Origin of the sequence: Flavobacterium sp. GCM10023249, assembly GCF_042653365.1 — a bacterium.
GTDB lineage: Bacteria > Bacteroidota > Bacteroidia > Flavobacteriales > Flavobacteriaceae > Flavobacterium.
Genome location: NZ_JBHSHZ010000002.1, coordinates 57,672 through 173,014 on the forward strand (window position 1 = coordinate 57,672; position 115,343 = coordinate 173,014).

General features: G+C 35.7%; 106 protein-coding genes (1 of these 106 only partly in view). 64 read left to right on the top strand and 42 right to left on the bottom strand.

What is annotated here, in order from left to right; all coding sequences use genetic code 11:
* Positions 1-870: 870 nt before the first annotated feature.
* Positions 871-1,602, bottom strand: coding sequence for a hypothetical protein (locus ACFO7M_RS00300; protein WP_379733334.1), 732 nt, complete (start codon positions 1,600-1,602; stop codon positions 871-873).
* Between the two features lie 720 nt (positions 1,603-2,322).
* Here ACFO7M_RS00300 and ACFO7M_RS00305 point away from each other — a divergent pair.
* From ACFO7M_RS00305 to ACFO7M_RS00350, 10 genes are all read left to right on the top strand, one after another.
* Positions 2,323-3,738 carry a hypothetical protein gene (locus ACFO7M_RS00305; RefSeq protein WP_379733337.1) on the top strand — a complete coding sequence of 472 codons (1,416 nt, stop codon included), beginning with the start codon at positions 2,323-2,325 and terminating at the stop codon, positions 3,736-3,738.
* Between the two features lie 354 nt (positions 3,739-4,092).
* Entirely contained in the window at positions 4,093-4,713 is a 621-nt protein-coding gene (locus ACFO7M_RS00310; RefSeq protein WP_379733340.1) for a hypothetical protein, read from the top strand.
* A 353-nt stretch (positions 4,714-5,066) separates the two neighbouring features.
* Complete coding sequence (locus ACFO7M_RS00315) at positions 5,067-5,597, top strand: hypothetical protein (RefSeq protein WP_379733343.1); 531 nt, start codon at positions 5,067-5,069, stop codon at positions 5,595-5,597.
* 259 nt (positions 5,598-5,856) lie between these two features.
* Positions 5,857-6,450 (top strand): hypothetical protein, encoded by a 594-nt coding sequence (locus ACFO7M_RS00320; protein WP_379733345.1) that lies wholly within the window; start codon positions 5,857-5,859, stop codon positions 6,448-6,450.
* A 188-nt stretch (positions 6,451-6,638) separates the two neighbouring features.
* A complete protein-coding gene (locus tag ACFO7M_RS00325; RefSeq protein WP_379733348.1) occupies positions 6,639-7,202 on the top strand; it encodes a Crp/Fnr family transcriptional regulator in 564 nt (187 codons plus the stop codon).
* A 110-nt stretch (positions 7,203-7,312) separates the two neighbouring features.
* Complete coding sequence (locus ACFO7M_RS00330; protein WP_379733351.1) at positions 7,313-8,098, top strand: type 1 glutamine amidotransferase domain-containing protein; 786 nt, start codon at positions 7,313-7,315, stop codon at positions 8,096-8,098.
* Between the two features lie 514 nt (positions 8,099-8,612).
* Complete coding sequence (locus ACFO7M_RS00335; protein WP_379733354.1) at positions 8,613-9,062, top strand: hypothetical protein; 450 nt, start codon at positions 8,613-8,615, stop codon at positions 9,060-9,062.
* A 10-nt stretch (positions 9,063-9,072) separates the two neighbouring features.
* A complete protein-coding gene (locus ACFO7M_RS00340) occupies positions 9,073-9,822 on the top strand; it encodes a hypothetical protein (protein WP_379733357.1) in 750 nt (249 codons plus the stop codon).
* A 128-nt stretch (positions 9,823-9,950) separates the two neighbouring features.
* Positions 9,951-10,133 (top strand): hypothetical protein, encoded by a 183-nt coding sequence (locus ACFO7M_RS00345; RefSeq protein WP_379733360.1) that lies wholly within the window; start codon positions 9,951-9,953, stop codon positions 10,131-10,133.
* 65 nt (positions 10,134-10,198) lie between these two features.
* Entirely contained in the window at positions 10,199-10,960 is a 762-nt protein-coding gene (locus tag ACFO7M_RS00350; RefSeq protein ID WP_379733363.1) for a hypothetical protein, read from the top strand.
* Between the two features lie 43 nt (positions 10,961-11,003).
* Here the strand turns inward: ACFO7M_RS00350 and ACFO7M_RS00355 are convergent, their stop codons facing one another.
* From ACFO7M_RS00355 to ACFO7M_RS00365, 3 genes are all read right to left on the bottom strand, one after another.
* Positions 11,004-11,468: a hypothetical protein gene (locus tag ACFO7M_RS00355; RefSeq protein ID WP_379733366.1), complete on the bottom strand. Its 465-nt coding sequence runs from the start codon at positions 11,466-11,468 to the stop codon at positions 11,004-11,006.
* A 37-nt stretch (positions 11,469-11,505) separates the two neighbouring features.
* Positions 11,506-11,958 (bottom strand): tRNA (cytidine(34)-2'-O)-methyltransferase, encoded by a 453-nt coding sequence (locus ACFO7M_RS00360; RefSeq protein ID WP_379733368.1) that lies wholly within the window; start codon positions 11,956-11,958, stop codon positions 11,506-11,508.
* Between the two features lie 94 nt (positions 11,959-12,052).
* Positions 12,053-12,622, bottom strand: a complete 570-nt coding sequence (locus ACFO7M_RS00365) for a pseudouridine synthase (protein ID WP_379733371.1) — start codon at positions 12,620-12,622, stop codon at positions 12,053-12,055.
* Between the two features lie 68 nt (positions 12,623-12,690).
* Here ACFO7M_RS00365 and ACFO7M_RS00370 point away from each other — a divergent pair, with 68 nt between their 5' ends.
* From ACFO7M_RS00370 to ACFO7M_RS00390, 5 genes are all read left to right on the top strand, one after another.
* On the top strand, positions 12,691-13,104 hold the full coding sequence (locus ACFO7M_RS00370) for a hypothetical protein (protein WP_379733373.1): 414 nt from the start codon (positions 12,691-12,693) through the stop codon (positions 13,102-13,104).
* Positions 13,105-13,175: 71 nt separating this feature from the next.
* Positions 13,176-14,546, top strand: a complete 1,371-nt coding sequence (rmuC, locus tag ACFO7M_RS00375) for a DNA recombination protein RmuC (protein ID WP_379733376.1) — start codon at positions 13,176-13,178, stop codon at positions 14,544-14,546.
* A 1-nt stretch (position 14,547) separates the two neighbouring features.
* Complete coding sequence (locus ACFO7M_RS00380; protein WP_379715164.1) at positions 14,548-14,919, top strand: 6-phosphogluconate dehydrogenase; 372 nt, start codon at positions 14,548-14,550, stop codon at positions 14,917-14,919.
* A 78-nt stretch (positions 14,920-14,997) separates the two neighbouring features.
* On the top strand, positions 14,998-15,546 hold the full coding sequence (locus ACFO7M_RS00385) for an acyl-CoA thioesterase (protein WP_379733378.1): 549 nt from the start codon (positions 14,998-15,000) through the stop codon (positions 15,544-15,546).
* A 34-nt stretch (positions 15,547-15,580) separates the two neighbouring features.
* The gene (locus ACFO7M_RS00390; protein WP_379715168.1) at positions 15,581-15,931 is read left to right on the top strand and encodes a cation transporter; all 351 of its coding nucleotides are present in this window, start codon (positions 15,581-15,583) and stop codon (positions 15,929-15,931) included.
* Here ACFO7M_RS00390 and ACFO7M_RS00395 read toward each other — a convergent pair.
* Genes ACFO7M_RS00395 through ACFO7M_RS00405 form a run of 3 tightly spaced genes read right to left on the bottom strand, consistent with a single transcriptional unit; the run spans position 15,928 to position 18,064 of the window.
* Positions 15,928-16,725, bottom strand: a complete 798-nt coding sequence (locus tag ACFO7M_RS00395; RefSeq protein WP_379733381.1) for a DUF5777 family beta-barrel protein — start codon at positions 16,723-16,725, stop codon at positions 15,928-15,930. The genes ACFO7M_RS00390 and ACFO7M_RS00395 overlap by 4 nt on opposite strands.
* 51 nt (positions 16,726-16,776) lie before the next feature.
* Positions 16,777-17,532 carry a T9SS type A sorting domain-containing protein gene (locus ACFO7M_RS00400; RefSeq protein WP_379733384.1) on the bottom strand — a complete coding sequence of 252 codons (756 nt, stop codon included), beginning with the start codon at positions 17,530-17,532 and terminating at the stop codon, positions 16,777-16,779.
* A 1-nt stretch (position 17,533) separates the two neighbouring features.
* On the bottom strand, positions 17,534-18,064 hold the full coding sequence (locus ACFO7M_RS00405; protein WP_379733387.1) for an ankyrin repeat domain-containing protein: 531 nt from the start codon (positions 18,062-18,064) through the stop codon (positions 17,534-17,536).
* 96 nt (positions 18,065-18,160) lie between these two features.
* Here ACFO7M_RS00405 and ACFO7M_RS00410 point away from each other — a divergent pair, with 96 nt between their 5' ends.
* Positions 18,161-18,511: a hypothetical protein gene (locus ACFO7M_RS00410; protein WP_379733390.1), complete on the top strand. Its 351-nt coding sequence runs from the start codon at positions 18,161-18,163 to the stop codon at positions 18,509-18,511.
* A 25-nt stretch (positions 18,512-18,536) separates the two neighbouring features.
* Positions 18,537-19,085 (top strand): YceI family protein, encoded by a 549-nt coding sequence (locus ACFO7M_RS00415; protein ID WP_379733393.1) that lies wholly within the window; start codon positions 18,537-18,539, stop codon positions 19,083-19,085.
* Between the two features lie 2 nt (positions 19,086-19,087).
* Here ACFO7M_RS00415 and ACFO7M_RS00420 read toward each other — a convergent pair whose 3' ends face one another.
* A complete protein-coding gene (locus tag ACFO7M_RS00420; RefSeq protein ID WP_379715180.1) occupies positions 19,088-20,038 on the bottom strand; it encodes an ion channel in 951 nt (316 codons plus the stop codon).
* A gap of 57 nt (positions 20,039-20,095) precedes the next feature.
* Between ACFO7M_RS00420 and nhaA the strand changes: the two genes are divergently transcribed.
* Complete coding sequence (nhaA, locus tag ACFO7M_RS00425; RefSeq protein ID WP_379733396.1) at positions 20,096-21,238, top strand: Na+/H+ antiporter NhaA; 1,143 nt, start codon at positions 20,096-20,098, stop codon at positions 21,236-21,238.
* 57 nt (positions 21,239-21,295) lie between these two features.
* Here nhaA and ACFO7M_RS00430 read toward each other — a convergent pair whose 3' ends face one another.
* Together ACFO7M_RS00430 and sucC are read right to left on the bottom strand one after the other, a co-directional pair.
* Positions 21,296-21,631, bottom strand: a complete 336-nt coding sequence (locus ACFO7M_RS00430; protein WP_379715184.1) for a hypothetical protein — start codon at positions 21,629-21,631, stop codon at positions 21,296-21,298.
* Positions 21,632-21,949: 318 nt separating this feature from the next.
* Positions 21,950-23,143: an ADP-forming succinate--CoA ligase subunit beta gene (sucC, locus tag ACFO7M_RS00435; protein ID WP_379715186.1), complete on the bottom strand. Its 1,194-nt coding sequence runs from the start codon at positions 23,141-23,143 to the stop codon at positions 21,950-21,952.
* Between the two features lie 169 nt (positions 23,144-23,312).
* Between sucC and ACFO7M_RS00440 the strand changes: the two genes are divergently transcribed.
* The 4 genes from ACFO7M_RS00440 (at position 23,313) to ACFO7M_RS00455 (ending at position 36,782) form a co-directional block, all read left to right on the top strand.
* On the top strand, positions 23,313-23,717 hold the full coding sequence (locus ACFO7M_RS00440) for a hypothetical protein (RefSeq protein WP_379733399.1): 405 nt from the start codon (positions 23,313-23,315) through the stop codon (positions 23,715-23,717).
* Between the two features lie 98 nt (positions 23,718-23,815).
* The gene (gene lysA, locus ACFO7M_RS00445) at positions 23,816-25,021 is read left to right on the top strand and encodes a diaminopimelate decarboxylase (RefSeq protein WP_379733402.1); all 1,206 of its coding nucleotides are present in this window, start codon (positions 23,816-23,818) and stop codon (positions 25,019-25,021) included.
* Between the two features lie 232 nt (positions 25,022-25,253).
* On the top strand, positions 25,254-32,606 hold the full coding sequence (locus tag ACFO7M_RS00450) for a T9SS type B sorting domain-containing protein (protein WP_379733405.1): 7,353 nt from the start codon (positions 25,254-25,256) through the stop codon (positions 32,604-32,606).
* 54 nt (positions 32,607-32,660) lie between these two features.
* On the top strand, positions 32,661-36,782 hold the full coding sequence (locus ACFO7M_RS00455) for a T9SS type A sorting domain-containing protein (RefSeq protein ID WP_379733408.1): 4,122 nt from the start codon (positions 32,661-32,663) through the stop codon (positions 36,780-36,782).
* A 44-nt stretch (positions 36,783-36,826) separates the two neighbouring features.
* Here ACFO7M_RS00455 and pafA read toward each other — a convergent pair whose 3' ends face one another.
* The 8 genes from pafA to ACFO7M_RS00495 all read right to left on the bottom strand — a co-directional run bounded on the left by pafA (position 36,827) and on the right by ACFO7M_RS00495 (position 45,546).
* Positions 36,827-38,467 carry an alkaline phosphatase PafA gene (gene pafA / locus ACFO7M_RS00460; RefSeq protein ID WP_379718966.1) on the bottom strand — a complete coding sequence of 547 codons (1,641 nt, stop codon included), beginning with the start codon at positions 38,465-38,467 and terminating at the stop codon, positions 36,827-36,829.
* Positions 38,467-38,871, bottom strand: coding sequence for a hypothetical protein (locus ACFO7M_RS00465; RefSeq protein WP_379733411.1), 405 nt, complete (start codon positions 38,869-38,871; stop codon positions 38,467-38,469). Before ACFO7M_RS00465 ends, pafA begins: the two co-directional genes overlap by 1 nt.
* A 7-nt stretch (positions 38,872-38,878) precedes the next feature.
* Entirely contained in the window at positions 38,879-39,817 is a 939-nt protein-coding gene (locus ACFO7M_RS00470; RefSeq protein WP_379733414.1) for an NAD(P)H-dependent flavin oxidoreductase, read from the bottom strand.
* A gap of 3 nt (positions 39,818-39,820) precedes the next feature.
* Positions 39,821-41,434 (bottom strand): S8 family serine peptidase, encoded by a 1,614-nt coding sequence (locus tag ACFO7M_RS00475; protein WP_379715200.1) that lies wholly within the window; start codon positions 41,432-41,434, stop codon positions 39,821-39,823.
* Positions 41,435-41,491: 57 nt separating this feature from the next.
* Positions 41,492-42,679, bottom strand: coding sequence for a tRNA 2-thiouridine(34) synthase MnmA (gene mnmA / locus ACFO7M_RS00480; RefSeq protein WP_379733417.1), 1,188 nt, complete (start codon positions 42,677-42,679; stop codon positions 41,492-41,494).
* 191 nt (positions 42,680-42,870) lie between these two features.
* The gene (locus tag ACFO7M_RS00485; protein WP_379733420.1) at positions 42,871-43,584 is read right to left on the bottom strand and encodes a toxin-antitoxin system YwqK family antitoxin; all 714 of its coding nucleotides are present in this window, start codon (positions 43,582-43,584) and stop codon (positions 42,871-42,873) included.
* 188 nt (positions 43,585-43,772) lie between these two features.
* The gene (locus tag ACFO7M_RS00490; RefSeq protein ID WP_379733423.1) at positions 43,773-44,486 is read right to left on the bottom strand and encodes a LytR/AlgR family response regulator transcription factor; all 714 of its coding nucleotides are present in this window, start codon (positions 44,484-44,486) and stop codon (positions 43,773-43,775) included.
* A complete protein-coding gene (locus ACFO7M_RS00495) occupies positions 44,476-45,546 on the bottom strand; it encodes a sensor histidine kinase (protein WP_379733426.1) in 1,071 nt (356 codons plus the stop codon). The genes ACFO7M_RS00490 and ACFO7M_RS00495 overlap by 11 nt, the downstream gene beginning before the upstream one ends.
* A 217-nt stretch (positions 45,547-45,763) precedes the next feature.
* Between ACFO7M_RS00495 and ACFO7M_RS00500 the strand changes: the two genes are divergently transcribed.
* Together ACFO7M_RS00500 and ACFO7M_RS00505 are read left to right on the top strand one after the other, a co-directional pair.
* Complete coding sequence (locus ACFO7M_RS00500; RefSeq protein WP_379733429.1) at positions 45,764-48,094, top strand: TonB-dependent receptor domain-containing protein; 2,331 nt, start codon at positions 45,764-45,766, stop codon at positions 48,092-48,094.
* Between the two features lie 136 nt (positions 48,095-48,230).
* Entirely contained in the window at positions 48,231-49,184 is a 954-nt protein-coding gene (locus ACFO7M_RS00505; RefSeq protein ID WP_379715212.1) for a fasciclin domain-containing protein, read from the top strand.
* A 77-nt stretch (positions 49,185-49,261) separates the two neighbouring features.
* Here ACFO7M_RS00505 and proC read toward each other — a convergent pair whose 3' ends face one another.
* The 8 genes from proC to guaA all read right to left on the bottom strand — a co-directional run bounded on the left by proC (position 49,262) and on the right by guaA (position 60,221).
* On the bottom strand, positions 49,262-50,065 hold the full coding sequence (proC, locus tag ACFO7M_RS00510; RefSeq protein ID WP_379715214.1) for a pyrroline-5-carboxylate reductase: 804 nt from the start codon (positions 50,063-50,065) through the stop codon (positions 49,262-49,264).
* Positions 50,066-50,165: 100 nt separating this feature from the next.
* Positions 50,166-52,046: a membrane protein insertase YidC gene (yidC, locus tag ACFO7M_RS00515; protein ID WP_379733432.1), complete on the bottom strand. Its 1,881-nt coding sequence runs from the start codon at positions 52,044-52,046 to the stop codon at positions 50,166-50,168.
* A gap of 135 nt (positions 52,047-52,181) precedes the next feature.
* Positions 52,182-53,798, bottom strand: coding sequence for a CTP synthase (locus tag ACFO7M_RS00520; RefSeq protein ID WP_379715218.1), 1,617 nt, complete (start codon positions 53,796-53,798; stop codon positions 52,182-52,184).
* Positions 53,799-53,969: 171 nt separating this feature from the next.
* A complete protein-coding gene (locus ACFO7M_RS00525; RefSeq protein WP_379715220.1) occupies positions 53,970-54,197 on the bottom strand; it encodes a DUF3820 family protein in 228 nt (75 codons plus the stop codon).
* A 53-nt stretch (positions 54,198-54,250) separates the two neighbouring features.
* The gene (locus ACFO7M_RS00530; protein ID WP_379715222.1) at positions 54,251-54,655 is read right to left on the bottom strand and encodes an OsmC family protein; all 405 of its coding nucleotides are present in this window, start codon (positions 54,653-54,655) and stop codon (positions 54,251-54,253) included.
* Positions 54,655-56,628, bottom strand: a complete 1,974-nt coding sequence (locus ACFO7M_RS00535) for a LysM peptidoglycan-binding domain-containing protein (RefSeq protein WP_379733435.1) — start codon at positions 56,626-56,628, stop codon at positions 54,655-54,657. The genes ACFO7M_RS00530 and ACFO7M_RS00535 overlap by 1 nt, the downstream gene beginning before the upstream one ends.
* A gap of 41 nt (positions 56,629-56,669) precedes the next feature.
* Entirely contained in the window at positions 56,670-58,580 is a 1,911-nt protein-coding gene (locus ACFO7M_RS00540) for a LysM peptidoglycan-binding domain-containing protein (RefSeq protein ID WP_379733438.1), read from the bottom strand.
* A gap of 111 nt (positions 58,581-58,691) precedes the next feature.
* On the bottom strand, positions 58,692-60,221 hold the full coding sequence (gene guaA, locus ACFO7M_RS00545) for a glutamine-hydrolyzing GMP synthase (protein ID WP_379733441.1): 1,530 nt from the start codon (positions 60,219-60,221) through the stop codon (positions 58,692-58,694).
* A gap of 1,412 nt (positions 60,222-61,633) precedes the next feature.
* Here guaA and ACFO7M_RS00550 point away from each other — a divergent pair.
* From ACFO7M_RS00550 to ACFO7M_RS00645, 20 genes are all read left to right on the top strand, one after another.
* Positions 61,634-62,035: a hypothetical protein gene (locus ACFO7M_RS00550; RefSeq protein WP_379733444.1), complete on the top strand. Its 402-nt coding sequence runs from the start codon at positions 61,634-61,636 to the stop codon at positions 62,033-62,035.
* Positions 62,036-62,536: 501 nt separating this feature from the next.
* Entirely contained in the window at positions 62,537-63,736 is a 1,200-nt protein-coding gene (locus ACFO7M_RS00555; protein ID WP_379733447.1) for a DUF262 domain-containing protein, read from the top strand.
* A gap of 4 nt (positions 63,737-63,740) precedes the next feature.
* Positions 63,741-64,790, top strand: a complete 1,050-nt coding sequence (locus tag ACFO7M_RS00560) for an MAE_28990/MAE_18760 family HEPN-like nuclease (protein WP_379733450.1) — start codon at positions 63,741-63,743, stop codon at positions 64,788-64,790.
* A gap of 246 nt (positions 64,791-65,036) precedes the next feature.
* Positions 65,037-65,459: a hypothetical protein gene (locus tag ACFO7M_RS00565; RefSeq protein WP_379733453.1), complete on the top strand. Its 423-nt coding sequence runs from the start codon at positions 65,037-65,039 to the stop codon at positions 65,457-65,459.
* A gap of 357 nt (positions 65,460-65,816) precedes the next feature.
* A complete protein-coding gene (locus ACFO7M_RS00570; protein ID WP_379733456.1) occupies positions 65,817-66,236 on the top strand; it encodes a hypothetical protein in 420 nt (139 codons plus the stop codon).
* A 434-nt stretch (positions 66,237-66,670) separates the two neighbouring features.
* Positions 66,671-67,207, top strand: a complete 537-nt coding sequence (locus tag ACFO7M_RS00575; RefSeq protein ID WP_379733459.1) for a DUF2199 domain-containing protein — start codon at positions 66,671-66,673, stop codon at positions 67,205-67,207.
* A 143-nt stretch (positions 67,208-67,350) separates the two neighbouring features.
* A complete protein-coding gene (locus tag ACFO7M_RS00580; RefSeq protein WP_379733462.1) occupies positions 67,351-67,911 on the top strand; it encodes a hypothetical protein in 561 nt (186 codons plus the stop codon).
* Between the two features lie 116 nt (positions 67,912-68,027).
* Entirely contained in the window at positions 68,028-68,420 is a 393-nt protein-coding gene (locus tag ACFO7M_RS00585; RefSeq protein WP_379733465.1) for an RDD family protein, read from the top strand.
* 172 nt (positions 68,421-68,592) lie between these two features.
* Positions 68,593-69,138: a hypothetical protein gene (locus ACFO7M_RS00590; protein ID WP_379733468.1), complete on the top strand. Its 546-nt coding sequence runs from the start codon at positions 68,593-68,595 to the stop codon at positions 69,136-69,138.
* 236 nt (positions 69,139-69,374) lie between these two features.
* Entirely contained in the window at positions 69,375-70,013 is a 639-nt protein-coding gene (locus ACFO7M_RS00595) for a hypothetical protein (RefSeq protein ID WP_379733471.1), read from the top strand.
* Between the two features lie 127 nt (positions 70,014-70,140).
* Positions 70,141-70,635, top strand: coding sequence for a hypothetical protein (locus ACFO7M_RS00600; protein WP_379733474.1), 495 nt, complete (start codon positions 70,141-70,143; stop codon positions 70,633-70,635).
* 72 nt (positions 70,636-70,707) lie between these two features.
* Positions 70,708-71,301, top strand: a complete 594-nt coding sequence (locus ACFO7M_RS00605) for a CHAP domain-containing protein (RefSeq protein ID WP_379733476.1) — start codon at positions 70,708-70,710, stop codon at positions 71,299-71,301.
* Positions 71,302-71,683: 382 nt separating this feature from the next.
* Complete coding sequence (locus ACFO7M_RS00610) at positions 71,684-72,427, top strand: hypothetical protein (RefSeq protein WP_379733478.1); 744 nt, start codon at positions 71,684-71,686, stop codon at positions 72,425-72,427.
* Positions 72,428-72,463: 36 nt separating this feature from the next.
* Complete coding sequence (locus tag ACFO7M_RS00615) at positions 72,464-73,225, top strand: hypothetical protein (protein ID WP_379733480.1); 762 nt, start codon at positions 72,464-72,466, stop codon at positions 73,223-73,225.
* Between the two features lie 27 nt (positions 73,226-73,252).
* Positions 73,253-73,729 carry a hypothetical protein gene (locus ACFO7M_RS00620; RefSeq protein ID WP_379733482.1) on the top strand — a complete coding sequence of 159 codons (477 nt, stop codon included), beginning with the start codon at positions 73,253-73,255 and terminating at the stop codon, positions 73,727-73,729.
* A gap of 32 nt (positions 73,730-73,761) precedes the next feature.
* Positions 73,762-74,241 (top strand): MlaD family protein, encoded by a 480-nt coding sequence (locus ACFO7M_RS00625; RefSeq protein ID WP_379733484.1) that lies wholly within the window; start codon positions 73,762-73,764, stop codon positions 74,239-74,241.
* 79 nt (positions 74,242-74,320) lie between these two features.
* Positions 74,321-74,848 (top strand): hypothetical protein, encoded by a 528-nt coding sequence (locus ACFO7M_RS00630; protein WP_379733486.1) that lies wholly within the window; start codon positions 74,321-74,323, stop codon positions 74,846-74,848.
* A 67-nt stretch (positions 74,849-74,915) separates the two neighbouring features.
* Positions 74,916-75,938 (top strand): DHH family phosphoesterase, encoded by a 1,023-nt coding sequence (locus ACFO7M_RS00635; RefSeq protein ID WP_379733488.1) that lies wholly within the window; start codon positions 74,916-74,918, stop codon positions 75,936-75,938.
* Complete coding sequence (gene gldI / locus ACFO7M_RS00640) at positions 75,935-76,513, top strand: gliding motility-associated peptidyl-prolyl isomerase GldI (RefSeq protein WP_379715287.1); 579 nt, start codon at positions 75,935-75,937, stop codon at positions 76,511-76,513. The genes ACFO7M_RS00635 and gldI overlap by 4 nt, the downstream gene beginning before the upstream one ends.
* A 21-nt stretch (positions 76,514-76,534) precedes the next feature.
* The gene (locus tag ACFO7M_RS00645; protein ID WP_379733490.1) at positions 76,535-77,632 is read left to right on the top strand and encodes a peptidylprolyl isomerase; all 1,098 of its coding nucleotides are present in this window, start codon (positions 76,535-76,537) and stop codon (positions 77,630-77,632) included.
* Between the two features lie 49 nt (positions 77,633-77,681).
* On the opposite strand, the gene ACFO7M_RS00650 is transcribed toward ACFO7M_RS00645, so the two are convergent.
* Together ACFO7M_RS00650 and ACFO7M_RS00655 are read right to left on the bottom strand one after the other, a co-directional pair.
* Complete coding sequence (locus ACFO7M_RS00650; protein WP_379715293.1) at positions 77,682-78,122, bottom strand: hypothetical protein; 441 nt, start codon at positions 78,120-78,122, stop codon at positions 77,682-77,684.
* A 6-nt stretch (positions 78,123-78,128) separates the two neighbouring features.
* Positions 78,129-78,485, bottom strand: a complete 357-nt coding sequence (locus tag ACFO7M_RS00655; RefSeq protein WP_379733492.1) for a hypothetical protein — start codon at positions 78,483-78,485, stop codon at positions 78,129-78,131.
* A 220-nt stretch (positions 78,486-78,705) separates the two neighbouring features.
* On the opposite strand from ACFO7M_RS00655, the gene ACFO7M_RS00660 reads away from it, so the two are divergent.
* Positions 78,706-79,107 (top strand): hypothetical protein, encoded by a 402-nt coding sequence (locus ACFO7M_RS00660; protein ID WP_379733493.1) that lies wholly within the window; start codon positions 78,706-78,708, stop codon positions 79,105-79,107.
* 19 nt (positions 79,108-79,126) lie between these two features.
* On the opposite strand, the gene ACFO7M_RS00665 is transcribed toward ACFO7M_RS00660, so the two are convergent.
* The 3 genes from ACFO7M_RS00665 to ACFO7M_RS00675 form a co-directional block, all read right to left on the bottom strand.
* Positions 79,127-80,164: an L-dopachrome tautomerase-related protein gene (locus ACFO7M_RS00665; protein WP_379733495.1), complete on the bottom strand. Its 1,038-nt coding sequence runs from the start codon at positions 80,162-80,164 to the stop codon at positions 79,127-79,129.
* A gap of 90 nt (positions 80,165-80,254) precedes the next feature.
* Complete coding sequence (locus tag ACFO7M_RS00670) at positions 80,255-80,836, bottom strand: Crp/Fnr family transcriptional regulator (RefSeq protein WP_379733496.1); 582 nt, start codon at positions 80,834-80,836, stop codon at positions 80,255-80,257.
* A gap of 12 nt (positions 80,837-80,848) precedes the next feature.
* The gene (locus ACFO7M_RS00675) at positions 80,849-82,027 is read right to left on the bottom strand and encodes an AIR synthase related protein (RefSeq protein ID WP_379733497.1); all 1,179 of its coding nucleotides are present in this window, start codon (positions 82,025-82,027) and stop codon (positions 80,849-80,851) included.
* Between the two features lie 236 nt (positions 82,028-82,263).
* Between ACFO7M_RS00675 and ACFO7M_RS00680 the strand changes: the two genes are divergently transcribed.
* A complete protein-coding gene (locus tag ACFO7M_RS00680) occupies positions 82,264-82,407 on the top strand; it encodes a hypothetical protein (RefSeq protein WP_379733498.1) in 144 nt (47 codons plus the stop codon).
* A 35-nt stretch (positions 82,408-82,442) separates the two neighbouring features.
* On the opposite strand, the gene ACFO7M_RS00685 is transcribed toward ACFO7M_RS00680, so the two are convergent.
* Positions 82,443-83,387: an OmpA family protein gene (locus ACFO7M_RS00685; protein ID WP_379733500.1), complete on the bottom strand. Its 945-nt coding sequence runs from the start codon at positions 83,385-83,387 to the stop codon at positions 82,443-82,445.
* A 5-nt stretch (positions 83,388-83,392) separates the two neighbouring features.
* On the bottom strand, positions 83,393-85,582 hold the full coding sequence (locus ACFO7M_RS00690) for a glutamine synthetase III (RefSeq protein ID WP_379715316.1): 2,190 nt from the start codon (positions 85,580-85,582) through the stop codon (positions 83,393-83,395).
* A gap of 190 nt (positions 85,583-85,772) precedes the next feature.
* On the opposite strand from ACFO7M_RS00690, the gene ACFO7M_RS00695 reads away from it, so the two are divergent.
* The gene (locus ACFO7M_RS00695; RefSeq protein ID WP_379715319.1) at positions 85,773-86,726 is read left to right on the top strand and encodes a TerC family protein; all 954 of its coding nucleotides are present in this window, start codon (positions 85,773-85,775) and stop codon (positions 86,724-86,726) included.
* A gap of 54 nt (positions 86,727-86,780) precedes the next feature.
* Here the strand turns inward: ACFO7M_RS00695 and ACFO7M_RS00700 are convergent, their stop codons facing one another.
* Complete coding sequence (locus ACFO7M_RS00700; RefSeq protein WP_379715322.1) at positions 86,781-87,614, bottom strand: hypothetical protein; 834 nt, start codon at positions 87,612-87,614, stop codon at positions 86,781-86,783.
* 165 nt (positions 87,615-87,779) lie between these two features.
* The gene (locus tag ACFO7M_RS00705) at positions 87,780-88,316 is read right to left on the bottom strand and encodes a hypothetical protein (RefSeq protein ID WP_379715325.1); all 537 of its coding nucleotides are present in this window, start codon (positions 88,314-88,316) and stop codon (positions 87,780-87,782) included.
* 122 nt (positions 88,317-88,438) lie between these two features.
* On the opposite strand from ACFO7M_RS00705, the gene ACFO7M_RS00710 reads away from it, so the two are divergent.
* Positions 88,439-90,307 (top strand): DUF4139 domain-containing protein, encoded by a 1,869-nt coding sequence (locus ACFO7M_RS00710; RefSeq protein ID WP_379715328.1) that lies wholly within the window; start codon positions 88,439-88,441, stop codon positions 90,305-90,307.
* Between the two features lie 58 nt (positions 90,308-90,365).
* On the opposite strand, the gene ACFO7M_RS00715 is transcribed toward ACFO7M_RS00710, so the two are convergent.
* Both ACFO7M_RS00715 and ACFO7M_RS00720 read right to left on the bottom strand, forming a co-directional pair.
* Positions 90,366-91,829, bottom strand: a complete 1,464-nt coding sequence (locus tag ACFO7M_RS00715; RefSeq protein ID WP_379733502.1) for a hypothetical protein — start codon at positions 91,827-91,829, stop codon at positions 90,366-90,368.
* 12 nt (positions 91,830-91,841) lie between these two features.
* A complete protein-coding gene (locus ACFO7M_RS00720) occupies positions 91,842-95,267 on the bottom strand; it encodes a methylmalonyl-CoA mutase family protein (protein ID WP_379715334.1) in 3,426 nt (1,141 codons plus the stop codon).
* A 183-nt stretch (positions 95,268-95,450) separates the two neighbouring features.
* Between ACFO7M_RS00720 and ACFO7M_RS00725 the strand changes: the two genes are divergently transcribed.
* The 3 genes from ACFO7M_RS00725 (at position 95,451) to ACFO7M_RS00735 (ending at position 98,443) form a co-directional block, all read left to right on the top strand.
* Positions 95,451-96,929 (top strand): hypothetical protein, encoded by a 1,479-nt coding sequence (locus ACFO7M_RS00725; RefSeq protein WP_379733504.1) that lies wholly within the window; start codon positions 95,451-95,453, stop codon positions 96,927-96,929.
* Positions 96,930-97,005: 76 nt separating this feature from the next.
* Positions 97,006-97,728: a DUF4197 domain-containing protein gene (locus ACFO7M_RS00730; RefSeq protein ID WP_379733505.1), complete on the top strand. Its 723-nt coding sequence runs from the start codon at positions 97,006-97,008 to the stop codon at positions 97,726-97,728.
* Positions 97,729-97,732: 4 nt separating this feature from the next.
* Positions 97,733-98,443 (top strand): DUF4197 domain-containing protein, encoded by a 711-nt coding sequence (locus ACFO7M_RS00735; protein ID WP_379715343.1) that lies wholly within the window; start codon positions 97,733-97,735, stop codon positions 98,441-98,443.
* Between the two features lie 147 nt (positions 98,444-98,590).
* Here the strand turns inward: ACFO7M_RS00735 and ACFO7M_RS00740 are convergent, their stop codons facing one another.
* From ACFO7M_RS00740 to pyrF, 3 genes are read right to left on the bottom strand one after another with little or no spacing between them, the layout of a single operon-like run.
* Complete coding sequence (locus tag ACFO7M_RS00740; protein WP_379718969.1) at positions 98,591-99,394, bottom strand: alpha/beta fold hydrolase; 804 nt, start codon at positions 99,392-99,394, stop codon at positions 98,591-98,593.
* 28 nt (positions 99,395-99,422) lie between these two features.
* Complete coding sequence (locus ACFO7M_RS00745; protein WP_379715346.1) at positions 99,423-100,259, bottom strand: ABC transporter substrate-binding protein; 837 nt, start codon at positions 100,257-100,259, stop codon at positions 99,423-99,425.
* Positions 100,259-101,080 carry an orotidine-5'-phosphate decarboxylase gene (gene pyrF, locus ACFO7M_RS00750; RefSeq protein ID WP_379733507.1) on the bottom strand — a complete coding sequence of 274 codons (822 nt, stop codon included), beginning with the start codon at positions 101,078-101,080 and terminating at the stop codon, positions 100,259-100,261. Before pyrF ends, ACFO7M_RS00745 begins: the two co-directional genes overlap by 1 nt.
* Before the next feature lie 151 nt (positions 101,081-101,231).
* Between pyrF and ACFO7M_RS00755 the strand changes: the two genes are divergently transcribed.
* From ACFO7M_RS00755 to ACFO7M_RS00805, 11 genes are all read left to right on the top strand, one after another.
* Entirely contained in the window at positions 101,232-101,798 is a 567-nt protein-coding gene (locus ACFO7M_RS00755) for a hypothetical protein (RefSeq protein WP_379733508.1), read from the top strand.
* Between the two features lie 102 nt (positions 101,799-101,900).
* On the top strand, positions 101,901-103,046 hold the full coding sequence (locus ACFO7M_RS00760) for an AI-2E family transporter (protein ID WP_379715355.1): 1,146 nt from the start codon (positions 101,901-101,903) through the stop codon (positions 103,044-103,046).
* Between the two features lie 10 nt (positions 103,047-103,056).
* Positions 103,057-103,905, top strand: a complete 849-nt coding sequence (locus tag ACFO7M_RS00765) for a mechanosensitive ion channel family protein (RefSeq protein ID WP_379715358.1) — start codon at positions 103,057-103,059, stop codon at positions 103,903-103,905.
* Between the two features lie 2 nt (positions 103,906-103,907).
* On the top strand, positions 103,908-104,465 hold the full coding sequence (locus tag ACFO7M_RS00770) for a helix-turn-helix domain-containing protein (protein ID WP_379715361.1): 558 nt from the start codon (positions 103,908-103,910) through the stop codon (positions 104,463-104,465).
* An 8-nt stretch (positions 104,466-104,473) separates the two neighbouring features.
* Positions 104,474-104,920, top strand: coding sequence for a response regulator (locus tag ACFO7M_RS00775; protein ID WP_379733510.1), 447 nt, complete (start codon positions 104,474-104,476; stop codon positions 104,918-104,920).
* 3 nt (positions 104,921-104,923) lie between these two features.
* Positions 104,924-106,708 (top strand): ATP-binding protein, encoded by a 1,785-nt coding sequence (locus ACFO7M_RS00780; protein WP_379733512.1) that lies wholly within the window; start codon positions 104,924-104,926, stop codon positions 106,706-106,708.
* A 385-nt stretch (positions 106,709-107,093) separates the two neighbouring features.
* Entirely contained in the window at positions 107,094-107,735 is a 642-nt protein-coding gene (locus ACFO7M_RS00785) for a porin family protein (protein ID WP_379715370.1), read from the top strand.
* A 32-nt stretch (positions 107,736-107,767) separates the two neighbouring features.
* A complete protein-coding gene (locus ACFO7M_RS00790; RefSeq protein WP_379715373.1) occupies positions 107,768-107,902 on the top strand; it encodes a lmo0937 family membrane protein in 135 nt (44 codons plus the stop codon).
* Between the two features lie 27 nt (positions 107,903-107,929).
* Positions 107,930-108,205, top strand: coding sequence for a YtxH domain-containing protein (locus ACFO7M_RS00795; protein WP_379715376.1), 276 nt, complete (start codon positions 107,930-107,932; stop codon positions 108,203-108,205).
* A gap of 12 nt (positions 108,206-108,217) precedes the next feature.
* Entirely contained in the window at positions 108,218-108,601 is a 384-nt protein-coding gene (locus ACFO7M_RS00800; RefSeq protein WP_379733514.1) for a phage holin family protein, read from the top strand.
* On the top strand, positions 108,594-108,914 hold the full coding sequence (locus ACFO7M_RS00805) for a hypothetical protein (protein ID WP_379715382.1): 321 nt from the start codon (positions 108,594-108,596) through the stop codon (positions 108,912-108,914). The genes ACFO7M_RS00800 and ACFO7M_RS00805 overlap by 8 nt, the downstream gene beginning before the upstream one ends.
* A gap of 42 nt (positions 108,915-108,956) precedes the next feature.
* Here ACFO7M_RS00805 and ACFO7M_RS00810 read toward each other — a convergent pair whose 3' ends face one another.
* Positions 108,957-110,963, bottom strand: a complete 2,007-nt coding sequence (locus ACFO7M_RS00810; protein WP_379715386.1) for a DUF5723 family protein — start codon at positions 110,961-110,963, stop codon at positions 108,957-108,959.
* A 124-nt stretch (positions 110,964-111,087) separates the two neighbouring features.
* Complete coding sequence (gene prfA / locus ACFO7M_RS00815) at positions 111,088-112,161, bottom strand: peptide chain release factor 1 (RefSeq protein WP_379715389.1); 1,074 nt, start codon at positions 112,159-112,161, stop codon at positions 111,088-111,090.
* Positions 112,162-112,352: 191 nt separating this feature from the next.
* Between prfA and ACFO7M_RS00820 the strand changes: the two genes are divergently transcribed.
* On the top strand, positions 112,353-114,500 hold the full coding sequence (locus ACFO7M_RS00820) for a TonB-dependent siderophore receptor (protein WP_379733516.1): 2,148 nt from the start codon (positions 112,353-112,355) through the stop codon (positions 114,498-114,500).
* Between the two features lie 69 nt (positions 114,501-114,569).
* Positions 114,570-115,343: the 5' portion of a PepSY-associated TM helix domain-containing protein gene (locus ACFO7M_RS00825; protein ID WP_379733518.1), read on the top strand. Its footprint extends 399 nt past the window's final position; the window shows 774 of its 1,173 coding nt (coding positions 1-774); the start codon lies at positions 114,570-114,572; its stop codon lies beyond the right edge, outside the window.

Sequence of the window (115,343 nt, forward strand, 5' to 3'; positions counted from 1 at the left end):
GACTGCATAGTCTACTCCTAAAAACTACCTCAGTACTGCGTTTCGTGACCCGAACCGCTCGTCGTGCCTCCTCGACTTGTCTTTTCTTTTTTGTCTTGACACAAAAAAGAAACAAAAAAGGTCAAGACTGCATAGTCTACTCCTAAAAACTAACTCAGTACTGCGCTTCGTGACCCGAACCGCTCGTCGTGCTTTCTTTTCTTTTTTGTCTTGACACAAAAAAGAAACAAAAAAGGTCAAGACTACATAGTCTACTCTTAAAAACTACCTCAGTACTGCGCTGCGTGACCCGAACCGCTCGTCGTGCCTCCTCGGCTACGCGGATCACTCTCTCTTCGTACTTTCGTTGTTTTTGACGGAGTATGCTATGAGGTCGATTGGGATTGCGGTCTGGGAGTTATGGTAGTTAAAAAGTAGTGTGCGGAAACCATAACTTAGCGTGCATTTGATACTATTGAGCGTGCGGATAAAATAATTTATCGTGCGGATGGTAATTGTAAGCGTGCGGAAGCCCTAATGTATCGTTCGTTTGGTAATGGTGAGCGTGCGGATGCCCTAATATATCGTGCGGATGGTAATGGTATGCGTGCGGATGCCATAATGTATCGTGCGTTTTGTAATTGTAAGCGTGCGGATGACATAATGTATCGTGCGTTTGGTAATGGTAAGCGTGCGGATGCCATAATGTATCGTGCGGATGGTAATTGTAAGCGTGCGGATGACATAATGTATCGTGCGTTTGATAACGGTAAGCGTGCGGAGGGAATAATTTACCGTGCAGTACTAACTACTCACAGAAGGGTATAAAAAAACCTTGCAACTGAGCGGAAAAAATGAAATGCTGCAAGGTATTAATTTAAATAGGTTACATTATTCTGCTACGTTCCTGAATTTTATGGCGTTTACCTGTTTGAATTCAGTGCTGTTTGCCCCGTAGGCTGATTTGACGTATTTTTTTATTTCCAGTGCGGTGTCGACCAATCCGTTGTTGTCGTCGTAAAGGGTTTTGTTTCTTGCATTTCTAGCATTACGGACTACTGCATGGGCAATGGAAACATCGTTATTTCTTTCGAGTAGTTCGCTTTGTTTGGCTGTGAGTGTCACGATTTTGAGTTCGGTTTCATTGGGATTGTAACTTTCTTCCGATTCCAAAACCGTGATTAAATTCCTGAAATGCTGGATTTGCAAGTCGTATGACTGTTGGCTCGCACTAATGGTTAGCGGAGCGGGTTCGTTTTCATTTACCTGCTTAACAATTGCGGACGCTCTTTGTCCCTGTAGCTTGCGATTAAATCCTTTGGCATCGTCGACCATTTGTTTTGGAGCATCGGATACTGCGAGTGCGTTAACCAGTCTTGTCGAGAGTTTTTTCAGGTCTTCAAAGGCAATGAACCGTTTGTTGACGGCATTGTTGTACTGGGTGTTTTTTACGGAAACATTTATTAGGCTTGTTTGTGCATTTGTGGCGATGGTGTTAAGATTGGGGATTTTGAGGCTGGCTCTTGCCGGATTGTACTCAGGCCCATAGGTGCTGATTACGTTTAGCAGTTGCTTGAAGTTGGCTACATTTTTTGTGTGACCGGTTTCTGAATTTGTTTTCATGATTTAAAAGTTTTGATTGTTGATTGCGCAATGTCTTTCATTGCGTCTTGCTATTTGACGGAAATACCTTACAAATGGTATGCCAAAATTTAGACTGCATAGACTGCTTAGATTTTTAGACTGCTTAGATTTATATCTTGAAATGAAGGTATTACGGACAACTGTGAGAGTTTGTGGCTTCGATACTTCGACAAGCTCAGTAACCTAGGCTCAGCCACCGATTGATGATTAAAAGATTTTTTGATTTTAGTGTGGCTTCGAGAACCTCAGCCACCACGCTACTTCGACAAGCTCAGTAACCGAGGCTCAGCGACCGATTGATGATTAAAAGATTTTTTGACTTTAGTGTGGCTTCGAGTGCCTCAGCCACCACGATACTTCAACAAGCTCAGTAACCGAGGCTCAGCCACTGGGATGAAAAACGAGTAGAACTACGTAGTGATTTGTAGGTGTAATTGTAGAAATTGCGACAAGAATACCATGAGGAATTATTTTGCTTCAGGAAGGTTTGTTTGTCTTTCTGATAAAGATGGTTCAAGAGGCATAGCCTTCTGTGGTGGAAAAACCATTAAGAGATAAAGGGTATTGGCCGATTTGTAAAAAATTTCCTCTATATTTGAAAAACGCTACTTTGTAGCGGGTATACACCCTAAATTAGATGTATAGCTATGAAATTGCGGGTATATACTAGTTACCTGTAATGCATTAACCCCAAGTAAAATGAACTTCCTCGAAAAATGTAGAGATACAGCTGAAAAAATTGACTTTACAGAAACAGAAAATTATTTTACCGAATTATGCGCCGTAAAAAAAGGAAAAATTAAATCTACAATTCCAACAATAAACGGTATTGAAATCGAATTTGGTAAAGATGCCGAGTGGTTTTCTTATAAAACTGAAAGAATTAATTTTTGCGAAAACCCATCACAATATCAACATACAAACTATGGTATTATTGATTCGTTTGACATACAAGTTGACGAAAGAGAATACAAGTTGCCGTATGGTGCAAAGACAAGCAGTTTCAGCCTTAAGTTGATGGAATTATCTGGGCAAATATCTAAAATTGAACATAATTTCTCCGATGAAAAAACTCATTACTTCCGAGCAATCTTACCTTTAGATAAATATGCAAAACCTCCTTTGAAATACTTTTTAGGAAGAGGAATAGTAAACGGAGAATCATTAAAAGTGGCAGGATATGTCGATTTAAAGATTAATGAAAATGTCATTGGATTTTATGATTATGAAATCAATAAAAAAGAATACATAATTATTGACTGTAAAACGAAAGTAAAATATGAATTGTTTGAAGATATTGTCGAATCCATTTTACATCCATTTGCATTGATTAGTGGAAATCTAATAAGAGAAAGCATCACAATTTTAAAATTTAAACAAGAAGATTTTTCAAATATTATTGGCTTTAAATTCAAAAAATTAGATGATAGTATAGTCAGTTTGCTAGAAATATATAACCCAGACTTACACAAAGATTATTTTGATTTAAAGGAAACATTTTTTTTCCCTACCGAGATATTTTCAAATCTCTGTCAACTATCATATAACTCAAAGCCTTTATTAAGAGCCATACGAACTTTAACGCAAGCAAGAAATCAGCCTGTGGAAATTGAAACAGCTGCTTACTTCATAACTTTGGAAACAGTAAAGCAAATCATAATAGAAGAAAATGAAGATAAAATTTCCCCTATCAAAGACAAAGCTTTTGCAAAGTACATTGTTAGACAACTCAGAGCAATTATAAAACCTCTAGCAGAAGAAAATTTTAACGACAAAAATGCCGTTATTAGAAAGATAGAAAACATCAACGGTATTGCAAATGCTGATGGTTTCAATCTGGCCTTTCAAATAATGGGAATTCAGCTTACAAAAGATGACCAAGAGTGTATAAACAATAGAAACAAATTTTTGCATGGTAGTATACCGTTTGACCATGATACAAAAGAAAACCGAAGAAAAGAATTGTCAAAAATAAACTTGAATGCTCACCTAATTACGTGTGCGTTAATTTTGAAATATGCCGGATATAGCGGACCAATCAAAAATTACCTGAAATACCTAGATTTGATAAATAATTTAAAATCCATAAATCAGCCGTTGTTCAGAACAATATAAATGCACTACAGGTAACAGCCGTAACTGTTGCACAACTACCATTTTTTCAAAATAACTCCAAAACATATAGTATAAAACCTCATTTAAAGTGATTTAGACGAGGTTTTATTTTTACCTCACTGCTACAACTTCAAAATTGGAATGGCTCACAATCAGGCTTTTCAAATCTAAAAAAGAGAGTTTTAAAAAGTACGCTGCTCACTTTCTTTACGATTGCGTTTTCTTTGTTGTATTATTAAACTACGAAAATTCGCCTTTTTAAACTAATTGTTTTGGTTATATTTGGGGAGGTTTGTGAGGTTTTTCATAGACTGATGTTATGTGCAAGGCTAAAAGAAGATACTAAGATAAATTATGATTGAAGAAAAATTTGAGAGATTACATGATTTACAAAATAAATGTTTAAATGAGGTTATACTTATTTACAATTATGAGCTTAAAAACAATAATGGTGTTTCTCACGTTGCTCATTATTCAGCTTCAATAATAACTAGAGCTAATTCATTAATAAAAAGTTTTGAATTGCTTTTTAATGATAAAATTTACTCTACTGCAATATCACTTATCAGGTTGCAAATCGATAATTGTTTGAGATTATATGCTATAAGTATTTGTAATCCTATTTTACTTTTAACAGAAGTAGAAAAAGGTATTTCAATCAGAGATATTAAAGACCGAGACGGAAAGAAAATGTATGATAGTTATTTAATATCCAAGCTAGATGATATTTTACCGAACTTTAAATCTTTATATGAAGAAACTTGTGGGTTTGTACATTTTTCATTTGAACACTTAAACTTGAATAATAAAAAGTATGAAGAAAACGGTAAAGTAAATGTAGAAACTTTAATAGGTAATGAATTTGAAATTTCCGATTCGGATAAAATAAAATATTTGGAATATATGATTACCGCAACATATAACTTATATCGATTAATTTATAGTTATAGATATGATTCTCAAAATATAAAATAATACAAGCCTAGCCCATAACCGCAGTAACTGTTGCACAACTACCATTTTTTCAATATAACTCCAAAACATATAGTATAAAACCTCATTTAAAGCAATTTAAAGGAGGTTTTATTTTTACCTCACTGCTACAAGTTCAAAATTGGAATGGCTCACCATCAGGCTTTTTATATCTAAAAAAAGAGTTTTAAAAAGTACGCTGCTCACTTTCTTTACGGTTGCGTTTTCTTCGTTGTATTATTAAAACTACGAAAATTCGCCTTTTTAAACTAACTATTTTTGTTATATTTGGGGAGGTTTGTGAAGTTTTTTCACAGACTGACGTTGTGTGCTATTTTAACAGAAAAACACTAAAAATGAGAACAATAATCATATATACTATTTTTTCTTTTCTATTTTTTTCTCAAAATGGATTTTCACAAGCATGCGGTGGCGGAAAATTATCTTTTAATATTTATACACTAAATGGTATTGAAATAGATAATTTTGATTATGAGATATTTCCTGTTTCAAAAGAACTTCTTCGGGAAAAATTCTATCAGAAAGTTGTAAATGAAGTAAATCTTGACAATCCAAATTATTATCTTTTTCAAAAAATCAATGCAAGTGGTGGAATTATTATGGAACAATATGCTAAAGAAATTATTGAAATTAATAATGAAAAACTAAATAGTGATTTGAAAAAAATGATAGATTTAAGTAATATAACTCAAACCGGAAAAATTAAATCTTCAATAACTTTTAACACATTTGAACTAACCAATTTTCCGATTATTTTGAAAATTAGTCATAAAAAGAAAACTATTTATATTTTGGGTAATTATTTCGGTGGCTGTGATAGAGAAGCATCATTGGTTTGGAATAATGGATACGGCAAATTGAATTAACTATTCATTAAAACTAAAAACAGCACACAACAGCGGTAACTGTTGCACAACTACCATTTTTTCAAAACAACTCCAGAAAAGCATCCTAACAAAACTCTTTTAAAGTGATTTAAAGGAGGTCCTATTTTCAAACCATTTCCTTATCATGGTGCTTTTCTTTTTAAAGGAAGTATTTTGGTTATATTTGGAAAGGGTTTGTGAAGTTTTTTAACAGACTGACCTTAGCAGCAATTTTTAAAACTCCAATAATCTATAAATTATGAAACCTAAAAAGCTATTTTACACCATATTCATTTTTATGATGAGCCTAACTATAACTGCTCAGGAATACAAAAAAGTAATAAAAAATGAATTTAATGAATATATGACATTTATTGAAGCCAAAAATTTCAAAAAGGCATTAGATTTTGTTCTCCCAGAATCTTTTCAAATTATTCCAAAAGCGCAATTATTGAAATTGTTGGAACAATCTTATAATGATCCATCCTATAAGATTGAATTTAAAAACTCTACAATATTTGACATTGGTGATGTCCAAAAATTCGGTAAAAAATATTATTCACTATTAAATTATTCCACTCAAATGGATATGAAAATTATGAATACAAATGATTTAACAGCTGAAGGAAAAAAAACACTAATTGATCATACCATCTCAGTTTATCAAAAAGTTTACGGTGCGGACAATGTTAGATATAATAGTGGAACCGATTTTTTTGAAATTATTATTCAACGCCCCGTTTATGCAATTTCTAATGATGGTAAAATAAATTGGAAGTTTCTCGTAGTAGAAAAACAACAAATGTCTATGCTTGAAAAATTGTTACCAAAGGAACTTATAGATAAAATATAAAACTTCTGCCAAGGCAGTAAGTAACTCTTACGCAACTCCTCTATTTTCAAAACAACTCCAGAAAAGCAACCTAGTAAAACTCTTTTTCAACTATGTAAAGGAAGTATTTTGGTTATATTTGAAGGGGTTTGTATATGCCTTCACAGACTGAGGTTGTATACTATTTTAAGATACAAACTACAATTAAGATGAGTGAATTACTGAGACAACAAATAGAAAAAATTACACCTCTTACAGACAAGGAATTTGAGTATATCCTTTCTCACTTTACCACCAAAAAATTAAAGAAACATCAATATTTGGTCCAGGAGGGTGATTTTGTTCAGAATGACCATTTTGTAATCAATGGTCTTTTGAAAGCATACTATGTCAATGAGGACGGCAAAGAACATATTATGCAGTTTGCTACGGAAGATTGGTGGGTTACCGATTATCAAGCGTATTTTAATGAAACCAATGCCACCTTAAACATTGATTGTCTTGAACCAACAGAAGTGCTATGTTTATCACTTCATAACCGGGAGAAACTTTGTGCAGATTTGCATAAAATAGAGCATTTCTTCAGAAAGAAATCCAATGCTGGTTATGTAGCGTTGCAACGTAGAATACTTTCTTTACTCAATAGTAATGCTAAAGAACGATATGAGCAGCTTCTACAACAATATCCAACCCTTTTTCAAAGAGTCCCAAAAACCCTAATCGCTTCTTATTTAGGTGTTTCAAGAGAAACCCTTAGTCGACTTACATCATAGTGTGATGTATGTCACATCAAACTTGTGATTTATCTCCTATGTCAAGATTGGCATTGTTCCGAATTTTGTATCATCACATTACATGAATGATTAACAATGAATGATTAACAATGAACAAAGTATTTAAAAACATCTTGGAAGGAATTATGGTAATTGCAGTTTGCACCATTTTTCTTGGATTAAATCAAGCAACTGCACAAACTTTAAATTCAAAAAAAATGAGTAAGAAAATTTTATTTGTGGTAACAAGCCACGACAAATTGGGAAAAACAGGAGAAGCAACAGGTTATTATTTGGGTGAAGTAACTCATCCTTGGGCTGTATTGGTTGATGCAGGTTACGAAATTGATTTTGTAAGCCCAAAAGGAGGTAATCCCCCTTATTACGGAGCCAACCAAGAAGACCCAATTAATCAAAGATTTTTAGCTGATACTAAATATCAAGCTAAAATTCAAAATACGATGAAACCATCGGAAGTCAATCCTTCTAACTACTCTGCTATTTTGTATGCCGGAGGACATGGCACGATGTGGGATTTTGCAGATAATGTAGAACTTGCTGCTATTGCACAGAAGATTTATGAGAACAATGGCATCGTAAGTGCTGTTTGTCACGGTCCAGCTGGCTTAGTAAACATCAAATTAAGTAATGGTAAATACTTAATTGACGGCAAAAAAATTAATGCATTTACAAATGAAGAAGAAATAGCTGTAAAACTAGAAAACGTAGTTCCATTTAGTTTAGAGACAAAACTAATTGAACGTGGAGCAAAATTCGAAAAATCTGGATTATGGCAACCTCATGTAACAGTTGACCAAAGGGTGGTTACGGGTCAAAATCCACAATCTGCTCATGGTGTTGGTGAAGCGGTACTTAAGGAACTTCAAAAACTATAAGTCATTTCAAAATCCTATGAGGCAACAAATAAAGTTGCCTCTTTTTTTCATCAATAACAGTCATCGTAAAAAGTATTTCTCACTTCGCCATTATTTACTCAGACAATCAAATCTCTGAACACTTTTAGACTCAAATTTTAGGATTGGAAATTATAAATGAAGTTTACAGCACTGAATGAAAATCCAATATAGTTGATTTAGCTTTGAATAATATATTATTGAATTCTATTCTTTTTCTGATCTCTCTTTACCCCAAACAAGAAAAAATTAGTTTCTATTTGAAAAGGTACTTTTTCATAAACTGATGTTAGCCGTTATACAGTGATTGAAAAGAAATTACAATGTTTCGATTCCAAGGTTTTGAATATACTTTTTTTAGTAGTAAGTAATTCCAGAAACTAGTAACGTTTTAGAATAGCGAAATCGATGCAATGGATTTGGAAATACTTCAGTTTATCGTACTTTTAGTCCTAAAAAACAAAACACAATAGCATCGTTGCAGGACCACTTCAAAATGAAAAAACACTTAGTACTCATTTATACCGTTCTCATTGGTTTTTTCGTATCCAGTTGTAGCGTTACAGAGTCTGATACTGAAAGTTATATAGCACGATTTTATGAAAATAAGATAGTTTTTGAACGGTTAGTACAAAAAGTCAATGAAGACCAATATGCACTTTCTACAATTGGCCATTCTATCAATAAATCCAAAGTACATCCTGGCATCCAAGAGGACATCGAAGATTTAGAAATTGCTACTCTTCAGCTTTCCACTACTGATTGTCATGGCATAACTCAAACTGAGTTGAGTGTTAATTGGACTACCCATGCTACGGTTACCTTTATTAAAAGCAAGTGTCCTTCCATCGAAACTAAAAAAGGGTACCATTCTAAAAACCAAATGATTGAAGTTTGGGGGCTTGGAGAAGGTTGGACCATGATGATTGATTATGATTTTATCTAAAAAAACGACTATGAAAGTCTATTTCACCCTTTTTATTCTTCTACTGTATTCGTGTACCACCAAGTCGACCGATAATTCATCCGAGGTCGTTTCTCCTACAGTAACCAAACCTACCGATACACTGCCTACAGATTCGGTTACTGCAATGGATACCCTCGATGCTAGTGCAGAAATTATTGAGCATTTTGTAGACAGTGTGCATATTGGCCGAAAAGGGCAATCGAAAATTGAATTGATCAAGCATCGGGTACTGGATGACTGTTATGTTATTGTCAAATTTTACACTAAGGGGCCGAAGTATTGGTTTATTCAAAACACCTATTTCTATGAATGCACAGCATTAAGTAGTTTGGAACCTAAATTTTCTGACTATACTAATGATGGATTGAACGACATTACTTTTATTTCGGCTACGGCAGCCCGCGGTGCGAATGAAGTGAGACGACTTTTTGTATATGACGATACCAAAAAGGAATTGGTATCCATTGTCAACTCCCAAGACTTCCCAAATATGAAATTCAACAAGCAACTTAACTGCATTGATGCCTTTTTGGTTCATGGTACATCCACTTGTGTTTTTGCTAAAATAAACAAAGACAGCTTGCAACCTTTTGCCTATGTCTACAATGATGAAAACTTTCACACTGTTTCCCTAGTGGACAAAAACAAGGAAATCAAAACCATAAAAAAAATCAAAAGTAAAGGTGCCTATGTTCGTTTTAAAAACTTTAACCCGTTGGAGGAATATCCTGAAGAATGAAATGACATTTTTGGTAAAGCAAACGGATAAGAAAACAAAGAAATTCATAACTTAGTTACTTTGGTTACTTCACTGGATTGAATCAAAAAAACATTAATTTACACTTTACATCAACAAATTCAAACACTATGCAACCTAAACATTCCATTCTTATACTTCTCGGGCTTTTCATGTTGAGTGTTGCACTATTCGTTTCACAGCACTATTCGATTTCAGATTCTACCAAAGGTTTCCTGCATGGTATAGCATTGGGTATGCTTTTATTGTCTTTTGGAATGAATCGGAAACAACACACTAACAAATCAAAGTAAATTCATCACACATTTTCTATTGCCGATAGCTCTATAGTTAATTATCGAAAGACATCCAAACCATCATGAGACTACTTTTTTCAATTTTCATTACCACACTCCTTTGTTCCTGCGGGCAAAAAAGCAATACTTCCAAGAGCAAAAACATAGAGAGTGATACTACAGCAACTGAACATGTTGTAACATCCACAGAGGCTAAGGTTTCCCCAGACGTTTCTACAACACAATGCGAATACAACAATCCTGTTTCCGATTTGGGCATTGGATTAGTCAAAGTTCCTTCAAAATTGGTCATTTATGATGATCCATTGTTAACGAAGCTTTATACTAAGCGAAATATGGAGGAAGACTATGATGCCATGGGATTCTGTACCAAATTTTTCAAGCCCGATTATGGCATCATGCACTTTGTATGTCTTGGGATGACCAACAAAGCCTATAAAATATTGATTAACTACTCCGATGTGAAATACCTACCTAAAACCAAAGAATTCGAGTTTACAACCTGGAATGACTACATCTCATCCTCTTTTGGAATAGGTCGAAGAAGCGTTGTTGAAGGAGTTGACTATCAGCCATTGCGAACGAATCCTGAAGTCACTTCTGATACCCTTTCCCTTCCAAAAGGAAACGAATTATTTTGTCCTATGGAAATCAAAGGCGATTGGATCAAAGTAAAATATGATTGTTTTTATAATAATAGTGACAATCCTTATGAAGGAGAACCCTGTTCACAGTACATTGACCAATGTAAAAATCCGTTAACAGGTTGGTTGCGTTGGCGACAAAAGAATGAATTATTGATTTCCATTTATTTGATGCCTTAAAATCGTTACTATTCTTGTAGAAAGTAAATTTCAACTACTTTGGTTACTTAGTAGACAGTCCTTTTTTATGGCTTTTTTGGAAGCGCTCCACGTAATTTTCCAAATCTTCAAACGACACGTCCAAATCATCGAGGAGGATTTCGTGAATAGAATTGGTCATTACTACAAGGTAATCACTAAAACTTCTCCATTCCCTTCTTCGAACGACATATATTCGACCTACGGCATTCCAGTCGAAATAACCGTATTCGCTGGCTATGATTCCTTTCTCGTTGAGTACAATAACGGGAAGCGTTAGCGGTAGTTTACTACAATACTGGTACAGCCTATAAATACCAGCTATAATGATGGCGTAACCAATATAGAAATGCAAGTCGGTATATACCGTTATAATTCCTGTAGCCGTTACAGCAGCACCTATCAAAATCTGCCCTACCAATTTCCACTTAGAGTAAAAAATTTTCACTTCGGAAGGCACAGCATCGGAATTGTTATCTTGACTAACCATTACAAATGTTGCTCTAGGTTATACTTTGGAAATCGTTCTATTTAAAAAGCAATTGTCTTCTTGCCTCTCCTACTACAAACGCAACAGAATTGGCAATATTGTAGCTTCTGATTTTATCGGTCATTGGAATTGTGAGATGATTCTCGAACCGTGCTAAAACTTCCGGGCTTAAGCCAACGCTTTCTTTTCCAAACACCAACCAATCCCCTTCTTGAAATGCTGCTTCATAGTAGGATTTATCCGCTTTCGAACTAAACAAAAACACTCTTGAAGTATCCGGAATCTGGCTTATCCATTCGGATACTGTATCGTATTCTTTCCAGTCTAAATGCACCCAATAATCCAATCCGGATCGTTTTAGGTTCTTGTCGGTAATTTCAAATCCGTACGGTTTGATTAGATGCAGGCGGTTTCCGGTACCTACGCAAAGACGGCCAATATTACCGGTATTATTTGGAATTTCAGGTTCTACTAAAACGATATTCAACATATTTGGACTTCTTAGATGGTTAGATTATTAGACTTCTTAGATTTCTTAGATTTCTTAGATTGTTAGACTATTAGATTGATAGACTATTGGATTGTTATATATTAAAATTTTCTACTTCCAGGACTTCGCCCGCTTTCAAATCATGTAAAGTAACAGTACCTACACGTACACGCACTAAGCGTAAGGTTGGAAAACCAACAGCTGCGGTCATTTTACGCACTTGGCGGAATTTCCCTTCGGTAAGCGTTATGGATACCCAGCTGGTAGGACCATGACGTTCATCGCGAATTCGTCTTCCTGCCCCAATGTATTCCGGCAAAACACTTATTGCATGGGATTCACACGGTTGGGTGGTATACCGAATCCCTTTGAAACCAATTTCTACCCCAGCTTTCAATTTTTCTATGGCTTCTTGTGTAATCACACCATCAACCTGAGCATAGTATTCTTTTTCGATTGTTTTACTGCGCACCATCTCACTCATCATTCCATCGGTGGTCAACAATAACAAACCCTCCGAATCTTCATCCAAACGACCAATAGCCATGGTCCCTTCGGGAAAATCGAACAATTCACCCAATTTCTTCTTTGGGCGTTTTTTTTCGTAAATAAACTGACTCAAATACCCGTGGGGTTTGTGCAAAATAAAGTGGCGGTGTTTCATAATCTTTTGCAAAAATAAGGCATTCTGTAGAAAACATCAGTACTTTTATTACTCCTAAATGAATGGCTATGGAAAAGCATTTTGAATTTACTGACGCTGAATTTATACAACAACTTTCGTATTGCACCTTACCTGCTGCACTATTCAGCCATGAAGCTCATTTGCGTTTGGCTTGGATTCAGCTCCAACACAATGACGTAGAACAAGCGATTGACATCATCAGAGCGCAGATTCAAAACTATGCAGCCTCACTCGGAGCCAAAGACAAATACCATGAAACCATTACTGTGGCTAGTGTAAAAGCGGTAGCCTTTTTTATCCAAAAAACGCAGAGTACTACATTTTTAGAATTTGTTACTCAAAACCAGTCGTTAAAAACCCATTTCAAATCCTTGTTGGCCACCCATTATTCGACAGATATCTTTCAATCGGAGGAAGCGAAAAAAACATTTCTGAAGCCGGATTTGGATCCGTTTGAATAAAGTTTCTTCCTCGATTTCCATTTTTTCCAATAACATTTATTGTTTACTTTTACAGTACAAAAATAAAATCCATGTCAGTAACCTTACTCCTATTAGCCTTTATCACTTTTGTTATTGCATTAACCATAGGAATTTTCATTGGGAAAGCGCTTTCTTCGGCCAATTCTAAGTCGGAAAAAGCCTCATTGGAAGAAAAAATCAATGGATTGTTGGGGCAAATCGAGCAATTGAAACAACAATTCCAAACCGAAAGAACCCAATGGGAAAATCAGTTCTATCAAAACACCACTGAAAAAGAGAGTATCCGAACCGAAAAGGACGCCATAGCGATTCAATTGGCAAAAAAAGAAATCGATTTTGACAATTTACTGGAACGCAATAGAGAGCAAAAACAAGAAGTAGAGCAGCTACAGGAGAAGTTCACCAAAGAGTTCGAAAACTTAGCGAATAAAATACTTGAAGAGAAGACTACCAAATTTACGGAACAGAACAAAGAAAACTTAAAAAACATACTTTCACCTTTACAAGACAAAATCCAATTGTTTGAGAAGAAAGTGGAAGACACACATAAGGAAAGTATTGATTATCATGCCGCTTTACGTCAGCAAATCTTAGGATTGAAAGAAATGAATGCACAGATGAGCAAGGAAACTTTAAACCTGACGAAAGCATTAAAAGGCGACAGCAAAATGCAAGGAAATTGGGGCGAATTGGTATTGGAACGCGTATTGGAAAAATCAGGATTAGAGAAAGGAAGAGAGTACGAAGTGCAGCAAAGTTTTGTTACCGAAGAAGGCAACCGCGTGCAACCCGATGTCGTTATTAACTTACCTGATGGCAAAAAAATGATTGTCGATTCTAAAGTTACTTTAACCGCTTATGAGCGTTATACCAATGAAGAAGACGAAGACAACAAAGCACAATATCTGAAAGAACATGTTACTGCATTGAAACGCCATGTAGAGCAATTGAGTGAAAAAAACTATCAGGATTTGTATAAAATTGAAAGTCCGGATTTCGTATTGTTATTCATTCCAATTGAGCCTGCGTTCGCATTGGCACTCAATGAAGATGCGACATTATACAACAGAGCTTTCGAGAAGAACATCGTTATTGTCACGCCTTCTACTTTATTGGCTACATTACGAACCATTGACAGTATGTGGACCAATCAGAAGCAACAAGAAAACGCTTATGAGATTGCACGACAAGCTGGTGCATTGTATGATAAATTTGAAGGTTTTGTTTCCGATTTGATTAAAATTGGCAAACGTATGGATGAAGCCAAAGCCGAATACGGCAATGCCATGAACAAACTAGTGGAAGGAAAAGGAAATCTAGTTACCAGTGTAGAAAAACTGAAGAAAATGGGTGCGAAAGCCAAAAAATCGCTTCCGGAAAGTATCATCAACCGTGCAGAAACTAACGAATTATCACAATAATATGCTACGTAAAATCATCATTATCGGGATTCTAACACTTATCCTAGGAGTAACAGGCTATTTTACTGTATTTTATTATGCGACCTATAGCGAAGGCGATCAAACAGGACAGTTGGTAAAATTCAGTCACAAAGGCTATATTTTCAAAACCTGGGAAGGAGAAATTTCGAAGGGAATTTACGGCACACAGGTATTCAAATTCTCGGTAATGGATAAAGATGCCGATGTAATCCGTCAATTGAGAGCGTTACAAGGGCATTATGTAAAAGCCACTTATATTGAGCGCTACAAGACATTTCCTTGGTGGGGTGACACGAAGCATTTCATCATCAAAGTCCAAGAGGAAAAACAGCCGCAACATTTCAACAATTAATTGGGCGTTACCACAAGAGTCGAGATTTCCGTTCTTTATGGCAACTCGGGTTAATTTCTAACGCAAAAACATCCTATTATGGCCTATCCATTCAAAACCGTAAAATCATCGAAAGTAGTTATCTCGGAACTGATGCTACCGTCGCATACCAACTTCAGTGGAAAAATTCATGGAGGGTATATTTTGTCATTGCTTGACCAGATAGCGTTTGCCTGTGCTTCTAAATTTTCGGGGCATTATTGCGTCACTGCCTCTGTTGATACTGTCGATTTTCTGAATCCTATTGAGGTAGGTGAATTGGTGACTATGCGTGCTTCTGTGAACTATGTTGGAAAAACATCGATGATAGTCGGCATTCGGGTTGAAGCAGAAAATATTCAAACCGGGACCATTAAGCACTGCAACTCCTCTTACTTTACAATGGTAGCCAAAGACAAAACCGGCAACAATGTTCCTGTACCCGGATTGATTTTATCAACAGATGATGATATTCGTCGTTTTTGGAATTGCATCAAAATGATTGCCAACAAAAAAGACAAAAAAAATCACGAAGAAACCTTTGATTATAAATCGGATGAAGCTTTATCCGAATTAAGCAAACACAACGTTCAGATGGACATTTTTTAAAAATCAAACTACAATAGATACAAAAACACATTACATGAAAAATTCTCTTTTACTTTTATTCGCCTTCTTCACATTTTCATTCACTTTTGGACAAGCGCCGAACAAAAACAAAAAAGCGGTCATTACTACTGCCATTTACTGTGATCATTGCAAAGAGTGCGAAACCTGTGGTAAAAACTTTCAGGCCAATATGCTTAAGATAAAGGGATTGAAAATGTACGAGCTGGACGCAACAAAAATGACGATTACCGTTTACTACAATGAGCAGAAAACAAATCTTCAAGCTATCAGAACCGCAATATCGAAGTTAGGTTATGATGCTGATGACGTGAAAGCAGATCAGGCAGCTTATGAAAGATTGGATGGTTGTTGTAAAAAATCCTAGAACACCCTTACTAGGTTAAATCCGAAAAAGATATCGCCTTTTCCCCAGTTTCCGGTGGTATTACCCAAAAATCCAGATTCATGAATGCCTTGCGAATTGGTAAAATGCATCTGAAAGACATGTCCGCCGGTTTCAACATCAACCCCAATAGATAAAGGATTTCGGAAAGGAGAAGAAGAAGAGCGGTTCAAATGAGGAACATAGTCTGCATTTATGGAAACCCTTTTCGAAATTTTATACCTTCCTCCCATTCCTAGTGCCAACTGGCTGTTGGATTGAGCATCATCTACCACAAAATTTTCGTGAAAATAAGTTGGTGCGATTTCTAGAGATAGATTTTCATTACATTTCCTTGAGATCAATAGTTGGTTGACAAAAATCAATCGATTATTGAAAGACATTTTAGGATAATTCGACTCTTTCAGTTGATTGTTGCAACCGATACTATGAAACCCTACAATGGTAAAGGGAAATCGATTTTCCTGTTGAGAGGCTATTCGATATTTGGCACTAAAATCATAGGCTTGTTCACTTCTTGCTGCGGCTACAGAAAAACCATCGGTCCATCCGTAAATAAATTTGATTTGAGTTACGGCATTATCCAAACCGAAGAAACCCTCCACTCCTTCTTTAACTGAGGCAAAACGATGAGCTATTACAAGATACAGTTCCTTTTTTCCTAACAGTTTCGTCGATTCGAGATTTACAATTTTCACCGCTTTAAAAGCAGCAGATGCTTTACCTCCTGTGTCTACAGAATCGATTTGGGAAAGCAAATCATCTTGTGAAAACACAGTTTGCGTAAAAAAGAAGATGTATAGTATCAACAAATACCTCATATACAATTAATCGATCACAATTGTTCTTGTGGCGTTACCATAGTCTGATCTAAGAATCATAAAATAAGATCCAGAGGTCAAATCCGCGGTATAGATTTTATTTTCTATGGTTGAAATTTGTTGTTGCTTAATCAATTTACCAACAGCATCATAGACTTTAACTTCCGCTTTACCTATGGTTTCAGGAAGTTCTATAGTAAAAAACTCTTTAGAAGGGTTTGGGTACACCTTTACTGATTCCAATGCGAAATCATTAGCTCCTAGTGTTAAATTGGCTGTAATTGTACCACAATTCCCTCCTCCATGATAGGTAATCACTGGTGAGTCTATGCTTCTGGCAAATATCACATTCAATGGTTGAGCTGCAGCCGGAAAAGTATAATCAGTTCCTTGAGTAGCCACTCTAGCCCTGGTCATCACTACAGTTCTTTCCCCTGCAACAACTGTATTCGAAGAAAGTGTCCAATTTTGAGTATCTGTTGGTGGTGTTACTCCAATCCCGTTAAAACTTCTATCGGTGATACTTGTTCCATCAAAAATAATCACATCTTTGCCGGTATTATTCATTGACGTCGCATCAAATCCTATACCTAGCCAACTTGTGTCAGGTCCAACTAATGTAACTGTAACCGTAGAAGAAGTCACATCTATTTTGCCGGAATAATCCCCAAAGAAAGTCATATTGCCTGTAGAATAGGTTTGCGCAAAAAGCCCACCTATCGAAAGCAATACCATTAACAACGTAAGTACTAGTTTTTTCATATTACTTGGATTTTAGTATTTGTATTAGTTTGTCATCATCTGCAATGACAGCATAATCAAAAGGTGTTTTCTTTCTACTATCTGTCAATTCGGTATTAGCGTGATACGCCATTAAAAGTGCAGCAATTTCATACAGCTTAAAATTAACCGCATAATGTAAGGCTGTCGTTCCGTTTTTATCGGTTAGATTAGGGTCAGCACGATTTTCAAGAAGCATTTTAACGATTGCCACATCATTTTTTACGGTTGCAGCCATAAGTGCTGTTCCCATAGCACTTGTATAATTAATGTTTTTCACTTTATTCATCAGAAAAACAGCAACATCATAATTTCCTTTATAGCATGCAATAATTAGTGGGGAATTTCCATCTTCATTTATCTGGTTGACTGCATCTGGGCTTTGGTTCAACAGAGCTTTCATTTTGTCAACAGTTCCGGTTCGGGCAAGGGCAAAAATATCCGATTGAGAAAACGTTTCGATTGAGCTCAATAACAAAATCAGTACTACTATACAAATATATTTGCTCTTCATTTTCATTAGAAATCTTACTCAAATTTAACACTAATTTTATTATTTTATCACTAATTTGAATTAATTTTAATGAAATTTTAATTCAATTAGAAGTTTATGAAGAAAACATTCAGTTTACTTCTTTTGACACATTTAGTAGCTTGTGTTAACGATAGCGAGTCTGATTTAACGAATCCAGTACCTGAGAAGATTTCTTACGTTCAAGACATTAAACCCATCATAGAAAACAACTGTTTATTTTGCCATACCAATCCACCCCAAAACGGCGCCCCTATGTCTTTAGTTACCTTACTAGACGTAAGAAATGCGATAGAAAACAGAGGATTATTAGATCGCATCTCAAGACCTCAAGGCTCAGATGGCATGATGCCTAACGGAGGCACTAGATTACCTCAAACTTCAATTGATATAATTATTAAATGGAGAGATGACGGTTTTTCCGATTAAGTACTACAACCTTAAACTAGTAATTATGAAATTGCAACACTTACTACTCTTTTTACTGATTACGTTTACCACACTCACCATAAGTGCCCAGGAAAAAGTGATTACCAAAACCGGCACAACCACCTTTGAAGCTTCTGTACCCTCTTTTGAAGAAGTTAAAGCTACCAATAAAAATTCGGGATGCGTTTTAAACACGAAAACCGGTGAAATCGTTGGGCTAGTTTTTATGAAAGGATTTCAATTTCGTTTGGCTTTGATGCAAGAGCATTTCAACGAAAATTACATGGAAAGCGACAAATACCCGAAAGGGGTTTTTAAGGGAAAAATTTCCAATTTCGATTTTAGTCAACTCACTTCTCAAAAGCAAGAATATACAATTACTGGAATCATGGAACTCCATGGCCAATCAAAGGAAATAAGTATCACTGCAAAAATTGCCAAGAACAACAACGTTGTCCTTTTAAGTTCCAACTTCAATTTGAGCACTGATGATTTTGGTATTGAACTCCCAGCATTAATCCGAAGCAAGGTTGCTAAAAAGGTTAATGTTACGCTAGATTATAAATTAGAATAATTTTAAAGCAACACTTTTTCGAACGAATTCAGCTTATCAACATTTAGTATGGTTTTGTTGTTGTGGCTATTTTCGAACATCTGAACAAATTTTGCCCCATAAATAATTTCATCGAAAACATAGGAAGTTCGTATTGCCACCGTATTGCTAAACATTTCATCAAAAGCTTTCACAAACAACAAAAGTTCCCCTTTGGTCTTTTTAAAATCTTCTTCTGTAAAACCGTACAATGGGCTTTCCTCGGTTATAGGATGCACTAAGGTCCAACTAAGTGTCAAGGCGTTAATTTTATCATATTCCAGATCCAAAGTAAAAAACCGATTGAACTCCTGACCATTTTCATTGACTCTCATTCCGAGTGTCACTTTGGCTTCTGCATCGGTCAGATTTGTATTTTTATAGGGTGTGATACGCATCATTAAAGCTTTTCCTTCCTGAAATGGTGCGATAATGGCATTATCTGAAAAAAGAATATGCGCTTGTGGCTTACTAAATCTTCCGTAAAACAAACCCGTTGCAATTGCAAAACTCAACAATCCAGACAGTGCTTCAACAGAAGCTACAAAACTCGCCCAAAAGCCACTTGGACTGATGTGACCATAACCTACGGTAGTAAAAGTTTGCACACTAAAGAAGTACGCTTGCCCAAACTTTTCCAATGCGGTGTCCGCTACAATTCCATTCAAGTGTTCTACCCCGATAAAATAATAAATACCAGCGAATAAAAAATTGACAATCAAATAAAAAATAAATATAGTAATCATAAATTTCCATCGTGGAATATTGAGCATAGTATGGTACCAACTGGTTCGTTCCATAAATCCAATTCCTACTTTTTGGATATTTGCACTTCCATCCTTATTGATGAAACGTCCACCGTAATTCGCTGCATTAGTACCGAAACCGGTATGCTTATTTGCCTTTTGTTTTTTCGTTTTTTTTAAAACCGCCATAACTGTTTGCCAATATTATTGTAAATTTAGGCAATATTTTCTCCTTAAAAAATTAAAATGAAAGCCACGAAATTATTTGCCTCTTTTTTTGAAAGCGAAAAAACCGGAGGAGTTATCCTCCTTATCTCTACTCTTATTTCTATAACTCTAGCCAATTCCTCAATTGGTGAAAATTACATTCATTTTTGGCATACCAAAATAGGCAGTATGTCGGTTGAACACATCATCAACGATGGTTTAATGACCATTTTCTTTTTATTGATCGGACTTGAACTTGAACGAGAAGTCTATATCGGAGAGTTATCCAATATACGCAATGCCATGTTACCCGTTATGGGCGCTTTGGGAGGAATGTTGGTACCTGCATTCATCTACTATCTATTCTGTCATGATACACCCTATCAAAATGGTATAGGAATACCCATGGCTACTGATATTGCTTTTGCCATAGGTATTTTGTCGCTTTTAGGAGACAAAGTCCCTATTGTTTTAAAAGTTTTCTTAACCGCATTAGCCGTTATTGATGATTTGGGAGCAATCATTGTTATTGCCTTATTTTATTCCAAAGACCTAAACGTCCTATCACTTTCGATTGCTTTAGGTATTTTTGGTATTTTACTAATTCTCAACAGACTAAAAGTATACCAATTATGGCTTTATCTTGTTTTAGGTGCCGCCATGTGGTATTTTATGTTGAATTCTGGTGTTCACGCTACAATTACAGGAGTATTATTAGCCTTTGCCATTCCGTTTCAGAATGGAGAAGAAAACTCCATTTCCTATCAATTGGAGCACAAACTAACCAAACCTGTAGCTTTTCTGATTCTTCCCATTTTTGCTTTAGCCAATACCGCTATAGCCATTAATTTGAACGACCAAGACACACTTCCCTTATATGCATACGGTATAATTGCTGGATTAGTCATTGGAAAACCGTTGGGCATCACTTTATTTTCTTTTACTGCAGTACAATTAAAATTAGCGCGATTGACCCAAGGACTTAGATGGCCTTCCATTTTTGGTGTAGGAATTTTGGGTGGTATTGGTTTTACCATGTCAATTTTTGTTACGCTTTTAGCTTTTACTGATACAGCAGTCATTAACAATGCAAAATTATATATCATTGTCGCGTCTCTAATAGCGGGTATTTTTGGATTACTCGCTTTAAAAGCAGTACTAAAGAAAAGTGAAAATACATAATTCCATAAAAAAACTCCCGGTTAATAACCGGGAGTTTTTTTATGGAATTGATTGCAATTATCTCACAACCACTTTGAACGTATATTGCTTACCCGGAATCAAATCTGCTGTACTCAATTCTTTATTGTTCAAGATAGCTTTTACATACCCTTTAAAATCTTTATCGGAGGTTCTCACATCCAATACAATTATTTCGTTATCTGAATTCACCGTAAAAATCACATTCACTGATTTTTGTCCTTCAATTCCATCTTCACCAATTGCTTCATATAAATAGGCTGTAATTTCCTTTATCGCTTTTGGAAAATCCTCTACAGGAGAAAATCCATTAGCAAATACCATACTTGTACTCATTAAGAATACTAAAATTGAAAATTTCACTGCTTTTTTCATTGTGTGTCTTTTTTTATTTGATTACGAGGCAAAATTACTTTGAAGAACTAAAAAAAACTACTGCTAATCAATTACTTAAAGTAAAGATAACCTTACAAAACACATCAAAAAAGACAGAACGTAAAACATTGACACTACTTCAAAACCAAAAAAGAAACAAGCCAATTATTCTTACTAATTTTGTTAAAACATAATAAAATATCAAAAATCACATCATAACATTAGCATAACATTGCGAATAATTCAAATCAGATGATTCAAACAAAACAAAAAAACCCAAGCTTACGCTTGGGTTTTGTTCAATAAATATTCTTTTATTTACGACAACGCTGCTTTAACTTGATCCGCTGCTTCTTGGAATTGAACAGCAGATAAAATTGGCATACCTGAATTATCGATTAATTCTTTTGCGATTTCAGCATTGGTTCCCTGTAAACGAACGATGATAGGCACTTTAATTGCATCACCCATGTTTTTGTAAGCATCAACAACACCTTGAGCAACACGGTCACAACGAACGATACCACCAAAAATGTTGATTAAGATTGCTTTCACGTTTGGATCTTTCAAGATAATACGGAAAGCTGTCTCAACACGTTTAGCATCAGCAGTTCCTCCAACGTCTAGGAAGTTAGCCGGCTCGTAACCCGCATATTTAATTAAGTCCATCGTAGCCATTGCTAAACCAGCACCATTAACCATACAACCTACAGTTCCGTCAAGATCAACATAGTTTAATCCTGCTTCTTTAGCTTCTACTTCAATTGGACGCTCTTCAGTGATATCACGCATTTCAGCCAAATCTGTATGACGGAATAAAGCGTTATCATCTAAAGAAACTTTAGCATCAACTGCCATGATTTTATTGTCTGAAGTTTTCAATACTGGATTGATTTCAAACATAGAAGAATCAGAACCGATGTAAGCATTGTATAAAGCAGCAACGAATTTCACCATTTCTTTGAAAGCTTCCCCAGATAAACCTAGGTTGAAAGCAATTCTTCTTGCCTGAAAACCTTGTAAACCTACCGCAGGATCAATTTCTTCAGTGAAGATTAAATGTGGTGTGTGTTCCGCTACTTCTTCGATATCCATTCCACCTTCAGTAGAATACATAATCATATTACGACCTTTACCACGGTTTAATAAAACCGACATGTAAAATTCTTTAGTTTCACTTTCTCCAGGATAGTATACATCTTCAGCAACCAAAACTTTGTGTACTCTTTTACCTGTTGGAGGTGTTTGAGGTGTAATCAAATCCATTCCGATGATTTGTTCAGCGATTTCCTTAACCTGGTCTAAATTTTTAGCCAATTTAACTCCTCCACCTTTCCCACGTCCACCAGCGTGAATCTGAGCTTTAATTACATGCCAACCTGTACCTGTTTCAGCTGTAAGTTGTTTCGCTTTTGCAACCGCTTCTTCAGCGTTATTTGCTACATAACCACGTTGCACGCGCACTCCGTAGCTAGCTAATATTTGTTTTCCTTGATACTCGTGTAAATTCATAATAAAGATTTTGACTTATTTAAAAGTGCCACAAAAATAATAAATTCCTTAACAATAAATGCAGTAGTCCACACATTTATTTCATCAATCTTCTATAATTCGATACAAAAAGCGCAACCAATACCAATTTATAACATCCATAGTTTAAAACAACTAAAAAACATTCCTTATGAAAACACTTCCGTTTTACCTATTACTATTTTCAGCATTGTTCTTTTACTCGTGTGATGACATCGATGATGAAAGCAATAACTCTTTAAAAGGAAGCTGGTCCTTAGTAAAAGTATCGGGAACAATTGCCGGCATAGAAAACAATTACCCTATAGGAAAAATCAAATGGACGTTTACTAATTCCAATGTAAAGGTGATCAATACAGACACCGAATATGACTATGACGTTTTGGAAAGTGGAGAGTACACCTATACATTACATCAGGCCGAGGTAGCCGCCGATTGCACCGAAACAGTAACTATTGATGCGATGGATTTGGGATGTTACTACACCTATAACAACAAGCTCTATATCAATCAACTCACTACCGATGGCGTAGTATTAGAACTAGCAAAACTATAAATTGTTATAAATATAACAAATTGTTGTATTTTTATACTTTTTGTGTATTTATTTGTGTTTCAGAATTTGTACCTTTAATTTTGCAAAAAAATTAAGAAATGGAATCAAATCAGTTATTACAAATCGCACAGGAATTCGGCTCACCAATTTACGTTTACGATGCCGAAAAAATTGCTTCACAGTATCACCGATTAACCAATGCATTTTCTAAGGTAGAAAAAGTACGCATTAACTATGCCGTAAAAGCCTTATCGAATGTATCCATTTTAAAACTTTTTAAACAATTAGGATCGGGATTAGACACCGTATCCATTCAAGAAGTACAACTAGGTATACACGCAGGTTTTGAACCTCACAATATCATTTACACTCCCAATGGCGTATCTATGGATGAAATCGAAGAAGTGGCCGCTTTAGGAGTTCAAATCAATATTGACAACTTATCCATATTGGAACAATTTGGCGCAAAACACCCAAAAACGCCTGTTTGTATTCGCATCAACCCGCATGTAATGGCTGGAGGAAATTCGAACATTTCGGTGGGTCACATTGATAGCAAATTTGGAATTTCTATACATCAATTGCCTCATATTTTGAGAATTGTAGACAACACAGGAATGCATATTAACGGAATCCACATGCATACCGGTTCTGACATTTTGGATATTGAAGTGTTTTTATATGCTGCCGAAATTTTATTTGATACAGCTAAACATTTCAAAGAACTGGATTTCATTGATTTCGGAAGCGGATTCAAAGTACCTTATAAAAAAGGAGACATTGAAACCAATGTGGAAGAATTAGGCAAAAAATTAACCCGTCGTTTTTTGGCTTTCGAAAAAGAATACGGTCGTGAATTGACATTGGCTTTTGAACCCGGTAAATTTTTGGTAAGCGAGGCTGGTTACTTTTTGGCAAAAGTTAATGTGGTAAAACAAACTACTTCAACTGTATTTGCTGGAATTGACACTGGATTCAACCACCTAATCCGTCCAATGTTTTATGGTTCGGAACACTTTATTGAAAACATTTCACATCCCAAAGGAAAAGAACGCTTCTATTCGGTTGTAGGTTATATTTGTGAAACAGACACCTTCGCAACCAACCGCAGAATTTCAGAAATCAAAGAAGGAGATATTTTAAGTTTCAGAAATGCTGGTGCCTACTGCTTCAGTATGTCATCCAATTATAATTCACGCTACAAACCTGCCGAAATTCTATGGAAAGATGGTAAAGCACAATTAATCCGTCAACGAGAAACTTTCGAAGATTTGCTAAAAAATCAAGTCGAGATTGAATTCTAAAACCACAATAATCATTAGATAAAGATATGGCTCTAACTTCAACTAAAAGTTCAGAGCCATTTCTTTTTCAAATCTCATTATAAATCAGACAATTAGTCTTACATTTTTACTTATCAACTGTAATACATCGGTAAAAATATACTTTTCATCGATTTTTATATAAACTTAATTCGTTAAGAAAAATCTTATGTTTAAAAATAGTTAATTTCGCGCTACTTGAATAAAGTAACAAATGAAAAAAACTAAAAAACTCTTCCATTTGGCAACATTTTTTTTGTTGCTAAGCACTACACTTATGGGGCAAAATGATCCCTCTGTTATCCTATCCGATCACAACGGTAACACTGGAACTATCACTATAGATTGTAACTATAATTTTATTCCACCCAAAAGAATTGAACTTACCGCAACGTATCCTGATTTAAAAACGACAACTGATTATACTGTTGAAACTATACCTTACAATCCTTACGGACTTTACACGGATGGAACAGCAATCCCTTTCAATAATGATGACGTTTGGAGCAACTCAATACAAATAGGCTTTCCATTCTGTTTTTATGGCAACACCTATACTAGTGTAAATGTAGGTGACAATGGAATTGTTCGATTCGGTTATAATAGTAGTATTCCTGAAGGTTCATTTTCATCTATCACCAATACGACACCCAATCCTTCATTGGTTCGAAATGCAATTTTTGGAGGTTTTCAGGATCACATTTTAGCACCAGTTGGTTTTGGATGTGCTACAGGAGAATTCTGTGGTTCAGTGAGTTACCTAACCACTGGAACAGCTCCATTTCGAAAATTCATCGTCAATTTCAATGAAGTTAATCACTTTAACTGTAGTGGTTTTAACGATCGTAATTCTACCTTTCAAATCATTTTATATGAAACGACTAATGTTGTAGAAATCAATGTAAAAGAAAAACCACTTACTTGTAATGGAAATATTAGTGCAAATGGAAACGGTAATTCACTAATCGGTCTTAATAACAGCAATGGTACAATGGGAATTGCTCCTCCGGGAAGAAACACCGGAGTATGGTCCGTTACAGATGAATCGTATCGATTTAATCCTTCTGGTGCCAGTGCCACACAGATAAGCTGGTATAATGCTGGAGGTACTTTTTTGGGTAATGCTAACCCAATACAAGTAGTACCACCTCAAAACAATACGTTTTATACCGCCATAGTCAATTATAACACTTGTACACCTAGACAAATTCAGAATTCCATTGCAATCAACTATGATTTGGATTATCCCGTTGCTCCAAATATTACGGCTTCCTTTTGCGATTCTGAAGCACCGTTTCCGAATGAAACAGTTGATATAGAAGGTTTATTGATCCCAGAGACGGGTATTGTAAAAACCATTCATGCCTCACAAGTGGAAGCGGATAATAATCTCAATCCGTTATCGGGGATGCAAGCCTATAACATGACAACTACTTCGCAAGTTTTTTATTATCGAGAAAGCAAAGGAAGTTGTTATGCAACTGGTACGATTACAGTACAACTTTATAATACTCCGCAAATTGGCGATCAAGAGCTATATGTGTGCGACACCAACAATGATGCCACAGAAAGTGTTTTACTTTCCAGTCTTACCACCCAAATTACAGGATATCAGTCATGGATGGGCTTTACCTATTTTCAAAATTTAGCCAATGCTGTAGCAAATGTAAACCCATTTACGACAGTCAATGTGACACAACCTCCCGGTTTTTACGATGTGTATGTCAGAGCTTTTAATCCAGCGAATCCTGCCTGTCACAGTATTTTCAGATTGACAATCCGAATTCGTCCAAGATTAGTACTAGCTCCTATTGCCGATTTCTGCATCAACGATCCTGATTTCAACTTACAAGAGTTTTTTGACTTAACAACATTAACTGTTACCTCAACCACAGGACCAACAAATCCATCAGATTTGACCGTTTTGTATTATACAACCTTAGCCAATGCACAAAGCGGATCTAATCCGATTTCCAATCCGGCGAATTACCTCATCAACATTCCAGCTCCTTTAACCAATATAACACTTTATGCGGGAGCAACCGCGCCTGGATTCTGTCCGAACTACACCCCCATCAATATCTCATTCTGTGAAGCAGACGGTAGTGACGGTGGTGGCGGTGGCGGTGGCGGCAACGGAGGTTTTGGAGGTTTTGGCGCCTGCTTGGAAAATGGAGATATTGTCCCATCATTTGACTTAACCCCAGTTTATAACAATGTGATGACCGCCAGCGGTGTGAGTCCAATACCCAACCCACAAGGCTACTACACTACACTTTTAGCAGCCCAAACCCAAGATCCGGGATTTGCACTAACACCTGCTCAAATTGCAGCGTATACACCAGTTGCGCCTTATTCTGAAGTATGGGTTCGTTATATTGACAACAATGGTATTCCGGGAATTAAACGAATTATCGTCCCTTTAAAATTCAAAACGCATGAAGTACGTGATTTTGAAATTTGCGATATATACAATGACGGCACAGAGAATGTAAATCTACTTCCTATTCCTTACTTGGCGCAAATTCAAGCCGAAAATGCAGGAGAGACGGTTACAGCTTATGCATCAATGGCCGATTATCTCACTAATAGTAATCCAATTACATCAATTAATGTAGTAGCACCTACTACTACAGTGTATGTAAAAGTAAGTTCATATGGCTGTGATAGTGATTATACTTTGAATTTTAATTTAACCCCTTTTACGGTAAGGACCCCAGCATTGGAACAAGTATGTGATGTTGGTGCCGATGGTACAGAAAATTTTGACATCAGTGCGATATTGGGTAACAATAGTGGTGGATTTATCAATCCTATCGTAACAGTTCATTCCACTTCGAATGGGGCCTTTGACGAAACCAATTTAATTCCAAATACTACTACGAACTATCCGATTACTGCAACTTCTTCCATTTGGATCCGAATCGAAGAAGATCCGACGCTATTACCTTTAACCTGTCCCACAATTCAACAAATTAACTTTGGTTTTTTCAATTCGGTTGACACGAATTCAATCGCAACTATTGAAGTATGTGATTTAGACAATAATGGCCAAGAAACCATTTCAAATCTGAATGCCATAGTCGCTTCAATTGTAAATGAAATCCCAACAGAGCCAATTATTAAAAGGTTGTACACCACATTAACGGCCGCTCAAACGAACGACCCTATTTATGAAATACTGCCTGATTGGGATACCTTTGTGTATGATATCAATATCTTAGGAGTCAATGGAACGATTTATTTGCATCTACAAAACAGCGTAACTGGTTGCGAACGAATTGTACCCATCAACTTTAACATTCGATCATTACCATTAACAACCAACAATGCACTTACTTTATGTGATTTTGAAAATGACAATCAGGAAATTATAAATTCGATGTCGATTTTCAATCCACAAATTACAAGTAACCATTTATTTTATAATTTCCAGTATTTTGCCAGTTTGGCTGATGCAACTGCTGGAACACCACAGATTCCGTCAAACTACACCATCACTAATGGAACAACTGTTTTCGTCAGAATACAAAGCGGTAGCAACACGGGCTGTTCTGCAATTCTTCCGGTACAAATCAATTTTATTTCCTCTCCAATAGTCAATGCAATTACACCGCTCATTTGTGACAATCTGGGAAACAATACTGAAGTCGTCAATTTGAATGCGTATCAGAATGCCATCACGGCTAGTCTTCCGGGAATAACATTTAACTATTATGCATCCCAATCCGATGCTTTACAGAATTTGAATGCTTTCTCGAATTTCACAACATTCAATTATACCGTTCCTTCTTTTAACGTAAGTAATCAGTCCCCACCGGTATATGTTAGAGTAACTAATACTTCAGGATGCTTTTCCATTACAACTATTACATTCGAGAGAAGACCGATTATAGAAGCATTTGATGCTATTCAGTTTAGTTGTGACATTTCGACTACCAATCAATTACAAGGAGAATTCAATTTAGAGAATTCGATTCCAAGAGTAAGTGGTCAAGGTATGATTGTTAATCCGGCCAATTACAACATCAGTTTCCACAGCACTTTTGCACAGGCAACAGCAGGTACAAATCCTATTACCAATACTACCAATTATGGTGTTACGGCGAGTCAAACATCGTATGTTTATGTTCGTTTCTTGGATCCGATTACACAATGTTTCACTGTTAAAACATTGGAACTTCAAATTTATAATTTACCAAAATTCGTAAATAGTGTTTACGATGTTTGTGATGATAATCTTGACGGAATCTACAGTATCAATCTTACCAACTTGAACGGAACTGTAGTAGAAGATCCATCCCCATTTGTGTTTGGTTATTATAATTCGGAAGCCGATGCCTTAGCTGGCATCAATCCAATAACTAACATTGCCAACTATACCCTTTTACTCAGTCAGTTCCCAAAAATCATTTATGTAAAAGGAACCAACATCAATAATTGTAGCAAAGTTAAAGGCGTAACATTAGAACACAAGCCTGAAGTAGTGACTCAAATTAATAATGTGGATATCATTCGTTGCGATTCAAATAATGATGGCGTAGAAATTTTCGATTTAACAGAAGCGAATTCACAGTTTACGACTCAGGTTGGAGTGACTTTTACCTATTATAGAAATAGTAGCGATTTACAATCGAACACGAATCCAATAACAAATCCGACAACCTATCAGAATCTATCACCGAATCCGAATCTGATTTATGTTCGTTTGTCTGCTCCAGCAACCAATTGTGATTCTTGGGGTACAATTACTTTAAAACCTTTCTATCAGGAATACATTTTTCCTCCTAGTATTACTATTTGCGACAATAATGCGAATGGAAATGAAACCGTAAATCTGGAAGCCACGGTGTATAGCATTTTATCGACGTATCCATCAAACACATTAGGCTTAGAATTTTACACTTCATTGGCAGATGCGAACTCTGGATCGAATGCCATTGTGAATCCGACTGCTTATATCTTCACCAATTTTAGTACACCTATTTTTGTCAAAATCATCAATTTGGCCACCGGTTGTCCCATCATCAAGCAGTTGAACTATATTGTTCCACCTCCGATTGTATTGACTCCCTATGTTGCTAACATTTGTGATTTTAACCGAAATAACAGTGAAATCATCAATTTAAACTCCTATTTCGGCCAACTCAATGCAAATGCGACGAATTTTACCATAAAAGCGTATTTAACACAACAAGAAGCTGAAACAGGAAGCACTATAGGAATAATTTCTTCCACAAATTATACCCAAACAGTAGCAACACAAACCTATTGGATTCGATTTGAGAATGCACAAGGCTGCTACTCGGTGACTTCGGTTACGATTACTATTGTGTCTTATCCCGATCCGAATACTAATCCTCCGGCTATTGAGCTTTGTGATACAACAAATACCGGCGATTTACAAGAATCTTTCAATATTACCTCCAACGAAAATTACATTCGAAATGGTAATACCTCATATGTAATTACGTATCACACTAGTTTAGCCGATGCGCAAAACGCTTTAAATCCGATTAGCAATACTACGGCATTTAATAGTGGTAATTCTAGTGTTTGGGTAAGAGTAGTTACGAGTCCGGTAAGTGCTTTAACATCATGTAGTGTAATTATCGAACAGCAACTGAAGGTGATTCCAATGCCTACACCGAATCTAACTCCACCATTGTTACAACTTTGTGATAGTAACAATGCTAGTAATATGACTGAAATTTTTGATCTGACTCAAAATGAAAATTATATCCGCAATGGAAATTCCAGCTATGTAATAACTTATCACCATACCAATAGTGAAGCACAAAATGGGACCAATCCAATCAATAATCCCAACAGTTTTTCAAGTACCACTACAAGTATTTGGATACGTGTAACTACCAATACACCGACCACTTTAACACAATGTGCTATCATCATTGAACAAGCATTAGAAGTTGTTCCTTATCCCGTAGTAAATTATAATCCTCCGGTACTGTTTCAGTGTGATGACACCAATCCGGGAGATGGAAAAGAGTTTTTTAATTTGGAACGTTATAAAAACTACATCACCAATGGTAATTTACAATATGTTTTGAGTTATCATACTTCAGCTACTGATGCACAAAATAATTTGAATCCGATTCTCAATTTTACCGCTTTTGAAAGTAGTGACAACAGTATTTGGATACGTATAACTGCAGGTCCAACTTCTCCATTAACAAACTGTGCGGCTGTTGTGGAACAAAAGCTACGCATCAATCCATTACCATTAATTGGAACTCTAAGTAATTATTACAGTTGTATAAATTCGAATTCGACTGTAGCAACGTTTGATTTAAGCACCAAAGACAATGAAGCTTTAGCTGGTCAGAGTCCAAACTCATTTACCGTGAGTTATCACCTGACAGAACAGGAAGCAAAAGCAGGCACCAATGCGCTGTATTTCATTTATCACACTACCACCAGAACCATTTGGGCTAGTGTCAAAAATTTAACTACCGGCTGTACCATTACAGCTCCGTTGAATTTAATTGCAGAACCTTTGACAATGGCATACCAACCTTCAGCTGTCGAAACAGTATCTTGCGATATCGATGAAAATAATGATGGCTTTACAACATTTGATTTAACACGCTATACTAATGCCATTTTAGGCTCTAATCAAGCTGTTCCTAATTATTCAGTGACCTACTATGCATCTCAAAGTGATTTCAATAATAACACACCAATCACTACTAATACTCAATTTGTCAATACCAGCAACCCACAGACCATTTATGTTCGAGTGGTTAATGAAGCAAGTGTGAATAAATGTTGGACATCTATGAATTTCGATCTTAGAGTCAATAGGCTTCCAGAACCAACTCCGGATGATGGCACTATTTGTTTCGATCAGATTACAGGAACCCTACTTCAATCGTATACCCTTGATGCTCATTTGAGCAATGCGAATCATACCTTTGAATGGTTTTATGAAACGAATCCGAATCCAATTGCAAACCAGACTAGCGCAACATTAGAAGTAACACAGCCTGGGAATTATTTTGTTATAGCAACAAACACACTTACAGGATGCATCTCTAAACCGGCAATGGCTACGGTTATTCGATCTGAACCAGCTATAGCGAAAGCCAGAACCGAATATTCTTTCAATGACATCGTAAATATCGTAGTGAGTACATCAGGAATAGGTAATTACCAATACCAATTGGATAATTTCGCTCCACAAGAAAATCCGTTTTTTGAAAATGTAAGTGCCGGTACACATACTGTTACTGTGTTGGATATGAATGGTTGTGATTCCACTACCGTTGAAGTTATCGTATTGAAATATGCTAAATTTTTCACTCCTAACGGTGACAGTCATAATGATCAGTGGCATATTAAAGGAGTGTTTGCACAACCTGATGCCAAGATTTACATTTTTGACCGATACGGGAAACTGTTAAAAGAATTGTATCCGGAAGGAGAAGGCTGGAATGGAACCTATAATGGAAAACCAATGCCTTCCGACGATTATTGGTTTACAGTTGAATATACTGAAAACGGCCAGAAAAAGGAATTCAAAGCCCATTTTGCTATGAAACGTTAAAAGAAAATACCACAAATCAATTATATAAACAATTACTAATTTAACTCAAAACAAATGAAAACTATTCAAATCAAAATGAAGCAGTATCTGTTGTTTCTGATCACTTTGCTGGGATATGGGGTTTCTCTGGCACAGGCTACTGAGCCTCCTAGGTTCAAAACGTATCAGTCAGGAACTAATTTTACTTCAATTGCAGTAGATCAGAACAAAGCTGTTTGGGCAGGGACTGACAGAGCGGGATTATTCAAATTGGATCAAAGTGACACCATTGTCAATACATTCCAATTAACCTCTTTAGGTACTGCACCAGTTGTTAATTCTTTACGTATTCAAACTTTGGCAGCCGATAAATCCGGAAATATCTGGGTTGGTCATGGAGGCACCAATACTTCCAACACATCGGGAGGAGTTGAAAGAATCAATGCTACAACAAACGAAGTACAACATTTATCACCAGATAGAGATGCCAGAGGTTTTACCTTTATGGAACGAGATGGTATCGGTACTTTGAATGCACAGCAAATTGCAGTTGACCCAAACAACAAAGTTTGGATTGCGCATCGTTACCATGATCTTACAGTTACTGGACCACCAAGTTCATCGTATATTTTGACTCCAGGTACTTTTTCTTATAGAGTTGCTGATGACTATGCCGGAAAATTCAATTCGGTAGGTACTTGGCAAGACGTTATTTCATCCAATCCGGATATGGGTTTACCTTATCCTGATTATACTTACAATCCTACTCCATCACAAACTGCACAATCCAGAACCTGTAATGCTATTTCCGCAGATAGAGGTTATGTTTGGGTGAGTGTTTTTCCATACAAAGAATACAATGTAGAAAATTACCTTCCTTCCCGCCTATTGCAATATACAACTGGAGGACAATATGTTGGATTTCATACTGTTCAAAGTGCCCGATTCAGTTTGGGTGGCAATTTTCATGGTGTGTATGCTAACAACAACAAAGGGGTTTGGGCTACCACAACGATAGCTGGAAATGGCTTCTCTGTATTAAAAAATGGCATTTGGTACAACATTACCAATCCATCAATTATTCCTCCCGGGACACGTTTCAACAGAGCGGCCATTTGGGGTGATTCGTTCGGAAGAGTGTATATGGGAACCAACAAAGGATTAATTGTATATGATGGCTCAGGATACGTTGACAGTCCGTACTCGTATACTTTATACACCAAAGACCCTTACACTTCGCCACTAGGAAGAAGTGTACATGATCCTGATATGGTATCCAATGATATTATAGCCGGTTCGATTGAAAGTCCACAAAAACAATATTTTTCTTGGATTGCCACTACATCCGGAATCATGCGTGCCTATTTACCTTATGGAGATATCATGGCATATCATGTTGTCGATAAGGATTTCCCAAACAAAGAAACTCATGAAGGGAAAGAAAACTATGAGGTTTTTGCCAATTTGAAGAAAACCAGTTTGTCTTATGTACCGCTAAGTGAAGACATTCCTTCCTTCGCTGTTGATGGCACTACTTCTACAGTATTACGATTAAAAACCAATGACCCAGGTGGTTTCTACGCACCTAACAGTGCATACCGCATTGAATTCAGAAAAAACACTTCCGATCCTCTACCTGGAGATAGAAATAGCCCTGAATATATTGCTCGTTATGGTCAATTTACATTGAAACCATTGAGCGATTACGGAAACAATGTACAATTACAAGATTTGAAATATGTTGATTTCATTTACAAACATCCAACTTACATTGACTTTCAAGATTTTGTGAGTGGAAAACATTATACTGAATATGACATTTTCGTTTTTAAAAGAACACCACAGGAAACAGACGACTTGATTTTCAGACATCCAGCTAAATTCTGTTTACCTCCGGTATTATTTGGGCATGGAGTTTGGTCAAACATAGCATCAATGCAAGGGTTTGAAGATCATTTCAAATCTAAAGGCTATACGGATTATGAAACATTAAAAGCTTGGCGTTTGAATGGAGCTGATGCTGAAAATCCATTTGAGCGTGATGCCAATATTATTCCGACTTACATCGACAATTTGATTAGAAAAGCTTTAGGTGCAAAAGTATCGGCTGGTAAAGTGAATGTTATTGTTCATAGCCGAGGCGGTCTTTATACAAGAGCTTATATTGAGGAAATTTCACCGCGTTTCAAGTTTAAAAAGAACATCAACGCATTTGTAACGCTGAATACACCACATGCAGGATCACAAGCTGCCAATGCTGTTATGGATAAGCGTGTTGTAATTCCTGGTATACTTTACCCTACTTTCAACTCGAATTTCGATTTCACCAATATCGACAATTTGAATCCTATCGAGTTTCAATCAACAACACCAAAAACAATTGGTAATCTAATGAGTTTAGCTGCAGTTCCTCAACTGGATCGAGTAAACAATTGGGGCGCTAAAAATTTAATGGTTGTAAACGATGTACTATCTGGATCTTACAATAGCGAAACTCGATTCATTGAAACGCTTAATCAGCCTCAAAATGTTCAAAAATTAGTTGGAATTCCAATTCATGCCGTAGCAACCAATTTCGACCCTTGTCAGTTGGATGATATTTTACTATGTAGAAATGAGGACAATAGTGTTCCGAAAATTTTACCGAAACGTTTGTTCTGGCCATTATACGTGTATGAAGCCGTTAAATTCCTGATGGATGATGGAGTTCAAGGAGCGAGCGACTTTGTAAGATACTTATACAATGGAGAAACCAATGATGCCATTGTTCCCAACTCAAGTATGAGAACCGGATTGAATGAGCCTTATGTAAGTCCTTTTACAGGTGAAAACATTGCTCATATCGATACCGGAGGCATTGCCAATTCTTCTGGAGTTACGGTTAACCTTGCCGTAAAAGAATCCGTATATAGTTATTTAAAACTGAAACACAACAACAACCGATTTACAACCGGAGGAATTGCTCCTCCAGCTTTGACATACAATCTTTTCCCTGGTTTTGCTGGACTTCCAAACAGACCTTCGCAAAGAACTGTGACACCTGGTAAAATTGTTATTGATCCAAATTCTTTTTCCGCGCCGCTAACATCAGGAAGTACAGTAACTTTTAAAGTCTATCAAGAAGATTTGGATAAAATGATCATTACATTAGAATATCCAAACGATAGTGAAAATGTAGCTGTACTAACCAAATCTACAGGATTGGCGCTACGTAATGAATTTACTTTTACAATTCCATCTGAGTCGTTGGGTCAATTAAAAATCAACGCTTACGGTTTCAATGAAGGTAAGTTAGTAACAGAACACAATGTTTTACCGACTATAAGCTTACCGGGTGGTGTAACACCACAAAGCATACGATTTGCCGACACAAAAGTAACCGTTTTAGAGAAAGGTAGTCATGAATATCGCCTTTTAGCTACATATAGCGATGGTGTGGAAAGAAAAATCAACGATCTTTCAGGTGTGGTTTACACCCTTGAAAACAACCGTATTTCCAGACCCGATTTCACCAGTGTAAAAGGAGAACTTCCAGGTCAAAGTTTTATTACCGCAACTTTGGGTGCACTTACAGCTAAAGCCGAATATACCGTAGAAGAAGATCTGACTTTGAAGGAAACTTTAGTAACTGATTTTTATGCAACCTATGAGCAGACTGGTCCAATAACTTTACATTGGAATACTTACCAAGAATACCGTTCAAAAAAATTCATATTGGAGAAAAGTACAGACAATATAAACTTCCTTCCTATTAATGAACAACTGGGACAAGGCACAAGTTTCAATCCTATCACTTATAACTATTTGGACGATACTAACGAAACAGTAGTGTATTATAGATTGCGTTTAATCAACTTGGATGACAATGAGCAATACAGTAAAGTCATCGAAGTCAACAGAGCAGCACTTTCCAATGATAATCCTGATGCCTTTTTGAATGGATTACGTTTAGTTCCAAATCCATTGCACACGACTACAGGAAGCATCAACACTCCTGCAAATTGGGATGGTCGTGCAATAGAAGTGAATATCTTTGACACCAATGGAAAACACGTTGGAGGTCAAAACATAAATCGTATTCCTGGACAAGCCAATATCATGTTTGAAATGCCGCAAGGAACAAGCAATGGTTTGTACTTAATACAATTGAAAACTGCCACTTTTATAAAAACGTTGAAACTCATTTATCAACGTTAATCAATGTATTAAAAGAAAAAAGGTCTCAAATTGAGACCTTTTTTTTATTTCACTAATACTTCTGTCATTACCTTGGCTTCAGTACCGTTAGGAAATGTAATTTTTAGCTTTTGCGCTAACGTTGGAGCAATTTGTGTAATTTCTTTTTTATCGTGACTTTCACCTTTTTTGATATTCCATCCATAGAATAAACAAGGAACATGTGTATCATACGAATATGGAGTTCCGTGTGAAGTTCCAGTTCCGTAATATTCAATATATCCAGGCTTGTCCAAAACAATCAAATCTCCGTTTTGAGTAGCATCAAAACCTTTCGCCATAAATTCCAAATAATAATCGGCACCTGAAGACGCTAAAATTTCTTCTTCAGTATACACACGTTTTATGTGCTTTTGTGACATCAAAAACTCTTTGAACGCTTGCTTAACACGAATCAATTCCAAGCCTTTTTCTTTAACTTTTGTTTTATTGATGAACACATTATAATTGGAATAATTCAATAGCAAATCATCACCAAAATAGGTTTTCGAAAATTCAGCAATCGATTGTTCCACATTCTTTTCACTGATACTTTCCACTTGATATTTATTGTCTTTCAAATGTGTAACATTTTCAGCACCAGCATGATCAGCGGTTAAGAAAATCAAATAATTTCCTTTACCAACTGTAGTATCCAAATACTGTAGAAATTCGGCAATGGTTTGATCCAAACGCAAATACGTATCTTGTAATTCGATAGAACGAGGTCCGAAGTTATGACCAATATAATCTGTAGAAGAAAAACTAACTGTAAGGAAATCAGTTATATCATCCTTTCCTAAGTCTTCTTTAACGATGGCTCTTTTCGCAAAATCTGCCAATAAATTATTCCCATATGGGCTCGCTCTTAGAACTCCAGGATCATTAGCATCCATCATTTCCTTCATGTTATACGGAAAAAAAGGTGCTTTTTTATACAATTTCCCTTCGTATGGGTTATCGTCAGGCAAACTTTCATTATACACTTCTTTAGGTTTGAATAAATTCCAACCTTCTGCAGCGTATTTTTCATAATTTTTCTCGTTGTTGAACTCGTTTACCCAACTTGGAAGATTTTCGCCGTAAAATGTACTAGAAATAAAAGAACCTGTTTTACTGTACCAAAATGCCCAATTTGCAAAATGGCCCGCAGGTAAAATTGCTCCACGGTCTTTAAGGCTCATACCAATAACTTTTCCTTTAAAATTTGTAGCTAAACGCAATTCATCGGTAATAGTGCTAGCTTGAAGATTTTTAGGAGACATTTTCCCTTCAGATTCCACACCGTTTCCAATTGTTTTTACAGCATCATCATCTGTACAATACACATCTTTCCCTAAAGTACGATGGTACCATTCGTTACCAACAATTCCGTGAATCGCAGGAGTTGTTCCTGTATATACCGATGCGTGACCAGGGGCTGTGTAAGTAGGCATATAGTTATAATGCATATTATGGAAGGTATACCCATCCTTCATTAACAGCTTGAATCCATTTTCAGAAAAATCGTCTGCAAAACGATATAGATATTCCATTTTCATTTGATCGACTACAATACCAATAACCAATTTCGGTTTTTGCGGTTCGGCAGTTTCTTTCTTAGTCGATTTTTGTGCTGAAGCATAACCTACGGCTAACAGCGACATTACTAACGTTAACTTTCTCATCATTTTTTCACATATTTCATGTTATACACCATTATTCTATCGCTATAGTTGATATACAACTGACTCATATTCTCTTTTTTTCGGGTTTGGATTTCCACATAACAGGGCTCACCATATTGATCTACGCAATCAAACCCTACAATTTCTTTACCGTTTTCGACTTTTTTGTCGTAGTATTTTTGAATTTTTAAATATTGTTCAATATCCGAATATACCGCAATATAATTCTTTTTGGTATTCAGATTGGCTATTATTTTGGCTTCTTTAAAAGGAGTAAATGCACTCCATTTCCCTTTTTCTTTCACTGACAAACTCACTGCAGAAACTTCAAATCGGTAAACTTGCGCTTGTGCTACGGTTCCTAAAAACAGGAAAACTATAATTATTTTAAGATAGGATTTCATATATAATTTAAAACGTTGACACTTCTTTTTTAGCCAGTTCAAATTCGGCTATTACTTCCTCTACTACTTGAGCGACAGGCTTTATATCGTGAATTAAACCTGCGATTTGACCAATTTCCAATTCACCTTCAACCAAATCACCTTCAAACATCCCTCGTTTTGCACGTGCTCTTCCTAAAAGTGTTTTCAATTCATCGGTAGTTGGACATTTAGCATACAATTCCTGAACGTCGTTATAGAATTTATTTTTAATTAATCGAACAGGAGCTAGTTCTTTCAAAGTCAACTGTGTACCGCCTTCTTCCAAGTCTATAATCGTTTTCTTAAAATCGTCATGTGCAGAACTTTCGGTTGTTGCAGCAAAACGACTTCCCATTTGCACACCATCAGCACCTAAAACCATAGCCGCTAACATTCCTCTACCTGTGGCAATTCCTCCTGCAGCAATTAATGGGATTGTAATTTTTTCTTTTACCATAGGTATCAAAGTAAGTGTCGTTGTTTCCTCCCTACCGTTATGTCCGCCGGCTTCAAATCCTTCAGCAACAACAGCATCAACACCGGCTTCTTGCGCTTTTAAAGCAAACTTTGAGCTACTTACCACGTGAACAACGGTAATGCCATGTTCTTTCAAAAAAGCGGTCCAAGTCTTTGGATTTCCCGCTGATGTGAATACAATTTTAACTTCTTCCTCAACCAAAATCTGCATGATTTCCTCAATATTTGGGTACAGCATTGGAACATTAACACCAAACGGTTTATCGGTTGCTTTTTTGCATTTCTGAATGTGTTCACGGAGTACTTCAGGATACATAGAACCAGCTCCGATAAGACCTAATCCACCTGCGTTACTTACTGCACTGGCCAATTTATAACCACTATTCCAGATCATTCCACCTTGAACAATTGGATATTTAATATTAAAAAGTCGAGTGATTTTATTCATTAATTATTGTTTGATTAATTTTCCGGAAATACTTGATCCGTTTTTCAAAATTGTGTAAAAATAAATTCCGGGTTGAAAAGTATTCATCGCAATCTTTTGCTCTTTAGTAACAATCTCTTGTTCTTTAACTTTTTGTCCGAACGCATTATAGATTACAATTTGCGTGCCTAAAAATTCCTCATTAAGTTCAATTGTTACCAGATCTTTTATTGGATTTGGATATATTTTAATTTTTCTTGATTCAAATTCATCCGAAGACAATGCAGTATTCAATGCTGCTTGAAAATCAGGAATTCCATAACCGAAATTATTATTAGGAGCGGCATATCGATCGGCAGAGCTTCGAACCAACTGAACAATTTCAGTATTCTTTTTGGTAGGGAATGCAGACCAGAATGAAGTAATAGCTCCTGCCAAAATAGGCGATGAAAACGAAGTACCATTACTAGTTGTGATAGTTCCTGCAGTATTGGATACCACTGCAGCCGTACCCATAGCCATCAAGTCAGGTTTAAATCGGCCATCAGCAGAAGGCCCGATAGAACTAAACCCTGATTTCAATTCACCTGATGTTACCGAACCTACGGTTACATTTAATGCCGCGTCTGCTGGAGTCGCGATATGTGGTTCAGCACTTCCTCCTGAGTTCCCTGCAGAAGTTACACAAATCATACCTCTACTGAAAGCTACATCAACAGCACGAGCCATCACTGATACGGTTCCGTTCATGTGCGAATAACTATAACTATAATTAGAGTTATCATAATCAAAATACCCCAAAGAAGTATTGATTACATCAACTCCTAATCGGTCTGCTTCTTCAGCTGCTTCAATCCAATTGGTTTCTTCCAATGGCGTTTCAGTAGCCGCATTTTCGGTAATGAATAGATAATATTGTGCATCTGGCGCTGTACCTACTAGATTAGTAGCAAAACCACCCATAGTCGACAAAACATTGGTTCCGTGTGAATTACCCGTATAAAAGTTAGTCGAATTATTTACAAAATCATATCCACCCAAAATTAATCCGTTGTCACGAAGTCGTTTAAAAGGTAAAGCTGTATTCACTGCAGGAAAACCGGCATCCATAATGGCCACAATTTTACCTTCACCCGTATGACTTTGTTGATGTAAAATATGACAATTTAGCATTTGCACTTGTGTTGCTGAATTTCCGTATGTAAAATTCTCTTGGGTATCCATCCATTTGTTTGTTCTTGCCGACCTAACCTCTTTTTTAGCCATACGACCTCCAGGATTTAATGAATGATTGGCATATTGAATTCGAGTCACAAAACTAAGGTTACCCAATGAAGCAATTGTTGCTTGTGTCCCTTGAACATGCAACATATTCAGCCATTTTGATTTAGCTAAAACCGTTATTCCGGCTGTATTGGTGATTTGATCAACATAGGGTTGATGCAAAGGTGCGTCTTTTACATCTAAGGCTATACCTTGTGTAGTTCTTCTGTCGAGAGATCTTTGTGTTAATGCCGATAAAGGGTTACTAAAAAAAGTGGACGCATTCGGTTTATCAGCAAAATAAATCCATGCATCTTCTGTTTGTCCGAAAACCGAACCACAGGCTAACAGTAAAAATAGTATTGTTTGTTTCATAATTGAATTCTTTGGTAAACCAAAGATAAACAATGCGATTTTATAAATATAATGTTTTTAAGAAATTACGCCAGACCCAATAAGTTCTTCTCCCAAATGCCAAGACACAAATTGTCCTTCAGTAATTGCCGATTGAGGCTGTTCAAATTCTACATACATTCCATAATCGAACTGATATAGTGTTGCAGCCTGTAATTCCTGGCGGTAACGGATTCGAGCTTTTACCTGCAAAGTTTCTCCTGATTTCAAAGCTAAGTCAGGACGAATCCAATGCACTTCGTCTTTGGCTACAAACAATGCTTTTTTGAACAATCCGGGATGATGATGGCCTTGCCCTGTATAGATTGCATTGGTTTCAATATCTGTTGCTATAATAAATAAAGGTTCTTTTGTACCTCCAACATTCAATCCTTTTCGTTGTCCAATAGTATAATAATGAGCTCCTTGATGTTTTCCTACTTGTTTAGCAGATTCCGGTGTATATTGAATATTGGAAGCCTCATATTTCAATTTTTCTTCAATTGAATCAAAATTAACGGGTTGTTGATGGTACAATTGATTATCGGCTGCTACTTCATAAATTAAACCATCTTTAGGTTGCAATTGTTGTTGCAAAAATTCAGGTAAACGCACTTTACCGATAAAACAAAGTCCTTGAGAATCTTTCTTTTCGGCAGTAATCAATTCCATTTTTGCTGCAATTTCACGAACTTGTGGCTTGGTCAATTCCCCTATTGGGAAAAGAGCTTTACTTAACTGTTCTTGCGATAATTGACACAAGAAATACGATTGATCTTTATTACCATCAACCCCAGCAAGTAACTGATACATTGGTTTTCCATCCACTTCAATTTCTCCTTTACGGCAGTAATGCCCTGTAGCAACATAATCGGCTCCAAGAGAAAGTGCTATCTTCATGAATACATCAAACTTAATCTCGCGATTACACAGTACATCTGGATTAGGTGTACGTCCTTTTTCGTATTCACTAAACATGTAGTCTACGATTTTTTCTTTGTATTGTTCACTCAAATCTATCGTTTGAAAAGGAATTCCTAATTTTTGAGCGACTAACAAAGCGTCGTTACTATCCTCTAACCACGGACATTCATTCGAAATTGTAACAGAATCATCGTGCCAGTTTTTCATAAAAAGGCCTATAACTTCATAGCCCTGCTCCTTCAACAAATAAGCAGCAACACTTGAATCAACCCCTCCCGATAAACCTACAACAACTCGTTTCATGAAAATTATTTTTTAATGACTGCAAAGTTAAAAATATTTATTGTTACAATTTAACTACAATTATAAAAGCCACCTCGTTTGGGTGGCTTTTAACAAAAGTTTAAAAGAATTATACTTTCATTAACTCCTTTTTAGGTTTCATGATAAAGTACTAATGAAAAGTTTCAAAAAGAAACATCCATATATTCTAACTATTTTTTCATCAAACTGGGTTTTTTATAACCATTAATCGTATCCGCATTCATTTGACGGACTAATTTACCGCCTTGATAATACTTCCATATTCCTTTTTTCTTATCGTCTTTAAAGTTACCGGAAATTACCATATTACCGAATTCATCATATACTTTATAACTTCCTTGCATTTGTCCGGCAATAAAGTGGGTTTCTTCGATAAGCTTACCTTCTTTATTGTATTTTTTTCCAACACCTTCTTTCAAATTATTCTTATACGGTATCTCTTCACCTAAAACTCCATTAGTATAATAGACTTTACGAATTCCTTCTAATTTATCATTTAGATAATTTTCGGTGGTCATCACCGTTGTTAGTCCTTTATGATAGTACTTCCAAAGTCCGTGACGTAATTTATTCATCACATTTCCTTCAGAAACTTTCAGATTTTTTTCATCAAAAAAGATGGTATACGCATTTCCTTTCCCATCAAAATTTCGGGTTGCCATTACAATTTTTTTATCGCTGTTAGCATAATAGGTAAAAAGTCCGCTTTCTTTTCCATGAATAAAATTCCCTTCGTAACGTGGTAATTTGGAATCCTCATAATAGCCTTTCCAAGCACCGTGTCTTTCCCCTTTGGCATCCAATTGATTCAATTTATCCTGCGCATTTCCGAATAATGGCAATACTAAAATAGATAATACTATTATCGCTTTTCTTACTTTCATTTTATATCTCTACTTATTTATCTAAATTCCACTCAATTTTTTTGCCAAAGTTACCATTTAAAACAACAAATAACAGTTCATTAACAAACTATTGACGTAACCTTTCTACTTCTTTAAAAATCAAAAGTGTAAATTTCGACCGTTTCATTCGCATTCAATTACACTAAAAAAACGTCCAATTGAACGTTTTATTTTTTCAATCTTTCGAAAAATGAATCAACTTGTTCTTTATGACTCACACCAATTGGAATTTCAATACCAGAAACCTCAATATCTGTATTTGAAAAGGCGGTCACTTTGTTAGCATTGATGATAAACGAACGATGGATACGAATAAATTGTTCCAGAGGAAGTTCAGCTTCAAGTGTACTAATTTTATATTTTGAAGTCACCGAATTCCCATCGGTTTTATGCACTTTGATATAATCTTTGATGCTTTCCACATACAGGATATCATCTAATGGAATTTTAAAATTTTTACCTGCCGATTTCAATAAAATATACTGTTCCTTCTTACTATCATTTTGAACGGGATTTGTAACCGGATTGGATTCTCTCAAATACCGATCTACCGATTTAAAAAAACGCTCAAAAGTGACCGGTTTCAACAAATAATCGACTGCTTCCAATTCATAGCTCTCGATAGCAAAATCTCTATACGCTGTAGTAAAAATGGTTTTAGGTGGATGCTTCAAACTTTTCAAAAAATCAATTCCTGTAATTGTCGGCATTTTTATATCCAGAAAGAGTAAATCTATTTTATGGGTATTCAATAGTTCAAATGCTTTTAAGGCGCTATTTGCGGTAGCCACAACTTCTAGTGCATCTATTTTGGCAATATGATTTTCAATTAGCCTTACAGCCAAAGGTTCATCATCAACAATAAGGCATCTAATTTTCATTTGAAATCGTATTTTCCAGAACCAAAGTTACGTGAAATAAATTATTGTCTTGACTCGTTTTTAGATTGTAATTCTTCCCGTATAATAAATTCAATTGTTTATTAATATTAGTCAATCCAATTGATTCTTTATCGCTATTACCCAATACATTCACAAAGGTATTCGTTACTTTAAAGACGGTACGATTCGTATCAGACAGGAGTGAAATCTCTATTTTAGGCGAACCACTATCCTCTCCTGCTCCGTGTTTGAAAGCATTTTCAACCAATGACAAAAAAACGAGCGGTGGTACTTGATTTTCAGATAAAATATCCGAGTGAATCTCCACGACCAAACGATCATCGTAACGTAGTTTTTCCAGTTCAATATAATCGTTAATCAGTTGCATTTCAGCTGAAACTCCAACAAAATCAGTGTTGCATTTGTACAGTACATAGTCAAGAATTTCCGCTAACTTTCCGATGGCCGAAGATGTTTTCGGAGAATTATCAATAGACAACGAATAAATATTATTGAGCGTGTTGAAAAGGAAATGAGGGTTAAGTTGAGCGCGAAGCATTTTCAATTCGACTTCGGTTTTTTCTTTACTTAAAAGTAATCGTTTCTCTCTTTCTTTCGAATGATCAGAGAAAAACTTAGCGATAAAAAAGATAAAAGCAGCCGTTAAAATTGACGGACCGTATTTGAACGCGATGTAACGTAAATCTGTAAAAATCTCCCACAGAGTTTCCTGCTCAAATGGCGGTTTCCTAACCAATGGCTCAATAAAATGCACCATTGAAAGTCTACACAAAGCTGCAAGCAAATAGGTAGAAAGCAAAAAACTAATTCCTGTTATAATATATCCTTTGGAAAGAAAACGCTCTTTTAAGAAGCAATATGCAACTAAATAAGCCATGATGGCGCCAAAAAAAGCGTCATTCAAATGATACACCGCAATTTCAAGAAAACAGTCTTCATCCAAATTAGAATAGTCATTGAAAACTCCAACGGTTATATAAGCCAACCAAAATAAAAGATGTTTTGCGAATCGGTATCGATTGAAAATCTGTAAGTCCATAAGTTATAAATCTACATCAAATGTAACCAACCTACCGCTTTATTCGTCCAAACATCGACCAATTGGTTTAAAAACAATGCGAATATACTATTACAGGCGTCGAATTCAAAAAAAAGCGGATTTTCTATCATATGACTTCATTTTTAGTGTATTGGTCTACTGGAAAAAAATTGCCAACCAAAACTTCTCAATTTTGTCGGGATTAAAAAACGAAACAATGAAACAATTACTTTATGCCATTACAATGCTACTACCTACATTACTGTTTGGACAGGATGTGACTGTAAAAGGAACGGTAGTAGAAAAAACCAATCAAAATCCTATTGAACTTGCCAGTATTGCTTTTTTGGATACCGAAACCAATGCCATTATTCACGAAACAACTTCGGACAGCAAAGGTAATTTCGAAACTAAAATCAAATCAGGAAAATACAATTTACAATTTAGCTTTTTGGACTTCCAATCGGTTACTTTGAATCAAGTTCAATTCTCCGAAGACAAACATATCGGCAAAATAGCCTTAGTGGCTAAGCCAACCAAAGTTTTGGATGAAGTGGTGATTCAATCTGAAAAATCATCGATTGAAACCAGACTCGACAAGAAAATATTCAATGTTGGAAAAGATTTAGTTTCCAAAGGCGGTTCGGCAAATGACATCTTAAACAACGTACCTTCGGTAAGTGTGAATGCGCTTGGAGCGGTGAGTTTAAGAGGCAATTCGAGTGTTAGAATCCTCATTAACGGAAAACCTTCGGTAATGACTCAAAACAACGGTTTAGAGCAAATTCCCGCAGAAAGTATCGAACGCGTGGAAGTAATTACCAACCCTTCAGCTCAGTACGATGCACAAGGAGCTTCGGGTATTATCAACATTATTCTCAAAAAGAACAAAGTCAACGGTTTTGGAAGTTCTATTACATCAACAGTTGGAATTCCAAATAACAATTCGCTAGGTGTGAACATGAATTACAAAAAAGAAAAATTCAATCTATTTACCGATATCCGTTATGGCAGAGTTTCTATTGAAGGAGATGATAAATTATTCCGAACTTCTTATGAAAATGATGCCGTAACCGGATTTATTGATCAAAACACAGATCGCAACCGCAACTTCAATCGTTTCAACTTGTACTTGGGAAGCGATTACTACATCAATCAATACAACACACTAACTTTAAGTTATTATTATCGCAATAGCACCACTAAAAATGATGTGAATTATCAATTTGATTATTTGGATGCCGATAAAAATCTGACGCAATCCATCCAAGCCCGTGAAAAATACAAAGAACCGCAAAAATCGAATCAGATTGAGTTGAATTATGTAAAAACATTTGATAAAAAAGGGAAGAAGTTAACGGCAAACATTCAATATGATTTTTGGAACGATGATGAAAACGAATTCATCACCGAAACGACAGAAATTCCCAGTCCAACACTAAAAACATTAAAAAGCCGCGATATAGAGAGCAGTAAAGACGTCGTATTCCAGTCGGATATCTCCTTCCCGCTATCTGAAAAATCAAAATTTGATGTGGGTATCAAAGGAGAAATCAGAAGAATCAACAGTGATTATGAGGTTTGGGACGATGCCGTACAAGTGGATACGCTGACCAATTTATTACACTATGACGAGCGTATATTTGGATTGTATTCGCAATATTCCAACGGATACAAAAAGTTTCAGTACCAAATAGGATTGCGTGCCGAACATTTCAATACAGGAAGCAGTGATTTGAAGGATGAATTCAAAACCGAAAAAAATTACACCCGATTGTTTCCAACGTTGCATTTGACGTATGAATTTAAAAACAACTTCAACGTACAGCTAAGTTACAGCCGAAGAATTGATCGTCCGACCTTCTATCAATTGAATCCGTTTGGCGGGATTGCCGACAGAAGAAATATCCGAATTGGTAATCCTGATTTGAATCCGATGTACATCGATTCGTATGAACTGGGAACTTTATACAAGTGGGAAAAATTCACGATAAACCCGTCGGTATATCATCAGCATACCATCAACCTGTTTGACATTACCGTGACTAGAAATGCTGACGATTACTTAATTGAAAAACCAGTGAATCTGGGTACGGAAAACCGTTATGGTTTTGAAGTAAACGCAACGTATACGCCTTACAAATGGTGGTTTTTATCAAGTGATTTCAATTTTTACCGATTCGACCAAAAAGGATTATTTACGGTATCAGATCAAACATGGACTTCCAAATTAAATTCCCGTATTAAACTTAAAACATGGACGATACAGAATAATTTCAACATCATTGGTGCAAGAAAAAGTGGTCAAATCGAATCCCAGAAACAACTTTGGGCCGATATGGCAGTTGCTAAAGAATTTTGGAAAGAAAAAGCAACGGTGACATTTAAAGTCGACAACATTTTTGATAGTCGCATTAGCAAAGATGATATAAAAGGTAACAATTACACCATTGCTACCGAAAGACGTTTTACGGGCACGAGAGCATCAATAACGTTCACTTATAAATTCAATCGCAAAAAAAGCGACAGAGACAGACTGCCTGATTAACAAATATTTAAGAATAAAAAAGAGCAAATGTTATCGAAAAGTTAAACTTATTATTTTGTTTAACTTTTTTTTATTTTTCTAAAACAATTTAAATTTTTGTTTAATAAATTTACATAATCTTTAAACAAAAAAAACTATGGACAATTTAATTAAAATTAAACGATTGGTATTATTATTTGTCACAGCAATTTCATTGTTTTCTTGTGACAATAACGACAACTCCGCTTCAGACAATTCAATTGCGGGAATAGCAAGTAATAACAGTGAACTAAGTTCACTAGTTACAGCTTTAAACAAAACTGGATTAACAACTACTCTAAGTGAATCAGGAAGCTTTACCGTTTTTGCACCTACTAACGCTGCATTTGCAACTTTCTTATCTGAAAATGGCTATGCTAATTTAGATGCTGTACCTGTTAATGCTCTTAAAGAAATTCTTTTAAATCATGTAATCTCTGGAAGTTTCCAATCTTCGTCTTTAACAACAGGTTATGTAAAAACTTTAGCCAAAGGAAGCGCTTCAACCACTAACACTTTAAGTATGTTTATTAATACAAGTTCTGGTGTAAAAATTAATGGTATTGCTACTGTAACTACTGCCAATATCATAGCCAACAACGGCATAATACATATAGTTGACAAAGTGATAGGATTACCAACTATAGTGACGCATGCTACAGCCAATCCAAATTTCAGTTCACTTGTAAATGCATTAACCGCTGAAGGGCAGCCTGATTTTGTCAACATACTTTCTAGTAATGAAACTTTTACTGTTTTTGCTCCAACGAATGACGCATTCACTAGTTTAGACAGTGAATTAGCACCAAGTGGGATAGCGGGAGTATCAAGTGGAAATTTAACAAAAGTATTAAAGTATCATGTTGTGAATGGAGCAAATGTTATTTCAAGTTCCTTAACAAACGGACAAGTCGTTAACACATATGTAAATCAAACATTCACGGTTAATTTAACGCCAGCAAGAATTACCGATGCAAACGCAAGAGTTAGTAACATAACTGCAGTGGATGTTCAGTGTAGTAACGGTATAATTCATGTATTAGATAAAGTTTTACTACCAAGTTTTGAATAGATTCCATAATAAATTTATTTACATGTTTACTCCATTTAATCCAAAGACTAAAACCTCCCAAAAGGAGGTTTTTTTTATTAAGTATCGCCTAATTCTTTAGCTCTATTATTTGCTTTTTGAATTGCTTCATACAAAATAATATCAAGTTTATATGTCTCAAAAACATGCAATGCTTGCTCCGTGGTTCCACCTTTGGATGCCACTTTGACAATTAATTCTTCATTAGACAAATTACTCATACTTTGCAGATTGACCGCGCCTAAAAAGGTTTGATGTACTAAAACTTCTGCTTCTGAAGAGGAAAAACCTAATTCTTTGGCAGCTTTTACCATCGCATTCATAAAATAAAACACATAAGCCGGTCCGCTACCCGAAACCGCTGTTGCCGGATTGATTAGCGATTCGTCTTCCACATAAATGGATTTCCCTGTGGTATTGATAAGATTCTGAATGATGAATAAATCTTTGCGGTCTGTTTCTGCTGAAGCTGAAAAAACCGTCATACCTAATCCAATTTGCGTCCCTAAATTCGGCATTGAGCGAACCACTTTCTTCACTTTCAATTGCTCTCTGATCTTTTCAATCGAAACACCGGCCATTACCGATAAAATCATTTGGTCTTCAGAAAGTAATCCGTTCAATGAAAACACCACCTGATTAAAGTCCTGAGGTTTGGTAGCCAATATTACAATATCAACTTCTTTAATTTTCGTCGTTGGAGTTTCCTGGAAATTTTCCATTGGAATACCAAAGGTCATTTCCTGTTTAGGCAACGTTCTAGTGATAACATGAATGTCGTCATTTTTAATAAAACGAGATTTGATGAAGCTGCTGGCAAATGTTTTACCAAGATTTCCGAAACCGATGATTGCAATTTTCATAATAAGAAAGAGTTGTTTAGAGTTGTATCAAAGAAAAATCCCTGTTCAATTCTTTTACAAGAATCAAAACAGGGATTGTATTTTTAGGAATTGTATTTACTTATTTTTTTCCTTTGGCGTTTTTCTGCGCCTCAGCCTGTTCCATAGCTTCTTGTAATTTTTGCTGGAACTTGCTGGGTTTCTTAGGCTCTTTTAATTTATTCTCTTGAATTTGCGCATGAATTTTCTTCTCATCCACTACATAATTTTTAATGTAGAACATGATACCTAATGTCATGATATTAGAGAACAAGTTGTATAAACTCAAACCTGATCCGTAGTTGTTGAAGAAAATCAACATCATTACCGGTGAAATGTAAATCATCATTTTCATGATTTTGCTCATGTCTGGCATTCCTTCTTGTTGTGGAGCCGACATTTGTTGATCGCCAGTTGTATACTTCATGTAAAAGAAGATCGCAATAGCAGCTAAAATTGGAAATAAACTGATGTGATCTCCATACAAAGGAATATTGAATGGTAATTTCACAATAGCGTCGTACGACGATAAATCTTTTGCCCATAAGAAACCTTGTTGTCTTAATTCGAATGCCGATGGGAAATATTTGAATGATGCAAACATAAATGGCATTTGAATCAAAGCTGGAATACAACCTGCCATCGGATTTACTCCTGCTTTGTTGTATAGTTTCATTGTTTCCTGCTGACGTTTTACTGGATCTTTGAATTTGTCATTGATTTCATTCAATTCAGGACGTAATACTTTCATTTTTGCCTGAGACAAGAACGATTTGTAAGTAATAGGCGCCATAGCCAATTTAATAAGTACTGTAAACAAAATAATTGCAATTCCATAGGCCAAGAAATTACTCAAGAATCCGAATAGAGGTACGAAGATGAATTTGTTAATCCATCCGAAAATTCCCCAACCGAAAGGAATAATCTCATCTAGGTTTTTTTCGTAAGCATTTAATGTTTTATAATCAGCTGGACCATAATACCAGTTCATTTTATAATCCAATTCACCATTTTTGAATGCCAATGGTAATTCAGCCTTGAACGATTTTGTGAAGATGGTATCTTTTGCAGCATCAGCAATTAAATTATCCGAACTAAGTTTTGCCTCATTAATTGGTGCTCCAGTTAATAGGATTGACGTAAAGAAATGTTGCTTGTATGCAATATAGGTAAGTCCTTCAACCGATACCTCTTCTTTTGACTGTCCAAGGTAATCGTCTTTCCCTTCTTCATATTCGTAAACCGCTTCTGTTAGCGTATTTTCATAAGCCACACTTTTTTCATTGCGGTACGTTTTAAGATTCCAGTCTAAACTTGCCGGTTTCGTAGTATTTAAAACACCAGCCAATCCTTGAGAACGTACATCAAAATCCAACATATAGTCGTTAGCTTTCAATACATATTTGTACTCAAGGAACTGATTTTCTCCCGATTTCAATTTCATTGAAAGCACTTGATTACCATCAACTTTAGTCAAGGTAGGTTCAAAGAAAACGTCTTTTGTATTGATCGTTTTACCGTCTTTAGTTTGCAAAGCAATATTTAAACCGGCGTTATTGTCTTTGATTAACTGAACCAGTTTACCATTTTTATCAATTGATTTGTATTTTTTTAAAGTCGCTTCTGTGATATAACCACCTTTGTTTGCGATTTTCAATACCACCAAATCATTTTCTAATGTAGTCACATCGTTTTTAGCCGATGGCAAAGCGGCAGAATAGGCAAAATTACCTAAAGAGGCTTGTAAAGCTGCGGAAACTTTAGTAGAATCCGTGGAAACAGCAGTTGCTGCCACAGCGTTTTTTTGAGTCGGTTCATTTGCTTTTGCAGCTTGTTCTTTTTTGGCTTTTTCGGCTTTAATTTCAGCTTCTGTAGGCTGATTTGTGTACATCATGTACATCATAATACCGAAAATTAACGTAAATCCAATAATTGAATTAAGATCAAATTTTTTCTGTTCCATTTTTCAAATTTTGCTCTAAGCATTAGGCTTCAAGCGATAAGCTTATATTAGTCTTTTATTTTAGTTTTTGTTACTAATCAGTAAAAAACAATAACGACTACAGGAATCATATCTACTGAAAGCCTGAGCTCTTCGCTATTGATTAATTTTGTGCTTCACAGCAGCTTCCACAAATTTTACAAAAATCGGATGTGGATTCGCTACGGTACTTTTGTATTCAGGATGGTATTGTACACCGATAAAAAACGGATGATTTTCCAATTCAACCACTTCTACCAATCCTGTATCAGGATTTACACCTGACGCTTTCAAACCTGCATTTTGCAGCGCTTGTAAATAGTCACCGTTGAATTCGTAACGGTGGCGATGGCGTTCCAAAATATCAGATTTCCCATAAATTTTGTGCGCCAATGTATTTTCCTCCAAGTGGCATTTCCAAGCACCTAAACGCATGGTTCCTCCTTTGTCGGTAATATTTTTTTGTTCCTCCATCAGGTTAATCACCGGATGTGGAGTATTTTGATTCATTTCGGTTGAATTCGCATCTGAATGACCTAAAACATTACGAGAATATTCAATAACTGCCATCTGCATACCTAAACAGATCCCGAAGAAAGGGATTTTGCTTTCTCGAGCATAACGCACAGTTTCAATTTTCCCTTCGATTCCTCTTTCGCCGAATCCCGGTGCAACAAGTATACCATCCAAACCTTTCAATTGGTTTTCTGCCGTTTTGGCATCCAAGTGTTCCGAATGAATTGAGATCACATTCACTTTTGTCTCATTGGCAGCGCCTGCATGAATAAATGCTTCCAAAATAGACTTGTACGAATCCTGCAATTCTACATACTTCCCTATCAAACCGATGTTAACTTCGTGTTTCGGGTTTTTCAATCTGTGCAAGAACTCGTTCCATTGCTTTAAATCGGGAGACGCCTTTTCCGGTAAATCCAACTTCTTCAAAGCTACTTTATCCAAGCCTTCTTCCAACATTAAATTAGGAACATCATATATTGTTGACGCATCTATCGATTGGATTACTGCTTCTTTTTTCACATTACAAAACAACGCTAATTTCTGACGTAAGTCTTGTGACAATTCATGTTCGGTACGACAAACCAAAATATCGGCTTTAATACCGCTTTCCATCAAGGTTTTTACCGAGTGTTGTGTTGGTTTTGTTTTCAATTCTCCAGCTGCAGCCAAGAAAGGAACTAATGTTAAATGAATTACAATACTGTTATTTTCACCCAATTCCCAAACCAATTGACGTACAGACTCGATATACGGAAGTGATTCGATATCACCAACAGTTCCACCAATTTCGGTAATGACAATATCATAATCACCACTTTGTCCAAGTAACTGCATGCGTTCCTTGATTTCGTTAGTGATGTGCGGTACGACCTGAACCGTTTTCCCAAGAAACTCACCTCTTCTCTCCTTCTCTATTACTGACAGATAGACTCTACCTGTAGTTACGTTATTCGCTTGAGAAGTAGGCACATTCAAAAAGCGCTCATAGTGACCTAAATCCAAATCAGTTTCTGCTCCATCATCTGTTACATAACATTCCCCATGTTCATAGGGGTTTAATGTACCCGGATCCACATTGATGTACGGGTCAAATTTTTGAATAGTCGTTCGGTAACCTCTTGCTTGCAATAATTTTGCTAACGAAGCTGCGATAATTCCTTTCCCTAAAGAAGAAGTTACACCTCCGGTAACAAAAATATACTTTGTTTGATTCATTGTGTTGTGTTGTTGTATTGTGTTGTTGTGTTATTTGTTTGTATTACCCCTTTTACAATGCTCAGGGAGAATATATTTTAGTCTTGATTATAATATCAATTAAAAACGCGCAAAAATACAATTATTAATTGATAATAAACAATGCCTGATTGACAATTATTCGTTAAGAAATTATGGTTTAGGAAAGTTCCTGCGAATGTTGCGCACGAGCTCTTCCAATCCGTTAAGTTGTAGTTCATAAACCAGTTTAAGCTGTTCGCCCAACTGCCCTTTAGGAAAGCCTTTCCCTTGGTACCAAACCAAGTAATGTTCGGGTAGATCAATAAGGTAACGACCTTCGTATTTTCCGAAAGGCATTTTGGTATGAGCGAGTTTGACTAACTGTTCCTGATTTGTCATGATAAAAGAAAGAGAATAGAATTCTTTTCTATTCTCTGTTTCTTGCAGTGTTTTTATTTCCAGTAAAAAACGATTTCCTTTTTAATATCCGGATGCAAGCTGTAATGCACCGGACAAGTCATCGCTGTACGTTCTAAAATCGTTTTGGTTTTCTCATCGGTTTCCAAATTCATATGAAACACAATGTGGATTTCTGAAATTCTTCTAGGTTCTGCCGCCATAACTTTAGTTACCTCAGCCGTAGAGCCAGAAAAATCTAGGTTCATTTCATTGGCTTTGATTCCCATAACAGTGAACATACAAGAAGCCAAAGCGTTAGCAACAGTATCTGTTGGTGAAAAAGCTTCTCCTTTTCCGTTATTATCTAGTGGAGCATCTGAAATAATTTCCGATCCAGAATTGATATGGATGGAAGACGTACGTAAGTCGCCCACATAAGTTACTTTTGAAGTAGCCATTATTTTGCTTCTTTTATTGTTAAATCAGTATCGTAATACAAAATATGAACTCCCTTATTCATATAACCACCGTCAGGATTTTGCACATAGTTGAATTCGCTTTCTACTTGTTCGGAAGCTATTTCATCAAATGTTTCCATGAACGATTTCTCTTGATTCAAGCGTAGTAGAACATCCAATGTCACATCAAATCCACGAGTAGCGAATTGGTTAGGGAACACTTTATTTTTCTTTTTGAAGTTGTTTTCAAAAATTTCAGCTTCTTCTGATTTATTCGGTCTAGAAACTGAAGGATAGTGCATTTTTAATTTTGTAAGACGACTCATTGGAATCTCTTCAAAATCCAACGCCTCATTTTCACCAAGAATAACTAGATTGATTTGATATTCTTTCAACCAAGTGGTAAGAGCACTTGTAGTACTCAATATCAAGTTCGTTTTTTCGGTTTCCATGATTACATAATTCATTTTATCCTTTACCAAAAGCGTTTTCAACTGAGCCACATCCAATCCACCTTTTGCATTGAAAGCAGCAAATTGGACATCTTTATGATTGGACTCAATATATTGTTTCACCGAACCTTTTTTAGGATCGACAACTGCAACTATATTTCCTCCTTTGTTACGCATGAAGTCAAACATGGCTTGTTTGATATCATCCGGCATTGTAGTCGCTTGAATCAAATTAGGGAATTTCTTATCATAATCTTTAGAAAGTGGTGAAATCACCGGTACATTTCCTAAAAGAGAAGCTGCTTTTTCTGCATTATTTTGATAAAACGGACCAATAATGGCATTCATATTTTTCAAGTTATTATCCTGAATTAAATTCACCACATTCGACGTTGATTTCGTTTCATCCGAATCTAAAATCAGTACATCTACATTCAATCCCATAGCTTTTGCAGAATCAACCGCAATCAAAGCACCCGCGTAGAAATCAAGTGTCATATTCAGGAATTTATCTTTTTTCAATCTAGACTTCGTAGAATTGATGGTATCCTGATCTAATTTCGCAATATTGAATGGTAAAAGTAGTGCCAGTTTCTTTTTGCCGTTCACCTGAATACTTTCGGTTAAATTCGTTAGTTCCTTTTTCACCACTGTTTTCAACTCTGGTTTCACAGGCACATCAATCAGCATCCCTTCCTTCACACCGTCTTTCAGTTCTGGATTCATTTTAATCAATTCCTCCTGCGTAATATTAAATTGTCTGGATAAACTGTATAAAGTTTCTTTCGGTTGAATTGTATAACCTATCGTTGATAATGTTTTTTCGACAACTGCAATTCCTTGATTTGGAGCTTTGGGAGCAACTGGAGGTTCTTCTTTAGGGGTTTCAGTTTTAACGATTTCTACTGGTTTAGGTCTTTCTCCTTTAATCAATAACACTTGACCCACTTGCAATCCGTTTACGATTTCAGGGTTTTTCTTCTCCAATTCTTCAACCGTTAGACCGTACTTTTTGGCAATACCGTATTTGGTCTCTTTCGTTTCCACTGTGTGGTATACAGGTTCTTGTTTTTTAGGCTCCTGTTTTTTTGCTACGCCTTTTTTAGCGGTAATAGTAAGCACCTGACCAATACCCAATCCGTTTTTTACTTCCGGATTGCTCTTTTCGATTTCTTCTACAGTAGTTCCGTATTGTTTTGACAGCGTATATAAAGTTTCTTTCGGTTGCACTTCGTGTTTTACAACTACAGTTGCTTCCTTATCTGTCTTTTTCTCCGATTTTTTCTCTTCTTTCTTCTTTGATTCCGCAACAGATTTACCCGGTAATGCAATTACCAGCATGGTATTTTCATCTACACCTTTTTGTGCATCTGGATTAAGTTTATAGATTTCACTTGGAGTTATCTTGTATTTTTTGGCAATCTGTGTGATAGTTTCTCCTTTGGTCACTCTATGTTTTACTACATTTTGTGCAAAGGAAAATTGCATACCCAACACTACTAACCAAACTAATTTCTTCATTGCTCTTCTTTTTTTAAATCTGCTTTTTCGCGGAAACAAATTTATTGTTCCTTGGCGATTTGTACAATAAATAATCCACTAAATAACGGATCATTTATTTTTGTTTTGTATTCGTAGATCGCTTCATCGGCAGTTTTGAAGATTTTAGTATACACATAATAAGATAACGTGTTCACATTGTAGAAGAAACTCGATTTTGTTTCTCCTGCATCGGTAAGCTGAATTGCATAAGCATCACGCTTTGCTGTATCATCTGTTACCTGTGCCACCATGTAAAATCCATCTTCTAAATCTTTCAAATTGCGGATGATTTCCATCTTGGTTGGATGTTTCTCATCTACGATATTCTCATTCAACTGTTTTCTAATCTCAGCAGCTTCAGGAAGTGTTGTGGTTGTCGCTACATCTTTCTGATTTTCTTCTGCAGTTTTCTGATAACGCTGTAATTTTACTTGTGCCAGTTTATCATCATACTCTCTTGCCTCTGAACTATAAAACGTTGCTTTTGATATTTTGCGTTTTAATTCGTCTTTTTTCTCTGCATCGATAGAGGCAACTTTTGCCAATAATGCATCGTTCTTTTTCTCATTCGCCAATTGATCTTCGCTTAGCTTATTAATTTCATCGATAGAAGCCAAATCCTTATCCGACAAATTCGCTTTCACTTTCTTTTTATACTCTTGATTTTCCTGAACAGTGATGCGGTGAACCTTCTGCATGATACCTGTGTAAATTTTACGGTTTTCTGCTAAATCTCTTTTCAGTCCTAGTATTAAATTATCTGTTTCGATGATATTTTGATACGATTCCTTTTCTAGTTTCTTAGACTCCTCTAACGTCTCCACATCCCTGTTTTTCAAATCGGCCAAATCACGTTCCATAGTCGATGCTAAGGAATCCAACTTTCCGATTAACACATCCTGAATTTTCTTGTTGGCATCCAAAACCAGTCGTAACTTTTCAACCGAACCTGTTTTGGTTTCATCTATGGCATTCAAATTAATGTTCAGCTTATTCAGCGTTATCATTTTTTTATTCAGCTCCTTTTGAACCGTCAAGCGGTCTTCCAGATCTTCAATCTTAGCATTTTGTGCTTTTGACTTTTCAACCACCGCCTGTTTTTCTGCCAAGGCAATCATTAACTCTTCGTTTTCATTTTTGGCTTTCAACATCGACTTGTTAATTGCCAATTTATTTCCTTCGGTCAATCCATTAATGATTTCAGGATTTTGTAATTCCAACTGTTCAATAGTTATGCCATACTTTTTGGAAATCGAATATTTTGTTTCTTTAGGCTGTACGACATGGAAAACCGTTTCATTATTGATAATACGAGCCTGTCCGCTTATTGTTTTCTTTTTATTCGGTATTGTAATTTTCATTCCAATCTTTAAACCTTCTTTCAAGACTTCGGTATTGAGTGCATCCAAGTCCTTCACAGACACATTGTATAAACGAGCGATACTAAAAAGCGTTTCTTTAGGTTGTACTTCGTGCACGTTACCTGTAACCATGGGAACTGCTTTTGGAGTTGGAGTTGTGGCTACTTTTACACTAGGAATATTTAAAGTTTGCCCCACTTTCAATCCTTCTTTTAGAATTTCCGGGTTGGCCAATTGAATGGCTTCAATAGTAGTATTGTGTTGACGTGAAATACCATAAAGCGTTTCTTTAGGCTGCACTTGATGCGCAACATAAGCTTCAGCTTTAACATCATTTTTCTTTAGCAAATACGAGATTGAATTGTTGTTAGGAATTAACAACTGCGTGTTCTCTTTTAGTCCGTTTTCGGCACCAGGATTAAGTCTTAAGATTTCTTTTTCGGATACATTGTATTTTTTAGCGATCTCTTTGATTGTTTCGTTAGAAGACACATTATGCTTGAATGCTTTTTCCTGCTGGGCAAGCACAAGCTGAGACATCCCTAAAAAGAAGAGTAAAAAGTGTTTCATGTTTTAGTTTGTTTTTGGTTTTTTTAATTTGGCCCGAACTCATTATCAACAAAAAAGCCGTTACAAATATATCTACTGTAACGACTTTTTTAACATTTTATTATGTTTTATTTATTCCCACTCAATAGTTGCAGGTGGTTTCGAACTGATGTCATACACCACACGGTTTACCCCTTTGACTTTATTGATGATTTCATTCGATATTTTCATAAGGAAATCGTACGGAAGATGTACCCAATCCGCTGTCATACCATCGGTAGATTCTACGGCACGAAGCGCTACTACCTTTTCGTAAGTACGTTCATCCCCCATTACACCCACACTGTTCACCGGTAATAAGATGGCACCAGCCTGCCATACTTTATCGTATAAACCATGCTCCTTCAATCCGTTGATGAAGATTGCATCGACATCTTGAAGGATTTGCACTTTCTCCGGAGTGATATCACCTAAGATACGGATCGACAATCCAGGTCCAGGGAACGGGTGACGTCCAAGTAATTCGTCATCGATACCTAATGTTTTTCCTACTCGGCGTACTTCATCTTTGAAAAGCATGCGAAGTGGTTCTACAATTTTAAGTTTCATGAAATCTGGCAATCCACCCACGTTATGGTGTGATTTGATGGTAGCAGAAGGTCCTTTAACTGAAACCGACTCGATCACATCCGGATAAATAGTTCCTTGTGCTAAGAACTTTACCTCTTCTATTTTGTGTGCTTCATCATCGAATACCTCGATAAAGACACGACCGATAATTTTACGTTTGGTTTCGGGATCGTCTACCCCAGCCAATTCAGAAAGGAAACGCTCGGAAGCATCTACTCCTTTTACGTTCAATCCCATTCCTTCGTACTGTTTCAATACGCTTTGGAATTCGTTTTTACGCAATAATCCGTTATTTACGAAAATACAGTATAAGTTTTTACCGATAGCTTTGTTCAATAATACGGCTGCAACGGTAGAATCAACCCCACCGGAAAGACCTAATACTACTTTATCGTCTTTGATTTTGTCTTTCATTTCGGCAACGATATCGTCTACGAAAGCACCTGGTGTAAAGTTTTGCGGTACTTCAGCAATTTTCACCAAGAAGTTCTCCAGCATTTGTTTTCCGTCTTCCGAATGGTATACTTCGGGGTGGAATTGAATAGCATAGGTAGTTTCTCCTTCGATACGATATGCGGCATTTTCTACATCTTTGGTAGAAGCCATACGTACACCACCTGTTGGTAAGGTTTTGATGGTATCACTGTGACTCATCCATACCTGACTGTTCATATTGACTTCATCGAAGAACAATTCGTCTTCTTTGATAAAAGAAAGATTGGCTCTTCCGTATTCACGAATATTGGATGGTGCCACTTCTCCACCGCTAAAATGAGCTAAATACTGTGCTCCGTAACATACAGCCAACAATGGCATTTTTCCTCTAATTTGAGACAAATCAGGATGTGGAGCATCTTCTGCACGAACAGAAAAAGGACTTCCAGAAAGGATTACGGCTTTGTAACTTGATAAATCATCCGGGATATGATTGTAAGGAAATATTTCGCAGAAGATATTTAATTCGCGAACCCGGCGGGCAATCAGCTGTGTATACTGAGACCCGAAATCTAAAATAAGGACGTTGTGTTGCATGTGCAAAAATAGAAATTTCCCGTAGACTGGAAAAAGTTTTCTTTTTAATTATAAATTATGGATTATGAGTTATGAGTTTTTGTTTACCTACCTCCTGTTTGCTAATGGGATACGATTATTTTCTTTTCTTTTGTCTTGACACAAAAGAAACAAAAGGTCAAGGCTTCGATTCTCGGCGTTCCAATTCCATTTCGAATCCTAAAAGAAAAGAACTCATCTCGTCATGACTGACGAGACTCAAACAGCTTTTCTTTTTACGGATTCTTCAATGATTGGAACCTCGCCTGCGAATCTGAGGCCGAAGGGGGTGACGTAATAAAATCTAAAAACAAACTATTTTTCTTGTTCTTTTCTTTTGCCTTGACATCTCGTCGTTCCTCCTCGACTTGTCTTTTCTTTTTTGTCTTGACATCTCGTCTGATGACGAGACAGGCAGAAATCTCTTCTAAGGCCGAGACACAGCAAAAAGTCAAGACTGCATAGTCTACTCCTAAAAACTATCTCAGTACTGCGCTGCGTGACCCGAACCGCTCGTCGTGTGTTCTTTTCTTTTGTCTTGACACAAAAGAAACAAAAAGTCAAGGCTTCGATTCTCGGCGGTCCAATTCCATTTCGAATCCTAAAAGAAAAGAACTCGCCATCTAGGCTCAAACAGCTTTTCTTTTTACGGATTCTTCAATGATTGGAACCTCGCCTGCGAATCTGAGGCCGAAGGGGGTGACGTAATAAAATCTAAAAACAAATTATTTTTCATGTTCTTTTCTTTGGCCTTGACATCTCGTCTGATGACGAGACAGGCAGAAATCTCGTCTAAGGCCGAGACACAGCAAAAAGTCAAGACTGCATAGTCTACTCCTAAAAACTACCTCAGTACTGCGCTGCGTGACCCGAACCGCTCGTCGTGTGTTCTTTTCTTTTGTCTTGACACAAAAGAAACAAAAAGTCAAGGCTTCGATTCTCGGCGGTCCAATTCCATTTCGAATCCTAAAAGAAAAGAACTCGCCATCTAGGCTCAAACAGCTTTTCTTTTTACGGATTCTTCAATGATTGGAACCTCGCCTGCGAATCTGAGGCCGAAGGGGATGACGTTATAGGAATCTAAAAACAAACTATTTTTCTTGTTCTTTTCTTTTGCCTTGACATCTCGTCTGATGACGAGACAGGCAGAAATCTCGTCTAAGGCCGAGACACAGCAAAAAGTCAAGACTGCATAGTCTACTCCTAAAAACTACCTCAGTACTGCGCTGCGTGACCCGAACCGCTCGTCGTGCCTCCTCGGCTACGCGGATCACTCCCACTTCGTACTTTCGTTGTTTTTGACGGAGTATGCTATGAGGTCGGGTTGGGATTTCGGTACGGGAGTGATGGGAGTTAAAAAGTAGAGTGCGGAAGCGAGAAAGCAAAATGCGGAAGTGAAAAAGCAAAATGCGGAAGCAAGAAAGCAAAGTGCGGAAGCAAGAAAGCAAAATGCGGAAGCGAAAAAGCAAAGTGCAGGAGCAAGAAAGCAAAGTGCAGGAGCGAAAAAGCAAAGTGCAGGAGCGAGAAAACAAAATGCAGGAGCGAGAAAGCAAAATGCAGGAGCAAGAAAACAAAATGCAGGAGCAAGAAAGCAAAGTGCAGGAGCTAAAAAGCAAAGTGCAGGAGCAAGAAAGCAAAATGCAGGAGCAAAAAAGCAAAGTGCAGGAGCGAGAAAGCAAAATGCAGGAGCAAGAAAGCAAAGTGCAGGAGCTAAAAAGCAAAGTGCAGGAGCAAGAAAGCAAAATGCAGGAGCCATAATGTACCGTACAGTAACAACTATTCTAAGAAAGGCATAAAAAAACCTTGCAACAGAGCGGAAAATTGAAATTTGGATTGTTGGATTGTTCGATTATTGGATTATTGGATTGTTCGATTATTGGATTGTTGGATTGTTGGATTGAAAGATTTTTGACTATAGTATGGCTTTGATACTTCGACAGGCTCAGTAACCAAGCCTCAGCCACCGGGGTAAAAAACGAGTAGAACTACGTAGTGGTTTGTGGGCGTAATTGTAGAAATTGCGACAAGAATAACGGGAGGGATTATTTTGCTTCAGGAAGGTTTGTTTGTCTTTCTAGTTTAAAGATGGGACGAGAGGAAATAACCTTCTGTGAGGAAAACCATTAAGAGACCAAGGGTATTGGCCGATTTGTAAAAAATTTCCTCTATATTTGAAAAGCGCTACTTTGTAGCGGGTATATACCCAAAATTAGACGTATAGGCGCTATAAAGTAGCGGGTATATAAGAGTTATATGCCATCTTAAAAAACATTGTCTAAAAAGTAACACGTTAAAACATGAATTTAATAGAAAATGAAAAAATAGTTTTTGAACATTTAACGGTTATTAATAATGACCAAATGAATGATGATGAAATTAATGAAAAATATGTAAAAGGCGAGATTAGAATAGTAACAGAACAAGCTCGATATCCATTACCATCAATAATAATAATGTTATCCAGCGGAGACTACAAACTCAACCCTGAGTTTCAAAGAAGGCATAGATGGAATAAAACTCAAAAATCAAAACTTATTGAGTCATTTATCATGAATGTTCCAATACCTCCAATTTTTTTATATGAGGATACATATTCACATTATGAAGTTATGGATGGTTTACAAAGACTAACCGCTATCAAAGATTTTTATTCAGACAGCTTTGAATTAGAAGGTTTGGAAGAATGGACAGAGTTGAACGGGAAAAAGTATTCACAATTGCCAACGCAAATAAAAAGAGGAATTGACAGGAGATATTTATCCTCAATTATATTGCTTCAAGAGACTGCAAAAAATGAAATTGACGCCTTAAAATTAAAACAATTAGTTTTTGAAAGAATTAATAGCGGAGGAGTACAACTTGAAGCCCAAGAATCACGAAATGCAGTCTATAACGGACCTTTTAACGAACTATGTATTAAACTTGCTCGTTATGAATTCCTATGTAAAACTTGGAACATTCCTATTCAAACTGAAGAAGAATTAAATAATGATGAATTATCAGAGGAGCTTATCAAAAATGAGCTTTTTAGCAACATGGGAGATGTAGAATTAGTATTACGTTTTTTTGCTAATCGTCAAAGAGCGGCTTTAATAAAACACACCAAAAGTTTAAAAGAGTATTTAAATTATTATCTTAAATATTCCAATTTATTGCCAGTTACAACAATGAATGAAATGGAGTCTTTATTCAAAGAGACATTGCAATTTTTACATGAATTATTGGGAGAAAAAGCATTTCATTTATATAGAGAAAGAAATGGGAATTGGAATTGGTATAATAGACCAACAACGGCAATATATGACCCTATGACTCTAATTGCTTCGGAATTTATTGAACATAAAGCATCAATTTTGGCTAAAAAGCAAGATATTAATGATTTATTAGAAAAATTCTACAGAAATAATTACGAAAAATTTGGAGGAAGAAACACTAATCCAGGAATTGTAGCAGAAAGAGAATCACTTTTTAGAGATTTTTTTTTAAGTTTAATCTGACAATATGGAAGCTATATTAAGGGACTTTCATCTTCAATTAGATGACTTAAAAAAATTGATTGAATTCTATGAATTAGAAAAAAAATTATTACAAGATTTTGAGAATTCAAATTCTGTAAATGATCTAATTCTAAATGAAATCTCACAGAAATTAAAAGATTTTAGAATATCGAAACTAACTTATAACTATAATAGCATAATTATATCGCTTTATGGTTCTTTTGAAAGATTTATTGAAAATTGTATTATAAGTTATATTGAGGAGGTAAATGGTATTATTGAAGAATATAAAAAATTACCAGAAGTAATAACAAAAAACCATTTACTACTTTCGCTTTCTTTAATCAATAAAATTGAACAAACGAAATATAATGGCCCACTTCGAAAAGAAATTATCATTAAAAATTTACATACTTGTATAAATACCATTGATAACTATCAACTAAATAAAGAAGCATTTGCACAACACACTGCTAATTTCAGAATTCAAGTTATTGACGATAATTTTAAGCAAACTGGGGTGTATGAATTAAGTAAAAATATTTTAAAAAATGAAGATTTTAAAAGTTATTTAGTTAATTCAAAAGGAGTTGCAGTCGAAAGTACTGATTTATCAATCAACGAAAACCTTCAACCTATCAATGAATTAGCAGAATTAAGGAATTTTGTAGCCCATGGTATAGAAAATGACATAATGGATAATCAAATATTATTAGATTATGTTGAGTTCTTCAAATATTATTCAAAATCCCTTATAGATGTATTAAATGAAGATTTGTTATATAAAAAAGTTCAAAATCAAGGATTAAAGCTTGGTAACATAACTGATGTTTTCAAAGATGGCAACATTGTATGTTTTCACACTAATGGATATAAAATTTCTAAAGGGCAAAGAATCATTGGCGTAAACTCCAAAAACATTAAATCCTCATACATAAAAAGTATTAGAGTTAATGATGAGGATAAAGAATTTGTCGATGGAGAAAATATCGAAATTGGAATTGAAATTGGAGATAATTTTAAGAAAAATTTTGACCTTTACGTCTTAAAATAAAGACGGCATATAACATCGTTAACTGTTGCGCAACTCCTCTATTTTCAGAATAACTTCAAAAAAGCATCCTAGTAAAACTCTTTTACAACTATGTAAAGGAGATTGTATTTTACAAACTATTTCCCTAAACAAGATGCTTTTCTTTATAAAGGAAGTATTTTGGTTATATTTGACAGGGTTTGTGAGGTAGTTTCGCAGGCTGATGTTATAAGTAAGTGCTAAACTAACTGCTTAAAAGAATCCAAAATGTCAAAATACCCAGAAGTTATTCAGAAAGAAAAAATTGGAGATTATCCTGCATTGGTAAAATCTGGTGGCGGTTACGTTTGGGATGAAGTTTTGGAATATCGAGTTTGGTGTCATCCAGAAAACGGTGCGCCTGACATTGAAGACGGAAATGATTATTACTATGTTTTTGATAATTATGAAGATGCACTTGAATATAGTAATGAAAATGTTGGCGCTGAACAACCGTTGGCGTTAATATTGCAAAGAGAATATATTGATGAACCTGAAACTGAATATTACGTTCATATAAAAGAAGAAAGATTAACAGAATGGCCTGTTGAGTTTTTAAGTCGCCCGAGGAGAACGGAAAATACAATTCCAGATTTTATTTCTCCTAACGCTCCTAAAAATAGATTGGAAATATTAAGAGGTTTAGAATAAAAGCACCTACTTATAACAGCCGTAACTGTTGCGCAACTCCTCTATTTTCAAAATAACTCCAAAAAACCATCCTAGTAAAACTCTTTTACAACTATGTAAAGGAGGTTTTATTTTACAAATTATTCCATTAACAAGATGCTTTTCTTTATAAAGGAGGTATTTTGGTTATATTTGGAAAGGTTTGTGAGGTAGTTTCGCAGGCTGATGTTAGCGGTAATTAAAACAGAAGACATGAGAAATGAACGAAATATATTGATTCCATTTTTTTTACTATTTTTTTTTATTCATAAGACAATTGCACAAGATTCCTATAAGCCGAAATACAATTTTCGACTCTATAACCAAAAAGGAATCGTAATGACATGCGACAGTCTAACCAACGACAAAATCGAAATCTTTGTTAAGGACGGTAGAGGATTAGAAGCTTCATATTCTGAATCCTCTTACTATTTTACGGCTACACTTTCAAGAGTATTTCCTGTTTCAAATTTTCATCTAATTTGGACTCATCTCGGTAAAAAAATGGATATTGATATAACTTTGGATGCATTTTGTGGTCAAGGTGGTCATTCTCCAAATTCTTTTTGGATAGACAAAATCGAATTTAAGCAAGGAAAATACACTGCGGACAAAAACAACGGACTTGAAATTTGTTGTATTGGTTATGAAGTACATGCCAATTTTACAGATGTAAATAAACTTAAAAAAAGTGATGATATTACAGACAGTTATTACAATAATTATTCCGACCGAATATTAAAAATAAACTGCCATTAACAGTGTTAACTGTTGCGCAACTCCTCTATTTTCAAAATAACTTCAAAAAAGCATCCTAGTAACACTCTTTTACAACTATGAAAAGGAGGTATTTTGGTTATATCTGACAGGGTTTGTGAGGTAGTTTCGCAGGCTGATTTTATATGCAAGCTTTCCTCACAACAACGTAAGCATGAAAGAGTACATAATTTTTGGCGCAGTATTAATACCCGATAGCTCGGATTTGCAATCCGTGTCCGCTATCTTTAGTCACAGAAGCAACTTCAAAACAGTAACTGTGCAATTGCGGGGTTTTACTACTGAACTTTTTATATCTTTATAATTTACATTCTTTGCCGGAACTGGCACGGATTACAAATCCGCGCTATCTTGAACAAGTGGAATATTATTTTTGTCAATAATTTTGTGTCTAATTTTTAAAAAAGAAGAAATTAATGTTCTGGAAAAGAAAGAAAAATAAAAAAACAGAATTTAAATGCACAGAATGTGGTCAAATTCATATTGAATGGCCAGCATTGACTTTTAAAACACCTGACAATTACTATCATCTTTCTGATGATGAAAAAGCAGAAATTGGAAAACTGGACTCTGACTTTTGCGAGATACATTATCAAGACCAAACCGATCGATTTATAAGAGTAATTCTTAATCAAAAAGTAAATCATACTTGTGAAACTTTGCAATATGGACTTTGGGTATCACTAAGTGAAAAAAGTTATTTGGATTATAAAGATAATTTCAACAATCCGAATCACGAAACTGGTTATTTTGGTTGGCTATGTAATAATATTGCTGAATATGGAAATACCTCAGTAATTCCATGTGATGTAATTACAAAAAGCGGAAATGAAAGACCTGAAATTTTCCCTCACAAAGATTATGAACATCCATTTGTTAGAGACTTCTACAACGGAATTTCAAAAACAGAAGCTGAAAATCGAGTTGATAAAATGATAAAAAACGTCGAGTAAACTGCTTTCAGCAAGATGGTAAATTTTGTAGTAAATTCAAGTTTATTTTTCGCAAGAAATTTTATCTTTAGCACACCCCATTTGTTCCATAGAATGCAACTGGTATATTTAAATCCTTTAAAAATGGACAAGATTATTAAGCAATGACCTATCAAGACTTTGAGTTAACTGTAAGCTACAACAGTTGGAATGTGGAGTTAAACGATCGTTTTTCTAATTTAGTCAACAGGTTGACTTGTCAATCAAATTCATTTTTTTCAAACTACATTTCGGGGAAGGCGATACTAAATGACAACGAATTTTCTATTCACAACAGCAACAGTGGAATTTTGTTAGCCTCGCGCAATTCTCCTGTGGGTCGTGTAACGATCGTGACACAAAATCCTTTTCATCGCTGTGCAACAATTGAAATGGACAATGAGACTTTTTTCTTTACAAGAGCTACCTTACAACAACGATTTGAGGTAACTGACAAGGACAACAAGGTATTGCTAACCATTGACGGTCAATTAGTGAAAGAGAAACAAAAAAACCTATTTGGCTTAGTTTATTTTGCTGATGCATTGTACCATTCCGTTTCTGTTTTACACTCTGTGACAGAAGAGGAAAAGATTGCTTATTTACTTCTAGTATGTGGTTATTGCATTCGAGTCTTCTTAGCAATAGACTCAGGAGATTATTCTGGTACAACCCAACAAGTTTAAACGATTTGATAAAATTTTTATCTTACAGGAAATTTTATCCCATTAGCAAATCAATTCTATTGTAAATTTGCGACATATTGCACCAAAACTTATACCCAAACTTTACCAACTCTATTATGGAAAAAGAATACCCAAGTATCCTCGACAGAATAAAATCGACAACCATTGACACCTTACTGGTCATTGCGTTCATGTATTTTTGTTCTGAAATTTTGGATTCATTTGAAAACGTTGACAATTACATACGAGTACTATTATTTTCAGCTATACTACTCTACGAACCCATAGCTACTACATTGGGCGCCACTTTTGGCAATGACAAAATGGAAATTCGAGTAAGAAGGAACTCCGATCATTCCAAAAGGATTCATTTCTTTCAGGCAGTTGTTCGGTTTGTATTGAAATTTTCACTGGGTTGGTTGTCTTTTATCACCGTTTTCGGAAATACAAAAAGGAGAACCATTCATGATTATCTGAGTGGAAGTGTAATGGTTAAACTAAAGCCGTAACTCCTTTACTTTGTTTCAAAGCAGCTCATTTATGCAAAAAAGTCGGTTTTCTTTAGTCTATGTGTATTGCAGGTGTGGGATTGCAAAATAATCTTACCGCAGTATTCACTATTTTCCTCAGCTACAATAATTACTTGCCGGCTGTACATAACTATCAATTTAGAAAAACAATATGAGAGCATCGTTTCCCTTTTTTGTGCTACTGGTTTGCTTCACAAGTTGCCACCAAAATAGCAAAGAACAAAAGGATGTACTGCGTACTTCGAGTGCACTACCTACTGATACATTGCAAAAAAGAATGACATTCAACCGTATTTCTGAAGTAGTTCAAGACAGCACCTACTCTATTTGGGTTGATAAACAAAAGGAGAATTTTTCCCTTGCACTTCACTTTCAAAGTAAAGACACTTTAAGCATTTCGTATTCACCAGAATGTTGGCTTATGTACCCTTATCAGCTTCAAAATGAGAAGCTCATCGTGTATTGGGACAACAATATAGACTCTAAATACAACTTTGATATTGTACAAGCAATTGACGATACAGACGAAAAACTCATTGGAAAACCATTTATGACTTTGGAACTGGAGAATGACACGACATTCAAAGCCCACTACTTGATTGAAGGCTTAATAGAGAAAATCAACCGTTCCAATAAAGATCGTATTTTGTTCCCAGAGCAATTCAATCTTGTTCAGGACGGGGAAATGTATGACTAAAATAAAAAACAAGACCAATTCTATGCAAATTACAGAGCAACACCATAATGCAGCGAATGATATCATCGAATTAATCGCGGCTAAGCTTGGAAATAACACAACCGTTAAAAATAACTGTTAGCCTTTTATTTCATTCGTTGAAAGATTGGAAGATGAACAGTAATAATCGATTTGTGCGCGCACCTCAACAATTAAAGATATTAGCTATTAAATTACCTCAAAATGCATTCGTAAAAATGAAAAGAATTTACTTTACCGTCGGTTTATTGCTATTATTGCTTTCCTTTCTTGCGACGTCTTGTAACAACAAGCCATCGAACACGATTGATGAGCAAAACCCGGTACCGAAATCGGCTACAAAAAAAACGACAGTAATTGTTCCTGAAGACACACTCTACAAAGACAATAACTTATTGATTCTTCAATCGGAGCAATCGACAGATACCCTATATCGATTTCATTCACAATTGGATGCAACACCATTTGAAGTAGAACTACAAGCTGTTAAACCGCCAAGAAAATTGAATTTCGATTCTTCTGAATTCAAAAAAAGATACATTACTGCAATAACGCATGGTGTAAATGAACTGGGGGTTAATTTCGCAGGGAAGTATTGTTTGGTTTCTTGGGGTTGTGGTTCTCCTTGTCAAAGTAGTGCTATTGTGGATATGAAAACCGGAATGGTTTATAACGGATTGCCATCGGCTGTGGGTTACCGATTTAAAAAGAACAGTCGAGTGCTCATTACGAATCCGCCGGATTCCTCCGATTATTTTCCTAAAGCAAGAATTGTTCCTTATCCTGAACAGTATGCCTGGACGGACAAAAAATGGGTCAAAATCGATCCTACAAACGATTCTAAGAATTTGGAATAGTTTACAAATAACTATTATTCGTTGGCACTTTCAGTTAATTCTTATATTTGCTCTGTTCAGATGGTTTCAAATTCTAAGCAAGAAGAAGCCTAAAGACACTCACTTTCAACTAAAAAAAAACAAATCTATGTCTATTCGAAACTTAATACTTGCAGTATTTTTTGTTCTTCCCAACCTTATTTTCAGCCAGGAAAGTACTTTTTCCAGTTTAAAAACCAATACAGGAGAGGTTAAAATTCCGGGTAAATGGCAACAATTGAATACGATGAACGACTCGGGTCAGACCTATTTAAAAAATGACAGTGGTGTTATTATAGCCATCGCTCAAAACCCTAAAAAAGCCTATCCGTTTTATCAAAAAAACGATTCTGATTTTAAAAGTGTGACCGCGTTTTATAAATGGGATACGGATTACATTGGTAAAAGTCATCCAGTCACTCAACTAAAAGAGAATGCCAAATCGGAATATATTATATGGAAGTATAATGATGGAAAGGCCGACAATGTATTTTTATTTGGTTCGGTTAAGGCTAATTTCCTAAACCTATTAGTATATACCAACAGTTGGGAAGAAGCTCAAAAGATTCAATTTTTAGAAGAATTGTATTTACTAAACAAATAAAATAATGGCACTGGAAGCCAATTTAACACTTCCTTATTTCACTATTGAGTTAGAACCTAAAACAACAACAAATTGAACATCAAGCGTTGGAAATACCCAATTATAGTCTTTTTTCCGTTACTCTTTTTGGGAATTAGTGCCGTTAAAAAATACAATTGCAATCCCGAATTTTACATTGGACAACAACTAGACAGTTTGAACGGTATTGTGGTCTATTATAATGGTGGCGTTGACCATGTATCCGAGCGGAATCTTGCCAAAGATGGTTATAACCTAGGTTTGAAATACCAATGTGTTGAATTTGTAAAGCGATACTATTACGAACATTACAACCATAAAATGCCGGACAGTTATGGCCATGCGAAAGATTTTTTTGATGAGACACTACTGGATGGACAACACAATAAGCCACGCAATTTAACACAGTATACCAATTCGAGCCAAAGTCAGCCCAAAGTGGGTGATCTACTTATTTTCGAAGGGACACTACTTAATCGCTACGGACATGTAGCAATTGTTTCCGATGTGAACGAAAATACAATCGAAATCATACAGCAAAACCCGGGGCCATTCAGTAAATCCAGAGAACATTTTCAACTTGGACAGACCAATGGCAAATGGAAGATCGAAAACGCTCGAATTTTAGGCTGGCTTCGAAAAAATTGAATAACAACACTTCCAACGAACAAGTAGCAATTGATTTCATTTTCATTATATGACCAATCCAGAAACCAAAAACAGTTATAAGACCCTTCTTTTTTACGTACTATCCGCAGTGTTAATTGCGCTTATTCATGGTTCAGGAAAATTCAAATCGGGTCCATGCACCCCTAATCTTGACGTTTTTTCCTTGTTCCTTTTAGTAATCATGAATGTACTTCTTTTGATTGTAAACGGCGTCCTGTATTTTGTTTTTAAAAAGCCTGTCAAAACCTCCTTCTTGATTCATTTGTTTGTATTGATATTTTGGGCATTATGTTTGCTGCTTTCTTAAACAATCAATAGTATAAAAAAGATGCATTGCCTACAACGAAAAACGGAATTCTCTATGCGTTTCATCATAATTACGATAGTACTCAGTATAGCTTCTGCATGCCAACCTTCAGTTAATACCAAAAAAGAAGCCCATAGCTCAGGCAAAAAACCAATCGACAGTAGAAGAACCGTTCAAAAGGAGCCACTTGAACTACATCAAGATACCGTTTCATTCAATGGACAAAAGTATTTACGCGTTCTAAATGACAACAATCATTTTCATTGTTTACTTTCTCAAAAAGGCGATACCCTAATTGAACCCCAAGACTATTATTTCGATGCTGAATTTCTTGACATCAATGAAGATGGGTACAAAGACATCCGAGTGTCTTTTTTCAGTAATAACCCCAATCAGTGTGATAATTTCCTTTTTCATCCAAAAGACAAAAGCTATCAATTGCTACAAAATTGCGATCTTGCTATTCAGAAGATACAAGGAACTGATTTTTATTATTCCTATAGCCCAGTAGGCTGCAGTGATATGGATTGGGAAAGTTATCTCTGTAAAATTGAAGGCAACGAACAAATCAATTATGGTTATATCAATGGAAAAGGATGTGATTTCGACACCAAAACCGAACCACAGGTTATCGAAGTCTACAAGATAACCAACACGAAAGACAGTGAACCCAAATTAGTACAGACACTTCCCTATACCAAGTATATCCCAGAATTTGAAAAAAAATGGGATTTTATTGAGTACTATTGGAAGAAGAATTATCTGAATTTTTACTATGGAAAAACTACAGCTTCTTAATTTCGTTACCTTTACCTTTTAACACCAATGCAAACTATGAAATTCAGATTATTGGTATTGCTGCTACTAATTTTTCAGTGGAGCCATGCACAAGATGAACAATTGGACCAATACCAGAAGGCCAACATTCTTACTATAAAAAAGCTATTTCAACAACAGAACATTGATAAAATTGCGGGAATGGTCAATTATCCGTTGCGAAGAGAATATCCGATTCCAAGCATTAAAAACAAGCAAGAATTCAAAAAACGATTTCATGAGGTTTTTGATGCTGCTTTGATCCAAACGATTGCTCAATCCAAAATGGACCAATGGTCGGAAGTAGGCTGGCGAGGCATTATGTTGGATAACGGTTCCGTTTGGTTTGAAAGTGATGGAAGTAGGATAACAACTGTGAATTATCAAAGCGACTTTGAAAAAAAGTGGCGGACAAAATTGATTGCGGCGGACAAAAACAAGTTGTATCCTTCCTTACGAAAATTCGAAACACCGGTATACAAAATAACCACCAAAAATTATCTGATTCGGATAGATCAATTGTCCTATGACACCTACCGTTATGCTTCTTGGAAAAAAGGCAATGCAGAATCCTCAAAACCCGATCTTATTTTAACCAATGGTGTAATGGACATACAAGGAAGCGGTGGAAATCATGTTATTATCTTCACAAGTGGCGACTACAAGTACAATGTATACCGAAATATAATTGGCACCGAAGATAGTCCGGATATCACCTTGGAAGTAGAAAAAAAAGGACAAATTATTTTAACCCAAGACGGAACACTCTTGCGAAATTAGCAAAAGTGACTCAATCTATATTTCATCATGAAGAGAACAATCTACCCAAGCCTTCTATTGAAACCTTTAGCAGTACTACAATTGTGCATTCTTATATCGTGTCGTCCATCCACAAACGAGCGAGAAGCAACCGAAAATTCAAACATTCCTTTAGCGGATTCTTTAGTAACAGACTTGGAAAAACAGCCTACTACTACTGCACCAACAATGCATTGGTATGACACTTTAATTGCCGATTACATTAAGCATTCTGAGAAGAAATTAATTCGAATGGCACTAAAAAACAACGACTCTATAGAATGGCTGTATGATCAAACCATAGACAAAGATGGTACTCGATATATGCTATTCAATATTGGACAGGATGTGTATGATGAAGGCTATACCAACAAGCGTTTTGTTTCTGACGGTTGGGTTTATATTGACAGTATACAACGAAAACTATACGAGTACGATTTACCCAATGATACAATCATCGAATGGAAAAAAAAGAACACAAATTAAATGGGTTACTGTAGCTATTTAACTAAAAAACAATGAGGAAAAATCTATTTTTTATGATCTTGGGATTCACCCTTTTTTCGTGTACCCAATCCAAAACCTTAATTTTGACGACCCACAATGCGGAAGGCATTACAAATGAAACTAAATTGAAAGTCAGTGGTATTGAAATTGGAGAAGTTGAAACCCTCCAATTGGACTCCCATGGTCATGTTCTTATTCATGCCACTTTAAACCCTGAAATACAACTCCCTATAGACTCCAAGTTTACCGCTGAAAATCAAGGATTATTGTCCGACAAAGTCATTACGGTAACCTTGGGAACCAAAAGCGATATGCTCGATGGAAAAAGCACAGTAATTTTGGAACCCGAAAAAGAAACTTTTTTTAGTGATTCTTTGTCGGTTCATCTCAAAAACGCATTACAACAAATAAGCGGAAAAGAAAAAAACGACTCCATTTTAAAAGAGTTACGTCGTTTGAATGACAATCTGGAGAAAAGAAAACAGAATTAAAGAATTATCAAACACCATAAAATTATTATTCCAACTTTCGCAAAATTTTATATTTTTGAGGCACCCAATTTATCTCAACATGAAAACTAAATTTCTGTACCTAAGCGTATTGCTTTCTTTTCTTATTGTATCGTGTGATGTTCTTGATCGCTTACTCACTTTTGAAGTACACGACCAAACAACATTTTCAATCAATACTGGTTTGCCGTTCAATTCCCCTTTTGACGTTCCCACACCAGATGTTACCACCAATTCGTCGGCTGAATTTAACAACAACAATACCAACGCCAATCTGGTAAAAGATGTCAAACTGAAGCAATTAAAATTGACGATTACGAATCCGTCCGATAAAACATTTAGCTTTTTAAAAGCCATCCATATTTACATTTCCACTGACGGAAGCGATGAAATTGAACTGGCCTATCTAGACAATATTAATGTGGTTACCAATACCATTAACTTGACATGTACTTCGGCAAAATTGGACAAATACATCAAAGCGGATAGTTATAAACTAAGGGTTCAAGTTACCACCAAGGAAACTTTAATGCAAAAAGTTGATGTGCAAAGCGATATGACTTTCAAGGTTACTGCCGATCCGTTGTAATCAGCAATTCATTTGGAATCCGCTTTTCAATTTTGAAACTTAGCAACTAAAATTGTATTTTCGCAAGATGATGAACGCACATGAGATTGAAGCGATTAAACAGTTATTGTCTTCGCCCAAAAAAATAGCAATTATACCCCACCGAAATCAAGATGGAGACTCAATGGGCTCTACGTTGGGATTGTACAATTTCTTACAACAGTTACAACATGACGTAACTGTAATTTCACCGAATGTATTCCCTGATTATCTGGCTTGGTTACCGGGCTCTGAAAACATATTATGTTTCGAAGAAAATCACGAAGCCTGCGAACCCAAGTTGGAGGAAGCTGAATTAATCTTTACGTTGGATTTCAATGCTTTTCACCGTACCGGCGAATTTATGGCCGCTTTCCTGGAACAATTAGAGAACAAAACGTTCGTTATGATTGACCATCATCAATTACCGGACAGTTATGCTCAATATATGTATTCGGATACTAAAATGAGCTCTACCTGTGAGATGGTGTATCATTTCATCCATCAACTGGGTTTACAAAACCTAATCAATGAAACTGTAGGCACTTGTTTGTATACCGGACTAGTTACTGACACCGGTTCTTTCCGTTTTTCCTGTACTTCAAGTACGACGCACCAAGTAGCTGCAGATTTGATTGATCGTGGCATCCGAAATGCAGAAATTCACAACAATTTATTTGACACCAGTACTTACGACCGTATGCAACTCTTGGGTAAAGCGTTACAAAACATGCAGTTACTTCCAGAGTTTCAAACTTCCTACATTACACTGACACAAGCAGAACTCGATGCACATCATTATCAAAAAGGTGATACCGAAGGTTTTGTTAATTATGGTTTAAGCATTGCTGGAATCAATTTTACAGCTATCTTTATCGAAAATAAATCGGAAGGCATTATCAAGATATCCTTCCGTTCGCAAGGGAATTTTGATGTCAATCAATTTGCTCGAAACTATTTTAACGGAGGCGGACATATCAATGCAGCAGGAGGAAAATCAACAGTGAGCATGGAAGAAACCGTTGCACGTTTTATAACAATTGTAAAAGAAATTAAAAAAGTAACAGTATGAAGTTGGTAAAAATCGTAGGCTCTTTATTGCTTGGCATGAATTTGGTTACTTGCTGTAGTCAGAAACAAGAAGCCAGAAGACCTATTTCGCACACTGGCGGAGAATTTATGAAACAGTCTATAGAACGCAATAAGAAATTAAACCAAGGCGAAGAGAGCATCATTGCGGCCATCATCAAAAAAGATACGGCAGTTGATTATATTGCTTCAACTAAAGGTTATTGGTATACCTATTTGACTAAAAACGAAGTATCCACAGATATGCCGGAAAAAGGTGAAATTGCTTATTTTGATTATGAAATCAAAGATTTAAAAGGCAATATCATTTATACACAAGAAGAATTGAAACCGCAAAAGTATGTGGTAGATAAGCAAAATATCATTATGGGATTGCGTCATGGTATCAAATTGATGAAAAAAGGAGAAACTGTACGTTTCTTATTTCCTTCCCATATGGCTTTTGGTTATCATGGCGATGAAAAGAAAGTGGGTACCAACCAACCTTTGATTTATACCGTTACTTTGAATGATATTAAAATGGATTCGGTAGCCAAACCTAAAACAACAATTGAATAACTATTATAATTATTAACTAAAATGAATCGAATGACTAGTCTATTTTTAAGTTTAATTGCCTTATTATTCTCATGTAATTCTGGAGGAGACCAATTACCTGAAGGGTTGTATGCAGAAATTGAAACCAACAAAGGAAAAATCATGGTACAATTGGAGTTTGAGAAAACGCCTATCACTGTAGCCAACTTTGTTTCTTTGGCTGAAGGGAAAAATCCAATGGTAAACGAAAAATTCAGTGGTAAACCATTTTACGACGGATTAAAGTTTCACCGTGTGATTCCTAATTTCATGATTCAAGGTGGAGATCCTGACGGAAATGGAAGCGGCGGTCCCGGATATAAATTCAAAGATGAAATTGTTGCCGATTTAAAACATACCGGTCCTGGTATTTTATCTATGGCCAATGCTGGACCTGGTACCAATGGTTCACAATTTTTCATTACACACAAAGAAACACCTTGGTTGGATGGTAAGCATACTGTTTTCGGACATGTTATCAAAGGTCAGGATATCGTAAATCTTATCGCTCAAGAAGATGTTATTAAAAAAATCACGATCATCCGTAAAGGATCTAAAGCGAAAAAATTTGATGCTGGTAAAATCTTTAAGGAAAGTGTAGCAAAACAAGCTGCTGAACAGAAAGAAATCGAAGCAAAACTAGCGAAAGCAAAAGCAGACAAACTAGCTTATTTTGCACAAGCTAAAGCATCGGGTACAAAATCGGAATCAGGATTAGTATACAGTATAGTAACTAAAGGTTCAGGTAAAAAACCAGCTGATGGTTCTACAGTATACGTTCATTATGCGGGTTATTTTGAAGATGGAACTTTATTTGATACCAGTTATGAAAACGTAGCTGCAGAAAATGGCAAACTAGATCTAAACCGACAAGCTGCTAAAGCGTATCAACCATTCCCTTTCCAAGCGGGAAGAAAAGATGGTTTGATTCCAGGTTTCTTGGAAGGTTTAGAGAAAATGAACTTAGGCGACAAAGCTTTATTGTTCATTCCTTCTAATTTAGGATACGGTGCACAAGGAGCTGGCGGAGTAATTCCTCCAAATGCTAACTTAATTTTCGAATTGGAACTATTAGAAAGTGCTCCTGCAGCAACTAAGTAATAAAAATAAAACCCCGGAATATACGGGGTTTTTTATTGTAGTTTATTTCTTAACCTTTGAATTTCCAATCGAACTCATCGGCTTTTTCATTAAAAACGGCACCTAATTCAAAACGGATTACTTCATTGTATTCTACTTGAAAGATCATCCAGTTGCTTTCGTTGAAATAATTATCCACAGAATCGAAGTTTTCCTTCTCCAATGATTTGATGTTCTTATCGTTCAATAGCTTTTCAATTTCCTGCCAAGGCTTTCCTATGATTTTTTCAGAAAACAATTCGGCATCCGGATGTGATGTAATTACATAACCGAAGCGAAAATCTTCGTCTTCATAAAAGGTTAAGCGCATTTTTTTATCATTATAGAGGTAAATGATGTTGCTGTCTTCGTCTTCGTATTGTTGATCAGGATTGCCATACAAGGCTTTTACGTCTTTTTGTTTCATCCCGAAAATTAACTGATCTATTCCGGTTTTAGGATTTATCTTCATATGCTATTATTCTTCAAATTCATCATAACGAGCGGGTACTTGTGGGTCATACAGCGGGCATTTGAATTCGGTCATGATATCACATAACTTATTCATGGTTTTGCCTTCTGTACCATAACAATTGATCTGAATACTTTGTGGAGTAGTGATAATGTGGAACGCTCCTACTCCTTTGGTATTTTTAAAACTGAATTCGTCTACTTTTTCCCATTGAGCAAAAGCATTGGTTATTCGATTCAAAATTACCTGAACAGGCAATTCTTCCAATCCTTCCACCGATTCCTTTTCTATCAAGGCCTCATACACTTCCTGATGGTTCAGGTAAACCTCATCAATATATTTCCAAAAAAGCAGTTCGTACATAATTAATCCTTACTTCGTTATTGTTATTCCGTTGCGTTTTCACCCTTTACTTCTGAATTCAAATGTAGCAAATTCCTATTGAATTAGAGCTCTTTTACATTTCTTCTGATTATTTCCATTACTAATTCAAATGAGAACTACTTACAAGAATAATTCGTAACTTTAATATCCCATTGAATGTTAGTTTTTTAAAGTCAATTTTTAACCTAATATTCCAGTTATGAAAAACACAATCCTTTTCCTGATCGCATTTTTGATGCTCTCAGTTTCGTACAGTCAAACTCAAAATGGTCACTCAAGTGAATACTATTTTCAGAAAAAAAGAACCAATGCGACTGCAGCTTGGGTTTTACTAGGTTTGGGTGTTGGAGGTATTGCGGGAGGCATTGCTTTAGATTTCAGCGACAACTTTATGAATTCCGGTTCATACAACAATACAGGCTTAACACTCTCGTATATTGGAGGCGTTATGGTATTTAGCACTATTCCACTCTTTGTAGCTGCTCATAAAAACAAAAAAAAGGCTGCCGAAGCAACCTTTGCTGTCCGAAACCAGCACTATCTTACTCCCGATTTAGCATCAGGTAATCAGCCGGCAGTAACATTGACCATAAGCTTTTAAATTACTACTCAAAAACGCTTTATTTTAGAGTGGAGGCCAGCTTCATTATTTTGTACGTTCCTCTTTTATCTTTAGGCAGATGAATTTGAGAGGTTGTAAAGAACACATTCCCTTCTTTATTCAAAGCAAACGAATCCGGCCATTGAATCAACGCATCAGCAATTAGCATCTTACATTTTCCTTTCTTGTCGGCAATCGAAATAGCGTTCTTTTCCAGACTGCTCAAGTACAATGTTCCTTTTTTATCGAAAAGTATGCCGTCGTTTGGACCTGTTTTGGCAAACTTCTCCACTTTTAAACCTAAAGCAGTATCATCATTGTTTTCATCCAGAATGGCCTTCACAGGAATTCGATACACATTTTCACCTGTCAATGCGCAATAGTAGAGATACTTCTGATTTTTATCCAATTCGATTCCGTCAGAGTGTACGGCCCTTTTTCTTTCATAGCCTTCCACTACAATTTGAGGTAATTCGGCTAATGTTGAAAAATGATTGGACAAAATCCTTTTGGTAGTCTGCGTCATCAGATCAAAAATCACCAATCCGCCCAATCTGGAATCCGTGAAATATACCTTATGATGTTTTTCATCCACCCGAAAATCATTCAGGTAGCTTCTGGCAGTTATACTTTCGGCAGGAATGGTATAGCTTGTTTTTAATTTATTCTGTAAAAGATCAAAAACATACAGCGTGGCCGCATTCGTTTTATCTTCTTCCAAGACATAACCGGTATCCAATACCCAAAGCTGATTTTGTTTGTCGATCCACATACTTTGCACACAAATGAATTGGTTGCTACCCTTCTTATCGTATGTATTCCATTTCACATTCGGATAAGGAATGGATTTACCATCGATTATTTCGGCAACAGCCATTGGATTTTCTTTAGACCATCGAGGGAAATTGACAAATACCCTATTCGTTTTCGAGATGGCAATTCCAGTCCATTGGAACTGACTTTCGGCAACTATCTTTAATTTGGATTTAGGAATTTCCTGCGCGAAGGCAGCCAGAGAAATTAAGCAAAGGAAGAAGTTTGTTTTTACTGTATTCATTGTTTTATTTTTTTAGATCAGACAAAATTCCGAACTAAAAAAACAGTACAAGCTGCGTTAGATCACTTCTTCATTGTGAGGTATGTCACATTAGGAATTCTGCAATCTACTTAAAGTCTCTCGGGTAACCCCAAGATAAGAAGCGATAAAAGACTTTGGTACCCTTTGAAAGAGCGTTGGATATTGCTTCAATAACAATTCGTAGCGTTCCTTAGTATTATTGGTATAGCTGTTGAGCAATCTTTTTTGGAGAGCGATGTAACCACTATTGGCTTTCTTGCGGAAAAAGTGTTCCATTTTATGCATTTCGGAGCATAACTTTTCCCGGTTTTTGTAGGACAGGCAAAGCATCTTTGTGTTTTCCATACAATCGATATCGAGAGCCGCATTTTGTTGATTGAAATACGCTTCATAATCACTTATCCACCAATCTTCCAAGGCAAACTGAACGATATGTTCTTTTCCCGAAGCATCGGTGAAGAACGATTTCGTCAATCCTTCATAAATCCAGAACGAGAAATCAGACTTCCCTCCTTTTTGAACCAGGAACTGGTATTTTTTCAGTTCCTTGTATTCAAAAAAAGACAGTATATATTCCAACTCCTCATCGGTTAGTGAGATGAGTACTTCCAAATGCTTTCTAAAGGAAAGAGCAACTTGATCAGGTATCAAAACTATGGAGTATTAATATTCGAAAACACCGTATTCTGAAGCAATGGTCAGTTTTTTAGATGTTGATGCCTCTACTCTACCGACTATTTGCGCATCCACGCCGAAAGATTCGGAAATGGCGATAATAGCATTGGCAATTTCGGCAGGAACATACACTTCCATGCGGTGACCACAGTTGAACACCTGGTACATTTCCTTCCAATCGGTTTTGGATTGTTCCTGGATCAGTTTAAACAAAGGAGGCACAGGGAATAAATTATCTTTAATAACATGTACGTTGTCTACGAAATGCAATACTTTAGTTTGCGCACCACCGCTACAGTGTACCATTCCGTGAATATCTTGAGGAGTATATTGTTCTAAAATCTTTTTGATAATAGGCGCATACGTTCTTGTTGGCGACAACACCAATTGACCGGCATCGATAGGAGATCCCTCCACAGCATCGGTTAGCTTCACGTTTCCGGAATACACCAACTCATTAGGTACTGAAGCATCGTAACTTTCAGGGTACTTTTCAGCCAGGTATTTTGCAAAAACATCATGACGGGCAGAAGTCAATCCGTTGCTACCCATACCACCATTGTATGATTTCTCATATTTCGCTTGACCGAAAGAAGCCAATCCCACAATTACATCACCGGCTTGGATGTTGGCATTATCCACTACATCTTTACGTTTCATTCTTGCTGTAACAGTAGAATCGACGATGATGGTACGAACCAAGTCACCGACATCGGCCGTTTCGCCACCTGTAGAATTGATAGTAACACCGAAAGACTTTAATTCGTCGATTAATTCTTCCGTTCCATTGATGATGGCAGAAAGCACTTCACCCGGAATTAAGTTTTTATTCCTTCCGATAGTAGACGATAACATAATATTATCAACAGCTCCTACACATAATAAGTCGTCAATATTCATGATCAAGGCATCCTGTGCGATTCCTTTCCAAACGGATATATCACCCGTTTCTTTCCAGTACATATACGCCAAAGACGATTTTGTTCCTGCACCGTCAGCATGCATGATTAAACAATACTCTGCGTCATTGGTTAAATAATCAGGGACAATTTTGCAGAAAGCTTTTGGGAATAACCCTTTATCGATGTTTTTGATTGCATTGTGCACATCTTCCTTAGCAGCAGAAACGCCGCGAAGTGCATACCTTTTAGAAGTATCTGAACTCATTATTGTTGTTGTAGTTGTTGTGGGGCAAAGATAGTGATGAGATATGAATTATGAGTTAAGAGTTGGAAGTTTTTTAGTACTTAGTACTTAGTCCATAGCACTTAGCAAAAAGTAATTAATAATTAGAGGTTTCGCAACAGACAACAGAGGCTATACAAGCAGTACTATTCACTCCACAAGCAGCAACAGAGGCTGTACAAGCAGTACTATTGGCTCCACAAGCAGCAACAGAGGCTATGCAAGCAGTACTATTCACTCCACAAGCAGCAACAGAGACTATACAAGCGGTACTATTGGCTCCACAAGCACCAACAGAGGCTATGCAAGCAGCATTATTGACTTTTGTTAAAAAAAACGATGTACTAAGGTCTCTTCACTAATTACTCTTCACTAATTACTAAGTACAAAGAGCGAATCAATTCTCAATGATTTCGATTTCGACGCGGCGGTTGGCGGCACGTTCTTCTTCCGATTTTTCGGGTAGAGCATGCAGAGGTTGCGTACTACCGAAGCCACGGTAGCTCATGCGTGCTTTGTTGATTTCATTCATTTCCAGAAACTTATAGACCGCTTTGGCCCTTTGCGTTGATAAGTCCTGTTTGTCTGATTTCACACAACACACGTGGCCTTGAATATCAATTTTCATGTTGGGGTTTTGTTGCATAACCAGAAGTATTTCGTAAAGTTTTCCTCTTGAGTCGTTGGTCACTGCGAAAGTATTCAGCACAAAATTCAGATTATTCAGTTTCAGTTTTTGTCCTTTGGGTGCCTGGTAGAGCGTTTTCATGAAATCGATATCCAGTTTGAATTCCGATTGGCTGCCGTTCGGGTTGGTAATGATGACTTTTTCGGGAAAAGAAACTGTTTTAGTGGTATATCCTTTTGCTTTTTGACCGAGAATTTCCTCTTCTTTATGCAAGTCTTTGGCTTGAAGAAAATAGATAATAACCTTTCGATTTTCCTCTTTTTTAGTGGATTGGGCAAAGTTTTCGCCGTAACTTATTTTTTGAAAATCCTCTCTAATTTTGATTTTACCGTTGATCACTTTCAAAACCGCATTCACTCTTTTTGAAGCTAGCGTATCGTTATATTGCGTTGAGCCATCTTCATCGGTAAAGCCATACATGGAAAGAATTTTACTTTCCTTATTCTGATTCATCCAATTGAGCAACGCTTCGGTTTGCGTTACATTTAATGTATGTTTATTACTATCGAAATACACTGAAAAGCGATCTTGAGCGTTTGAGCCAAGCGTCGTCAGATGTAACACCATTAGAATTAACCACTTCTTCATGAAACGAATATAAACAAAAACCGTCAGAATGCGATTCTGACGGCTTTGAAATATAACTGAATTCAAAAAAATTATTTTGTAAACAATAATTCTCTGTATTTTGTTAATGTCCAGATTTCATCATCCACTAGCAATTCTAGTTTATCACAGTGCTCACGGATGATATCGAAATACGGTTTTACTTTATCGCAGTATGCTTCTGCCATTTTCTCAGAAGAAGAAAGGTTGTTTGCCTTTTTGCGTTCTTCGATCATATCGTCCACATTTTTATTGATACCTTCGATATGTTCTGAAATTTCTTTGATCAAACCGATTTGTTCTTTTGCGATTTTCTCAAAATCCTTACCGAAGATTTCTTTTAAACCTTTTACGTTTTCGATCAATACATTTTGGTAACGGATTGCAGTTGGAATAACGTGGTTACGAGCGATATCACCAAGAACACGACCTTCGATTTGAATTTTCTTCGTGTATTCTTCCAATTCGATTTCGTAACGCGCTTCTACTTCAACATGGTTCATTACACCCAATTCGTGGAATAACTCCATTGCTTTTTTAGAAACTTTAGCTTTTAATGCTTTTGGTGTTGTTTTATGGTTACTTAAACCACGTTTTTTTGCTTCTTTTTCCCAAGCATCGCTATAACCATCACCTTCGAAAAGGATATTTTTTGTTTGTTTGATGTACTCTCTCAACACATTGAAGATCGCTTCATCTTTCTTTAAATCTTTTTTCTCGATTAACGCATCCACTTCTTTTTTGAAATCCATCAACTGTTTTGCCACGATAGAGTTCAAGGTAGTCATAGACACAGCACAGTTTGCCGAAGAACCCACAGCACGGAATTCGAATTTGTTTCCTGTGAAGGCAAATGGAGACGTTCTGTTTCTGTCGGTATTATCCAATAATACATCTGGAATTTTACCTACTACGTTTAATTTAAGATCTGTTTTTTCTTCCGGAGACAATTTACCGTTGGTTACTCCTTCTAATTCCTCCAATACTTTAGTCAATTGTTGACCGATGAATACCGAGATAATTGCCGGAGGCGCTTCGTTAGCCCCCAAACGGTGGTCATTACTTGCAGAAGCAATTGAAGCTCTTAGTAACTCTTCATAATCATGAACCGCTTTAATCGTATTGATAAAGAAAGTCAAGAACTGTAAATTACTCATTGGCGTTTTACTTGGAGACAATAAGTTCACTCCAGTATCTGTAGCCAATGACCAGTTGTTGTGTTTACCCGAACCGTTTACACCTTTGAACGGTTTTTCGTGGAATAACACTTTGAAATCATGACGTTCCGCTACTTTTTGCATTACATCCATCAACAAAGAGTTGTGGTCAACCGCCAAGTTTGTTTCTTCAAAAATAGGTGCCAACTCAAATTGATTTGGTGCTACCTCATTATGGCGTGTTTTCACTGGAATACCCAACAACATACATTCGTTTTCCAAATCACGCATGTATTGTAGTACGCGAGTAGGGATTGAACCAAAGTAATGGTCTTCCAATTGTTGTCCTTTCGCTGAAGTATGTCCTAGTAAAGTTCTACCAGTAGCTAAAATGTCCGGTCTTGAAGAAGCCAAAGCAGCATCTACCAAGAAATATTCTTGTTCCCAACCCAAAGTTGGTGTTACTTTTTTAACGTTTTTATCGAAATACTTAGCCACATCAGTCGCTGCATTATCGATAGCGTGTAAAGCTCTTAATAAAGGTGTTTTGTTATCCAAAGCCTCTCCGGTATAAGAAACGAAAACCGTTGGAATACATAAAGTAGTTCCGAAGATAAATGCAGGAGAAGTTGGATCCCAAGCTGTATAACCACGTGCTTCGAAAGTATTACGGATACCTCCATTCGGGAAAGACGAAGCATCTGGTTCTTGCTGTACCAATTGTCCCCCACCGAATTTTTCAACTGGATCACTACCATCGAAAGACGTTTCGAAGAATGCATCGTGTTTTTCTGCCGTAGTTCCTGTTAAAGGTTGGAACCAGTGCGTATAGTGAGTAACTCCTTTAGACAAAGCCCACTCTTTCATTCCCATAGCAATATAGTCTGCTAATTTGCGGTCAATTTTAGTTCCGTGCTGGATAGCACTTTGTACAGCTTTGTAAGCTTCTGGAGTTAAAAATTGTCGCATGGCCTTATCGTTAAAAACGTTTGTGCCGAAAATTGCCGACTTTCTGTCTAATTCTTCTACTGCTACTGGTTTTCTACTTGTAGCTTTTTGCAGAGATTGAAATCGTAATGTTGCCATAAAATTAAATAATTTGAGTTATACCCCTTAAATTTGAAGCAAATATATCCATTTTTTAAATTAATACAATATACACCCCCTAAAATTTAACGGTAAGTTGTCAAAAATTTAATTCGTAGAGACAAAACCACATAAAATTTAATATTCCAAAATCAAAGTTTATATTTGTAAACCTCAAAATATATAAGATATGACTGTCTGGATTTGTTTTTTAATTGCCGTATTTATTTTTCTTGCTTTAGACTTAGGAGTTTTTAATAAGAACCCGCATATTATTTCCACAAAAGAAGCCAGTATGTGGACTGCCATCTGGGTTTCACTTTCCTTTGCATTTTCGGGAGTTATTTTCTGGCTGTATCAAAATGGATTTGTAGACAACCCTAATCATTTAAAGCCGATTGAAGCCACAATGAAATACATTACAGGGTATTTGATTGAACTCTCGTTAAGTATTGACAATATATTTGTGATTGCAGTAATTTTTGCCTCATTTAAGATTCCACAGAAATACCAACACAGAGTTTTATTTTGGGGGATTTTGGGAGCGATAGTATTCCGAGGCTTGATGATTTATTTCGGCGTAATGATTATCAACAAATTCAGTTGGACGACATATCTATTTGGTGGATTCCTTTTATTTACAGCCATCAAGATGTTTTTCAATAGCGAAGAAGACGATTTTGAACCCAAAGAATCCTTTATTTACAGAATGTTAGGCAAAATTATGCCGTTAACTTCAGAAATGAATGGTGAGAAGTTTTTCATACCAACCAAAAAAGGAAGAGCTGCTACTCCATTGTTTGTTGCCTTAATCGTAATTGAAATCATGGATGTTTTATTTGCCGTTGACAGTGTTCCGGCAATATTAGCCATTACATCCGATCCTTTTTTAGTATTCAGCTCCAACATATTTGCCATTCTTGGATTACGTTCTATGTATTTTTTCTTAGCCAATATGTTAGAAAAATTCAGTTATTTAGAATACAGTTTGATCGCGATATTGACTTTTGTAGGAATCAAAATGTTATTGGTTCATCATTACAAATTCCCAGAATGGGTATCTCTCGGATTTATAGCAATAGCTTTGCTAGCCGGCATTCTAATTTCCCTCAAAATGGGCAGTGAAAAAGATTTAGAAGAATAAAACATACAAAAAAAAGACCATTCGATGAATGGTCTTTTTTTATTAACGTAGTTACTATATCACCCTTTTTGCGGTTATATTAATTGTTTCTTGATTTTCATCGACAGATTTTCCACTGAAATAATCATAAATTAGAGTACCAACGACTTTTCCATTCACATCCACTAATTTATTATTAACAATACTTCCGGAATTAAAAAGACTAAATTCGTCGTTTACCCCAGCATACATTGTTACAAAACCATACCAATACCCTTCGTTTCTTGAAAGCACAATTCGTTGTGACCCCACTTTAACCACTGTCACATTATCATCCGCTCCAATTCTACTTTCAGTTGACAAGTAATTTTTTCTTTTACTTAACTCCCCATTAAAAACTTCAACCAAGCTTGTTGATTTCTCTTTAAAAATGGTTCTTCCGGATTCCACTCTAAACATCTCTTCATCCGTAAAAATCACCTCTGGATTATCACCATTCAGATCGACACTGAATTGCACATTAAATCGTTGAAAATCGTGATGTCCATAGCCAAATCCACCATTAAAAACCGCATAGAATCTATTACCATTCGACCATTGATTGAGAAATACAAAATCTCGAATCAAGTCGCCACGTAACACTGTCAGACGAAAACTCTCATCATTGTTGTTATCAATATTAAATGTTACAATATCTGTATTCACCACTCCAGAATAGATCCCTTTATAGGAGTTATCATGTTCAGGTAAAGCTTCCGGTGCTGATTTACAACTTGCGCACACATAATACACTGATTCTTCTTGACCGCTATCGGAAGAAGCATCATCTGTACAACCAATACCTACTAGGAACACCAATACAAGTAACAGAATTCCTTTCCATTTTGATTTAAAAACACTACTTACCATAACCATTCGTTTTTAATTGTTATTACATGGGTAAAGTGTTTTCAGAAAGTCACTATTAAAATTACAAATCAATCAATTGAGTTTATCATAAAAAAAAGATAAAAAATAGTTAACTAAAAAGGCCTACTCACGCAGGCCTTTTATAGTAAAAATTAGAAATTCAAATTATTCGGGAGTAACACAAGAAACCAACTTCCCATCTCTGGTGGCGCCTACATACCCCATACCTTTCAAATAATAAAATCGATATGTCACCTTTGGATATTTTGCTTCCATAACCATCAACCCTTTATAATTACAATACGGAGTTTTTAATTCACCATCGTATGCAATTATTTCATATTCAACCTCTCCTGCCTTCCAAGTCTGCCCAACTTTGAACGAATTGTCAAAACGGATAAAATCGGTATTTGATTTTTCATCGTATTGAACTACTTTACCATTCTCTTCACGCAAAAGAAGTACATCCACATTAGTGTTATTCCATTTCTGTTCAAAACTAAAATACTCTTTACCTCCTTTGACCACCTTTCCTTTATTCGTCTCAACATAAAAAGTAGTGTACCAAAATATTTTTTTAGATTCTATATCCAAAGGAAAATAAGAGCTACTCTTTACTTCCTCACAAAAATTCTGCCCTTCAAAACGTTGTCCAAACGATTTAAAACACAGTAAAACAAATACGATTAGGATTTTTTTCATGGCACAAAAAAACAAAAAGCCTTTTATTCCTGAAAGCCTTTCTTAAAATTTAATAAATCTATTACAATTCAGAAATTCATACTATCTTCGACTTTCAAAACACAAAAGTTCATTTCTTCTCTATGAAACATTTTTTATTTTTATTTTGCTCACTCTCTTTATTTGCTAACGAGATCAAGATTAAGGCAACCACCAAAGAGGTAACGGTTTACACTTCAGGCGCACAAATTTACGCCGAATCTTCCGTTACTATTCCCAAAGGCAATTCGCAAGTTCGCATTACTGATTTATCCCCCTATATCAACCAAAACACTATTCAGATTGGTGGATTGAAAGACGTTTCCATACTTTCGTTTGGATATGAAACCTTATTTTACCCTAAAAAAGTTACTTCAGAGAAAATAACCAAACTACAAAGTGAAATCGATGCTAAAGTAAGAGAAGTTGCTTTTCTTGACAGTAAAATAAAAGGTTTACAAGAAGAAGAAACCATTTTATCACAAAACAAAACCTTAAGCAGTTCCCAACAATCAGTAACTCTTGACAAACTAGTAATTCATAGTAAGCATTACAGAGAAAGAATTCCGGTTCTTAAGATGGAAATTTTCGATATATCTAAAAAAATAGAAGACATAAAGAAAGAGCTGACTGCGATGCATTTGGAAATGAACAAAATAAGCAGCGAAGAAAAAGAACAAAAAGGAGAAATCCTTTTAAAATTCAACAACCCGGTTGAAGCAGTTTTACTTAACCTCACTATTAAATACAACGTATCGAACGCTGGCTGGAATCCATCTTATGAAATCAAGGCTAAAAACACAAAAGATGCCTTACAGTTTGCTTATAAAGCACAAGTATATCAAACCACGGGCGAAAATTGGAACGACGTTAAATTAACGCTATCTACTGCCAACCCAACCGTTAACAACGAAAAACCAACAATTGACAGCCATTATCTTAATTTCATCAATTACTATGATAACAGACAATCTTCTACAGTTAGAACCCAGAAATACAATTACAATCCCAATGTAAAAACAGTTACAGGCGTAGTTACCGACAATAGCGGTCCAATTCCAGGAGCAAATGTCATTATCAGCGGAACACAAATTGGCACACAAACCGGATTTGACGGTACCTACAAAATCAATGTCGAAAAAGGAAAAGAACTTACCTATTCCTTTATGGGGATGAAAACAATCGCCTTACCTATTTATAGCAATACGATGAATGTCATTTTAGAAGATGACGGTGCCCGATTACAAGAAGTGGTTATTTCTTCCGTGGGTATCAAAAGAAAAAAAGCAGAGACTGATTCTAGTGATAACGAAGAAGAAAAACCGGAGGAAATCACTACCGCTACAGGAGACGAGAAAGAAATCGCTATTAATTCGGTATTGTTCAAAATTAAAAAGAATTATTCTATCCCTTCAGATGAAGCACCTTCTGTTATTGAAATTGACAATTTTAATATCCCTGCAGAATTCGAATATTATTCGGCACCGCTTTTAAGTGAAAATGTATTTCTGACTGCCAAAATAAAAGAGTGGACCAAATACGACTTACTACCAGGAGATGCCAGCATTTATACTGAAGGTAGTTATGCAGGCACTACCTACATCAATCCTTACCAAACGGAGGAAGAATTGGTAATTTCTATGGGTATAGACAACAATTTGGTAGTAGAACGAAAACAAATCAATAATCTGAAAGATAAATCCTTATTAGGAACTACCCGAATCGTTGACCGTAATTATGAAATTACATTGCGCAATAACAAACCTATAGACGTTGATGTAAAAATATTCGACCGTATACCGGTAAGTCAGAATAAAGAAATTAAAGTAGAAAAAGTAAGCGTTGACAATGCTGATTATAAGGAAGACACCGGAATACTTTCCTGGAAAACCAACATTCCTTCAAAAGGGATTGCAAAAAAACGTTTGTCCTACCAAATCAAATATCCTAAAGGAAGAAAAGTTAATCTATAAAAAAAGCCTCACATCTGTGAGGCTTTTTTAGTATAATTCTATCGTAATTTTAAACTTCTCAATATTTACTAAAAGCAGTAAACAACTTCCAACCATTATCCGTTTCAATAAAGTCCAACGAGTCAAACTCTACTTTATTTTCATTATTGGCCACCTTAATATTGACATTCAGAATCCGATAATCTTTCTTCAAATACCGATCATTAATAAACAATCCGTTGCTCAAACAATTCAATTCATCATTAAAATTCTGATCAATAACCATAGGATTCCAAACAGGTTCTGAAAAAAAAGTTTGAAAAGCTTTACGATATCTTTTTAACCTATCAGTATCTGCAACATAACTTGTTTTATAGTCATTGAAAGGCAGCTTATCTTTTAGACTGAGATGATAGTTATTAAAGATTTGCTTCGTTTCTGCGGGAGTTAAATAATAACTGTTTATTTTTCCGTATTGTTCATTTTTAATTAATGTTAACACTTCCAAAATAACCTTTTTCAGAACTTCTTTTTTAACTTCATCTAATTTTGGTATATCATTTTTTATAAAAAAAACATCTTCAGCATATTTAGAAACAATTTTCAGATCCTTTTTAAATGAGGATGCAAAACTCACCATTTGATGGTCACAATTAATCCCCTTAAGTCGATTAAATCCGGTAAAATCCATTGTTTTCAACTCAGAATTGCCATGAATGAGCAAATATTCGACACTATTCTTAATTGGCAGGATTATATTCATCAGGTTATTTCCATGCGCATCCAGATATCTCAAATCGTTCAATTGTGACAAATCAATAACTTTTAATCTATTATTTGAACAGTCCAAATGAAAAAGCCTGATTTGTTTTGACAAGTCCAACTCCTGCAAATCATTATAATTAAGGTACAATTTTCCAAGATTAACATTTTGCGACAAATCAATTGCTTCTAATTTCAAACCCATTAACTCCAGCAACTCAATATTAACATTACGAGTCAGATTTACCTTTCTCATTTGCTTATTGGCTTCCAACTGAATATGTAAAATTTGTAATTTTTCATTTTCGGAAAAATCAAAATCAGCAGAGGAATTTTGTCCATTGATATACAGCGACTTCAGATTGGGGCATTTTTCAACATGAACACCTCCTATATGATCTGAATTGACCACTAATTCTTCCAGTTTCACATTACCATTGAAATCAAAAACAGGGTATAGATCCGAATTATTTTCAACGGAAGAATCCCATTTCAACTTTACGCTCTTAACGTTTGTAAAAAATGACAAATCATCAAAGTCAGCTAAAGGATAATTATCAAAATTAATTTTTTCGACAACATCCAATTCGCTCTGAAGTACTTTTTTATCCTTATCCGAATCTAAAACAATCGCATTCCCATTGGCATCGTAACATGTTACATACCCGAGACCATTATCAAAAAAATATTTTTCAAAATCCTTATTCTTAAATTTAGCCTCCTGTGCATTACAAAAGGAAAGAACAAAAAAGAAGACAAATCGAAAAGTGATTGTTTTCATACATAAATAAAATCACATATTTCTTCGGTACTGTCCGCCCACTTCAAACAACGCTGCCGTGATTTGACCTAATGAACAATACTTAGCCGCATCCATCAGTTTTTCGAAAATATTCTGATTTTGTACAGCAGCTTCCTGAATGATTGCCAATTGTTCTTTTACTTTATCCGCTTGAGCCGTATGTAAGTTTTCTAAAGTTGTAATTTGGAATTGTTTCTCTTCTTCGGTAGCTCTAATTACCTCGGCCGGAATTACTGTAGGCGAACCTTTCGAACTTAAGAAAGTGTTTACTCCAATAATTGGGAATTCACCAGTATGCTTCAATGTTTCGTAGTACAAGGATTCTTCCTGAATTTTAGAACGTTGGTACATAGTTTCCATTGCACCTAGTACGCCACCTCTTTCGGTGATACGGTCGAATTCGGTCAATACAGCTTCTTCTACTAAATCTGTCAATTCTTCAATAATAAACGAACCTTGAATTGGGTTTTCATTTTTCGCCAAACCTAATTCCTTATTGATAATCAACTGAATGGCCATAGCTCGACGAACGGATTCTTCAGTTGGTGTTGTAATCGCCTCATCGTACGCATTCGTATGCAATGAGTTACAGTTATCATAAATCGCGTACAATGCTTGTAATGTTGTACGGATATCATTGAAATCAATTTCCTGAGCGTGTAATGAACGTCCTGAGGTCTGAATGTGGTATTTCAACATCTGTGCTCTTTCATTAGCACCGTATTTATTTTTCATGGCTTTCGCCCAAATTTTACGGGCCACGCGACCAATTACAGCATATTCGGGATCGATACCATTTGAAAAGAAGAACGATAAGTTAGGTCCGAAATCATTGATGCTCATTCCTCGGCTTAAATAGTATTCCACATACGTAAATCCATTAGCCAATGTAAATGCCAACTGCGTGATTGGGTTGGCTCCCGCTTCGGCAATATGGTATCCAGAAATCGAAACCGAATAGAAGTTACGTACATTTTTCTGGATGAAATACTCTTGAACGTCACCCATTAAACGCAATGCAAACTCCGTAGAGAAAATACAAGTGTTTTGTGCTTGATCTTCTTTTAAGATATCTGCCTGAACCGTTCCACGAACTTGTGCCAAAGTTTTCACTTTGATATCAGCATAAACGTCGGCCGGTAAAACTTGATCACCTGTAACTCCTAAAAGCATTAACCCTAAACCGTCATTCCCTTGTGGCAATTCACCGTTGTATCGAGGTCTTTCAGTTCCTTTGGCTTTATAGATAGCATCAATTTTTGCTTCCACTTCTGCTTCTAGATCATTTTCTTTGATGTATTTTTCGCAGTTTTGATCGATAGCGGCATTCATAAAGAAACCAAGCAACATTGGAGCAGGTCCGTTAATTGTCATCGAAACCGAAGTAGCCGGATGACTCAAATCGAAACCGGAGTATAATTTTTTAGCATCATCCAAACAACAGATCGAAACTCCCGCATTTCCAATTTTTCCGTAAATATCTGGTCTGTGATCTGGATCGTTACCGTATAAAGTTACCGAGTCAAATGCTGTTGACAAACGTTTTGCCGGCATCCCCAGTGAAACATAGTGAAAACGACGGTTGGTTCTTTCTGGACCACCTTCACCTGCGAACATACGTGTAGGATCTTCTCCTTCACGCTTGAACGGATACAATCCCGAAGTAAATGGGAATTCACCGGGTACATTTTCTTGCAGGTTCCATTTCAAAATATCTCCCCAAGCTTGGTATTTCGGTAACGCCACTTTCGGTATTTGAGAATGTGATAATGATTCCGTATGCGTTTGGATTTTGATTTCCTTATCACGCACCATAAAACTGTATACCGGATTTTTGTATTTGTTTACTTTTTCGTCCCACGTTAAAATGATTTCCCAGTTGTAAGGATCTAAGTTCATCTTTACACGATCGAATTCTTTCAAGAGCAACGACAAAAATTCTTTCTTTTCAGGAGAATGATTCAACGAATCTTCGATCACTCCTGATTTATCAATTTTTGGCACTCTTCCAGAAACCGTTTCCATGGTTTTGAAGATACCGTATAATTTTTGAGCTACATCTACTTGAGAAAGCGCTGTTTCATCGTATTTGCGGTTGTTTTCGGCTATTTCAGACAAGTAACGCGTTCTGTGAGGTGGAATTACAAAAATTTTCTCACTCATTTCGCGAGTAATCTGGAAATTCGAATGCAAATCGATACCTGTTTTCTCTACAATTTTATCCATAATGGATTTGTAAAGCGTATTCATTCCCGGATCGTTGAACTGCGAAGCAATCGTTCCGAACACCGGCATTTTATCTGGATCTACATCCCATAAATTATGGTTGCGTTGGTATTGTTTTTTCACATCACGAATAGCATCCAAAGCACCGCGTTTGTCAAATTTATTCAATGCCACTAAATCGGCAAAGTCCAACATATCAATTTTTTCCAATTGAGTTGCAGCACCGAATTCAGGAGTCATTACATACAACGAGACATCTGAATGTTCTAAAATTTCGGTATCCGACTGTCCGATACCTGAAGTTTCTAAGACAATCAAATCGTATTTGGCTGCTTTCAATACTTCAATTGCTTCCTGAACATATTTCGATAAAGCTAAATTCGATTGACGTGTAGCCAACGAACGCATATATACTCTTGGATTGTTAATCGCATTCATACGAATACGGTCACCTAGCAAAGCACCTCCTGTTTTACGTTTTGAAGGATCGACAGAGATCAAACCAATTGTTTTTTCTGGGAAATCGATTAAAAAACGACGTACCAATTCATCCACTAGAGATGATTTACCCGCACCCCCAGTACCCGTAATACCTAAAACCGGAGTTGTACTATCTTGGTTGATTTTATATATTTTTTCTAAAGCAGGTTTTGCGACTTCCGGGAAGTTTTCAGCGGAAGAAATCACACGTGCTATCGCAGTAGGATTTTTATCTTCCAGATGATTGGCTTCACCGTTTAATTTATCACCAACAGGGAAATCGGCACGCTGCACCAGGTCATTAATCATTCCTTGAAGTCCCAATTCACGACCATCATCCGGTGAATAGATTCTTTCGATACCGTATTCATGTAATTCTGAAATCTCGGAAGGAAGAATTACTCCACCACCACCACCGAAGATTTTAATATGACCTGCTCCCTTTTCCTTCAGCAAATCGTACATGTATTTGAAATATTCATTATGACCTCCTTGGTAAGAAGTCATTGCGATTGCATTGGCATCTTCTTGAATTGCAGTATTCACTACTTCTTCTACACTTCTATCGTGACCAAGGTGAATTACTTCCACACCGGTTGCTTGTATGATACGGCGCATGATGTTAATTGCAGCATCGTGTCCGTCGAATAGCGAAGCTGCAGTGACGATTCTAACTTTATTTTTTGGTTGATAAGGTTGTACCTGTTCCATTTTTGCGGTAATAAATTTGTGCGTGCAATTTACGTATTTCTAAAAAACTAAAAGCCTAATTATTTGTATTATTAAGAACAAAAAAGAACAATTTTGTAACTTATCTCAAATTTTGTCGTCAGAGTGAATATCTCATTTGCATTTTCACAAAAGAGATCATCATCAAATCAAAATAAATCATTTATGAAAAACCAATTTTCCCTCCTAGCAGGAATCGTATTTACTTTTAATTCCTTTGCACAAAACAAACCCGTCAATTATGATTTGGATTTTACCAACAACGACAAAAACGTAATTCACATCAAAACAGCTTTAGATTTAACTAAAGCCAAAAACCGCTTCTTTATGTTCACCCATCCTTCAGAGAAGAATCCTGAAGGGGAAGCTAAATTCGTAAAGAACATGACAGCCAGAAACGATAAAGGTCAAAAGCAGAATGTTAACTATCTTGGTGAAGGAACTTGGGAAATCCAATCGACTACTTCAGGGAACTATGCACTTGAATATGATATCATAACCGATCATGACAGTGAAAACTGGGATCATTGCGGTGGTTATGACGAAGTAGCTTACAAAACTCCGGAAGGATTATTTTTTACGGGATACTCCTTGTTTATAGCACCCGATATTCCTTCATTGGAAGAAGTTAAAAATGTTTCCGTTCATTTTAATTTACCTAAAAACTGGAAGGCTTCTACACCTTGGACTGAAACATCCAAAACAAATGACTTTATCGTAAATAACGATTTACGTTTTCTTTTAAACAATTGTATTTTCGTTGGTAATCATTACGAAAAAGAAATAAAAATAGGAGATTTTGAACTTTTGTTTGCTCTTGGAGAATCTATAAAAAACAATGAAAATGATTTTATCCAATTAATGCAACCGATTATTGAATCTACCACAAAATATTTTGGAGGATCACCAAAAAAGAAATACCTCATCGTTGTTAATGAAAGTAGCATAATTACAGACGGAAGCGCTTTCAGAAATAGTTTCAGTCAAATCATTAAAGGTAAAATCAACAAAAACAGCCGAACCAACTGGGGACATATCATGTCTCATGAAACGATTCATTTATGGAACGGTCATACTTTGATCCCAAAAGAACAAGATGAATGGTTCAAAGAAGGTTTTACCGATTATCTTACTAATATTTTACTCGCCCGCACACAGCTTATTGACGAACCAACATTTTACAAACGTTTTGAAAATGTAATCACGAAATACAACATTATAAGAGACTTACAACAAAACAACGTAAGTATCAAAGAATCCGGAGCCAATAAAAACCAAAACCGTTATTTGGTTTATGGAGGAGGCGCATTGGTAGGTTTGGGATTGGACATTGAAATCAGAAAAGCGACAAACAATCAAAAAGGCCTTGATGATTTTATGACGGAAATGTATACTCAGTTTGGAAAAACCAACATCCCTTATGAGCTGAAAGATATCATTGCTGCCGCCAATAAAGTTTCGGGTAAAAACTTGCAATGGTTTTTTGATGATTATGTAATAGGAATCCAAAGAATTCCCGTTACAGAGTACCTATTTGCTATGGGACTACAACTTGACGGATATTTGGAGGAAGTGTATATTTCGCCCCTAGAAAATCCCACACAGGATCAGTTGAACTATAAAAAAGGGATTATCGGATTTTAATTTTAACACACTTCGATTCTTCTGGTTTTAAAAAAGGCACGGACTTTGCTTATCTTTGGTAAACCAATTTTAATTTATGAAAAAGTTAGTCCTACTCTTTGTGCTCATTCCATTTGTAAGCAATGCGCAACTGAAAGATCTTCTTAAAAAAGCAGAAGATAAAATTGCAACCATAACTCAAAAAGACGGTGGTCTTGATATCGCTGGAGGTTTAAAAGAAGCTTTAAACAAAGGAATAAATGAACAAGTAACCAAATTGACAGCTACCGATGGATTTTACAAAAATCAAGCCGTTAAAATTTTACTACCTGAGGAGCTTCAAAAAGTAGACAAAACTTTGCGAAAAATGGGAATGGCAAAATTAGCAGATGATGGTATTAAAGCCTTGAATAGAGCTGCCGAAGATGCTGTTAAAGAATCAACTCCAATTTTTGTGGATGCAGTTAAAAACATTACTATTAATGATGCGAAAAGTATTTTATTAGGAAAAGAAGATGCGGCTACAAATTATTTACAAACATCTACTCGCAATCCATTATACGATAAATTCAATCCTGTCGTTAAAGAATCTATTGGCAAAGTTGGTGCTGATGTAATTTGGAATAACATCATAAAGAAATACAATAATTTACCTTTGGTTACTAAAGTTAATCCTGACATTAATGATTATGTTACCAATAAGGCATTAGATGGTGTTTTCAAAATGATTTCGGTAGAAGAAAAAAACATCCGAACCAATTTAAACTCAAGAACATCTGATTTATTAAAAAAAGTATTTGCTTTACAAGATAAAAAATAAGAATATGAAAAAAATAGTAATCCTTCTGGCTGCACTACCTCTATTTTCAGGCTGTGCCGAAATGCAACAAGTCATCAATCAATTGCCTCAATCGGGTATTTTATCACAGGCTGAAATTGCTTCAGGGTTGAAAGAAGCTTTAAACAATGGAATTGACAAACAAGTAGTCAAATTGACAGCAATTGATGGATTCTACAAAAATGAAATGGTAAAAATTCTACTCCCGGAAGAACTGAAAAAAGTAGACAAAGGACTTCGTGACATTGGAATGTCAAAATTAGCTGATGAAGGATTAAAAGTAATCAATCGTGCTGCAGAAGATGCTGTGAAAGAATCGACTCCCATTTTTGTTGACGCTATCAAAGGCATGACTTTTACTGATGCTAAAAACATACTTTTAGGAGACGAACGTTCGGCAACTACTTATTTACAAAATTCAACATCGACTGCATTGTATACCAAATTCAATCCAGTGATTAAAAACTCGTTTGCAAAAGTTGGCGCTGATAAGGTTTGGACCAATATCATTACCAAATACAACAGTATTCCATTAGTTAAAAAAGTGAATCCTGATTTAACCGATTATACAACGAACAAAGCTATGGAAGGTGTATTCAAAATGGTTGCCGTAGAAGAGAAAAATATCCGAACTAATTTGTCCTCAAGAACTTCCGATTTATTGAAAAAAGTTTTTGCTTTACAAGACAAAAAGTAACTGTTAATTTTTTCATAATCAGGAAGATAATAACAATATCTTAACAATAGAATTCAAAAAAAAAACAGACCTTTGACATAAGAATTCATAGAATTTTGTTTGGTTTGGTTAGTTTACAAAAAAGTCGGTATTTTGGTACCGGCTTTTTTATTTAAAATCCTTTAAGAAGAGTAATACCTGAGTATTAAAAACCGAGGATTGCTCTACGTTTACCACATGTCCACAATTTTCAATCACAAATAATTTTGCCGTTCTATAATGACTTTCCACTACTTTTTTAACGGAAGGCAAAAACATATAATCTTCTTCTCCCATAACATAAAGTGTAGGAATATTTAACTCGACCAAACGAAACCATCTTAACACTGGGTTAATCTCAGCAGTCAATTTAAACCATTTGATAAACTCTTTTTGGTATAACTTTTTGGCTTCATTTATAAACAACAATCTCGATTGCTTATGATTGGCTTTTGGCATGATAATAAAAGCAAAAAAACGATACAAAACCAAATAGGGTAAAACATACTTAAAAGTATTTCCCAATCGCATTAAAACCTGCGAACGGAAATTCATTTTAAGAATTGCACCGCCCATAATCATACTTTTAACTCTTTCCGGATGCATTTCCGCTAATTGGCGAATCACTATCGTTCCGAGTGAAATTCCAACAAAATGAGAAGATTCAATTTTGAGATAATCAATAACTTCGATTACATCCTGAGCAATCGATTTAAAAGTGTATTTTTTGGCAAAAGATGCTTTTTTAGAATCACCATGTCCTCGCAAGTCAAGAAGTAACACATTAAAGTGTTTTTGAAATTCTCTAATTTGCTTGAACCAAACCGAAGAACTTCCTCCGGCTCCATGAACGAAAGTTACCCATTGCTTTGCTCCTTCACTTTCACAAGGCTGACTACTTGACTCCTTCAAATAAATGGTATAATTGATCACAGTTTCGTTTTTAGCAAATGTAGAATTTTTAATGAGAATGCAGATGCATTTCTCCAATTCGACTTCGAAGTTTTTTAAAATAATCAAAAGCTTTAAACAATCGACTGCCATACCAAGAAAACATTTCTCCATCCACAAACACCGTTTTAGCATGATGCGTATGGCGCCCAAGTTCAAAAGCATGTTCATCTTTGAATGGGAAAGGTTCCGAAGAAAGAAAAACAATATCCGGATCACCCTGAATGCGCATTTTCTGAACTACAACTTCCGGATAACGGCCTTCGTATTTTTCATTATTCGCATAAATGTTTTCAAACTTATTCAATTCGAGCAATGTTGTAATAAACGTATTTCCTCCAGCCACCATATACGGATTCGCCCAAATGAAATACGCTACTTTTTGAGTTTCAAAACCTTTAATAAAATTCAGAAAATCGTTGTGGGCATAGTTAATTTTATCTATCCATTTCATAGACTCCGTTCGCTTATTGAACAACTGCCCAAAATCAGAAATCATGGTATTATTATCTTCAATTGTATAGATATCCGTAACCCAAACAGGACATATTTTTTGGAGCGTTTCAACAATTTCAATGGTATTTTCTTCTTTATTACAGATGATAATATCAGGTTGTAATGCTATAATTTTATCTACATTCACTTTCTTTGTACCGCCAACAATGGTTTTTGTTGATTTGAAATGAAACGGGTGAACGCAGAATTTAGTAATTCCAACAATTTGTTCTTCTAAGCCTAAATCGTATAATAATTCGGTTTGAGAAGGCACCAAAGAAACAATGCGTTTCGGTGTTGTTTCAAAAGTGTGTTGATTTCCGATTTGATCTGTAAAAGTTGTTGTAATCACTACTTATTATTTTTTAATAAATGCTCCATTTCCTGTTGGAGTTGTATTGCTTCTTCTCTCGCTTTTTTGGCAAAATCTTCACCATTTGAAGCATAAATAATGGCTCTGGACGAATTAATTAATAAGCCAACTTGTCGGTTCATTCCATATTTACAAACTTCAGATAAACTTCCTCCTTGCGCACCCACACCGGGAACTAACAAAAAGCTATCTGGAACAATTTTTCTGATTTCTGCAAAATATTCTGCTTTGGTAGCTCCCACAACATACATTAGATTCTGAGCATTATTCCATTGTTTCGAAGTTTCCAGCACCACTTTGTACAATTCTTTCCCTCCTACATTTTGTGTTTGAAAATCGAAAGCACCTTCGTTTGATGTCAATGCCAGCATTATGGTATGTTTTTGCTCGAACGCCAAAAAAGGCTCAACTGAATCTTTACCCATATAAGGCGCTACGGTCACTGAATCGAATTGAAGATCCTCAAAAAAAGCTTTTGCGTACATTGAAGAAGTATTCCCAATATCACCACGTTTGGCATCGGCAATAGTAAATACTTCTGGATATTGTTCGTTGATGTACTGCATTGTTTTTTGCAGTGATTGCCAGCCCTTCAATCCGTATGCCTCATAAAAAGCAATATTCGGTTTGTAAGACACACATAAATCATGTGTGGCATCAATAATGGCTTTATTGAATTCAAAAATAGGATCTTCGGTAGCTAAAAGATGTTGCGGAATTTTATTCAAATCAACGTCTAAGCCAATGCAAAGAAACGATTTTTTGGATAGAATCTGCTCGTAAAGTTGTTGTGTCGTCATTTGTTATAGTTGTGGCGCAAAAGTACGAAGTTGTGGACCAATTCTCAAAATTATATAACAATACTAAAAAATCTTATAACATAAACTTGGGAGAGTAGTCGCAAATTTGTCATGTAAACGCAACAAATTATAAACATTAAAAAATCAGATTATGAAAACGACATTTAAAAAATTAGCCTTAGGATTAAGTATATTGAGTTTTGGATTCGTACATGCTCAAGATGAAAATATGACCAATATGTTTAAAATGGGAGGTAATATTGGACTTGCCCTTCCTTCGTCAAACGCTTCAATGAGTGCTGGAGTCGACTTTGCTTACCAAAATCTAGTAACACCAGGATTTGGTTTGGGTTTTGCAACCGGATACAAACATTATTTTGGAAAAGAAAATGACGGATTGGACAATAACGATTTTGGCGTAGTTCCTGTGGCAGCTATGGTAAGAGTCTATCCGAAGGAAGCTGGATTCTTCTTTGGTTCTGATATTGGTTACGGATTCATTACCGGACCGAAAAAAGTAGCTTCCAATTCAAATGTAGACAGACCTGACGGCGGTTTGTATATCAAACCTGAAATTGGATGGCACAATTGGCATTGGAATATTTCATTACAATACACCAAATTATTTACAGGAAGTAAGGGTGAAATAGGTTCACAAAACTATGATACCGGAAGTTTAGGAATTGGGGTTACCTACAATTTTCCATTAGGCAAATAATTGAACACGAAACCACATCTTAAAGCCCTGCTAATTCAGGGCTTTATAATTAAATTTTAATACTCAATCTAGCGTAATTAAATTAAATTTTTAAATTTACGTATGAAATTATCTACAACCAATCCAAACGCTCAATTAACTTACAATTTAGTTTCTCTAATTGCCATTGTTTTTATCTTATATGTTATGAAACCATTTTTGGTTCCATTACTTATATCTGTTATTTTAAGCGTAATGGTGTATCCGATTGTCCTTTTTTTAGAACAAAAACTTCGCTTTAACCGCGTACTTTCGGCACTGACTGTTTTACTATTGTTAGGCATCATCATCGGAACTTTGATTTGGTTGATTACAGGTCAAATATCGAATTTCGTAAGTAAAAGTGATTTATATACCACAAAACTTACCGAATTATACAATGGAATTTTCTCCTATTTCGAATCCAACTTTCATCTCAACAAGAACCAATTGATGGGACAGAATGAAATGAAATTTGAGACGATTATCCGTAACAATTTTTCCAAAATAGGTGATTTTCTGAGTTCTTCGACCAGTATTCTAAGTGATTTATTTTTAATTCCGATTTATATTTTCTTTTTTCTATTGTATCGAAAGTTTTTTGTAGAATTCATTCACAAAGCATTTCCTGAAAAAAACAACAAGTTTTTGAATATCATTTTGGATAAAATTTACGAAGTTCAAAAGAGTTATTTATTAGGATTATTTACGGTAATGTTTATAGTTGGTGTATTAAATACTTTAGGTTTACTTCTTTTGGGGATCGAAAACGCTGTGTTTTTCGGTTTTTTAGCAGCACTCTTATTACTAATCCCATATATCGGAATTATCATTGGTTCATTATTACCCGCATTAGTCGCATTGGCTACTAAAGATTCAGCCTGGTATTCATTGGGCGTAATTGGAGTATTTGGATTTGTTCAATTTTTGGAAGGCAATTTTATTACTCCCAAAATAACGGGTTCGAAAGTGAGTGTGAATGCTTTTATCTCTATCATCTCTTTATTACTATTTTCAATGCTTTGGGGAACCGCAGGCATGATATTGGCTTTACCAATTACGGCCTCTCTAAAAATTATTTTTGATCATTCGCCTAATTTAAAAGCCTATGGTTTTCTCATTGGAGAACCCAGCGAATTACATTTGAAAAGCAAAGCCAAAATACGCTTGGAACATTGGGAAGAAATTCGAAATGAAAAAGAAAACAACGAAGAACAAGAAGCACAATAATTCTTAAAGTATGGAATACAAAAACATTAGTCAAACTCTTTACGGAATACAAAATTTCTTTGAGGAAAAATTTCCATTATTGCTTATTGCGCTCGTCATTTTAATTCTGGGTTTTTTCGGAATTAAGAAATTAAAGAAAATCGCATTTGACTATATCGACAAAAAATCGGAAGATTCACTTGCGAGTGATTTCTTAGTCAATATGATTGCATTTGTACTAACCATTGTTTTGATTATTATTTGTCTCAGTATTTTAGGCTGGGGTGATATTGCCGATAAAATTTTAGCAGGTGCAGGAATTACCACCTTTATCATTGGTTTTGCCTTAAAAGACATTGGCGAGAATTTTCTAGCCGGAATATTAATGGCTTTTCGAAGACCTTTCAAGGTAGGTGATTTAATTGAGATTGAAAATGTAAGAGGCAGAGTCACCGAAATGTCTTTACGCGAAACGATAATTAAAACTTCCGACGGAAAAGAAGTTTTTATTCCGAATGCGATGCTAGTAAAAAATTTATTGGTGAATCATACTTACGATAATCTATTACGATCCGAATTTTCAATCAGTATTGACAATAATGAATCGACCGAAAGAGCGTTAACCATTATTGAAGACATTTTAAAAAGTTTTCAGCAAGTGGAAAAATCGCCATCACCCAGAGTAGTTATTGACGAAATCAACAACAATTCGATCATTGTGCGCGCTCAATTTTGGTTTAAAACTGAAAATGTGAGTGCGTCTGCCTCACGATTACGAAGTGACATTATGCTTAAAGTATTCAAAACATTATTACAAAAAGGACACAACGTTGCATCAGACAGTATTCAATTGAAATCAATTAACGAACAAAATCAATAGTTATGAAAGCTTTCCTCAAATTTGATTTTACAGTTTTGGCAAAGAAGATTCTCGAAGAAAAATTTTCCGAATTAGGTATAAAATACCTAATCACAGGGTTTGGGGAAGTTGAATTTCTGGAAAACGTACCCGATGAAAAATTGGAAGAAATTACCAGTGTTTTAAACTTCTATGGCATCGAAATCATTGAAAACCAAAAAACGGCTTTGGTTCAAAAAATAAAGGACACAATCATTGAAATGGTTTTCAGCGAAGACGCTCCTTCAGTAAAAGCTTCTGCCTATTTAGCTGACAAACTCAATCACAGCTATGGTTATTTATCGAATTTATTCAGCGAGGTTACCTATACTTCAATTGAAAATTTCATCATTATACAAAAAATTGAATACGCCAAACAACTTATTGTCAACAATAAAATGAGTCTAACGGAAGTAGCCTACAAACTGAATTATTCAAGCGTAGCCCACCTAAGCACCCAATTTAAAAATACGACTGGAATTACACCTTCACAGTTTCAGAGAATTATTGCCAAACGTAGAGAAATAGCCAACACCAAATAACGAAATCAATGCAAAAAGAATATATACATATTATCCTTGCCGATGATGATGAAGACGACAGATTATTTTTTACGGATGCTTTTTCGGAAATAAAAATCAGCACCAAAGTGCAGACTTTCAATGATGGAGTTGAACTTATGAATTATCTCAATGAAGAAGATGTTCTTCTGCCTCAAATACTATTTCTGGATTTGAATATGCCACGAAAAAATGGTTTGGAAGCCTTACACGAGATTAAGGCCAATCCAAAATTTGATAATATAGCTATAGCCATATACTCTACTTCTTCCTCGGAAGAACACATTGAAGAAACGTTTGTTTGTGGCGCTAATATTTACATCAAAAAACCTTCCGACTTCATTACTTTGAAAAAAGTACTTTCAGATGTTGTCACTATCAATTGGCAATACCATACTTCGGGACTCAATAAAGATAACTTTTTATTACGCCTTTAACTCATGGATTTTATAAAGATTTATCGGTCTCCACTATTCTTAAAGATAGTATTTGTTATCTCTATAGCTATCATCTTTTTTATTGCAGGTATAAGCCTAAAACATATTCACACTTTGGGCAATGCTTCTAATTGGGTAAATCACACCTATCGAACTGCTATAGAACTGGAGCATTTGTATGCTGACCTTAAAGATATTGAAGTAGCCAAAAGAGATTATTTATTAACTAAAGATCAAACGGTACGATTTGCTATTAAAATCTATAAAAAAGACGTTCGAAAATCGCTTGAAAAAGTAAAAAAGCTCACCTCCGAAAATCCAGAACAAAAAAGAAACACAGAAGTACTCGAAAAACTGGTTGAAATAAAATACAAAAATGTTGACAAAGCATTTGCTATTGTTGAATCTCGAAATGACAACACAAGTACAATCGCAGATGAGTTACTTTCTGGAAAAAAAGCCATTTATGACATTAAAATGCAAGTGGAGAAAATGGTCAAACTTGAAGAACGCTTATTGGATATTCGAAAAGCCAATTATCAAGACAATCAAAATCTCACCCCTATCATTATCTATCTTCTCTTGCTGTTCATTTTAGGTTTACTTTCGTTGGCTTATTTTAAGATGAATGCCGATTTGACCAATATCAAAAGAAACAACGACGAATTGGTACTTGCCAATGAATCTTCCAATTTGGCAGAAATTGTTGGTAACTATGGTACTTGGTTTTTGAATCTTGAAACACAACAATATACTTTTTCAGATAACGAATACCGTCTTTTGGGCTATGCTCCACAATCTTTCGAAGCCAACCTAAAAGATTTTCTAAAACATGTTCATCCCGATGACTTACAATATGTATCTGATACAGCGGAAAAAATGATACATGAAGAAGTTTTAGCACCTTTTTCGTATCGCATTATTCGGAAAGATGGCGCTTTACGCCATTTTAAAGCTTTAGGAAGAGTAGTTGAAAACAAATCGAATGAACGCATTTTAATTGGAACAACTTCTGATATCACCGATGAAATTAATGTAAGTCAAGAATTGGAGGAAAGAAACCGAATTTTGGAAGCCAACAATAAAGAATTACAAGCTTTCAATTATGTTGCGAGTCATGATTTACAAGAACCACTTCGTAAAATCGAAACCTTTATTTCACGTTTGATAGATAAAGATTATGACACAATTTCCGAAAGCGGACAACAATATCTGACCCGAATTAAAGCTTCGGCCGCAAGAATGCGCATTTTAATTGATGATTTATTACAGTTTTCAAGAACTACCCGAGCTGAAAAAACATTTGAAACAACCGATTTGAATACCCAATTGGAGAATTCAAAATTGGAACTTATACAATTCATTGAGGAAACCAAGGCAGAGATAACAACTGCTGTTTTACCTATCTTAACTGCAGTTCCTTTTCAAATGCAGCAACTGTTTACTAATTTAATTCACAATTCTCTGAAATATAGAAAGGAAAACAGTACTCCATCGATTAGAATCAATGTAGACACAGTCATAGCTGAAGACGAAAATCTTTTAAACATATCTTCCAAAAACAAATACTATAAAATCACCTTCGAAGACAATGGAATTGGTTTTGAACAAGAATACGCTGAAAAAATATTTACATTATTCAGTCGATTGCATGGCAAATCAGAATATGCAGGAACTGGAATTGGACTTGCCATCTGTAAAAAAATTGTAGAAAATCATAAAGGCTTTATTTTCGCAGAAGGAAAACCAAATATTGGTGCCATATTTACCATTTATTTACCTCAATAAATAGTATCAAACTACCACTCACATTAGGGTTTTACAACGAATGTAAAACCCTACATGGCAATTCTATAAAACAGTCATAAAATTGTATAACACAACTTTTCGTACTCATTACCATCTTTGTAATGTAAACAATGACAACGATCTCTAGAATATTGAAAGTTAAAATTATGTAACAGGTTGAAAAAATCTTGTAACACATTGTACTATTATTCGTTAGATCTTTGCTAAGTAGTTGACACAAAACTATTGAACATATATAGTAAACTAACAAGAACAAATTGGGGCACAATAGCCATGAATTATCGTTGATATTTGTACACTTTTCAAAAATTCATGGCTACGTTCTTGTTCAAGAAAAGAGAAAAATTAACTAAATAGAAATACCATGAAGAACGCAAAAAAAACAGTAGCAATTTTAACTTTAATAACCCTATTTTCTTCTTTTAATACCAAGGCTCAAGTGGCTACAGAGCCAAGTATGGGATTAAAAGGCGGTGTGAACTTTTCAAACATGTATGTTGAAGACGTAGATGATGAAAACATGTTGGTTGGGTTTAATCTTGGTTTATATGCCAATATGCCTTTGAGCAGTGGAATTGCATTACAACCAGAATTTAACTTTACCACTAAAGGATCTGAAGTCACTTACAATAATATTTTTGACAGTGGTACACGAAAATTCACTTTGAGTTATTTAGAAGTTCCGGTTTTACTTAAAGCCAATCTTTCCAATAATTTCAATTTGCATTTTGGACCCTACTTTGCCTTTCTAGTGAATTCAAAAATTAAAAATGTTTCATCAGACGGTTCAGCAACATTTACCGATCTAGACGAAGACGATTTTAACCGATTCGATTTTGGACTATCCGGAGGCATTGGTTTCGATTTCAGCGATATTGGTATTGGTTTACGATACAACTATGGTTTAACCACCGTAGGTAAAGAACAACAAATTGGTGGAGCAACTTACAATGCTTTAGATGCAAAAAACAGCAATGCCAATTTATACGTCGCATTTAAATTTTAATAAAAACTCCAGTCATGCAAAACTTATTATACATGGTCGCAGTAGTGTTGGTAATACTATGGGCCTTAGGATTCTTTGTGTATAGCGCAGGAAACTTGATACATTTCTTATTAGTCATAGCTGTCATAGCTATTTTACTAAGACTTATTAAAGGAAAAGCAATTTAAAAAAGTACAATCATAAATTTAAAAATCATGAAAACAAGCAATTTAGTTTTAGGATTACTGGGAGCTGCTGCTGCCGGTGCCGCATTAGGAATATTATTAGCTCCGGATAAAGGAAGTGAAACCAGAAAAAAAATAGCCACCAAAGGAAATGATTTCAAAAACAACCTGAAAAATTCATTAGACAATCTGGCTAATAAAGCTTCGGAACAAGTGGCAAAATTTTCCAATCACGCAGAAGAAGCAATTGATGAGGCAAAATCCAACTTGAGTAATATCAAGGACATCAATAAAACAATCATTTAAAAATTTACAAGGATGAAAACAATGGCAACAGACAAGAAATTACTGATTAGTAAAACGGAAAAATTTACGAAAACCAGTATTGATTTATTGAAATTAAATACGGTGGAAAAAACTGCCGATGTTATCTCTTCAGTAACGTCAGGACTTACAGTAATCTTGATTGTTGCCATGTTCACCTTGTTTCTGAATATTGCATTAGGATTGTGGATTGGTGAAATACTACAATCTTCTTATTTGGGCTTTCTGATTGTTTCTGGGTTGTATCTCATAATAGCGCTATTGATTTATGTAAACCAAAATCGATGGATTAAAAAACCTCTAAATGATAACATTATATTGAAGTTATTGAAGAATGTAAATCTTGACCCTGACCTAAATCCCGAGAATTATGAATGATTTATCTCCCACCGAAAAATTAAGCAATTTAATTGCCATACTCGAAATAAAACAACGGATAGAATATGATGAATTAAAAAATCAGTTTGAGGTTACCTTAGATAATATCAAACCAAGTAGTATACTAACGAGTGCAGTAAGTGCCTTGACAGCAAATACCGAAATTAAACCCGGACTATTCAATTCATTACTTGGAATCACTATCGGTTTTATATCGAACAAACTCATTAAAGACGGTTCCAACAGTTTCTTAAAGAAATTCGCCGGACTAGGCATTCAATATATATCCAATACCTTTTTATCAAAAAAATAAGCCTCGAGTTCGAGGCTTATTTTTTTTGAATTCATTTAATTATTATCTAACTAATTTTACTTCAACTCTTCTGTTCAAAGCTTTACCCGTTTTTGTTTTATTGGTTGCAATTGGTTTTGTTTCTCCGAAACCTTTAGAAGTTAATCTTGAAGCATCAATCCCTTTTTCTACTAAATACCCCATAACCGCTGCAGCTCTTCCTTCCGAAAGCGACAAATTAGCTTGAGCTGCTCCATCACTATCTGTATGACCTTCAATGGAAAACTTCGCCCCAGGATATTCTTTCAAAATAACAACCATTGCTTGCAAGACAGGATAAGTTCTTTGTTGGAATGTTGTTTTATTAACATCGAATAAAATCGTTTTGGCGTAATCATTTAATTTCTTCACAACATCCTCGCCTATTTCAGGACAGCCAAAATTAGTCGCTGTTCCTTTTACTGTTGGACAACGATCGTCTTTATCGAAAACACCATCGCTATCTGTATCTTTATAAGGACATCCTTCATTGTCTTTTTCACCGGCAACTGTTGGGCATTTATCAAAATTATCCATGACCCCATCATTGTCTGTATCTCCCCAAGGGCAACCGTTATTTTCTCTCGGCCCTTTTTCAGCAGGACATTTATCAACCGAATCCATTAGCCCGTCTTTATCCGAATCCTTATCTACTATTTTTGCAGGAACAGTGGGTGTATCTTTAGGTTTTTCAATTCTACCAGCACCCTTATAAATTGGAATTTTCAAACCAGCGTGAATATCGAAACCTTTGGATTCATCAGAAATCAAATTCGTAATTACCGATCCAGAACCAATAAATAAAGGTCCAACTCGGAATCCGGCTCCAGCTTGAAAACCTCTGTAATCCATATAATTCAAGGGAAGATAAAAACTAAAAAATTTTGTTTCATATCTTGGTGTCACGGCAACAGTATTCGCTATTGCTGATGAATTCATTGCGTTTTTGTTGGTCATATTGATATCACCATTGACATTCAAATAGAACTTGCGATAAAAGTTCCAATCAAAATTAGCGTGAAGTGCCGTTGGAAGCACTACTTTTCGGGACGCTTTATTTTCTAAAACTGTATAATTGGCATCCAAAAATTCACCGAACGAATTGGCATTTTCGTATTGTGCTTCGGTAACCGTTTGATTCAAATCATAGGTTTTTTGTCTATCTTCTTCATAGGTTATTGAGCCGATATCAGTAACAGACAATCCAAAGCGTAATTTATAATCATTGGCAGTAAAGTTTTTAAATTCAGGACGGTATTCGTATACAAAACCTAAATCTCCCCCAATTCCATTGGATTTTGAATCAAAATCCAAATTCGTAAAACTGTCTGTAAAATCACTTTTTCCACCATAAACCAAAGTACCCGTAGTTGCGATAGTACTTGAAAGCGGCACAACGGCATTGTAATCGTAATTTACAGAGACATTTGTTCCTTTGGTATACACATTAGCAATACCTTGCAAATATTTTAAAGAAAGACCTCCTTTTAAAAAATGTTTCCCTTTACTCATTAAAACTCCTGCATACGATACTCCTAATTCGCCCCATGAGTTTCCGGTCATATTGAAATTCCCAGCTGTTAAATTAAAATCCTGACTAGCATTAAAACCATCGGCATACTGATTGAAAACTTCACCATTTATATCATAAATATTAATTACCGATCTCGCTCTTGTAAATACACCTAATGCGTGTTTTGGTTTGATATTGAACATAAATGAAGGACCAAGTATATCGGCATTCAAAATAAAATTATTCGAATTGGATTCAAACAATTTCGCTTCAGTTTCTAAGTTATAACCACTTTTCAGTAAATCAAACACATTAACTCCATAATAATCATTAGTACCGGTTAGGCTTGCTGAAAATAAATTGATATCCGCTCTAAAATTAGAATCGGCTATGGAAGCAGGGTTAAACAACACGCTTTGTACACCTGCATAATTATCGTGATAATATCCTAAATAAGACTGTGCATTGAGCGTTAAAGAACAAATCAAGACCAATAATGTAACATACAGCTTTTTCATAGTTTGAGTCTTTGTTTTTAAAAATTTTGCATTACTATTTTCTATTCAGCCATTGTAACGTGAATTTAATAAAATTAGTATATACTATCAATAAAAAAGCCCTGATAAATCAGGGCTTTGATAATTAAAATACTTCGCTTTCTTTTAACTTTTCTGTATTGGATACTAATTGTAGCTCATCAATGAATTTTTGAATATTTCCATTCATTACGCCACCCATATCAAAAATATCCATTCCGATTCTGTGATCCGTAACACGTCCTTGAGGATAGTTGTACGTTCTAATTTTCGCAGAACGGTCACCACTACTTACCTGAGAATTACGTTTTTTAGCATCTTCTTCTTGTTTGATTGCTAATTCTTTCTCGTACAAACGGGAACGTAAAACAGTCAATGCTTTATCTTTATTTTTATGTTGCGATTTTTCATCCTGACATTGCGCTACTAAACCAGTAGGAATGTGCGTCATACGAACAGCGGATTTTGTAGTATTTACTGATTGTCCACCAGGTCCTGAAGAACAGAAAAAGTCAATACGTACATCATTCATGTCAATTTGAACATCAAACTCTTCTGCTTCCGGTAAAACCATTACGGTTGCTGCAGAAGTATGCACGCGACCTTGAGTTTCAGTTTGTGGAACACGTTGCACGCGGTGTACACCTGCTTCAAATTTTAAAGTACCGTAGACATCTTCTCCCGTTACTTCAAAAATAACTTCCTTAAATCCTCCCGAAGTTCCTTCATTTAAATCGACCACAGAAGTTCTCCAACCTCTGTTTTCACAGTATTTGGTGTACATTCTGAATAAATCTCCAGCAAAGATAGAAGCTTCATCTCCACCTGTACCTGCACGAATTTCCACCATCACGTTTTTAGCATCCTCTGGATCTTTAGGAATCAACATAAATTTGATTTCCTCTTCCAACTGTGGCAAACGATCTTGTGCTTCGTCCAATTGCATTTTAGCCATTTCCACCATTTCAGCATCTGAACCGTCTGCAATGATTTCTTTAGCTTCTTTAATATTTCCGTCAAGATTGATATACTCTTCGCGTTTTTCAACCAAAGCCTTCAAATCTTTATATTCCTTATTCAATTGTACATAACGCTTCTGATCAGCAATGATATCCGGCTGGATAATCAAATCTGATATCTCATCAAAACGTTGTTTTACATATTGCAGTCTGTCTAACATATTGCTATTCTTCTATTTTGGAGTGCAAAAATACAATTTTTGTTTCTGATTTCAAGTTTATGCTTTCCAAATTTTTAAAAATTTGATTTACAAACTCTTGAAAATTTTATTTAGATTAAGTCTAAATAAATTTTGTGAAAATATTTTTTCCCTCTATATTTGCTTCACTATTTTAATTTAATCTAAATAAAATGAATAAAAAATTCTTAACTACTTTATTCTTTATATCTCTTGGGATGTCCCTTCAAGCGCAAGAAGTTAATCAAACCCAGCAGGATTCTATCAAAAAACTGAATGAAATTTCTGTAAACGGAAGCCATAACAAATACAAAAGAGCGCAAAGCAGCACTGTTTCCAAAATGCCTTTGAGTGATATCGAAAATCCACAAGTATACAATACCGTAACCGTTGAAGTTTTAAAAGAACAAGTGTCAACCAACTTTAATGATGCGGTCAAAAACGCAACTGGTATTACCCGTCTTTGGGAATCCACAGGTCGAGGTGGTGACGGTGCAGAGTTTTTCAGTATGCGCGGATTTGCAGTCCAACCCAATATGATTAATGGATTACCAGCTAAAAACAACGGAAGCATTGACATTTCGAATGTAGATAACATAGAAGTTATCAAAGGACCATCCGGAACACTTTTCGGAAGTAGTGTAATATCTTATGGCGGTTTAATTAATATTGTTACCAAAAAGCCAACAGAAAAATTCGGAGGGGAAATCAGTTATAATTCAGGTTCCTATGGTTTAAACAGAGTCTCTTCTGACATTAACATTCCATTGGATGTTGAAAAAAAAGCACTATTACGAATCAATACTGCCTATCAAAAAGAAAACAGTTTTCAGGATGCAGGATTCAATCAGTCCTTTTTTATCGCTCCAGTTTTAAGTTACAAAATTGACGATAAACTTTCTTTTTTAATCAATACAGAATTCACTAACAGAACAGCATCAAACGCACCGATGATTTTCTTGAGTCGTTATGCGCCTATTTCGTTTAATTCGATGGAATTATTCGAAAAAAATTACAAAAATTCATTTACCTCAAATGAGTTAGCCATCAACAATCCTACCTTCAGCTTGCAGGCACAAATGATTTACAAATTGTCAGATGCTTGGACTTCACAAACAGTACTTTCTAAAAGCAGCAGTAAAACAGACGGATACTATTCGTATTTGTGGGATTCATCCAACGGCAATGATTTCACCAGATTCATTTCAAAAAGAAACGGTGAAACAATTAGCACTGATATCCAACAAAACTTTATTGGTGATTTTAAAATCAGCGGATTACGCAATCGTCTTGTAGTTGGTATCGATTATTACCAATCAGATGTAGTGAACGGAAGTACAGGATGGGTTACCAACGGTACAGTATCTTTGGACAATGGCAATGACACAGGAGATGTAACACAAGCAGGTGTCGATAACTTACTAGTAGGTTCATTTGAAGGAAACACTACTTCAAAATCGGAAGTCTACAGTGCTTATGCATCCAATGTAATCAACATACTTCCAACCCTTTCAGCGATGACAAGCTTACGTATTGATCATTTCAAAGGAAAAACCAATTACTACACTACAACCGAACTTAACGGACAAACCGCTTTATCTCCCAAATTAGGGATTGTATATCAACCTATTGAGAACAAAGTGGCTCTATTTGCAAACTACATGAACGGTTTCAAAAATGTTGAACCACAAGGACAAGGTGTAAATCAAAAAACATTCGACGCCGAACACGCCAACCAATTCGAAATTGGTACTAAAACTAATCTTTTCGAAGATAAACTTACTCTAACAGCTAGTTATTACAATATTATCGTGCAGGACAAAGTAATGACTGACCCTAATGACCCGAACAATTCTATTCAAGGTGGAGAAGTTAAAAGTCGAGGTGTTGAAATTAGCCTTACTGCCAATCCGATCAAAGGCTTAAATATTTTAGCCGGATTTGGAAACAATCACAGCGAAGTAACCAAAGATTTCCCTGCTAATGGATATTTAGGGTACAGACCAGAAGAAGCTGGACCGGAAACTTTAGTTAACTTTTGGGCAAACTATACGTTTAGTCAAGGTAAATTAAAAGGGTTTGGAATTGGTTTCGGAGGAAATCATGCTAGCGAAAATAAAACATTAAACAGAGCCGTTACAGGAACCTTTACACTACCAAGCTACACGGTATTAAACAGTGCTTTGTCTTATAACCATAACAAATTCAATATCGCTTTAAAACTGAATAATATTTTAAATGAGAAATATTATTCAGGTTGGTCAACGGTAACACCTCAACGTTTGAGAAACATTACAGCCGGCTTAACCTATAAGTTCTAAAGAAGTCTATTTGTTTTATTTTTTGTTGAATAACTCCTCATGTATTTGGGGAGTTTTTTACCATATTGTATGAAAAAGAATTCCATCAAAAAAAACATCAAAAAATTTCATCTTTGGTTAGGTTTAACCGTAGGGCTTTTTGTTTTTATCATTTCCTTAACCGGTGCTCTTTATGCTTTTCAAGCGGAAATCACCGATTATCTGAGAAGTGATGCAATCCACCACTTCGAAAAAAACACAGCCAATAAAACTGTTTTACCTTTAAGAGTTTTGGAAAAAAAGGTGAACGAATTTACCAAAGAAAAATTCCCAATTCATTGGGTAAACGTCCCGGTAGATAAAAGTGTAAGTTACATTTTTTACTATTATGAGCACGATCCAAAAGCATGGAATTACTTTGACGAATATGTAATTTACAAATCCGTATATGTAAATCCATATAATGGTAAAATATTAGCGGTTTATGATGAAACACTTGATTTTTTCAACATCGTAAAATCTATACATTATAGCTTTCTTTTCAAAGCTGAATGGGGCGCCTACATTTGTGGTATTCCAACCTTGATTTTCATTTTTATGCTCATCTCTGGAATCATCCTGTGGTGGCCAAAAAATAAAGCTGCGAGAAAACAACGTTTTTGGTTTAACTGGAAGAATGTAAAAAGCTGGAAACGGAAAAATTATGACATGCATAATATTCTTGGCTTTTACGCTTCTTTCCTAGCTCTAATTGTAGCTATCACAGGTTTATTTTACTCCTTTTTCTTTATCCAAGCAGGTATCTATTTTATATTTTCGGGAGGCAGTACTACTTTTCCTGACTTCTCACACATAACAACGAAA

What these genes read in the sequence shown, in the direction of transcription:
- ACFO7M_RS00780 (WP_379733512.1), top strand. Translation starts at nt 104,924, where the DNA reads ATGGATTTTATAAAGATTTATCGGTCTCCACTATTCTTAAAGATAGTA.
- ACFO7M_RS00775 (WP_379733510.1), top strand. Translation starts at nt 104,474, where the DNA reads ATGCAAAAAGAATATATACATATTATCCTTGCCGATGATGATGAAGAC.
- ACFO7M_RS00560 (WP_379733450.1), top strand. Translation starts at nt 63,741, where the DNA reads ATGGAAGCTATATTAAGGGACTTTCATCTTCAATTAGATGACTTAAAA.
- ACFO7M_RS00400 (WP_379733384.1), bottom strand. Translation starts at nt 17,532, where the DNA reads ATGAAAAAACTAGTACTTACGTTGTTAATGGTATTGCTTTCGATAGGT.
- ACFO7M_RS00660 (WP_379733493.1), top strand. Translation starts at nt 78,706, where the DNA reads ATGAAAAACACAATCCTTTTCCTGATCGCATTTTTGATGCTCTCAGTT.
- rmuC (WP_379733376.1), top strand. Translation starts at nt 13,176, where the DNA reads ATGTCAGTAACCTTACTCCTATTAGCCTTTATCACTTTTGTTATTGCA.
- ACFO7M_RS00790 (WP_379715373.1), top strand. Translation starts at nt 107,768, where the DNA reads ATGGTCGCAGTAGTGTTGGTAATACTATGGGCCTTAGGATTCTTTGTG.
- ACFO7M_RS00820 (WP_379733516.1), top strand. Translation starts at nt 112,353, where the DNA reads ATGAATAAAAAATTCTTAACTACTTTATTCTTTATATCTCTTGGGATG.
- ACFO7M_RS00810 (WP_379715386.1), bottom strand. Translation starts at nt 110,963, where the DNA reads ATGAAAAAGCTGTATGTTACATTATTGGTCTTGATTTGTTCTTTAACG.
- ACFO7M_RS00475 (WP_379715200.1), bottom strand. Translation starts at nt 41,434, where the DNA reads ATGAAACAAACAATACTATTTTTACTGTTAGCCTGTGGTTCGGTTTTC.
- ACFO7M_RS00735 (WP_379715343.1), top strand. Translation starts at nt 97,733, where the DNA reads ATGAAAAAAATAGTAATCCTTCTGGCTGCACTACCTCTATTTTCAGGC.
- guaA (WP_379733441.1), bottom strand. Translation starts at nt 60,221, where the DNA reads ATGCAACACAACGTCCTTATTTTAGATTTCGGGTCTCAGTATACACAG.
- ACFO7M_RS00495 (WP_379733426.1), bottom strand. Translation starts at nt 45,546, where the DNA reads ATGGACTTACAGATTTTCAATCGATACCGATTCGCAAAACATCTTTTA.
- ACFO7M_RS00650 (WP_379715293.1), bottom strand. Translation starts at nt 78,122, where the DNA reads ATGAAGATAAATCCTAAAACCGGAATAGATCAGTTAATTTTCGGGATG.
- ACFO7M_RS00315 (WP_379733343.1), top strand. Translation starts at nt 5,067, where the DNA reads ATGAGAACAATAATCATATATACTATTTTTTCTTTTCTATTTTTTTCT.
- ACFO7M_RS00500 (WP_379733429.1), top strand. Translation starts at nt 45,764, where the DNA reads ATGAAACAATTACTTTATGCCATTACAATGCTACTACCTACATTACTG.
- gldI (WP_379715287.1), top strand. Translation starts at nt 75,935, where the DNA reads ATGAAGTTGGTAAAAATCGTAGGCTCTTTATTGCTTGGCATGAATTTG.
- ACFO7M_RS00610 (WP_379733478.1), top strand. Translation starts at nt 71,684, where the DNA reads ATGCGTTTCATCATAATTACGATAGTACTCAGTATAGCTTCTGCATGC.
- ACFO7M_RS00345 (WP_379733360.1), top strand. Translation starts at nt 9,951, where the DNA reads ATGCAACCTAAACATTCCATTCTTATACTTCTCGGGCTTTTCATGTTG.
- ACFO7M_RS00430 (WP_379715184.1), bottom strand. Translation starts at nt 21,631, where the DNA reads ATGAAAAAAGCAGTGAAATTTTCAATTTTAGTATTCTTAATGAGTACA.
- ACFO7M_RS00320 (WP_379733345.1), top strand. Translation starts at nt 5,857, where the DNA reads ATGAAACCTAAAAAGCTATTTTACACCATATTCATTTTTATGATGAGC.
- ACFO7M_RS00630 (WP_379733486.1), top strand. Translation starts at nt 74,321, where the DNA reads ATGAAAACTAAATTTCTGTACCTAAGCGTATTGCTTTCTTTTCTTATT.
- ACFO7M_RS00595 (WP_379733471.1), top strand. Translation starts at nt 69,375, where the DNA reads ATGAAAAGAATTTACTTTACCGTCGGTTTATTGCTATTATTGCTTTCC.
- ACFO7M_RS00405 (WP_379733387.1), bottom strand. Translation starts at nt 18,064, where the DNA reads ATGAAGAGCAAATATATTTGTATAGTAGTACTGATTTTGTTATTGAGC.
- ACFO7M_RS00710 (WP_379715328.1), top strand. Translation starts at nt 88,439, where the DNA reads ATGAAACATTTTTTATTTTTATTTTGCTCACTCTCTTTATTTGCTAAC.
- ACFO7M_RS00705 (WP_379715325.1), bottom strand. Translation starts at nt 88,316, where the DNA reads ATGAAAAAAATCCTAATCGTATTTGTTTTACTGTGTTTTAAATCGTTT.
- proC (WP_379715214.1), bottom strand. Translation starts at nt 50,065, where the DNA reads ATGAAAATTGCAATCATCGGTTTCGGAAATCTTGGTAAAACATTTGCC.
- ACFO7M_RS00805 (WP_379715382.1), top strand. Translation starts at nt 108,594, where the DNA reads ATGAATGATTTATCTCCCACCGAAAAATTAAGCAATTTAATTGCCATA.
- yidC (WP_379733432.1), bottom strand. Translation starts at nt 52,046, where the DNA reads ATGGAACAGAAAAAATTTGATCTTAATTCAATTATTGGATTTACGTTA.
- ACFO7M_RS00615 (WP_379733480.1), top strand. Translation starts at nt 72,464, where the DNA reads ATGAAATTCAGATTATTGGTATTGCTGCTACTAATTTTTCAGTGGAGC.
- ACFO7M_RS00335 (WP_379733354.1), top strand. Translation starts at nt 8,613, where the DNA reads ATGAAAAAACACTTAGTACTCATTTATACCGTTCTCATTGGTTTTTTC.
- ACFO7M_RS00440 (WP_379733399.1), top strand. Translation starts at nt 23,313, where the DNA reads ATGAAAACACTTCCGTTTTACCTATTACTATTTTCAGCATTGTTCTTT.
- ACFO7M_RS00340 (WP_379733357.1), top strand. Translation starts at nt 9,073, where the DNA reads ATGAAAGTCTATTTCACCCTTTTTATTCTTCTACTGTATTCGTGTACC.
- ACFO7M_RS00390 (WP_379715168.1), top strand. Translation starts at nt 15,581, where the DNA reads ATGAAAAATTCTCTTTTACTTTTATTCGCCTTCTTCACATTTTCATTC.
- prfA (WP_379715389.1), bottom strand. Translation starts at nt 112,161, where the DNA reads ATGTTAGACAGACTGCAATATGTAAAACAACGTTTTGATGAGATATCA.
- ACFO7M_RS00730 (WP_379733505.1), top strand. Translation starts at nt 97,006, where the DNA reads ATGAAAAAGTTAGTCCTACTCTTTGTGCTCATTCCATTTGTAAGCAAT.
- ACFO7M_RS00365 (WP_379733371.1), bottom strand. Translation starts at nt 12,622, where the DNA reads ATGAAACACCGCCACTTTATTTTGCACAAACCCCACGGGTATTTGAGT.
- ACFO7M_RS00755 (WP_379733508.1), top strand. Translation starts at nt 101,232, where the DNA reads ATGAAAACGACATTTAAAAAATTAGCCTTAGGATTAAGTATATTGAGT.
- pafA (WP_379718966.1), bottom strand. Translation starts at nt 38,467, where the DNA reads ATGAGAAAGTTAACGTTAGTAATGTCGCTGTTAGCCGTAGGTTATGCT.
- ACFO7M_RS00305 (WP_379733337.1), top strand. Translation starts at nt 2,323, where the DNA reads ATGAACTTCCTCGAAAAATGTAGAGATACAGCTGAAAAAATTGACTTT.
- ACFO7M_RS00380 (WP_379715164.1), top strand. Translation starts at nt 14,548, where the DNA reads ATGCTACGTAAAATCATCATTATCGGGATTCTAACACTTATCCTAGGA.
- ACFO7M_RS00585 (WP_379733465.1), top strand. Translation starts at nt 68,028, where the DNA reads ATGGAAAAAGAATACCCAAGTATCCTCGACAGAATAAAATCGACAACC.
- mnmA (WP_379733417.1), bottom strand. Translation starts at nt 42,679, where the DNA reads ATGAAACGAGTTGTTGTAGGTTTATCGGGAGGGGTTGATTCAAGTGTT.
- ACFO7M_RS00680 (WP_379733498.1), top strand. Translation starts at nt 82,264, where the DNA reads ATGCAAGCAGTACTATTCACTCCACAAGCAGCAACAGAGACTATACAA.
- ACFO7M_RS00575 (WP_379733459.1), top strand. Translation starts at nt 66,671, where the DNA reads ATGTTCTGGAAAAGAAAGAAAAATAAAAAAACAGAATTTAAATGCACA.
- ACFO7M_RS00385 (WP_379733378.1), top strand. Translation starts at nt 14,998, where the DNA reads ATGGCCTATCCATTCAAAACCGTAAAATCATCGAAAGTAGTTATCTCG.
- ACFO7M_RS00625 (WP_379733484.1), top strand. Translation starts at nt 73,762, where the DNA reads ATGAGGAAAAATCTATTTTTTATGATCTTGGGATTCACCCTTTTTTCG.
- ACFO7M_RS00635 (WP_379733488.1), top strand. Translation starts at nt 74,916, where the DNA reads ATGATGAACGCACATGAGATTGAAGCGATTAAACAGTTATTGTCTTCG.
- ACFO7M_RS00535 (WP_379733435.1), bottom strand. Translation starts at nt 56,628, where the DNA reads ATGAAGAAATTAGTTTGGTTAGTAGTGTTGGGTATGCAATTTTCCTTT.
- ACFO7M_RS00765 (WP_379715358.1), top strand. Translation starts at nt 103,057, where the DNA reads ATGGAATACAAAAACATTAGTCAAACTCTTTACGGAATACAAAATTTC.
- ACFO7M_RS00800 (WP_379733514.1), top strand. Translation starts at nt 108,218, where the DNA reads ATGAAAACAATGGCAACAGACAAGAAATTACTGATTAGTAAAACGGAA.
- lysA (WP_379733402.1), top strand. Translation starts at nt 23,816, where the DNA reads ATGGAATCAAATCAGTTATTACAAATCGCACAGGAATTCGGCTCACCA.
- ACFO7M_RS00580 (WP_379733462.1), top strand. Translation starts at nt 67,351, where the DNA reads ATGACCTATCAAGACTTTGAGTTAACTGTAAGCTACAACAGTTGGAAT.
- ACFO7M_RS00620 (WP_379733482.1), top strand. Translation starts at nt 73,253, where the DNA reads ATGAAGAGAACAATCTACCCAAGCCTTCTATTGAAACCTTTAGCAGTA.
- ACFO7M_RS00420 (WP_379715180.1), bottom strand. Translation starts at nt 20,038, where the DNA reads ATGGCGGTTTTAAAAAAAACGAAAAAACAAAAGGCAAATAAGCATACC.
- ACFO7M_RS00645 (WP_379733490.1), top strand. Translation starts at nt 76,535, where the DNA reads ATGAATCGAATGACTAGTCTATTTTTAAGTTTAATTGCCTTATTATTC.
- ACFO7M_RS00785 (WP_379715370.1), top strand. Translation starts at nt 107,094, where the DNA reads ATGAAGAACGCAAAAAAAACAGTAGCAATTTTAACTTTAATAACCCTA.
- ACFO7M_RS00725 (WP_379733504.1), top strand. Translation starts at nt 95,451, where the DNA reads ATGAAAAACCAATTTTCCCTCCTAGCAGGAATCGTATTTACTTTTAAT.
- ACFO7M_RS00655 (WP_379733492.1), bottom strand. Translation starts at nt 78,485, where the DNA reads ATGTACGAACTGCTTTTTTGGAAATATATTGATGAGGTTTACCTGAAC.
- ACFO7M_RS00505 (WP_379715212.1), top strand. Translation starts at nt 48,231, where the DNA reads ATGGACAATTTAATTAAAATTAAACGATTGGTATTATTATTTGTCACA.
- pyrF (WP_379733507.1), bottom strand. Translation starts at nt 101,080, where the DNA reads ATGACGACACAACAACTTTACGAGCAGATTCTATCCAAAAAATCGTTT.
- sucC (WP_379715186.1), bottom strand. Translation starts at nt 23,143, where the DNA reads ATGAATTTACACGAGTATCAAGGAAAACAAATATTAGCTAGCTACGGA.
- ACFO7M_RS00565 (WP_379733453.1), top strand. Translation starts at nt 65,037, where the DNA reads ATGTCAAAATACCCAGAAGTTATTCAGAAAGAAAAAATTGGAGATTAT.
- ACFO7M_RS00330 (WP_379733351.1), top strand. Translation starts at nt 7,313, where the DNA reads ATGAACAAAGTATTTAAAAACATCTTGGAAGGAATTATGGTAATTGCA.
- ACFO7M_RS00690 (WP_379715316.1), bottom strand. Translation starts at nt 85,582, where the DNA reads ATGGCAACATTACGATTTCAATCTCTGCAAAAAGCTACAAGTAGAAAA.
- ACFO7M_RS00450 (WP_379733405.1), top strand. Translation starts at nt 25,254, where the DNA reads ATGAAAAAAACTAAAAAACTCTTCCATTTGGCAACATTTTTTTTGTTG.
- ACFO7M_RS00770 (WP_379715361.1), top strand. Translation starts at nt 103,908, where the DNA reads ATGAAAGCTTTCCTCAAATTTGATTTTACAGTTTTGGCAAAGAAGATT.
- nhaA (WP_379733396.1), top strand. Translation starts at nt 20,096, where the DNA reads ATGAAAGCCACGAAATTATTTGCCTCTTTTTTTGAAAGCGAAAAAACC.
- ACFO7M_RS00760 (WP_379715355.1), top strand. Translation starts at nt 101,901, where the DNA reads ATGAAATTATCTACAACCAATCCAAACGCTCAATTAACTTACAATTTA.
- ACFO7M_RS00485 (WP_379733420.1), bottom strand. Translation starts at nt 43,584, where the DNA reads ATGAAAGTAAGAAAAGCGATAATAGTATTATCTATTTTAGTATTGCCA.
- ACFO7M_RS00795 (WP_379715376.1), top strand. Translation starts at nt 107,930, where the DNA reads ATGAAAACAAGCAATTTAGTTTTAGGATTACTGGGAGCTGCTGCTGCC.
- ACFO7M_RS00370 (WP_379733373.1), top strand. Translation starts at nt 12,691, where the DNA reads ATGGAAAAGCATTTTGAATTTACTGACGCTGAATTTATACAACAACTT.
- ACFO7M_RS00555 (WP_379733447.1), top strand. Translation starts at nt 62,537, where the DNA reads ATGAATTTAATAGAAAATGAAAAAATAGTTTTTGAACATTTAACGGTT.
- ACFO7M_RS00700 (WP_379715322.1), bottom strand. Translation starts at nt 87,614, where the DNA reads ATGGTAAGTAGTGTTTTTAAATCAAAATGGAAAGGAATTCTGTTACTT.
- ACFO7M_RS00350 (WP_379733363.1), top strand. Translation starts at nt 10,199, where the DNA reads ATGAGACTACTTTTTTCAATTTTCATTACCACACTCCTTTGTTCCTGC.
- ACFO7M_RS00525 (WP_379715220.1), bottom strand. Translation starts at nt 54,197, where the DNA reads ATGACAAATCAGGAACAGTTAGTCAAACTCGCTCATACCAAAATGCCT.
- ACFO7M_RS00570 (WP_379733456.1), top strand. Translation starts at nt 65,817, where the DNA reads ATGACATGCGACAGTCTAACCAACGACAAAATCGAAATCTTTGTTAAG.
- ACFO7M_RS00490 (WP_379733423.1), bottom strand. Translation starts at nt 44,486, where the DNA reads ATGAAAATTAGATGCCTTATTGTTGATGATGAACCTTTGGCTGTAAGG.
- ACFO7M_RS00360 (WP_379733368.1), bottom strand. Translation starts at nt 11,958, where the DNA reads ATGTTGAATATCGTTTTAGTAGAACCTGAAATTCCAAATAATACCGGT.
- ACFO7M_RS00600 (WP_379733474.1), top strand. Translation starts at nt 70,141, where the DNA reads ATGTCTATTCGAAACTTAATACTTGCAGTATTTTTTGTTCTTCCCAAC.
- ACFO7M_RS00325 (WP_379733348.1), top strand. Translation starts at nt 6,639, where the DNA reads ATGAGTGAATTACTGAGACAACAAATAGAAAAAATTACACCTCTTACA.
- ACFO7M_RS00300 (WP_379733334.1), bottom strand. Translation starts at nt 1,602, where the DNA reads ATGAAAACAAATTCAGAAACCGGTCACACAAAAAATGTAGCCAACTTC.
- ACFO7M_RS00465 (WP_379733411.1), bottom strand. Translation starts at nt 38,871, where the DNA reads ATGAAATCCTATCTTAAAATAATTATAGTTTTCCTGTTTTTAGGAACC.
- ACFO7M_RS00675 (WP_379733497.1), bottom strand. Translation starts at nt 82,027, where the DNA reads ATGAGTTCAGATACTTCTAAAAGGTATGCACTTCGCGGCGTTTCTGCT.
- ACFO7M_RS00540 (WP_379733438.1), bottom strand. Translation starts at nt 58,580, where the DNA reads ATGAAACACTTTTTACTCTTCTTTTTAGGGATGTCTCAGCTTGTGCTT.
- ACFO7M_RS00715 (WP_379733502.1), bottom strand. Translation starts at nt 91,829, where the DNA reads ATGAAAACAATCACTTTTCGATTTGTCTTCTTTTTTGTTCTTTCCTTT.
- ACFO7M_RS00455 (WP_379733408.1), top strand. Translation starts at nt 32,661, where the DNA reads ATGAAAACTATTCAAATCAAAATGAAGCAGTATCTGTTGTTTCTGATC.
- ACFO7M_RS00530 (WP_379715222.1), bottom strand. Translation starts at nt 54,655, where the DNA reads ATGGCTACTTCAAAAGTAACTTATGTGGGCGACTTACGTACGTCTTCC.
- ACFO7M_RS00410 (WP_379733390.1), top strand. Translation starts at nt 18,161, where the DNA reads ATGAAGAAAACATTCAGTTTACTTCTTTTGACACATTTAGTAGCTTGT.
- ACFO7M_RS00520 (WP_379715218.1), bottom strand. Translation starts at nt 53,798, where the DNA reads ATGAATCAAACAAAGTATATTTTTGTTACCGGAGGTGTAACTTCTTCT.
- ACFO7M_RS00310 (WP_379733340.1), top strand. Translation starts at nt 4,093, where the DNA reads ATGATTGAAGAAAAATTTGAGAGATTACATGATTTACAAAATAAATGT.
- ACFO7M_RS00695 (WP_379715319.1), top strand. Translation starts at nt 85,773, where the DNA reads ATGACTGTCTGGATTTGTTTTTTAATTGCCGTATTTATTTTTCTTGCT.
- ACFO7M_RS00590 (WP_379733468.1), top strand. Translation starts at nt 68,593, where the DNA reads ATGAGAGCATCGTTTCCCTTTTTTGTGCTACTGGTTTGCTTCACAAGT.
- ACFO7M_RS00720 (WP_379715334.1), bottom strand. Translation starts at nt 95,267, where the DNA reads ATGGAACAGGTACAACCTTATCAACCAAAAAATAAAGTTAGAATCGTC.
- ACFO7M_RS00470 (WP_379733414.1), bottom strand. Translation starts at nt 39,817, where the DNA reads ATGAATAAAATCACTCGACTTTTTAATATTAAATATCCAATTGTTCAA.
- ACFO7M_RS00415 (WP_379733393.1), top strand. Translation starts at nt 18,537, where the DNA reads ATGAAATTGCAACACTTACTACTCTTTTTACTGATTACGTTTACCACA.
- ACFO7M_RS00665 (WP_379733495.1), bottom strand. Translation starts at nt 80,164, where the DNA reads ATGAATACAGTAAAAACAAACTTCTTCCTTTGCTTAATTTCTCTGGCT.
- ACFO7M_RS00355 (WP_379733366.1), bottom strand. Translation starts at nt 11,468, where the DNA reads ATGGTTAGTCAAGATAACAATTCCGATGCTGTGCCTTCCGAAGTGAAA.